The following is a 108,677-nucleotide window of genomic DNA, read 5'->3' on the forward strand; positions in this document are numbered from 1 at the left end:
GTCGGCGCCCTACGTGAACTCCTACCGGCGGATGGTGAAGTACATGTCCGCCCCGGTGAACCTGGAGTGGGGCTACGACAACCGCTCGACCGGGCTGCGCGCGCCGCGCTCCGATCCGAAGGCGCGGCGGGTGGAGAACCGGGTGACGGGGGCGGACGCGAACCCGTACCTGGCGCTCGCGGGCTCGCTCGCGGCGGGGTTCCTCGGCATGGTCGAGGCGGTGGAGCCGCGCCCGGCGGTGACCGGCGGCGCCTACGACAACGAGCGCGACCTGCCCTATTCGCTGCTCGAGGCGGTGGACCTGCTGCAGGGCTGCGCGCCGCTGACCGCGCTGCTGGGCGAGGACTTCGTGAAGATCTACGCGACGCTGAAGCAGTTCGAGTACGATCAGTTCATGACCGTCATCAGCCCGTGGGAGCGCGAGCACCTGCTGCTGAACGTCTGAGGCGGGGCCGCGCCCTGCGGCCCCCTTCCGCATCCGCGCCCCACGCTGCGCGTGCCCGCGGCCCTCGCCGTCGCGCCCGGCGCGGCGCCCGCGGCCGGCCGCGCACCGGCGCCGGCCTGCGCCCCGCCCCCCTGTCCGGCGGCGGGGAGGGCGGGCGGGAGCCGCCGGACAGGGGGGCGGCCGGGCCCCCGGCCCGGCCCCGCGCCGACCGTTTCGGGAAGGATTTGATGAAGAACCTGCTCTATGCCAACGAGGCCCCCGGCGCCCTGCCCCCGAGCTGGTACGCCGCCTCCGTCGCCCCCTTCCCCGAACAGCCGCCGCTGGAGGGGGAGGTCCGCGCCGACGTCTGCGTGATCGGGGGGGGCTTCACGGGCCTCTCGACCGCGCTGCATCTGGCCGAGCGCGGGGCGCGGGTGGTCCTGCTCGAGGCGCATCGCGCGGGCTGGGGCGCCTCGGGGCGCAACGGCGGGCAGATCGGGGTCGGCCAGCGGGTGGGGCCCGAGACCATCGCGCGCCTCTCGGACGAGGGGCTGGCGCGCGAGGCGTTCGTCATCGGGCGCGACGCCGCGCTCTACACCCGCGAGATGGTCTCCCGACACGGCATCGACTGCGCCCTGAAGCCCGGCGTGATGTACGTCAACCACCGCGCCCGTTTCGACGCGGACACCCGCAAGCATGTCGAGCACCTGGCCAGGACCTACGACCATGACGCGGTCTACCTGACGCCGCAGGAGGTCTCGGCCCGGCTGGCGGCGCGCGGCGTCTCGGGCGGGATGCTGGAGCCGTCGGGCGGGCACCTTCATCCGCTCGCCTTCGCGCGGGGGCTGGGGCGGGCGGCGCTGGCGGCGGGCGCGACGATCCACGAGATGAGCGAGGCGACGGCGATCGAGGGCACCACCGTCCGCACCGCGCGCGGCGCGGTGAAGGCGGACCAGGTGATCGTCGCCTGCAACGGCTACCTCGGCGACCTGCTGCCGGAGGCGGCGGCGAAGGTCATGCCGATCAACAACTTCGTGCTGGCGACCGAACCGCTGGGGGAGCGGCGCGCCCGCGCCCTGATCCGGGACGACGTGGCGGTGGCCGACACCCGCTTCGTGGTCAACTACTACCGCCTGTCCGAGGATCACCGGATGCTGTTCGGCGGCGGCGAGAGCTACGGCTGGATCTTCCCCAAAGACCTCAAGGGCTTCGTCAGGAAGCGGATGCTGGACGTGTTCCCGCAGCTGGAGGACGCGAAGATCACCCACGCCTGGGGCGGCACGCTGGCGATCACGCCCACCCGCCTGCCGGTGTGGCGGGAGCTGCGGCCGGGGGTGTTCAACGCCTCGGGCTACTCCGGCTCGGGCGTGGCGCTGGCGACGCTGGCGGGGGCGGTGCTGTCCGAGGCGCTGGCGGGCGACCGGCGGCGGCTGGAGGTGATGGCCAAGCTGCCGGTGCCGAACTTCCCCGGCCGCGGCGCCCTGCGCCAGCCGATCCTGGTGGCGGCGATGTTCCTCGCCCGAATGCGCGACGCGCTCTGATCCGTCGCCCCCCGGGGGGCGCCACCTCGACCGCGCGCCCCGGGGGCGCGACGCGGCGTCCGGGGCGGGGGCCGCGCGGGGCGCTTGACCGGGGGCTGCGCGCTCGTCAGAAGGGCCGCGTCGCGCGCCGGCGCGGCATCCCCCTGACCCGAGCCGATCGGAGCCCCGCCATGGAACCCTCGTCCCGCATCCGCGCGATTCTCGGCGGCGGCGCCTCGGGCTGGGAGGTGGTGCACCGCGCCCGCCGGATGCAGCGGGCCGGGACCCGGATCATCGACCTGACCGTGGGCCAGCACGAGGACCCGACGCCGGCCCCGATCCTGGAGGCGATGCACGCCTCGGCGATGGGCGGCAACACGCGGTATTCGGACGTGGCGGGCTCCCCCGACCTGCGGGCCGCCATCGCCGAGCGGGCGGCGCGGGCCACCGGCGCGCCGGCGGGGCCCGAGAACGTCGTGGTGACGGCCGGCGGCCAGGCGGCGCTGCTGCACACGTTCATGGCGGTGCTGGACGCGGGCGACGTCGCGGTGATGGTCGACCCCTACTACGTCACCTATCCCGGCACGATCCGCGCCACCGGCGGCGTCCCGCGGCTGACGCCGGCCCTGCCCGAGGCGGGGTTCCAGCCGGATCTGACCGCGCTGGACGCGGCCTGCGACGGGGCGCGGGCGCTGCTGATCAACTCGCCCAACAACCCCACCGGCGCGATCTACTCGGACGCGACGCTGGAGGCGGTGGCCGAGATCTGCCTGCGGCGCGACCTGTGGCTGATCTCGGACGAGGTCTACGACGGGATGTGCTGGGACGGCGCCCACCGCTCGCCCCGCGCCCTGCCGGGGATGGCGGAGCGCACGGTGGTGATCGGCTCGCTGTCCAAGAGCCACGGCATGACCGGCTCGCGCATCGGCTGGACGCTGGCGCCCGAGGAGCTGAGCGGGCTGATCGCGACCTACGCCCTCAACGCCACCTACGGGATCCCGGGCTTCATCCAGGATGCGGGCCTGTGGGCGCTGCGCGAGGGCGACGCGATCGAGGCGGAGCTGACCGAGACCTTCCACCGCCGCCGCGACCTGGCGCTGAAGACGCTGGCGGGGCGCAACGCGGTGCGGCTGTCGCCGCCGCAGGGGGCGATGTACGTGATGCTGGACGTACGGTCGACCGGCCTCTCGGGCCGGGAGTTCGCCGAGCGGCTGCTGGAGGAATCCCACATCGCGGTGATGCCGGGCGAGAGCTTCGGCGCCGCCGCGGCGGGCCACCTGCGCGTGGCGCTGACCGTCTCCGACGCCGCGCTGGTCGAGGCGCTGACCCGCGTCGCCGACTTCGCCGAGACGCTGGCGGCCGCGCACGCCGGCTGAGGGCGCCGAGTCTCCTGAAGGAGGCTCGCAGCGGGCCCCGGTCGGTCATGCGCTTTCGTCCGTCCTGGCGGAGCGACGTCCGCGACCGGTCTTTGGACGATCCCGCCCCCGCGCCCCTGCCTGAGTCGGCTGGCTTCCGGCGCTGTTGCGCCGGCGCGGCGGCTCGGACTCGCCCGGCGCGGGACGGCGGCGGGGCGCGCTCGTCGCGCGGTCGCGCCCGGGGGCGCCTGCGCGGGCGGCGATGCGCGGAAGCCATTGCTCCCGACCGTCAGGCCTCCCTATGTTCTGCGGAACCGCCGCGCCGTCGCGCGGCTTCGTGGAGGATGCCCCATGCCGCTGCCCGTCGCGCTCGCACCGCTGACCGGTCCCTGGGCGCTGAAGGCCGCCGCCGGCGCCGCCACGGCCTTCGCCGTGTGGCAGACCGCCCGCCGCGCGCGCTGGTCCGACGCCCGCCCCGCCGTCGCCGAGGCCGCCCTCGACCAGGCGCCCGAGGGCGTCGAGTGGGGCTGGTCCCGCGACGCCGGCCGCGCCCGCGCCGACGCCCGCGCCGGCCTGCGCGGCGCGCTGCGCTGGGGCGAGGACGGGCCCGGCGTCGCCGTCGATCTCTCGGCCCTCGCGCGGCTGCGCCTGGGCCTGCTCAAACCCCGCGCCAAGCCGTTCAGGAAGACCGCCCGATGATGAAGCTCCGCCACGCCGCCGCCTCGCCCTTCGTGCGCAAGGTCATGGTCCTGCTGCACGAGACCGGCCAGACCGAGGCGGTGGAGCTGGAGGACGGCGCGACCTCGCCGCTGGACCCCAACCCCGGCAACCTGGCGGTGAACCCGCTGGGCAAGATCCCCTGCCTGACCACCGAGGCGGGCCTGTCGATCTACGACAGCCGGGTGATCACCCGCTATCTCGACACGCTGCACGACGGCGCGAAGCTCTACCCCGAGGGGGACGCGCTGTGGCCCGCCCTGGTGATGGAGGCGACCGGCGACGCGATGATGGAGGCGGGCGTGGGCATCGTCTACGAGCGGCGCCTGCGCGAGGAGGCCAAGCGCTCGGAGGCGTGGATGGCCGCGCAGCGGGGGAAGATCGCCCAGGCGATGGACCGGCTGGAGGGCGCCGCCTTCCCCGAGACGCTGGACATGGGCCAGGTCTCGGTCGCCTGCGCGCTGGGCTACATCGACTTCCGCTTCCCCGAATGGGACTGGCGCTCGGGCCGCGGGGCGCTCGCCTCCTGGGCCAAGCGGATGCACCGGCGGCCCTCCTTCCAGGCGACGGCCCCGAAATGACCCGGCTCAACGAGCTGGGCCAGGCGATCGGCGAGGCGCTGCCCGACTGGACCCCGCCCCCCGTGCCCGCGCGGGCCGAGCTGAAGGGACGCTGGGGGACGCTGGAGCCGCTGGACCCCGCGCGCCATGGCGACGAGCTGTGGGAGGCCGCGCAGCTCGACCCCGAGGGGCGCACCTGGACCTGGCTGGGCGACGGGCCCTTCGCCGACCGGGCGGAGTTCGACGCGCTGCTGGCGCGCAACGCCGCCTCGGCCGATCCGATGTTCTTCGCCCTGCGCTCGGCCGCGACGGGCAAGGCGGAGGGCTGGTGCTCGCTGATGCGCATCACCCCCGCCGCCGGGACCATCGAGGTCGGCTGGATCTGGTGGGGCCCGCGGCTTCAGCGCACGCCGGCCGCGACCGAGGCGATCTTCCTGCTGATGCGGGAGGTGTTCCGCCTGGGCTACCGCCGGTTCGAGTGGAAGTGCGACACGCTCAACGCCGCCTCGCGCGCGGCGGCGATGCGCTTCGGGTTTTCCTACGAGGGCGTGTTCCGCCAGGCCGTGGTCTACAAGGGCCGCAGCCGCGACACCGCCTGGTACGCGATGATCGACAAGGAGGCGGCGGAGCTGGAGGCGGCCTATTCGGCCTGGCTCGACCCCGCCAATTTCGACGAGGCGGGGCGCCAGAAGACGCGCCTCGCGGACCTGACCGCGCCGGTGCTGGTCGCCCGCGGCTGAGACGCGCCCCCTCCCCCGGCGACTTCGCCAACCGCGGGGAGGGGCCGTGCCGCCCCCCTCGTCCGACGGCCGGAGCGGGGGCGAACCTTGACTTGCCAGGCCTCGGGTCCGATGTGCGGAGCCGACCCCAGCGATCTCTTCCTCACCGGACCCGAGCCCCGGAGACCGACTTGACCGATTCCGTCCAGACCGACGCGCCCCTGATCTCCGCCGATCCGGCCGCGCTGAACTTCCTGCTCACGCGCCGCTCGCGCATCGCCAAGACGCTGACCTTCCCCGGCCCCGAGCGCGCCGCGGTCGAGACCATGCTGACGGCCGCCGCCCGCACCCCCGACCATGGCAAGATGGAGCCCTGGCGCTTCATCGTCTGCGCGGGGGAGGAAGCGAAGAAGCTCGGCGCCCTGACCCGCACGCTGGGGGCCGCGCGCGGCGTCGATCCCGACCGGATCGAGAAGCACGCCGAGCCCTTCGAGCTGACGCCCCTGACCATCGCCGTGGTCGCGGCGCCCAAGGGGACCGAGAAGGTGCCGGAGGTGGAGCAGACCCTCTCGGCCGGGGCCGCGTGCCTGGCGCTGCTGAACGCGGCCCTCGCCTCGGGCTGGGGCGCGAACTGGCTGACCGCCTGGATGGCCACCGACCGCGAGTTCCTGGAGACGGGCCTCGGCCTCGCGCCCACCGAGTGGGTGGCGGGGTTCATCCATATCGGCACGCCGACCCGGCCGGTCAGCGAGCGGCCGCGCCCGGACATGGACGCCAAGGTGGACTGGCGGGGGATGTGAGCCGATGATCGGGGACTTCGCGCGCGCCGTCGGACAGCTGGGCGACCCCCGCTTCCGCAAGGTGTTCCTCCTGTCGCTGGGCCTGACGCTGGCGATGCTGATCGCGGCCATGTTCGGCTGGGGCCAGCTGGTGGCGATGATCCCCGACAACGGCCTGACCGCCTTCGGCCACGACCTGTCGTTCCTGGACTGGGCGGTGGATTTCCTCGCCTGGACCGCGGGGGCGCTGGGGGCGGTGTTCCTGATGTTCCCGGTCGCCGCGCTGTTCATCGGCCTCTTCCTCGAGGAGATCGCCGAGGCGGTGGAGGCGAAATTCTACCCCCACCTGCCGCCCGCGCGCAGCATGACCTGGCTCGAGATCCTGGCCGACGGGCTGATCTTCACCGCGGCCCTGATCGGCCTGAACCTGGTGGGGCTGGTGATTTATTTCGCCGTGCCGCCGGCGGCGCCCTTCGTCTTCGTGACGATCAACGGCTGGCTGCTGGGGCGACAGTATTTCGAGCTCGCCGCCGCCCGGCGCGTGGGCGCGAAGGAGGCGCGGCGCCTGCGCAAGCGCATGGGCGGGCGGATCTTCGCCGCCGGCGTGCTGATGGCGCTGGCGCTGTCGATCCCGCTGGTCGCGCTGGCGATCCCGGTGCTGGCGGTGGCGACCTTCACGCACATGTTCCACCGCTCCCGCGGGGAGGTTCCCGCGGGCTGAGCCGGTCCGGCCGCGGCGCGCTTGAAGCGCGCCGACGGTCGGGAGGCGGCGGGGCGGACTCCTCCGTCAGGAGCCGACGGTCGGGGGCGGGGTCTTGTCCGCGCTGGAGGTGCAGCCCTCGGTGGCGGCGGCGGGGCCGGCGGCGAAGGCCGCGATCCCGAGCGCGAGAGCCGCGAAGGCGGCGGCGGTGCGAAGCATCGTCATGGCGGATCTCCCTGCGCCGGACGTCGATGGGCGTCAGCCTAGCATGACGCCGCGTCGAGCGGAGATCACGCGCGCGTGACGAACCGGGCCGCCCGCCCCTAGCGGAACCGCACCGGCAGCAGGAACTTGCGCCGGCCCTCACCCAGCCCGCCCGGCGCGGGGGGGAAGGGGGAGGCGGCGGCGACCGCGCGCAGGGCCGCGCGGTCGAGCGAGGCCGCGCCGGCGCTGCGCCGGATGGCGTGGGAGACGAGCGCGCCGCTCGCCTCCACCTCCAGCAGCACCAGCGCCTCGCCCCGGCGGTCGCCGCGGTCGAGCTCGCGCCGGCGCTGCACCTGGCGCCGGATCTCGGCGCCCCATTCCTGGATCAGGCGACGCGAGGCGTCGGGGTCGACCCCGGCGGAGGCGGCCTCGCGCGTGTCGCCAGCCTCGGCCCCGCCGCCGGCGCCGGCGGCGCGCGTCTCGTCGCGCGCGGGTCCGTCGTCGGCGGCGGCCGTCTGCCGAGGGGCCTGCGTCTTCGGGGCCTGCGTCTGCGCGGGTTTCGGCGCAGGGGCAGGTCTGGTCTCGGCCCGTCGCACCGGGCGCGGCGGCGCGTCCGGGCGGGCGCGGGGCATGGGGGCGGCGACCTCGGGCTGAGGGTCCTGCGGCGCCGCCTGCGGCTCGGGCGGGGGCGGCGCCATAGGCGGCGCTTCGGGAGGCGGCGCGGCCTCGGCGAGGGCGGGGACGCTCGGCGCCTCGGCCGCGGGCGGGGTCTCGGCCTGCGGGTCGGGGGCGACGGGGCGGTCCGTGGGCAGGCTCTGCGCGAGGCTGGGCGGCGCGGTCGGCGCAGGCGTCGCGGCGGGCCGCTCGGGGAGGGCGGGCGCGACGGCCGGCGCCTCGGCGGGCGGCGTGGCGGCGGGCGGCCGGGGGGCGGCGGCGGCGGCCGGCGGGGGCGCGTCGGCGGGCGTGGCCTGCGGGGGCGTCTCGGACACGGGCCGGGGCGCGGCGGGCGCGGCCGCCTCCGGGGCGTCGGGCGGCGCGTCCCACTCGGCGACCAGCGCGGCGAGTTCGGGGGAGACGGCGGCGAGCGACACGGCCGCGTCCCCGCCGGCGCCCGAGGCGGCGGCGGCGCCGTCCTGAGGCGTGCGCCAGGCGAGGAACAGCGCCAGGTGCAGCGCGGCGGCGAGCGCGAGGAAAACGCAGAAGGAGAGGAGCCGGGCCATTCCCGCTCAGCGTCCCGTGACGACGAGGGCGGCGCGCGCGACCCCCTGCTCGCCCAGCCGGGCCAGCAGGCGCGCGAACGCGGCCGCCTCCATCTCCGCGTCCGCGCGCACGGGCAGCGCGGCGCCGCCCTGCCCGGCGGCCTTCGACGCCGCGACCGCGGCCGCCAGCGCCGCCTCGCCCCGCGCGGCCCCGAAAGCCATGCGGCCATCGGCGGCCAGGTGCAGGGCCTGCGGCGCCTCGGGCGCGGCGGCGGGGGCGTCGGCCTGCGGCGGCTCGATCTCGAACGGCTCGGGCGGGGCGATGGTGGCGGTCATCAGGAAGAAGATCAGCAGCAGGAACACTACGTTGATCATCGGCGTGACGCTCTCGACCGGGGGCCGAGGCTGGGGGGCGTCGAGGCGCATGGTCGGGCTCCGCGCTCAGGGGGCGAAGATGACGGGCCGGCGGCCGTCGGGCGCTGCGGCGCGGGCGACGTCGGCGAGCCGCTGCAGCGTGGCCCCGTCGCGGCCGCGCATCACCACCGGGTCGTCGGGAGAGTCGGAGAGCCGCGCGAGCGCCGCGGCGAGCTCGCCCGGCGCGACGGCGGTTCCGTTCAGGCTCACCCCCTCGGGGCGCACGTCGACGAGGCGGGGCGGGCCGCTCCACGCCCCGCCGCCGCCGCCGGCCGCGAGGACCGGCAGCAGCCCCTCGGTCCCGAAGCGGGCGGCGAGCATGAAGAACACCAGCAGCAGGAACACCACGTCGATCATCGGCGTGAGGCTGATGCGCCGGCGGCGCGGGGCGGCGAAATCAAGCTGCATCGGCGCGGGAGGGCAGCGAGGCGGCGTCGGCCGCGGAGTCGGCGGGACGCACGGCGGAGGGGAGGAACAGGCGGGTCCCCAGATCCTCCATGTCCTGGCGGGCGCGGTCGGCGACGCTCTCGAACCAGGTCAGCGCGGCGGAGGCGGGGATCGCGACCGCCATGCCGGCGGCGGTGGTCAGCAGCGCCTCCCAGATGCCGCCCGCCAGCATGGCGGGATCGGCGCGCCCGCCCGCCTCCTGCAGGGTGCGGAAGGCGGCGATCATGCCCAGCACGGTGCCCAGCAGGCCCAGCAGGGGGGCGGCGGTGGCGATCAGCTCCAGCGCGCGCAGGCCGGTGCGGGCCTCGGCGAGCTCGCGCCGGGCGACGCGGGCGGTCTCCTCCCGCGCGGCCTCGGGGGGGAGGGCGGCGACGGCGTGGAAGCCCGCGCGCAGCATCCGGCCGCGCAGGCCGGGGCGGCGGCGCAGGGCGGCGAGGCCCGCGGCCGGCCCGCCCTCGCGATAGGCGGCGATGGCGCGTTCGGAGCGGGCGCGCGACCAGGCCCCCAGGCGCAACAGCGTCCACAGCTTCCACAGGATCAGCGCCACGGTGACGACCGAGAGCGCGGCGATGGCCCACACGGCCGGCCCGCCGTCGTGCAGCATCCGCGCGGCGGTGCCCCAGGCGTCGCCCGCGGCCCCGGCGAGGGCGTCGTGAGCCTCGGGGCCCGGGGCGGATCCGGTCCCGGCGGGGAGCATGGGATCGGGAACGGGCGCGCCGGCGGCCGCGGCCCCGGCCTCCGGCGCGCCCTGCCCCGCCGGGACGCCGGCCGCATCGGCCCCCGCCGGGGCGCCCGCCCCCCCTGCGCTCTCGGGGGCGCCCGCCCCCCCTGCGCCATCCGCCGCGCCCTGCCCGGCGGCGGCGTCCGGCGCGCCCTGCACGACGCCCGGCGCCGCGGCGTCCCCCGGCACGGGGACGTCCGGCGGCGGCGACGTCGACGGCGTCTGGGGCGAAACGTCGGGAGAGGCCGCCTGCACGCGGAGGGCGGGCGGCGCGACGTCGGGGGTCCCGGTCATCGCCCGACGCTCCCGCAGGCGCGGTCCGGGGAGGGGACGCGCGGGCGGAGGCGATCGGGGCGGGGGGCGACGCGGGAAGCGGAGCGCATGCGAACCTCCTTCGGGCAAAGGTGTCGGATGGCTCGCGGAGGCTCCGCTGGCTGTCTTCGGCATCGCTTTTCCGACCAAACTTGTCAAGCATCCGTCGCGGCGCTGCATCACGCGCGACCGTTGCGCGGGCCGCGCGCCGCTCCTGTTCCGGGACGCGTCGGCGCGCGTTACGTTGCGGGACGGTTGGGCGCGTGCGGGGACGAGGAGCGGACGGCGATGCGGGCGGGAGCGATGCGGCTGGCGCTGGCCTTGGCCGCGGGATTGGCGAGCGGTCTGGCGGCGGGCCTTCCGGACGCGGCAGGCGCGGGCGAGCGCGCGCGCAAGGGCCGCGGCGCGACCGAGGCGGGCGTGGGCGGCACGGTCCTGCTGCGGCTGCTGAACGCCGACGTCAGCGCCCGCGCGACGGGGGCGCTGGCGATGCTGGGCATCACCGCCGTGCCCTCGGAGACCGCGAGCACCCTGCAGCTCGATTCGAGCGTGGGCGAGGGCAACTCCTTCTTCGCCTCGCAGCTGGGCGGGGCGTTCACGATCTCGGATTCGGTCCCCCTCTACCTCGAGGGATTCGTCGGCTACTCGCGCTACGATCCGGTCTTCGTGTTCACCGACGGGACCTCGCGCTCGCGCCTGCCGACGAAGTGGACGACGCTGGGGGCCGAGGGCGGGATCGGCTGGGATTTCAAGCTCACCGACACGCTGATCTTCCGGCCCATCGTCAACGTGGCCGTGGGGCATGTGGAGAGCGACGCCTCCCTGCTGGGGCGGATCATCAACCGCCGCTTCGGGCTGGACCTGGAGTTCCTGGAGGACGGGCGGATGACGGCGGGGGGCTTCGGCGCCTCGTTGATGCTGGACTACGAGTACCACTCCGACGCCTACGACGCGGACGTGGAGCTGCGCTACACCCACCTGCACCTGGAGCCGATCGCCGGGTCTAAGGCGATCGACGCGAGCTCGAACGCGGCGACGGTGGGGCTGTGGTCGCGGCTGCGGGTGCCCACGGGGATCGACCTGTTCGGAGGGCCGCTGCGGGCGGTGTTCGAGGGCTCCGGCTCCTGGCTGCCGGGCGACCAGGGGGAAGTGCTGCAGACCCGCTGGCTGGCGCAGGCGGGGCTGGGGATCGAGTTCGACACCGAGCAGACGATCCTGCCGCTGAGCCGCGTGCGCATCGTCGCGCGCCAGACCATCGGGCGCAGCCTGACGGGCTATTCGCTGGGCCTGTCGGCGAGCTTCTGAGAGCGTGCCGGAGATGACGACGCGCGCGACGCCGCCGGGCGATCCGGCCGATTTCCTCGGCCCCTGGCGGCGGGTCTTCGGCGCGGCGGCGCCGCTGGGCTGGGCGCTGCGCGGGACGCATGGCGCGCGCTGGACGCGGTTTCACGCCCTGCCCGGGTCCGAGAGATATGCGCGGACGCCGGCCGAGCGCGCGATCATCCGCGCCCGCGCGAACGCGCTCGCGACCGAGGTTCTGGGCCCCCGCGCCGAGATCTGGATCGCCTGCGCCCGATATCCGGGCGTCCCGCCGGACCCCGACGGCCCCGAACGCCGCCTCGGCATGGGTCCGGCGATGACCTGGCGCGACCCGGAGGAGGACCCCGGGGACCAGGTCGAGATCGCCTTCCAGGCCGCCCGCTTCGCCTGGGCGCCGGGGTCGCTCGACCGCCTCTTCGACGAGGTCGCCGAGGACCTCGCCGACGCCGTCCTGTTCTCGCCTGAGCGCGGGGCGGCGCTGGCGCCCTATGCGGGCGGTTTCGACGTGTTCCTGCCGAGCGAGGGCGAGCTCGACCGGATCGAGACCCGCCACGCGGACTGGATGTCCGACCGCCCCGACCGCCTCTGACCCGCGCGCGCCTCCAACCCGCGCCGCGGGCGAGCCTGCGCCGGCCCGGCGCCCGCGGCCGGCGCCCGCCCCCTTCCCCTTCGCTCCGCGCGCCCCGCGCGTCCCTCTTCCGGGGACGGGGTCGGCGGGCGGGCGTCCCGGCCGCGCAGCGGGCGGCAGCGCCGCTCCGCCGGCCCCGATCCGCCTGCGCGACGCCTGCGCGACGCCTGCGCGACGCCTGCGCGCTTGCATCCGGGGCGGGGCTGCGCCATGCCCGTCGCATGGCCCGCCTCGCCCCGCCCGAAGCTCCGCTCTCGCCGCTCCAGAAGGTCCTGCGCTTTCACTGGGCGCTGGCGCTGCTGATCGCGGCCGTCGCCTGCGTGGGCTTTCTGATGCTCTACTCGGTGGCCGGCGGCGATCTCGACCCCTGGGCCTCGCGCCAGATGGTGCGCTTCGGGGCGGGCATGGCGATCATGTTCGTCGTGGCGATGATCCACGTGCGCTACTGGCGCACGCTGGCGCCGCTGGCCTACCTGGGCTCGCTGGGCCTGCTGGTGGCGGTGGAGATCGCGGGGCATACCGGCATGGGCGCGACCCGCTGGATCGCGCTGGGCCCGCTGCAGCTCCAGCCGTCGGAGTTGATGAAGATCGCCGTGGTGATGGCGCTGGCGCGCTACTACGACTGGCTGGGGGAGGGGCGCGTCTCCCGCCCGCTGTGGCTGATCCCGCCGCTGCTGATGATCCTCGTGCCCATGGCGCTGGTGCTCAAGCAGCCCGACCTCGGCACCGCGCTGCTGCTGGCGCTGGGGGGCGGGGCGGTGATGTGGCTCGCGGGCGTGCACTGGGGCTATTTCCTCGCCGCCATCGCGCTGGGCGTGGGGCTGGTCACGGCGGTGCTGGAAAGCCGCGGGACCGACTGGCAGCTGATCAAGGACTACCAGTTCCGCCGGATCGAGACCTTCCTGAACCCCGAATCCGATCCCCTCGGCGCGGGCTACCACATCACCCAGTCGAAGATCGCCTTCGGCTCGGGCGGCCTGTCGGGGCGGGGCTTCATGCAGGGCACCCAGACCCGGCTGAACTTCCTGCCCGAGAAGCACACCGACTTCATCTTCACCACGCTCGCCGAGGAGTTCGGCTTCGTCGGCGCCTTGTCGCTGCTGATCCTCTACGGGCTGATCACGCTGTTCTGCATCGTCTCGGCGATGGCCAACCGCGACCGCTTCGGCGCGCTGCTGACGGGCGGGATCGGCACCACGTTCTTCCTGTTCTTCGCGGTGAACATGGCGATGGTCACCGGCCTCGCCCCCGTCGTCGGCGTGCCGCTGCCGCTGGTCTCCTACGGCGGCTCGGCGATGCTGGTGCTGCTGCTGGCCTTCGGGCTGGCGCAGTCCGCCCATGTCCACCGCCCCCGCGGCTGAGCCCGCGCCCCTCGCGACCCCGGAGGTTCCATGACCGCCATCTCCCGTCCCGTGATCCTGTTCGGCGGCCGCCCCCCGCAGCGCGAGGAATGGGGCGCCGCCCTGCGCAAGGGGGCCGAGGCCCGCGGCGTGGAGATGGACCTGCGCATGGCGCCCGAGGACGTGGACCCGGCCGAGGTCGACGCGGTGATCTACAACCCCGAGGGGCCGATCCAGGACTTCACGCCCTTCACCAGGCTCAAGGCCGCGCTGAACATGTGGGCGGGGGTCGAGAAGGTGGTGGGGAACCAGACCCTGAAGGCCCCCCTGACCCGCATGGTCGAGCCCGGCCTGACCGAGGGCATGACCGACTGGGTGGTGGCCCATGCCACCCGCCTGCACGCGGGGATCGACCACCACCTCGACCTCAAGCCCGGCCAGTGGCCGCAGTGGCACCCGCCGCTGGCGCGCGAGCGCAAGGTGGGCGTGCTGGGGCTGGGGGAGCTGGGCGCCGACGCCGCCCGTACGCTGGCGGCGCTGCGCTTCGACGTGGCCGGCTGGTCGCGCCGGCCCAAGGCGATCGAGGGCGTGACCTGCTTCGACGGGGACGAGGGGCTGCGCGCGATCCTCGCCCGCTCCGAGATCCTGGTCCTGCTGCTGCCGCTGACGGCGGCGACCGAGAACCTGCTGAACGCCGAGACCCTGGCGCTGATGCCCCAGGGCGCGGCGATCCTGAACCCCGGCCGCGGCCCGCTGATCGACGACGCGGCGCTGGTCGAGGCGCTGGATTCGGGGCGCCTGTCGCACGCCACGCTCGACGTGTTCCGGGTCGAGCCCCTGCCCGCCGATCACCCGTTCTGGGCGCATCCCAAGGTGACGATCACCCCCCATATCGCGAGCGTCACCCGCGCCTCGACCGCAGCCGTGGCGCTGGTCGAGCAGATCGGGCGCCTCGCGAAGGGCGAGCCGCTCCTCCACGTCGTCGACCGCGCCCAGGGCTACTGAGCCCGCGCGCGCCCAAGGCGCCGCGTCCCCCGTCGCGCCGCTCGCGCCCCCCGCTCCCGCGGCGCTCCGAACCGTCGCGCCCGCGGCCCCCGTCTCCCGCCGGCCCGCCTCACGCGCGCCCTGCGCGACGCCCGCAGGCCCGCGCGAAGCGCCTGTTCTTCGGAGCCGTCCGTCGCTGATGCCGTCAAGAGCGAGTCGGCGGGAGGGGTCCAGGATCGCGAAGCGACCCCCGAAGGGGGCTTGTCCTTGACCCCTCCCGGCGACTCGCTCAGGCATCAACAGCGACGGACGGATCCGAAGGACAGGCGCGGCCCTGTTCTTTGGTGAGCTCCCGAAGCGGCCTTCCCGGGCGCGCCCCAAGGCGCGCCCCCGCGCAGCGGCCAGCCGACGAGCCCCGCCTCGGAGGCCCCCCGCCCTGCGGTCAGCCGAAGGTCGACTTGTAGGCGTCGCGCAGGACGTTCTTCTGCACCTTGCCCATGGTGTTGCGGGGCAGCTCGTCGACGATGAACACCGCCTTGGGCTGCTTGTATTTCGCCACCCGGTCCGCGAGCGCGGCCTTCACCGCGGCCTCGTCCACCGCGCCCGGCGCCTCGGGCACCACCACGGCGGCCACGCCCTCGCCGAAGTCGGGATGGGGCAGGCCGATCACCGCGCTTTCCTTCACGCCGGGGAGGTCGTCGATCAGGCCCTCGATCTCCTTGGGATAGACGTTGTAGCCGCCCGTGATCACCAGGTCCTTGGCGCGGCCCACGATGGTCACGTAGCCGTCGTCGGAGATCTGGGCGAGATCGCCGGTGATGAAGAAGCCGTCGGCGCGCTTCTCCTCCTCCGTCTTCTCGGGCATGCGCCAGTAGCCCAGGAACACGTTGGGCCCGCGCACCTCGAGGTTCCCGGTCTCGCCGGCGGGCAGTTCCTCGCCCGTCTCGGGATGGGTCACCTTCACCTCGACGCCGGGCAGCGGGAAGCCGACGGTGCCGGGGCGCCGCTCGCCGTCGTAGGGGTTGGAGCAGTTCATCGAGGTCTCGGTCATGCCGTAGCGCTCGAGGATCGTCTGGCCGGTGACGGCGCGCCATTTCTCGTGGGTGTCGGTCAGCATCGGGGCGGAGCCGGAGACGAAGAGGCGCATGTCCTTCGCTGCCTCGGCCAGGCCCGGCAGCTCCAGCAGGCGGGTGTAGAAGGTGGGCACGCCCATCAGGGCGGTGGCCTTCGGCATCGCCTCGAGCACCGCCTCGGCCTTGAACGCGGGCATGAAGATCAGCGAACCGCCGGCGACCAGCGTCACGTTCAGCGCCACGTAGAGGCCGTGGGCGTGGAAGATCGGCAGCGCGTGGATCAGCCGGTCCTGCGCGGTGAACTTCCAGTAGTCCCGCAGCGTCTGCGCGTTCGAGAGCAGGTTGCCGTGGGTCAGCATCGCGCCCTTGGAGCGCCCGGTGGTCCCCGAGGTGTAGAGGATGCAGGCGAGGTCCCCCGCCTCCCGCGCCGCCGCCTGGAAGCCCGGCGCCTGGGCCGCGGCGGCCTCGGCCATGGTCCCGCGGCCGTCGATGTCGAGGGTCATCGCCGTCGCGCCGGCCTTCTGCGCGAGCGGGGCGAGCGCCTCGAGCCGCGCGGGATCGCAGACGAAGACGGCGGGTTCGGCGTCGGTCAGGAAGTACTCGATCTCGGCGGGCACGTAGGCGGTGTTGAGCGGCAGGAAGGCCGCCCCCGCCAGCACCGCGCCGAGGTAGAGCTGCACGGCCTCGAGCGACTTCTCGGTCTGCACGGCGACGCGGTCGCCGGGCTTCACGCCGGCGGCGACGAGGGCGGCGGCCATCTTCTCGGCCCCTTCCCAGAGCGCGCCGTAGCTCATCGGCTCGCGGCCCGCCTGCTCGGCGAAGCGCCTCGCGTCGTCGCCTGCGGAGGGCGCGCGCAGGGCGGAGGCGAGCGTGTTTCCGGCGTAGGGCGAGGTCATGGGCGGGCTCCCGGCACGTTTATGCATTCGCTCCGTTCCTGCACCCGCGCCGCCCCCGGCGCAAGCCGCCACGCCCGCGCCCCCCGAACCCATGCATGCGCGCCGCCCGCCCCCCGCGCCCCGGCGCGACGCCTGCAGCGGCCCGCGAAGCGCCTGTTCTTCGGAGCCGTCTCTCGCGGATGCCGAACAGAGCGAGTCGGGGGGAGGGGTCAGGGATCGCGAAGCGACCCGCCGCAAGGCGGGCTTGTCCTTGACCCCTCCCCCCGACTCGCTCAGGCATCCATCAGCGAGAGACGGATCCGAAGGACAGGCGCGGCCCCTGTTCTTTGGTGAGTCAGGAGCCCGCCGGAGGCAGCGACGCCCGCAGATCCGGGCGCTCCAGACCCCTAGGGCCAAAGCCCGCCCGCAGGGCGCCTCCGTCCCCGATGCGGAAAGGGTGGCCCGAGGGCCGCCCTTGTCATCGCTCGAAGATCGGGTTCCGGCCCGCTCAGGCCGCGCCGCCCGCCGCCGCGCCCAGGGGCTGGGGCTCGACGCCCAGCGCGCGGCAGACGTCGTAGGGCAGGTCGGGGTTGTTGAGCGTGTAGAAGTGGATGTGCTCCACCCCCTCGGCCCGCAGGTTGTCGCACTGCTCGGCGCAGATGGCGCGCGAGAGGGTCTCGGTCATGCCCTGCTCGTCGGCGTTGGCGTAGGCCGCCTCGAGGAACTCGGGCACCGAGGCGCCGCAGCCCGCCGCGAAGCGCTTCATCTTGGCGAAGTTCTCGATCGGCAGGATGCCCGGGTGGATCGGCGCGTCGATTCCGGCCTTCGCCGCGAGGTCGCGGAAGCGCAGGAAGTGGGCGTTGTCGAAGAAGAACTGGGTGATGGCGCTGTCGGCGCCCGCGTCCAGCTTGCGCTTGAGGTTGTCGAGGTCCGCCGCGGGCGAGGCGCTTTCGGGGTGGAACTCGGGGTAGGCCGCGACCGAGATGCGGTCGTGGCCGGCCTCGCGCAGGGCGCGGGTCAGCTCGGCGGCGTTGCGGAAGCCGTCGGGATGCGGTTCGAAATGCGTGGCGCCCTTGGGCGGGTCGCCGCGCAGCGCCACGATGCGCCGGGCGCCCAGCTTGCGGTAGCCGTCGGCCTCGGCCAGCGTCTCGGCGCGGGTGGCGCCGACGCAGGTCAGGTGGCCGGCGACCTGCAGGCGCGCGCGCTCGAGGATCGCCTTGATGGCGTTGCGGGTGCGGTCGCGGGTGGTGCCGCCGGCGCCGTAGGTGACCGAGACGTAGTCGGGCGCCAGCGGCGCCAGACGCTCCACCGACCGCCACAGGCGCATCGCTCCCTCCGGCGTGGCCGGGGGGAAGAACTCGAAGGAAATGGACAGGCGTCGGCCGGTCGGTTCCGTCACGATGCAGCTCCTCAAGCAGCGGCGCGGCGTGGCGCACGGGTCCCGCGCCCCGGTGGGTGCAGGTCGGTCGTCCTACATACGGCCTGGGAGGCGACGCTTCAACGCCCGTTTGCGGCGCCGCCGAAAACACCGCACGCGTCCCGCTCCGGCACGCAGACGGCGGTCGAGCAAGGCGAATCTCCCCCTCCGCGCCCCTCCGCGCACGGGCCTCGCCCGCCGGCGAGGCCCGTCGCCCGGCCTGCATTCGCGACGCCCCGTCGGCGCTTCGCGACATCGGCCCCGGCCCGGCGCCGGGCGCGCCCGCGGCGATCCGTTCGCGACGCGAACCGATGTCGCGTTTCAGCTTCGCCCGGTCGCTCCCATCATGCGCGCGCGGCCGCCGAGGCCGTATCCGGAACCGCGAGGCGGGGCGGTTCCGGCGCAGGGAACCCCGCCCGAAGGAGAGACGATTGACGCAGGTGACGGTGGTCTGGTGGCGGGACATTCCCGCCCAGGTGATCGCGGGCAAGGGCCGGCGGGGCGGGGCGAAACGCCAGCTGCCCGAACGCTTCGAGCAGGCGATCGACCGCTGCGCGATGAAGGTCGGGGCGAAGGACTCCGACGCCTACCTGGCCGAGTGGCGGCGCGCGGCGCCCTACGAGGTCGAGGCCGAAAGCGACGCCGCCGCGGCGGACGCCGAGGCCGCCCGGCTCGACGCGGAATACGACGCCGAGCGGATCAAGGCGCTGATCGCCAACGACGGCTGGGCGGCGGCGACGGCGTAAACCAGTTCGCTGAACCGGAGGGAAACCCCGGCGAGGCATCATCCCGATCCGGCGCGGACGGCGCGCCGGACGGTCGAAGGAAGGGAGACGGGCATGTCGAAGGTCATCGATTTCTTCGCGCGGCGCACGCGCCAGGCGGCCACGCCCCCGCTTTCGACCGGCGCGCGCATCGCCGAGGCGATCCGCGGCTTCTCGATCGAGGTGATGCCGCGCACCGCCGCGAAGATCGACAGCTTCGCCGAGATCCTGCCCCGGGGCACCCGCGTCTACATCGCCCATATCGACGGCACCCCCATCGAGGAGATGGTCGAGACCGCCCGGCGCATCGCGCTGGAGGGCTTCGAGGTGATGCCGCACTTCCCCGCCCGCTCGATCCCCTCGAAGGCGGCGCTGGCCGACTGGATCGCGCGCTACCAGGGCGAGGCGGGCGTCAGCTCGGCCCTGCTGCTGGGCGGCGGCATCGCGCAGCCGCGCGGCGAGTTCCACTGCTCGATGCAGCTGATGGAGACGGGGCTGTTCGACGCCGCCGGCTTCGCCCGCCTGCACGTCGCGGGCCACCCCGAGGGCAACAAGGACATCGACGCGGACGGGACCGAGTCGAACGTCATGGCCGCCCTGAAGTGGAAGCAGGCGTTCTCGGAGCGGACGGACGCGCGGATGGCGATCGCCACCCAGTTCGTGTTCGAGGCCGGCCCCGTGGTCGCCTGGGCCGCGCGCCTGCGCGAGGCGGGCGTGGACCTGCCGATCCACGTGGGCGTGGCCGGGCCCGCCAAGCTGCAGACCCTGATCAAGTACGCGCTGACCTGCGGCGTGGGCCCCTCGGTCCAGGTGCTGCAGAAGCGGGCCGCGGACGTGACCAAGCTGATGCTGCCCTTCACCCCCGACCGGGTGCTGGCCGACATCGCCGCCGCCAAGGCCGCCGATCCGGCCCTGCAGATCGAGCAGGTGCACTTCTTCCCGCTGGGCGGCATCGGCAAGACGGCCGAGTACACGACCGAGGCCGGCGCCTCGGGCCGCGCCGCCGCCTACGCCTGACGCGCGAGGCGCAGCCCCGGGCCGGGGCGCGACGCGCGGGGGCTGACGCTCCCCGTTCCACGTGCTAACCGTCCCCCGCCATCGCGCGGGGGACGCCGTTCCCCTGCCCTGCCGAAACGCCCCGAGGGGCCCCAGCGAGGACGCTCCATGACCCGCACCGTCGTCGAGTCCCAGTCGAAAACCGTCGTCATCGGCTTCGACGAGCCCTTCTGCGTGATCGGCGAGCGGATCAACCCGACCGGCCGCAAGAAGCTGGCGGCCGAGCTGGAGATGGACGACTTCACCACCGTCGAGAAGGACGCGATCGAGCAGGTGGCCTGCGGGGCGATGGTGCTCGACATCAACTCGGGCGCGGTGTTCTCCAACAAGATGGAGGCCGATCCCCGCTACGCCGACAACAACTTCGTCGAGCCGATGCTGATGAAGGCGCTGATCGAGAAGGTGCAGGCCGTCGTCGACGTGCCGCTGTGCATCGACAGCTCGGTCCCCGGCGCGCTCCAGAACGGGCTCGAGACGGCGAAGGGCCGGCCGCTGCTGAACTCCGTCACCGGCGAGGAGGAGCGTCTGGAGCTCGTCCTGCCGCTGGTCAAGAAATACAACGTGCCGGTGGTGGCGATCTCCAACGACGACACCGGCATCTCCGAGGATCCGGAGGTCCGCTTCGCGGTGGCCAAGAAGATCGTCGAGCGGGCGGCGGATTTCGGCATTCCCGCCCATGACATCGTGGTCGACCCGCTGGTGATGCCCATCGGCGCGATGGCGACCGCGGGCCAGCAGGTCTTCACCCTGGTGCGCCGCCTGCGCGACGAGCTGGGCGTGAACACGACCTGCGGCGCCTCGAACGTCAGCTTCGGGCTGCCGAACCGGCACGGGATCAACGCGGCCTTCCTGCCGATGGCGATCGGGGCGGGCATGACCTCGGCGATCATGAACCCGGTGCGCCCGCAGGAGATGGAGGCGATCCGCGCCGCCAACCTGCTGATGAACCACGACCCCCACGGCATGGCCTGGATCCGCGCCAACCGCGAGCCGACCGCCGAGGGCGAGGCCCCCGCCGGCGCCCGCGGCGGCCGCGAGGGCCGCCGCCGCCGCCGCGGCTGAGGACCGCGCGCCCGGACCTCGATCCGGGCGCGGGCCCGCCCGCGGAGCGCCTGCCGCTCCGACCTCCCCCCGACCGACTCCGTCCCCGATGCGCCTGCCCCCGCGTCGACGTTGACGCGCGCGTCGATCCCGCCGAGCCTGCGGGTCGCGACATGGTACGGGAGGACCTGATGCGCATCCGATTCATCGCCGCGGCCGCGCTGGCCGCGCTCGCGCCCCTGCCCGCCCTCGCCGGGGCCGCCGACGGGATGTGGCGGACCGAGGCGAACGACGAGGGCTCGTATCTCGAGGTCGAGGTGGGGGCCTGCGCCGAGGACGCGGCCAGGACCTGCGGGGTGATCCGGCGGGCGATGACCACGGACGGGGCGCGGCCGGACTATCCCCACGTGGGCCGGCTGATCATCCGCGACATGGTCCCCGAGGGCGAGCGCGCCTGGGACGACGGCGAGATCTGGGCCCCCGACGACGACAAGACCTACGATTCCTCGATGGAGCTGGTCGCCGAGGGCCTGAGGGTCGAAGGCTGCGTGCTGGTGTTCTGCCGCAGCCAGGTCTGGACGCCGGTGAAGTGAGCCCGCCGCCGCGACGCGCGGCGGCGCGGGCGGGCCGCCGGCCGGCGCCTCAGGCGGATCGGCGGCGACGCCGGGCGACGAGAACCAGCGCGACCGAGCCGGCGGCGGCGAGCGGCAACGCGGCGGGGACGGGCACGGCGCCCGTGTCGCCCAGGCTCAGCTGCATCGCGCCCGTCGAGACGCGATGGGGGAAATCCGTGTTGTCGGGGTCGAGCAGCTCGCCGAACACGTTCCACCCGAAGCCCGTGACGTCGAGCGTGGGGAAGTGGAGCGGCCACTGCACCTCGACCTCCATCGGCTCGATCAGGCTGCGCGCGGTCGCCTCGGTCCACGCGACCTCGGTCGAGAAGTCGTAGTCGGGCGGCGCGAGCTCGTCGCCCCACATCGCGAAGGTCTCGCCGTCCAGCACGATGTAGAAGAAGCCCAGGCCCGGGTAGAAGCCCAGCTCCAGCGCGCCGGGCGGCAGGGGCAGCGCGTCGGAGCGGATCCCGTCGACGTCGACCGCGACGCTGAGCAGGGGGACAGAGTCGTCGCCGAAGCTGCCCGTGAACAGGTCGTCGGTGTCGGCGGTGAAGATGTAGGTCAAGGTCACGTCGTCGTAGTCGACGTCGCCGATGACCACGTTGGCGCCCAGGATCCGCCCCTCGAAGGTCAGCGGCAGGGCCTGGGCGGCCGGGGCGACGAGGGCCAGCAACGCGCCCGTCGCCAGCGCCGCGGGGAGGCCCGCGCTTCGAGGATCGGTCATGCGGGGGCCTTTCGCGTCTGGGGGAGGCGGGATCGCAACCCAAGGTAGCACGACCTGCCGCTGCGTGCAGTCGGTTTCCGCCAGGTGAAGGGGCCGAGGTGCGCGCGCCGGGCGCGAGAGGGGCGCGCCGCGGCGGTCGACCACGCCGCAGCCCGAGGGCGGGCCGAGGCGCTTTTCACAGCCGCGTGACGGGAATAATACGGGGCCCATGGTTTCCCTCGCCGCTCCCGACTCCCCCTCCGACGATCGCCGCGCCAAGCGCAACGTCGCGGTCCTGTTCCTCGCCCAGGGCATCCTGGGCGCGCAGATGCCGGTCAACTTCGTGCTCGGCGGGCTCGCCGGACAGCTGCTGACGCCGATCCCCTGCCTGGCCACGCTGCCGATCTCGCTGATCGTCCTGGGCTCGATGATCGCGGCGCCGAACGTGTCGAACCTGATGGGCCGGTTCGGACGGCGGGCGGGGTTCTTCGCGGGGACCGCGGGCGGGGCGCTGGGCTCGACGCTCTGCGCCATAGCGCTTTTCGTCGACAGTTTCGCGCTGTTCCTCGTGGGGGCGCTGTGCACGGGCGTCTACATGTCCGCGCAGGCCTTCTACCGCTTCGCGGCGGCGGATTCGGCCTCGGACTCGTTCCGGCCCAAGGCGATCTCCTGGGTGATGGCGGGGGGGCTGGTCGCGGCGGTGCTGGGGCCGCAGCTGGTCAAGGCGACCTCGGACATGCTGGCGCCGGTGCCCTTCGTGGGCGCCTACCTCTGCGTGATCGGGCTGAACGTGGTGGGCTCGCTGCTGTTCCTCGCGCTCGACGCGCCCAAGCCCGCCCCGCGGGCGGCGGACGCGCCGCGCGGGCGCAGCATCGGGCAGCTTCTGGGCACGCCGCGGATCCTGGTGGCGATGATCTGCGGCATGGTCAGCTATGCGCTGATGAACCTGGTGATGACCTCGACCCCGCTGGCGGTGGTGGGCTGCGGCTTCGGGCAGGGGGCCGCGGCGGACGTGGTGATGGTCCACGTGCTGGCGATGTTCCTGCCCAGCTTCTTCACCGGCGGCATCATCAACCGCTTCGGGGTCGAGCGGGTGATCGCGGCCGGGCTGGTGATCCTGGCGGGCGCGGGGCTCGCGGGCCTTGCGGGGGTGGAGCTCGCCAACTTCTACCTCGCGCTGTTCCTGCTCGGGATCGGCTGGAACTTCAGCTACATCGGCGCGACCACGATGCTGGCCGGCGCGCACTCGATCGAGGAGCGGGCGCGGGTGCAGGGCATGAACGACTTCTGCGTCTTCGGGCTGGTGACGCTGGCCTCGCTCAGCTCGGGCGGGCTGATGAACTGCCTGGGCGGCGATCCGCAGACCGGCTGGGCGGCGGTGAACCTGGCGATGATCCCGTTCCTGACGCTGGCGGGCGGCGCGCTGATCTGGTTCGCCCTGCGCAAGCCCGAGGCGGGCTGAGGCGCCCTGCCCTCCCAGAACGCGAAAGGCGCGCCCCCAAGGGGACGCGCCTTTTTCATGTCCGGCGGCTGCGCGAGGCGCGCGTCAACTCACTCGTTGAAGCCCTCGGCGAGGCTGGTGCCGACGTTCGAGATGTTGCCGAACAGCTGCTGGAGCACCGTCAGCTCGCGCCCGAAGGTGGGCGTGGTGCGCGAGGCGAGGTTGATGATCCGCCCGTCCTCGAGCCCGTAGACGTCGACGCCCGAGACCACGGCGTTCTCGTCGTAGTGCACGGCCACCACGCGACGCTCGACGATCTCGGGGGCGTTGTAGGCCACCGTCTCGGTCCGCGAGGAGACGTAGTACCAGGTGTTGTCGCGCACGACGCCGCCGGTGGAGGGGCGGCCGATCTTCTGCGCCACCGCGCCCGGGCCGTCGACGCCGATCTGGATGCTCTCCAGCTGGCCGTCCTGGGGGGCGTAGCCGTGCACGGTCGAGATCGGCTCGCAGGCCGCGAGCGCCAGCAGCGCACCGGCGCCGGCCAGCGCGGCCAGGCCCCGGCGCCCGGCGGCGGAGCGCAGGATGAGAGAGGACGGGGTCCGCCCGAGGGTCGTCGGTGTCCCGACGGCGGCGTCCAGGCGGTTCAGACTTGCGCGGCGCATGCTCGACAGCTCTCCCGGCGACCCGGCGACGGGCCTGACTTCGCAAGACGGCGCTGCGCGTCGGCCGCGGGGGGCCGGAACGGGGGCCGCGGCGCGGCCCGGGCGCGGGACCGCGATCCGGTCCCGGAAATCGGCGCGCTCGCCGCTTGCAGCCACTGCCTAGCGCGCGCATGTTTGCAGTTCAAGCGGCCCCGCCGCGAGGCGCCCCGCCCGGACCTGTGACCGGCCCCGATTTTCGGCGGCCGGCCCGGCGTCGGAAGCGGGCGCGGCCTGCGGGGCCGGCGCCCCCTGTTGCGCGAGCGCGAAGGATATCCGCCGACCATGCGACCCCCCGCCTCCCCGCCCATTTCCCGCTCCACCCCCGGCGCCGGCGCGCCGGAGTTCTCGCGCCCCGTGCGGGTGAACGAGCTGAGCCCCGAAGGATTGACGCTGTCCCAGAAGGCCGACGGGCCGGAGCGCACGGCCCTCGCCCGCCGCTTCGGCGTGGCCGCTGTGGGCAAGATGTCGTTCGAGGCGCAGATCCGCCCCGCCGGCGACGGCTGGCGCGTCTCCGGCGTCGCGCGCGCGCGCGTGACCCAGCCCTGCGTGGTGACGCTGGAGGACATCGCCCAGGAGATCGAGGAGCCGTTCTCCCGCCTGTTCCTGCCGGGCGTCGAGCCGGCGGGCATCGGCGACATCGCCCCCGACGAGACCGAGGATCCGCCCGAGCCGCTGGGCACGCGGCTGGACCCGGCCGAGATGGCCTCGGAGGCGGTGGCGCTGGCGATCGACCCCTATCCCCGCGCCCCCGGCGCCCGGTTCGACGGCGTGGGCGAGGAGGCGCCGGAGGGCGAGCCGGGCGAGGGCGAGACCCGCAAGCCCTTCTCCGCCCTCGCCGCCCTGCGCGAGCGGCTGGAGCGCGACGAGGACAAGTGACGGCGCGGGGGCGCAGGCGCGCCCCTGCCGCACGCCTCCCCGCGCCGCAAGGATCCGTGGGAGGGCGACGTCGCCCCGGCGGAGAGCGCCCGAAGGCGACCTGCCGCCCCCGGCTCGGGCCCTCGGCGGCGCAGGCGACGGGCGGGGGCGCGGCCCCTGCCCGGTTCACCCCTGAGCGGCCCCTAGTCCTCCACCACCCGGCCGCCGTCGAGGCGCAGGACGCGGTCCATGCGACGCGCGAGCTCGAGGTTGTGGGTGGCGACCAGCGCGCCCAGCCCCTCGGTCCGCGCGAGGCCGGCGAGGAGCTCGAACACCATCTCCGAGGTGCCCGGGTCGAGGTTGCCGGTGGGCTCGTCGGCCAGCAGCAGGCGGGGGCGGTTGACCAGCGCCCGGCAGATCGCCACGCGCTGCTGCTCGCCGCCCGAGAGCTCCGCGGGGCGGTGGGAGGCGCGGGGCGTCAGGCCCACGGCCGCCAGCAGCTCGGCCGCGCGGGCAGAGGCGGCGCGGCGCGAGGCGCCGGCGGCGCGCATCGGCAGGGCCACGTTCTCCTCGGCCGAGAACTCCCGCAGCAGGTGGTGGAACTGGTAGACGAAGCCCACGTCCCGCCGTCGGATCGCGGTGCGCCGCCCGTCCGACAGGCCCGCCGTCTCGACGCCCGCGATGCGCACCGCGCCCGCGTCGGCCCGGTCGAGCAGCCCCGCGATGTGCAGGAGCGTGGACTTGCCCGAGCCGGAGGGGGCGACGAGGGCCACGACCTCGCCCGCCGCGACCCGCAGCGAGGCGCCGGTCAGGACCTCCACCTCCTCGGCCAGGCCCTGCGAGTAGATGCGCCGGACGTCGGAGAGTTCGAGCGCGGCGTCACTCATAGCGCAGCGCCTCCACCGGATGCAGTCGCGCGGCCTTGCGGGCCGGGAAGAAGGTGATGAACCAGCTCAGCGCCAGCGCGAGGCCGGCGGCCGAGGCCACATCCTCCCACCGCAGCACGGCGGGGAACTTGGTGAGCATCCGGATCTCGGGGTCCCAGATGCCGCCGCCCGCGAAGAAGTTCACCACGTCGAAGATCGGGTCGATGTAGATGACGAAGAGGATGCCCAGCCCCACGCCGATCAGCGTGCCCAGCGTGCCGATGCCGGCGCCGCAAAGGAAGAAGACCCGCAGGATCGCCCCCTGCGTCAGCCCGACGGTGCGCAGGATGCCGATGTCGCGGCCCTTGTTCTTCACCAGCATCACCAGGCCCGAGATGATGTTGAGCGCCGCGATCAGCACCACGAGGCTGAGGATCATGAACATCACCGCCCGCTCGGTATCCAGCGCGGAGAGGAACGCGCCGTTGGCGTCCTTCCAGGTCCACTCGATGGCCCGCGGTCCGGCGGCGGCCGAGAGCGCGTCGTCGAACTCGGTGCGCGCGGCGCGCGAGCCGAGCGCCTGCGGGTCCTCGACGATCGCCTCCACCTGGTCGGCGGAGTCGCCGCGGTTGAAGAAGTCCTGCGCGCGCTCGAACGTCATGTAGACGCGGGTCTTGTCCACGTCGGTGCGCCCGATGCGGAAGATGTAGACGACCTCGAACCCCTTCACCTTCGGCGCGGTGCCGAAGGGGGTGGTCTGGCCGCCCGGCAGGATCATCGAGACGCGGTCCCCGACCTCGACCCCCAGCTCCTGCGCCACGCCCCAGCCGATGGCGATGCCGTTCGGCAGGTCGTCGAGGGAGCCGCGGGAATCCTCGGGGTTCGCCACGTAGGGAAGGTCGCGCAGGTCCTCCAGCCGCTCGCCGCGCACGATGGCGCCGGCGTTGGCCGAGCCCTTGGAGACGAGCGCCTGCGCCTCGATCATCGGGGCGGCGCGGATCACGCCGGGGACCCCGGCGACCCGCGCGGTCATCGCGTCGTAGTCCTCGATGCGCCGGATCACGTTCCCGCGGTCGTCCCGCACGGGGACAGCGTAGAACTTCACATGGCCCTCGGCGCCCAGGATGCGGTCGGTGAACTCGGCCCGGAAGCCGACCATCACCGCCATCACCACGATCAGCGTGCCGACCGCCAGCGCCACGCCGACCAGCGCGTACCACACGATGACCGAGATGCCGCCCTCCCGCCTGCGGGCGCGCATGTAGCGCCAGGCGATCATCCATTCATGGGCGGCGAAAGGGGGCGCGCCCCTCAACCGGCCGCGATCCCCGAGGGTCCGGGGGGAGGCGTCGCTCATCGGGAACTCCCGTCTGCGTCGTGGCGTGCGTCGCGCCCTGGGTATCGGCCCGAATCCCGGCCCGCATCTCCGGGCGCCGCCGGGCGCGAGCCCGGCCCGGGCGGCGAGGGGGTTCCCCCCTCGTCGGCCCGCCCCCCGGCCCGGGGGCCGGGGGCCGGGCTCGGCCGGGTCAGAGACCGCGCCAGATTTCCGCCAGTTTCGAGGCGGCGGCCTGCGGCGAAAGCGCCTCGGTCTCGCCGGTGCGGCGGCAGGTGAGCTCGACCTTGCCCTCGGCGAGGCCGCGGGGCCCCACAGTGACCCGCCAGGGCAGGCCGATCAGCTCCATGGTCGCGAACTTCGCGCCCGCGCGCTCGTCCCGGTCGTCGAGCAGCGGGTCGACGCCCGCGGCCGTCAGCGCCTGGTAGAGCTCGCCGCAGGCCGCATCCACCGCGGCGTCACCGGGCTTCATGTTGACGATGCCGGCGCCGAAGGGGGCGACGCTCTCGGGCCAGATGATGCCCTTGTCGTCGTGGTTCGCCTCGATCAGCGCGCCCACCAGGCGGCTGACGCCGATGCCGTGGGAGCCCATGTGCACGGGCACGCGGTTCCCGCTCTCGTCGGTGACCATTGCGCCCATCGGCTCGGAGTACTTGGTGCCGAAGTAGAAGATCTGGCCGACCTCGATGCCCCGGCCCTTCACGCGGCGATCCTGCGGGATCTCGTTGTAGAGCGCCTCGTCATGGGTTTCGTCGGTGCGGGCGTAGGGGGTGGTCCACTCGGCCTTGATGGCCTCGAGCTGGGCGCGGTCGTCCCAGTCCACCTCGCGGTCGCCCAGCACCAGGTCGGTGACGGCGCGGTCGTAGAAGACCTCGGACTCGCCGGTGTCGGCCAGCACCAGGAACTCATGCGTGTCGTCGCCGCCGATGGGGCCGCTGTCGGCGCGCATCGGGATCGCCTTCAGCCCCATGCGCTCGTAGGTGCGCAGGTAGGAGACCATGTGCCGGTTGTAGGCATGCATGGCGTCCTCGTAGGTGAGGTCGAAGTTGTAGCCGTCCTTCATCAGGAACTCGCGCCCGCGCATCACGCCGAAGCGGGGGCGGACCTCGTCCCGGAACTTCCACTGGATGTGGTAGAGCGTGAGGGGCAGCTGCTTGTAGGAGCCGACCGAGCCGCGGAAGATGTCGGTGATCATCTCCTCGTTGGTGGGTCCGTAGAGCATGTCGCGGTCGTGACGGTCGCGGATGCGCAGCAGCTCCTTGCCGTAGGCGTCGTAGCGCCCGCTCTCCTGCCACAGGTCGGCGGGCTGGAGGGTGGGCATCAGCAGGGGGATGTGGCCGGCGCGCTGCTGCTCCTCGTGCACGATCTGCTCGAGGCGGCGCAGCACCTTGAAGCCCAGCGGCAGCCACGAATAGATGCCGGCCGCCTGCTGGCGGACCATGCCCGCGCGCAGCATCAGGCGGTGCGAGGCGATCTGCGCGTCGGCAGGCGTTTCCTTGAGGACGGGCAGGAAGTAGCGGCTCAGGCGCATCGGGGTCCCTTCGACGACGGCTGCGGCGCGCCGCGATGCGCGCCGGATCCTGGTCGCGCGCGTCCGACGCGCGCAGGGCGGATGACTAGGGGATGCGCGCTCTCCGCGCAATGCCGCGCTGCGGGAGGGCGGGGTCCGCGACGGGGGCTCGGAGGGGGGCGCGGCGCCCGGCGGACGAATCGCGTGCATGCAAATTTTCCTTGCGGAATGCCGTGCGGGTCACGCTGCAAGCGCGAAAACCACCCCTGCCAAGGCCGCTTCCACTTCGCGGCCGCAGCGGACACATGTGGAACATTCTTTCGAGAGACGCCCGGAGGCGCAATTTTGTTGCGCATAGCGCTGCCGTTGGTAAAGTCACCCCCAGAACGACACCGGACCAAGTCTGGGGAGGAGAAGAAAGGCCCGCGATTCGCGGGCCTTTGCTTTTGCGCATCGAGGGCGGAGACGGGCGCGAATTCGGCCCCGCCGTCGCGCGGTTCGCCGGGATGCGTAAACTAAAGTTGACAGCGCAAGAATAGACGCCGTCGCCCCCCGGTTGCTCGGGCAGGCGCGGGATCGCGTCGCGCGCTTTGCAGCGGAAGTGGGGCGGGTCTCAGCCGGCCGCGGCGGCGGCGCCGTCGTCGATCACCAGGCGCGGCGGGCGGCCGACCGTCTCGGCGACCGAGGCGAGGCGCTTCTCGACCATCTCGCCGGCCAGCGCCCCCGCCTCCCCGCCCAGCCGCAGCGTCAGCGCGTCGGCGTCGACCGAGAGCGAGCAGGACGGCAGCACCCCGGGCGCGGAGCCCGAGAGCATCGCGCCCAGCCGGATGGTGCGGCCGAGCAGGCGCGCCTCGGCCTGCTCGGCCTCCGACAGCAGCGCGAGCGCGGGCGCGGCGGGGCGCCCGCCCCCGCCGGACTTGTAGCGATAGCGCAGCGTCGCCCCGATCCAGGCGCGCTCGGCATGGCCGATGCCCGAGAGGTTGGCGCGGTAGACGCTCTCGAACACCGCCTGGTCGCGGTAGTCGGGATGGGCGTTCCAGGCCACGTCGTTCAGCACGCAGGCGGCCTCGATCAGCCGGCGGCGGGCGAGCGAGGCGGAGGGGAACAGCGGCCACACGAAGGCCGCGAGCTCCGCCCCGAAGCCGGGGAAGCGCGAGAGACGCCGCTCCATCTGCCGGGCGGCGGAGAGGAGCGGGTCCTGCTGGCGCAGCGCCTCGGGCAGGTGTTCGTAGAGCACCCCCTCCCGCAGGCCGAAGGCCGAGACGGCGACGCGGGCGGGGCGCGCGGCGCGGATCAGGCCGGCCAGCACCCGCGCGCCGGCGGGGGTGACCGCGATGCGGTCGCGGGAGGACGACATCTCCCGCAGCAGCGCCTCGGGGGTCATGGCGGCGACCTCCTCGGCCAGCGCCAGCATCTGCTCGGCGGGAAGCTCGAACTCGTGCAGCACCTGGATCGGGTAGCCGATGCGGGTCATGTGCAGCTTGGCGAGCGCCCGCCAGGAGCCGCCGACGAGGTAGATCCGCCCGCCGGGATTGCCCAGCACGCCGCGGACCGAGGCGAAGGAGGCGTCGATCAGCGCGTCCTGCGCGGCCGGCCCGCCGTCGATCCCCATCAGGCGCAGGGGGCCCAGCGGCAGGGTCACGCCGCGGCCGACCTGCCCCAGGCCGACGCGCGACAGCTCCAGCGAGGCGCCGCCGAGGTCGGCCACCAGCCCGTCGGCGTCCGGCCAGCCCATCAGCACGCCCTGGGAGGCGAGGCGCGCCTCGTCCTCGCCGCTGGCGACGCGCAGGCGCAGGCCGGTCTCGCGCTCCACCTCCTCGACGAACTCGGGGCCGTCGGAGGCCTCGCGCACCGCGGCGGTGGCGACGCCGTCGAGCACGTCGATGTCCATGAAGCGGGCGAGCGCCGCGAACCGGCGCAGGGCGAGAAGGGCGCGGGCCCGGCCCTCGGGCGACAGGCGCCCGGTGGCGCCGAGGTCGGCGCCGAGGCCGCACAGCACCTTCTCGTTGAAGAAGTAGGCGGGAGAGCGCGACAGCGCCTCGTAGACCACCAGGCGAACGGAATTCGAGCCGACGTCGACGACGCCTACCCGCGCGTGACCGCGCTTGGCGGCTCCGACGCTCGATGCGCCCGATCGGGCGCCCGAACGGGACTGTCGTCTGGGCTCGCTCATGCGCGCTCCTGTGCGGCCGTCGCGTTTCGTCGCTCGCACGGAGCGGGCGATGGGTCAAGGGCGAAGGGGTCGCCCTGCGCGCCCGCGCCGCAGATCGGCGACGGGGCGGCGAGCCCGGGGGATTGTCTCACGAAATCAGCGGATTGGAGGGCGATGCGAAGAGGCCGGAGCGACGCTGGAGCAGCACGGCGGAACGGGGCGGCCGCGGCGGCTTTCATCTATCCGAAACAGGGTCTTGCGGTGCGAAGCTGAGACAGGATCGCAGGCGGGCGCGGCGACGCTCATTGCGCCGCCACGTCCTCCGGTCCCGCCTCGCCGACGGGGCGCACGATGTCGGGCAGCAGGCGCGGCGCATCCTCCGCCCCCGCCCGGCCGCGGCCGGAGAGGGAGGGGTGGGTCATGAAGAACTCATGCGCCGAGAACGGCTCCACCCCCGGCGGGGGCGTCGCGCGCAGCCAGTTGCCGTCGGGTTGGAGGACCCAGCTCTGCGCCTCGTCGCGCAGGTTGGCGGCCATCACCTGCTCGAGGATCTGGGCGTGGACGGTGGGGTTGTGGATCGGCACCAGCGTCTCGACCCGGCGGTTGAGGTTGCGCCCCATCCAGTCGGCCGAGGAGATCCAGACCTCGGCCGCCTTCGAGGGCAGCCCCTGCCCGTTGCCGAAGCACACGATGCGGGAGTGTTCCAGGAACCGGCCGATGATCGACTTCACCCGGATGTTCTCGCTCAGGCCCGGCACGCCGGGGCGCAGGCCGCAGATGCCGCGGGCGACGATGTCGATCTTCACGCCGGCGCGGGAGGCGGCGTAGAGCGCGTCGATCACCTCGGGGTCGATGATCGAATTGACCTTGACCCAGACCTGCGCGGGCCGGCCGGCCTTCGCGTGCTCGATCTCCCGCTCCAGCCCGTGGAGGATGTGCTGCTTGAGGGAGCGGGGGGAGAGCTTCAGCGCCTCCAGCCCCTCGGGCTCGGCGTAGCCGGTGACGAAGTTGAACAGGCGCGCGGCGTCGCGGCCCAGCTCCGGCTCGATCGTGAAGAGCGACAGGTCCGTGTAGATGTTGGCGGTGATCGGGTGGTAGTTGCCCGTCCCGAAGTGGGTGTAGGTGACCAGCTGGTCCCCTTCCCGCCGCACCACCATCGAGACCTTGGCGTGGGTCTTCCAGTCGATGAAGCCGTAGACCACCTGGGCGCCCGCGCGCTCCAGCTGGCGGGACTGGCGGATGTTGGCGGCCTCGTCGAAGCGGGCCTTCAGCTCGACCAGCGCGGTGACGGATTTTCCGTCCTCGGCGGCTTCGCAGAGCGCGGCCACGATGGGGCTGTCCTTCGAGGTCCGGTAGAGCGTCTGCTTGATCGCCACCACGTCCGGGTCGCGGGCGGCCTGCTGGAGGAACCGCACCACGATGTCGAAGGACTCGTAGGGGTGGTGGAGCAGCAGGTCCTTCTGGCGGATCGCCGCGAAGATGTCGCCGTTGAAGTCCTTCACCCGCTCGGGCATCCGCTGGGTGTAGGGGTGGAACAGCAGCTCCGGCCGCTCCTTGGTGACCAGCTCCGACAGGTCCTTGATGCCGATGACGCCGTCGACGTCGATCACCTCGTGCCGGGCCACGCCCAGCTCGTCGGCGATCATCGCCTTGAGGTCCTCGGGCGCGCCGGCGGCGATCTTGAGGCGGATCACCTCGCCCCGGCGGCGGCGCTTGAGCGCGGTCTCGAACTCCCGCACCAGGTCCTCGGCCTCTTCCTCGACCTCGAGGTCGCTGTCGCGCAGCACCTTGAACAGCGCGTGGCCGGCGAGGCGGTAGCCGGGGAACAGCCGGTCGATGAAGAGCTTCAGCAGCTCCTCCAGCGGCAGGTAGCGCGTCTCGCCCTTCTTGCCGTCCTCCAGCCGGATGAAGCGGCGCACCTGCTGGGGCACCGGCAGGAGCGCGTCGAGCGGCTCCTCGTCCGAGAGGCGGCGAAGCTGGAGGGCGAGCGCGAAGCCCTCGTTGGGGATGAAGGGGAACGGGTGGGCGGGGTCGATCGCCAGCGGCGTGACCACCGGGAACACCTGCTCGAGGAAATGCTTCTCGACCCGCGCCACGTCCGAGCGGTGGAGCTGGCGACGGTCGAGCACCAGGATCCCCTCGGCCTTCAGCGCCTTGACCAGGTCGCCCCAGACCACCTGCTGGCGCGCCATCAGGGCGCGGGCGTCCTCGTCGATCTTCTCGAGCTGCTGGGAGGCGGTCAGCCCATCGGCGGACTGGGTGTCGAGCCCGCCGCGCACCAGCCCGCGCAGGCCCGCCACGCGCACCGTGTAGAACTCGTCGAGGTTGCCGCCCGAGATCGACAGGAACCGCACCCGTTCGAGCAGCGGGTGGTGGGGGTTCTCGGCCTCCTGGAGCACGCGCCAGTTGAAGCCGAGCCAGCTGAGCTCACGGTTGATGAAGCGCTCCGGCCCCTCGGGGTCGAAGTCCTTGCGGTGGGCGTCGGCGGGCGCGCAGGGCGCGTTGAGGAAATCGGCTCTCATGCGCGGCAGCCTAGCCGATTTCGATGACGGTTTCATGCGGCGGGGTCGCGGGTTTCGGCCTCGCGCAGCACCTTGGCGGCGAGGCGCAGGCTGGGGCGGGTGCGTGCCGCGAGGGCGGCGCGGTCGATGGCGGCCACCGTCTCGGCCAGCCCCCGGTGGGAGCGGGGGCCGCGGGTGGCGAGATAGCGCGGCAGCGAGGCGTCGGCGGAGGCGAGGAGCTGGCGGTCGGCCAGCAGCTTCATCGCCAGCCCCTCCAGCAGCCGGTCGTCGGGGGCGTCGATGCGCGCGATGGGCAGCGCCGCGAGGCGGGAGGCGAGGTCGGGCAGCGTCACCGGCCAGCGCGCGGGCGGCGTGCGCCCGGTCAGCAGCAGGGCCGCGCCCTGGGCGGCGGCGAGGTTGACGAGGTGGAAGAGCGCGCGCTCCGCCTCCGGCGCGCCGGCGAGGCGGTCGGCGTCCTCGACCGCGAGGGCGCCCTGCCCCAGCAGCTCGCGCAGGTCGGCGCCCGGCAGGGCCGCGGCCTCGATCCGGGGCGCGCCCGTCTCCTGCGACCACACCGCGGCGAGGTGGGTCTTGCCCGCGCCCTCCGGCCCGACGAGGGCGAGGCGGCCCTCCGGCCATTCCCGCCAGCGGTCGAGGGCGGCCAGCGCCAGGGCGTTGGAGGCGGAGACGAAGAAGCTCTCGCGGTCGCGCGCGGCGCGCACCGGCAGGTCGAGCGGAAGCTGGCGGGCGCGCGCGGTCACGGGCCGAACCTCCGATCCTCCGGGCCGCGATCGGCCGGGGCGGGGTCGGCGGGGGCGTCGTCGATCTCGGCCCCCGCGGAGGGCACGGCGCCGGGCGCCTCGAGCGGCGCCTCCGCGCCGCGTTCGTAGATCGTGTGGCCGCGGTAGAGGCGGCCCTCCATGTATTGCTCGATCGCGAAGCGCCCGATCACGCCGATGGCGGCGGCGAGCGGGACGGCGATCAGCAGGCCCGTGAAGCCCAGCAGCGAGCCGAAAGCCGAGAGCGCGAACATCAGCGCCACCGGGTGCAGCCCGACCGAGCCGCCGACCAGCTTGGGGGTGAGGAAGTTGCCCTCCACCGTCTGGCCCACCAGGAAGATGCCGGCCACCACCAGGATCATCAGCGGATCGTCCCAGTACTGGAACAGCGCCACCCCGATCGAGAGCGCGCCCCCCAGGATCGAGCCGATGAAGGGGATGAAGGAGATCAGCCCCGCGAAGAGGCCGATCACCAGCCCGAACTGCAGCCCCGCGAGCATCAGCGCGGTGGCGTAGAAGGCGCCCAGGATCACGCAGACCGTCAGCTGCCCGCGCACGAAGCCCGCCAGCACGTCGTCGATGCGCGAGGCGAGCTCGCGCACCGTGCCGACGTGGTCGCGCGGCACCCAGCCGTCGATCTTGGCGGTCAGCCGGTCCCAGTCCATCAGCAGGTAGAAGGCGACGACGGGGGTGATCACCAGCAGCGTCACGAAGTCGATGACCGCGAGGCCGCCGGTCCAGGCGGACTTGAGGGCGGCGACCGACCACTCCTCCGCCCGGCCCTTGAAGGTCTCCAGCGCCTGCTCCACCGCGCCGCCCTTGTCGAGGACCTCGGGGAAGCGGTTCTCGACGAACTTGCGGATGGCGTCGGCGTAGACGGGAGCCTGCTCGATGAACTGGCGGGCCTGCTCGACGAAGGCGGGGATCAGGACCAGCATGGCGACGATGAAGAGGGTCGCCATCAGGATGGTGATGGTCGCGGTGGCGAGCGTGCGGGAGAAGCCGCGCGCCTCCAGCCGGTCGGCCAGCGGATCGAGGAAATAGGCCAGCGCCGCGCCGGCGAGGAACGGCAGCAGCACCCCGGCCATGAGGTACATGAAGGCCACCAGCACGGCGAGCCCCACCAGCCACCATCTGACCTGTTCGCCGTGGCTCAACGCCATGCCGTCCTCCCTGTCGCCTGACCGAGGGTTTGCGGCCTCCCGCCCCCGCTTGCAAGTCCGCCGTGGCGCGACGCGCGGTCTGGGGGGCGGAACATGGACGATGAGGGGGCGGAAAGGCGCAGGCGGCGGGCCCGGCGGACGGAGCGCAAGAGGGCGGCGACGCGCGGAGCGCGGCGCCCCGACGTGCGCGGCCCGGCCGGTTCGCCAAGCGGAAGGACACTGCAGCGCCTATACAGGCGCCCCGGACTTGATCCGGGGCCTCGGCCGACGGGACCGCCTGCGCGGACGCAGGCGCAGGCTCCGCGCCCTCTCAGCTTCGCCGCGCGAAGGCCAGCCAGGCGGCGCCGCCGATCAGCGCCGCACCGGAGCCGCGGGCCATCCAGGCGCGGGCGGCGGGGCCGGCGCCCCGCCGGCCGGCCGCGCCCAGGCAGGCCCAGCCGGAATCGAGCGCGCCCGCGACCAGCAGGTAGGTCGCCCCCAGCAGCGCGAGCTGCGGCCCCGCGGGGGCGGCGGCGTCCACGAACTGGGGCAGGAAGGCCGCGTGGAAGGCGAGGCTCTTGGGATTGGCGAGGCCCACCAGCAGCCCCCGGCGCGCCGCGACCGCGGCGGCGCGGCGGGGGTCCTGCACGCCCGGGCGGCGCGCCTCGCGCCACATGCCGACGCCGATCCAGACCAGCCAGGCCACGCCGATCCAGCGCAGGACCTCGAAGGCCGCGCCCCAGGCCTGCGCGATCCAGGCCAGCCCGAAGGCCACCAGCGCGATCTGGCCGGCATGCGCGACCGTGGTCCCGGCGACGGCGGCGAGACCCGCGCGCAGCCCGTCGCGGGCCGAGACGGCGAGGATCAGGGCGACGTTGGGCCCGGGCACGACGATGCCGAGCGCCGAGACCGCGACGAAGGCCGCCAGCGTCGCGGGCTCGATCCCGGCCAGCGTCACGCGAACTGCTCCCGAATCAGGCGCTCCTCCAGGCCGTGGCCCGGATCGAACAGCAGCGTGTGCGAGATCGTGGGGTCGAGCTCGACATGCACCTTGGCGGCGTGGCGGAACTCGATGTTGTCGGCGGTGGCCGAGACGGGGCGCCGCTCGGGGTCCAGGCACTCCAGCGTCACGCGGGCGTGGCGGGGCAGCAGCGCCCCGCGCCAGCGCCGGGGGCGGAAGGCCGAGATCGGGGTCAGGGCCAGGATCTCGGCCCCGATGGGCAGGATCGGGCCGTGGGCGGAATAGTTGTAGGCGGTGGAGCCCGCGGGCGTCGCCACCATCACCCCGTCGCAGACCAGCTCCGACATCCGCTCCTTCCCGTCGATCAGGATGCGGATCTTGGCGGCCTGGTGCCGCTCGCGCAGCAGCGAGACCTCGTTGATCGCGTGGGCCTGCCGGATCTCCCCGTCGTCGCATTCCACGGTCATGCGCAGCGGGTTGATGACGGCGGCCTCGGCGGCCATCAGCCGCTCCATCAGCCCGTCCTCGAGGTAGTCGTTCATCAGGAAGCCGACGGTGCCGCGGTGCATCCCGTAGACGGGGCGCGGCTCGCGGTGGTTGGCCTGCAGGACCTCGAGCATCAGCCCGTCGCCGCCGAGCGCCACGATCACGTCGGCGTCGTGCAGCGGCGTCTGGCCGTAGCGGTCGGTCAGCCCCTGGTACGCGGCCACCGCCTGCGGCGCTTCGGAGCGCACGAAGTGGATGCGGGGCTGCAGCAGCATCGGGTCCATGGGCGGAAGGCTCGACGTCGATGGGAGGGAAAGGGCGGGAGGGGCGGCGGGCCCCCTGGGCGAGGGAGGGTGACCATGGCCCTGCGCCGCCCGGCGCGCAAGCGCGACGCGCGCGGCCGGCCTGCGGCGCGGGGGGCCGTCCTGCCCGGCACACGCCGCGGCCAGGCCCCGGGCGCCGCGGCGGCGCCCCGATCCCGCCCCCGCGACGCCGGCGCCCTGCGAAGCGTCGCCTCCGGGACGGGACAAACCGGTTTCTTGGGTGTATGGACCCCCTCGAAACCTCTTTCCCCGGCCGCAGGCGCCCCCGAAGCGGGGCCCCGAGACAGGAGACGCGACATGGACGCCAGCACGCGCGATTCCGGCTTCTTCACCGAGGCGCTCGCCGAGCGCGACCCCGAGATCTTCAAGGCCATCGGTCTCGAGCTCGGCCGTCAGCGCGAGGAGATCGAGCTGATCGCCTCCGAGAACATCGTCAGCTACGCGGTCCTGCAGGCCCAGGGCTCGGTGCTGACCAACAAGTACGCCGAGGGCTATCCGGGCAAGCGCTACTACGGCGGCTGCCAGTTCGTGGACATCGCCGAGGAGCTGGCGATCGAGCGGGCCAAGGCCCTGTTCGGCGCGAAGTTCGCCAACGTGCAGCCCAACTCCGGCAGCCAGATGAACCAGGCGGTGTTCCTGGCGCTGCTGCAGCCGGGCGACACGTTCATGGGCCTCGACCTGAACTCCGGCGGCCACCTGACCCACGGCTCGCCCGTCAACATGTCGGGCAAGTGGTTCAACGTGATCTCCTACGGCGTGCGCCAGCAGGATCACCTGCTGGACATGGAGGACATCCGCGCCAAGGCGCATGAGCACAAGCCCAAGCTGATCGTGGCCGGCGGCACCGCCTATTCCCGCGTCTGGGACTGGGCCGAGTTCCGCAAGATCGCCGACGAGGTCGGGGCCTACCTGATGGTCGACATGGCCCATATCGCGGGCCTGGTCGCGGGCGGCGCGCATCCCTCGCCGGTGCCGCATGCCGACGTGGTGACCACCACCACCCACAAGTCGCTGCGCGGCCCGCGCGGCGGCATGATCCTGTGCAACGACGAGGCGATCGCCAAGAAGATCAACTCGGCGGTGTTCCCCGGCCTGCAGGGCGGCCCGCTGATGCACGTGATCGCGGCCAAGGCCGTGGCCTTCGCCGAGGCGCAGCGCCCCGAGTTCCGCGCCTACGCGGCGCAGGTCGTGGCCAACGCGCAGGCGATGGCGGACGAGCTGATGAAGGGCGGGGTCGACATCGTCTCGGGCGGCACCGACAACCACCTGATGCTGGCCGACCTGCGGCCCAAGAAGGTGACCGGCAAGGCCGCCGAGGCCGCGCTGGGCCGCGCCCACGTCACCTGCAACAAGAACGGCGTGCCCTTCGATCCGGAGAAGCCCTTCGTGACCTCGGGCATCCGGCTGGGCGCCCCGGCCGGCACCACCCGCGGCTTCGGCGAGGAGGAGTTCCGCCAGATCGCCCGGATGATCGTGAAGGTGGTCGACGGGCTGGCCGCGGCCGGCGACGGCGGCGACGCCGAGGTCGAGGCGGCGGTGCGCGAGGAGGCGATCGCGCTCTGCAAGCGCTTCCCGATCTACCCCGCGCTGTAAGCGCAGGCGCCCCGGCGGCGACCCGGACGCGCCCCCCGACGGCGGGGCGCGGGCCGGATGCGACAGGCGCCGGAGGGGCGCGGACAAGGGCGGCGCGGGCGATCCCGCGCCGCCCTTTCGCGTTTCGGCGCTTCGAGCTTCGGGGCGCGGGGCGTCGTCAGGCCCCGCGCCGGCACCGCGGACGCTTCGCAGGCCGCGCGCCCGCTCCGCGGGCGCGTCGGTCGTCCTGGCGATGGTCCTGAAACGAAGTGGGCCATGGTCGCTGGGGATCGACCATGGCCCTGTCGGCACTCTCGAGACGCAGTACGAACGCGCCGTCTCGGCCGGGGTACGCCACCTCTTCCCGGCCTCGGTAAGTGCTTCATATTGGCTCGGATATTGTGGCTGAAAAGAGGAAATCTCTCCGCTCGGACCTCGGGCGATGTTTCCGTATCGGCGACGGACTCCCATGTTCCGAGAATCCTGACGACTGTCAGGCGACGCTCCGCAAGCCAGCCGACCGCCGGCAGGCGCGCGCCGCGCAGGCCCTCGAAACCGTCGCCGCGCGCCGCGCGCGAGAGCGAACGCACGGAACTGTCGGGATTTTTTCAAACGGCCGTTCGGACCCTGGGACGCCGCAGGGCGACCTGGACCCGCTCCGGACCCGCGTCGGGCGAACGGAAAACGGGATGAGGCGCCATCCCTTAAGATAACGTTGCGTAATCAAGGCGTCAGGCAGGGTCGAAAGCGTGAATCGATTCTTTTCCGCGTGGAATCGACCTTTCGCAGGCCTCCGATTCGGGTCCGCAGGTGGGATTCGGCCGGAAGGACACGCCCGGCGACGCATATCTCGCCCCCGCGCCCCAGGCCCTACCCAACCGCTGGGGGCGCCCCTATAATGGCGGCGTCCGAAGCGCGAGAGGGACCGATATGCGCTGCCCGTTCTGCGGAAACACCGAAACCCAGGTGAAGGACAGCCGTCCGGCCGAGGATCACGTCGCGATCCGCCGGCGCCGGTTCTGCCCCGCCTGCGGCGGCCGCTTCACCACCTACGAGCGGGTGCAGCTTCGCGACCTCGTGGTGGTGAAGAAGAACGGCCGGCGCGAGGATTTCGACCGCGACAAGCTCGCCCGCTCGATCCGCATCGCGCTCCAGAAACGCCCCATCGAGATCGAGCGCATCGAGCAGATGATCTCCGGCATCGTGCGGCGGCTGGAGAGCAAGGGCGACACCGACGTCGCCTCGGACGAGATCGGGCAGATCGTGATGGAGGCCCTGGCGCGGATCGACACCGTCGCCTACGTGCGCTTCGCCTCGGTCTACAAGAACTTCCAGGAGGCCGACGACTTCGAGGAGTTCGTGGCCGAGCTGCGCCCCGTCGCCAAGGGCGAGGATCTCTGAGGGCCGCCGCCCCCGCTCCGCTCCGCTGCCGGAAGGACTCATGGCCGACGACCAGGATCTGCGCTGGATGCGCGTGGCGCTCAGCATGGCGCGCCGCGCGGTGGGGCGCACCGCGCCCAACCCGGCCGTGGGCTGCGTGATCGTGAAGGACGGCGCGGCGCTGGGGCGGGGCTTCACCCAGCCGTCTGGCCGCCCCCATGCCGAGACGGTGGCCCTGGCCCAGGCCGAGGCGCTGTTCGGCCCGGGCGCCGCCCGCGGCGCCACGGCCTACGTCACGCTCGAACCCTGCGCCCATCACGGCCGCACGCCGCCCTGCGCCGACGCGCTGGTCGCCGCGGGCGTGGCGCGCGTGGTCTGCGCCGCGGGCGACCCCGACCCGCGCGTCGACGGCCGCGGCTTCGCCCGCCTGCGCGAGGCCGGGATCGCGGTCGAGACCGGGGTGCTGGCCGCCGAGGCCGAGGAGATGAACGCAGGCTTCCTGTCGCGCCACCGCCGCGGGCGGCCGTGGCTGACGCTGAAGCTCGCCACCTCGCTCGACGGGCGCATCGCGACCGCCTCGGGCGACTCGAAATGGATCACCGGACCGCAGGCCCGCGCCCGCGTGCACCTGATGCGCGCCGAGCATGACGCGATCCTGGTGGGCATCGGCACGGTGCGCGCCGACGATCCCGCCCTCGACGTGCGCCTGCCGGGGCTCGAGGACCGCAGCCCCCTGCCCGTGATCTTCGACCCGCGCCTGACCCTCGCCGCCGCCACGCGGCTCGGCGCCGGCGCCCGGCCGGCCCTGGTCCTGCACCTGCCGCCCGGGCCCGACGGCCCCGACCCCGACCGCGCCGCCGAGATGCGCGACCGCGGCCTGACCCTGCAGGCGGTCGTCCCCGCCGCCGGCGGCGCCGGCCCCGCCCTGCTCGACCCCGCCGCCGCGCTCGAGGCGCTGGCCGCCGCCGGCGTCACCCGCGCCTTCTGCGAGGGGGGCGGCCAGCTGGCCGGCGCGCTGCTGGCCGCGGGGCTGGTGGACGAGCTCGCGCTCTTCACCGGCGGCGCGGCCATCGGCGCCGAGGGTCTGCCCTCGCTGGGGCCCTTGGGGCTGGAGCGGCTTGCGCAAAGCGCGTGCTTCAGGTGCGTGGACACGCACCGGCTCGGCCCCGACATGATGAGCTTCTGGCGTCCAGCCTGAGGCGCCGCTTCAGCCGCCCGTCATCTTCCGCACGATCGCCCAGGCGGTCGGCAGGGCGAGGATCGCGCCGGCCGCCGCCGCGCCCAGCAGCCCCGCCGCCGAGCCGACGCCCGAGACCAGCGCCGCCGCCACCGCGACGCTGGCGAGCACGGTGGCGGACATCGAATAGATCATCATCGCAAGGCGCATCATCGGCGGAGGTCCCGGGCGGCGGAAGACGAAGGGCGGGGGCGGATGGCGCGGCCTACGCCGCGGCCCGCGCCCCCGCCTTGATCCCGGTCAATCCGCCCGGCGCCGGGGCGCGCGGGCCGGAGGCGGCCTCAGAGGATCATCTGGGTCTGGGTGACCAGGGCCACGTTCTTCCCGTCCTCGCGGGTGATGCGGGTCTGCCAGACATGGGTGCGGCCGCCGATGTGGATCGGGGTGGCGGTTCCGGTGACGGTGGTCCCCTCCTTCGCCGCGCCCAGGAAGTTGGTCTTGCTCTCGATCGTGGTGGTGCCCTTGGCCTCCTTCGGCATGCTCAGCACCGTGCCGAGCGCGCCCAGCGCGTCGGCGAAGGCCATGATCGCGCCGCCGTGCAGGATGTGGCCGGCGGTGCACAGGTCCGGGCGCACCTCCAGCGTCGCCACCACCCGCTCCGGCCCCGCCTCGGCCACCTTCACGCCCATCAGCTTCGAGAAGGGCATCCGGTCGGCCATGTTCTCGGTCATTCGTCGTCTCCTCCCGTTCGGTCCGGTCATCATCGCCGGGACCCGGGGCGAGCATCAACGACCCGCGAGGTAATCGGAACGCAAAAAGGGGGCCCGGGGGCCCCCTTTCGTCGTTGCGTCGCCGCCGCCGCCCGTCAGGCGCTTTCGGACTGCTTGTGGGCGGAGTTGGCGATCAGGTCGTCGACCACCGCGGGGTCGGCGAGGGTGGAGGTGTCGCCCAGGGCGCCGGTGTCGTTCTCGGCGATCTTGCGCAGGATGCGGCGCATGATCTTGCCCGAGCGGGTCTTGGGCAGGCCGGGGGCCCACTGGATCACGTCGGGCTTGGCGATCGGGCCGATCTCGGTGCGGACCCAGTTCGACAGCTCCGTGCGCAGATCCTCGGAGGGCTCCACGCCCTCCATCAGGGTCACGTAGCAGTAGATGCCCTGGCCCTTGATGTCGTGCGGGTAGCCCACGACCGCGGCCTCGGCGACCTTCTCGTGGGCGACGAGGGCGGATTCCACCTCCGCCGTGCCCATGCGGTGGCCGGAGACGTTGATCACGTCGTCCACGCGGCCGGTGATCCAGTAGTAGCCGTCGGCGTCCCGCCGGCAGCCGTCGCCGGAGAAGTAGTAGCCCTTGAACATCTCGAAATAGGTCGAGACGAACCGCTCGTGATCGCCCCAGACGGTGCGCATCTGGCCGGGCCAGCTGTCCTTGATGGCCAGCACGCCGGTGGTTTCGCCTTCCAGCTCGTTCCCCTGGTCGTCCAGAACCACCGGATGCACGCCGAAGAAGGGCCGCGTGGCCGAGCCGGGCTTGAGCGGCGTCGCGCCGGGCAGCGGGGTGATCAGGATGCCCCCCGTTTCCGTCTGCCACCAGGTGTCGACGATGGGGCATTTCCCCTTGCCGACGACGCGGTGATACCAGTTCCAGGCCTCGGGGTTGATCGGCTCGCCGACCGTGCCGAGGATGCGCAGGGACGACAGATCGCATTTCTCGATCCACTGGTCGCCCTTGCCCATCAGGGCCCGCAGCGCCGTGGGGGCGGTGTAGAAGATCGAGACCTTGTGCTTGTCGACCACCTGCCAGAAGCGCGAGGCGTCCGGATAGGTCGGCACGCCCTCGAACATCAGGGTCGTGGCGCCGTTCGCCAGCGGCCCGTAGACGATGTAGCTGTGCCCGGTGACCCAGCCCACGTCGGCCGTGCACCAGTAGACCTCGCCGTCGCGGTAGTCGAAGACGTGCTCATGCGTCATCGACGCATAGACGAGGTAGCCGGCGGAGGTGTGGACCACGCCCTTGGGCTTCCCGGTCGAGCCGGAGGTGTAGAGGATGAACAGCGGATCCTCCGCGTCGATCTCCTCGGGCGGGCACTCGGGATCGACGATGGCGGCCAGCGTCTCGTAGTGGAAGTCGCGGCCCTCGACCCAGGTGGTCTGCTCGCCGGTGCGGCGCACCACCAGCAGCTTCACGTCGTCGCCGCAGCGGCGCAGGGCCTTGTCGGCGTTGGTCTTGAGCGGGGTCGAGCGGCCGCCGCGGGGCGCGTGGTCGGCGGTGATCACCAGCTTGGCGCCGCAGTCGTTGACCCGGTCGGCCAGCGCGTCGGGGGAGAAGCCCGCGAACACCACCGAGTGGATCGCGCCGATGCGCGCGCAGGCCAGCATCGCGTAGGCGGCGGCGGGGATCATCGGCAGGTAGATGACGACCCGGTCGCCCTTCTTCACGCCCAGCGTCTTGAGGACGTTGGCGAACTTGGAGACCTCCTCGTGGAGCTGGGCGTAGCTGATGTGCTGCGCCTCCTCCTCGGGGTCGTCGGGCTCGAACAGGATCGCGGTCTGCTCGGCGCGGTCCTTCAGGTGCCGGTCGATGCAGTTGGCGGCCACGTTCAGCGTGCCGTCGCCGAACCACTCGATATGCACGTCGGGGTAGGCGTAGGAGACGTTCTTGACCGTCGAGTAGGGCCGGATCCAGTCGAGCCGGCGGCCATGGTCGTCCCAGAATTTCTCGGGGTTTTCGATCGAGGCCTTGTACATCGCCTCGTACTGCTCGGCCGTGACCGAGGCGCCTGCGGCGGCCTCCGCGGGCACGGGAACGACGGTGTCGGACATGGGCGTCCTCCTCCTGGACTGTCTGGGGCGCGCTGCGGCCGTCAGACCTCCCTGTCGGCGGCGCGCCCGCGATGATGGGGACGGGACGCGCGCAAGTCGCCCCGTCCGAAAGTCTCAGATCGCCAGGTACTCCTGCCGCAGCGCGGCATCGTCCAGAACCTCCTGCGCGGTCCCGTCGAAGACCACCTGGCCCATGTCCAAGATGATCGCCCGGTCGGCAAGCTGCAAGGCGGCGATGGCGTTCTGCTCGACGATCACCGTGGTGATGCCCAGTTTCTTGATCTCGGCGAGCGTCTTCTCGATCTCCTGCACGATCACCGGGGCGAGGCCCTCGTAGGGCTCGTCCAGCAGCAGGAGCTTGATGTCGCGCGCCAGCGCCCGGCCGATGGCGAGCATCTGCTGCTCGCCGCCCGAGAGGGTCACCGCCTCCTGCCGGCGACGCTCGCCGAGGCGCGGGAACAGCTCGTAGATGCGCTGGATCGACCAGCCGATCGGCGGGGCGATCTGGGCGAGCTGGAGGTTCTCCTCCACCGTCAGGCCGGGGATGATGCGCCGGTCCTCGGGCACGAGCTGGATGCCGTGCTGGGCGGCCTCGTGGGACTTCATCTCGTGCACGGGCTTGTGGTCGAGCCAGATCTCGCCGTGCTTCAGCTCGGGGTTCCCCGCCCGCGCGATGGTGCGCAGGGTCGAGGTCTTGCCCGCGCCGTTGCGGCCCAGCAGGGCGACGATCTCGCCCTCGTGGATGTTGAAGCTGACGCCTTGGACGATGTAGCTCTCGCCGTAATAGGCGTGCAGGTCCCAGGCGGAGAAATAGGCCGGCGGCGTGCCCGCGTTGCGCGGGTTGGGGGCCTTCTTGACCTTGGCGTAGGGGTCGTCGTCGATCAGGGTCACAGGTGGGCTCCTCCGAGATAGGCTTCCTGCACCTTGGCGTTGCCTTTGATGTTCTGGGGCGCGTCCTCGACGATCACGTGGCCCTGGGCCAGCACCGAGATCCGGTCGGCGAGCGAGAAGACGACGTGCATGTCGTGCTCGATCACCGTCATGGTGATGCTCTTCTCCTCCCCGATCCGCTTCAGCAGGTCGATGGTGTTGTTGGTGTCGGCGCGCGCCATGCCCGCGGTCGGCTCGTCCAGCAGCAGGAGCTTGGGCTCCTGCACCAGGCACATGGCCATCTCCAGCCGGCGCTTGTCCCCGCGCGAGAGGTTCTTGGCCAGCATCGCGTGCCGGTCGGCCATGTTCACGTCCTCGAGGCAGGCGAGGGCGCGGTCGCGGATCTCGGCCTCGCGCGACATGCTCTCCCACCCGTGCAGGCGGAAGGCGCCGTCGCGGCGGGCGAAGGCGGGGATCATCACGTTCTCGGCGACCGAGAGATCCTCGAAGATCTCGGGGGTCTGGAACACGCGGGAGACGCCGAGCTGATTGATCTCGTGCGGCTTGCGCCCGATCAGGGAGTGGCCGTCGAAGGTGACGGTGCCCGTGTCGGGGATCAGCCGGCCCACGAAGGTGTTGAGCAGCGTGGACTTGCCCGCGCCGTTGGGGCCGATGATGGCGTGGATGCCGCCTTCCATCACCGTCAGGTTCACGTCGTCCAGCGCCTTCAGGCCGCCGAAGCGCTTGTTGACGTTCTGGACCTGGAGAATGGGGGTTCCCATGGCTCCCTCCCTCACTCGGCCGGCGCGGCGGCGGCGCCGTTCGGGGCGCCGTCGCGGCGCTTGCCGCGGTTGGTGACGAGGCGGCCCAGGCGCGAGGCGCCCTCGATCAGGCCGCCGGGCAGGAAGGTGACGATGATCATGAAGATCAGGCCCAGCGTCAGGTGCCAGCCCTCGCCCACGAAGAGCGAGGAGACCGAGACGACGGCGTGCTGCAGCGTCTCGGGCAGGAAGCCCCAGAAGTTCATCAGCACGCCCTCGTTGATCGCCGAGAAGATGTTCTCGAAGTACTTGATCAGGCCCGCGCCCAGCACCGGGCCCAGCAGGGTGCCGGCGCCGCCGAGGATGGTCATCAGCACCACCTCGCCCGAGGCGGTCCACTGCATGCGCTCGGCCCCCGCCAGCGGGTCCATCGCCGCCAGCAGCCCGCCCGCGAGCCCCGCGAACATGCCCGAGATCACGAAGGCCGCCAGCGTGTAGGGCCGGGTGTTGAGGCCGGTGTAGCTCATCCGGTTCTGGTTCGACTTCACCGCCTTGAGCATCATCCCGAAGGGCGAGCGGAACAGGCGCATCGAGATCCAGAAGCTGACGATCAGGATCGCGGCGCAGACGTAGAAGCCCACATTGAACTGGACGGGCATGCCGAGAACGGTCGTGTCCACCGTCTCGATCATGTTGATCCCGAAGAGGTTCGAGAAGGGCTGCCCCGAGGCGCCGCCGTCGAGGATGCGCGGGTCGTCGAGGGTGACCTGCAGGCCCGTCTCGCCGTTGGTGATCGGCGTCAGCACCGAGTAGGCGAGGTTGTAGGACATCTGCGCGAAGGCGAGCGTGAGGATCGAGAAGTAGATCCCCGAGCGGCGCAGCGAGATGAAGCCGATCAGCAGGCTGAACAGGCCCCCCACGATCACCGCGAAGACGATGGCGGGCAGGATGTTCATCGACAGCAGCTTGAACATCCACACCGCCGCGTAGGAGCCCACGCCCAGGAAGGCCGCGTGGCCGAAGCTGAGGTAGCCGGTCAGGCCGAACAGGATGTTGAAGCCGATCGCGAAGATCCCGTAGATCGCGAACTTCTGCAGCAGGTCGGGATAGCCCGCCCCGAAGGGCGCCAGGATGATCGGGCCGGCCAGCACCAGGACCGTGAAGACGGCCAGCAGGATCTTGTCGTTGGTTCTGTTGGCGGTCATGGGATCAGGCCTCCATCACGCCCTTGCGGCCCAGCAGGCCCCGCGGACGGGTGAGCAGGATGACGACGGCGACCAGGTAGATGATGATCTGGTCGATGCCCGGGAGGATCTGCTTGACCTCGTTCATCGAGGCGAAGCTCTGCAGGATGCCCAGCAGGAAGCCCGCCGCGACCGCCCCGGGCAGCGAGCCCATGCCCCCCACGACGACCACCACGAAGCTCAGCACCAGGAAGTCCATGCCGAGGTGGTAATCGGGCGACAGGATCGGCGTGTACATCACCCCCGCCAGGCCCGCGACCACGGCCGCGAGGCCGAACATCAGCGTGAAGCGGCGGTCGATGTTGATGCCCAGCAGGCCCACCGTCTCGCGGTCCGCCATGCCGGCGCGCACGACCATGCCGAAGGTGGTGAACTGCAGGAAGCAGAACACCGCGCCGATGATGACCGCGGCGAAGAGGAAATAGACCAGCCGCCACATCGGGTAGACGACCGCGCCGGCCTCGAGCCCGATGGCCGCGCCGAAGTCGGCCATGCCGGCGAGCTGGTCGGGGGCGGGCTGGGGGATCGGGTTGGCGCCGAAGAAGGCCTTGATGATCTCCTGCAGCACGATGGCCAGGCCGAAGGTCACCAGGATCTGGTCGGCGTGGGGGCGCTTGTAGAAGTGGCGGATCAGCCCGCGCTCCATCACCAGCCCGACGAGCAGCATGAAGGGGATGGCGAGCAGGATCGACACCGGCACCGACCAGTCGTGCAGCCAGTTGCCGAAATCACCGAACCAGGCCTCGACATAGGGGGTGCGGATCTCGAGCGGGGTGCCCCAGGCGGTCTTCTCGGTGTCGGAGAGGGCGACCATCTCCATCGAGAAGAGCTTGTTGATCGTCACGGCGCAGAAGGCGCCCAGCATGAACAGCGCGCCATGGGCGAAGTTCACCACGCCGAGCGTGCCGAAGATGAGGGTCAGACCGAGAGCGATCATCGCGTAGGCGGAGCCCTTGTCGAGACCGTTCAGGATCTGGAGGAGAATCGCGTCCATCGCGCCGGCTCCCTGTGCAGGCGGCCCCCGGGGGGAAGGGCTCGGAAGTGTCTTGCAAGGGTGGGGACCGCCGCGCCCGGGGAGGAGAATCCAGGCGGGACGGCCCCCGATGTCGTCGCAGGAAAGAGGGCTTCCGGCGACGTCTGCGCGGACGCGCTCCGACCCCTGGGGCGCGTCCGTGGCCGGCGCCCGCGAGGGGCGCCGGCCTTTGCGTCAGGCGCGGATCACGCGCCCGGGTTGCACTTGCCCAGCTCGCCGCCGGCGAACATCGGGTGGTCGGGGGCGTAGGTGACCTGCTCGGCCGGGGTGACGTCCACCACCTCGAGAAGGTCGAACTGGGAGGTCGGGTTCTCCTTGCCGCGCACCACCAGCACGTCCTTGAAGCACTGGTGATCCTCGGCGCGGTAGAGGGTCTTGCCGTTGCCCATCCCGTCGAACTCGTAGCCCTCGAGCGCCGCGACGATGTCGCAGGGGTTGAACGAGCCCGCCCGCTGCGCCGCGTCGGCGTAGAGCAGCGCCTGCACGTAGCAGGTGTGCGCGGCCTGGGACGGCGGGAAGCCGTACTTCTGGCCGAAGGACTTCACGAAGGCCTTCGAGCCCTCGTCCTGCAGCGACCAGTGCCAGTTGGTCGAGCCGTAGATGCCCTTCACCGCCTCGCCCGCGCCCTGCGCCATCAGGCGGGAGTAGAGCGGCACCACGATCTCGAAGTTCTTGCCGTTGACCTGCTTGCCCTTCAGGCCGAACTGCACCGCCTGGGTCAGCGAGTTGACCATGTCGCGGCCGTAGTGGTTGAGGATCAGCACGTCCGCGCCCGAGTTCAGCACCGGGGTGATGTACTGGGAGAAGTCGCCCGCGCCCAGCGGCGTGCGCACCTTCTCGACCGTCTGCCAGCCGAGCGCCTCGGTGGCGGCGGCGATCGACTCCTCCTGGGTCCAGCCCCAGGTGTAGTCGGCGGTCAGGTGATAGGCCTTGCGGTCGGCGCCGTAGTTGGCCTTCAGCACCGGGGCGAGGGCCGCGCCGGACATGTAGGCGTTGAAGAAGTGACGGAAGCCGTTCGCCTTCTTGTCCTTGCCGGTGGTGTCGTTCGAGTGGGTCAGGCCCGCCATGAAGATGACGCCCATCTCCTGGCACAGGCCCTGCACCGCGATGGCCACGCCCGAGGACGAGCCGCCGGTGATCATCACCGCGCCGTCGCGCTCGATCATCCGCTTGGCGGAGGCGCGGGCGGCGTCGGACTTGGTCTGGGTGTCGCCGGTGACGAAGGCCACCTTCTTGCCGTTCACGCCCGCGCCCGACAGCGCCTTCGAGGAGAAGGTGGACAGCATGCCGCCGTCGCCCTCGCCGTTGAGGTGCTCGACCGCGAGCTCGTAGGCGCGCAGCTCGTCCGCGCCCTCGTCGGCGTAGGCGCCGGTCTGGGGGACGTTGAAGCCGAGGGTGACCGTGTCGCCGGTCGGCTCGTTCGTGTAGGCGTAGGCCGGACGACGCCAGACCATCGGGGCCGCAAGGCCCGCGCCGGCGACCGCCGAGGTCTTCAGCAACCCGCGGCGGCTGATGGTGAAGTTCGCCATGAATACCTCCCGAAGCATTGATTGCGCCGGTCGACGTCGCTCGCCCTCCCGAAGGCCTCCCTGGCGCGCGACGTCGACCGGTCGGGGCTTGTGAGCCCGGGATGAACCTTGGGTCATCCGGGTCAAGAAGTCAACAAGTCATTGTTATCGCTGGATTTTCTTGTAAGTTTTTGACGTTGTGCATGTGCGAAATTGTAAATAAGCTACAAGTGGCCGCAAAAGAGCCATGATCCCAGAGCCTTGCGCAGGGCGCATGGCGGGGTTGCGTGCAGGTGCAGCATGGAGGATCCGGGTTGCCCTCGACGATGATCGGTCTCCGAATACGCGAGCGGCGCCGCGCGGCCGGCGTCCGCCAGGCCGAGCTCGCCCAGGCGATGGGAATCTCCGCGAGCTACCTCAACCTGATCGAACGCGAGAAACGCCGCGCCAGCCCCGAGCTGGTCACCCGCGCCGCCGAGGCGCTGGGGGTGCCCGCCGCCGAGCTCGACGGCGCGCTGGAGCGCCGGCTCGCCGACCGGCTCTCGGAGATCGCGGCGGAGCCGGAGTTCGCCGACCTCTCGCTCGACGCCGACGACGCGCGCGACCTGCTTGGCCGGCATCCCGACTGGGGCCGCGCCCTGACCCGCGCCTGGTCCGCCCGGCGCGAGGCCGCCCGCCTGGTCGAGGCGCTGTCGGACCGGCTGACCCACGATCCCGTCCTGTCGGACCACCTGCACCGGATGCTGACCCACGTGGCCGCCCTGCGCTCGACCTCCGAGATCCTGGAGGACGTGGACGACATCGACGACGCCCAGCGGCGGCGCTTCCACGAGATCCTGCTGTCGGAATCGACCCGCGCCTCGGAAGTGGCGGAGGGGCTGGCGCGCTTCTTCGACGAGGCCCACCAGGAGACGCCCTCGACCCCGGTCGAGGACGTGGAGGACGCCTTCCTCGAGGCCGGCAACCGCTTCGAGACGCTGGAGCCGGGGGAGGACGAGATCCCCGCCGACATGCACCCCGAGGCGATCTACGGGGCCCTGCGCGCGGCCCTGCCCGGCGGCGGCGCCTCGGTCGCCCCGCCCGAGGCGCCGCCGGTGGTGCGCCGCCGGGCGCTGTCGACGGCGGTGGCGCGCGGCCGCTACGCCGAGGCGATCGCGCAGGAGATCGAGGCGCGCCCCCGCCTGCGCGAGGGCGCGGCCCGCCGCCGGGCCGAGGCCGCCTTCGAGCAATACGCCGCCGACGCCCTGATGATGCCCCGCGCGCCCTTCGAGGCCGCGGGCCGGGCGCTGGGCTGGGACGTGGACGCGCTGGCCGCGAGCTTCGGCGTGGATTTCGACGCGGCGGCGCGGCGGCTGACCTCGCTCGCCCGTCCCGGCGGGCCCGCGCCGCGGGCGGCCTACGCGCGGATCAACGCCGCCGGCGTGACCCTGCAGCGCCGCCTGACGGCCGAGATCACCCTGCCCCGCCACGGCGCCGCCTGCCCGCTGTGGGCGCTTTACGGCGCGCTCTCCTCGCCCGGGCGGACGCTGCGCCAGCTGGCCGAGTTCCCCGCCGGCGAGCGGGCGGTGTTCGTGGCCCGCGCCGAGCCCGCCGACCCGCCCGCCTGGGGCCGGCCCGCGGTGCATCTCGCCTCGGTCCTGGTGCTGCCGGGCGAGACCGCCGCCGCCACCGTCTACGCCCCCCGCCCGCGCGAGGCGGCCGAGCCCGTGGGCCCCAACTGCCGCGTCTGCGCCCGCGCCGACTGCCGCCACCGCGCCGAGGATCCGGTGGTGGGCTGAGCGCGCCGCCCGCCGCCCCCACGGCCCGCCCAAGGGCCCTCCCGCAGGGAAAGCCCCACCCCTCAAAGCCCCTCCCGGCCGGCGGCGCCCGGTCGCGGCCCGGCCCCCTTCCCGGGCCCGCCCCCGCGGCCGGCGGCCCCCCTCGACCCGGGGCCTCCCCCCCGGCCGCCGCCCGCGCATTGCGCTGCGCCTCCCCCCCGTTCGCGGGGCGTGCCATGCCCCTGCGCCGGCGCCCCTCGCGTGCGACGGGGACGGCCGGGCGGGGCGATGCGGACGCGAGGGCCGCCCCGGCCGCGGGGCTCGCGCGGGCAACTTCCCTTCCGCCCCGTTCCGCACTAGAGACGCGCCATGACCGACGCTGAAGACGCCGCCCGACTCGTCCTGGCCACCCCTCCGCGAGGGGACATCGAGGCCGTCGCCGCCGCCCTGCCCGCGGCGCTGGCGACCGGGCTCGTGGCCACCGTGCGCCTCGACCTGCCCGGCGCCTCGGACGCCGAGGCGCGGCGCGCCGCCGACCGCCTGCGCGAGATCTGCCATGCCGCGGACGTCGCCATCGTGATCCGCGATCACGTGGGGCTGGTCGCGCCGTTGGGGCTCGACGGCGTGCAGGTCTCCCTTCCGGGGGCGAGCCTGAAGAAGGTGCGCGCGGCCATCGGGCCGGACGCGATCCTGGGCGTGGACTGCGGCGCCTCGCGCCACGACGGGATGACCGCGGGCGAGGCGGGGGCGGACTACGTCCTCTTCTCCCCCGTCGTCCCCGAGCCCGCCGCCGGCCCCGTCGAGCCCGCGCCGCTGGAGCTGTTCCAGTGGTGGGCGCAGATGATCGAGGTGCCGGTGGTGGCCGAGGGCGGCGTCGACGTCGCGCAGGCGAAGGCGCTCGGGCCCTACGCCGATTTCGCGGTGCCCGCCCCGTCGGTCTGGGAGGGCGACCTCGTCGCCAACCTGAAGGCGCTCGACGCCGCCCTGCGCGGCTGATTTTTCCGAGAGCGCTGCGACGCCCCGCCGGGACGACGCGGAGGAGGTCCCGGGTCTGGCCCGGGACGCACATCGCGCGCGGCAAGCGTCGCGCCCGGCCGCCCCGCGTCGCAGGAACGGGGGCCAATCCTTCGATGAAATGAAGTCGGGCGGAGGGGGGCCGCGGGCCCCCGGTCAGTCCTCGCGGTCGCCGTAGGCGTCCTCGTGCCCGTGGCGGTGGTGCGGCAGGCGCGAGACCACGCCGTCGTGCACCGCGCGCCAGCTCTCCTGCGCGAGCTTCTTGCGGTCGGGCATGTCGGCGACGCGGATGGGATCGTGGAAAACGACCTCCGCCTCGCCCCCGAAGCTGCGGGTCAGCAGCGACCACACGTGGGGGCCGAACTCCATGTCCCCCCACCAGCCGTAGAACGTGTCGGGCAGCGTCGTCGCCGGGTTCGTCCTGTAGACGACAGAGACCGGCTGCACCCAGGCCACGTCGCGCAGCTCCGGCGCGGTCAGCGCGGCGAACAGGGTCGAGCGGAAGTGCAGCACCCGGCGGTTGTCGGTCGAGGTCCCCTCGGGGAAGAACAGCAGCCGCTCGCCCGCGATCATGCGGGCGCGCATCTCCGCCTCCTGCGCCTTGGCGGCGGAGCGCTTGCGCTCGACGAAGACGGTGCCGCAGACGGCGGCGATCCAGCCCACCACCGGCCAGGCGCGCACCTCGGCCTTGGAGACGAAGGTCATCCGCGCCGCGCCCACCAGCACGAAGATGTCGGACCACGACGAGTGGTTGGCCACCAGCGCGCCGCCATGGGGCATCGGCTCGCCGGTCACGGTCACGCTCAGCCCCACCAGCCGGCCCATGGTCCGCGCCCACAGGCGCTGCACCCGCTCCCGCGCGCGGAAGGCGGGGATCACGCGCTCGATCCCCTTGAAGACGAGGTAGATCGACAGCAGGACCACGGTGGTCAGGATCGCGAGGCCGAGGCGCACGTAGGCCGCGATCGTCCCCCAGGCGGTGGCGCGCGGCAGCGGCGGCGGCGGCGGTCCGGCCCAGGAGAAATCCGAGACCGCGTCGCTCACGCGCCCGCCCCGCTCCCGGCGTCGCTTCCGGCCTGGCTTCCGACCTCGGCGGGCTTGCTCTCCTTGCCGTAGAAGTCGCGGTAGCGCGAGACCATTCGCGAGGTGTCCATCAGCAGGCACACGTCCACGGTGTTGAAGTCGTGGTCCACCCAGGCGCCCTCGCCCACGAAGCCGCCCAGCCGCAGGTAGGCCTTGATCAGCGCCGGGATCTGGCGCGTGGCCTGCTTGCGGTCGACCTGGTCGGCCGGCAGCCGGTCCATCGCCGCGAAGTTCTCGGGGCGCGCGCGCACGCGCAGGTCCTCGGGCGCGAGGTGGTTCCAGTGCAGGAAGCTCAGCGCATGGGCCAGCGGCTCGGGGTCGTCGCCGTGGAAGGAGGCGACGCCGAACATGATCTCGATCTGGCGCGAGGTGACGAACTCGCCCAGCCCGGTCCACAGCAGGTGCATCGCGGCGCCGCCGCGGACCTCGGAGCCGACGCAGGAGCGGCCGAGCTCCACCGCCTTGCGCCCGCAGGTCTCGATCAGCGTGAGGTCGTATTCCGTCGAGCCGTAGAAGCCGATGCCGGCCTTCGCCCGCTCGGTCGTCATCAGGCGATAGGCGCCCGCGACCCGGTCCAGCGGATCGTCCGAGGCGCTTTCCTTGTCGATCAGGATGAGGTGTTCGAAGTGGGGATCGTACTCGTCGATCTCCCGCCGAAGGGCGCGCTCCTCGTCGCTGGCGGAGGCGCCCAGCTCTTCCACGAACACCCGGTAGCGCAGGCGCTGGGCGGCGGCGATATCCTGCTCGTCCCGCGCCAGGCGGACCGTGAACCGACCCGCGTCGATCTCCATTCCGAAGCTCCAGCCGGCGCGCAAGGGGGCGGCGCGCGCGGCGGACCATATGCATTGCGCCGGGGAGGCGCAACGGGTCGGGGACGCGCGCCGTCACGGAAACGTCGCACGGCTGCGCGAGCGCCCGCCGCCCGGTCCCGGCCCGCCGCCGCGCCCCTCCGCCCGGCCTTCGTCGGCGGGGCCGGCGTTGACAGCGGCGGGCGACGCGGGGGAGGCTCGTTCAGTCGTGGAGGACCTCGAGCTCCACGCGGGAGCCGTCGATGACCTGCTTTCCGGCGTTCTCGAAGTTCACGGTGATGCGCTTGCCGATCACCGACTGGACCTGGCCGTCGCCCCAGTCGGGGGCGGCGGGAAGGCGGACGCGGTCGCCGGGTTCGAGAAATTCATTCATTCTTAACCCTGTTCCCTCAGCTTCGGGCTTCCGGCCCCCGCTCCGCCGCCCGTTTCGGAAACCGCGAAGAGGCGCGTCATGACGGACCCCTGGTCCACGGATCCCTGGGCGAGCCCGAGCCAGGGCGAGCCGACCGTCGCGCGCCCCGCCGCGGCGCCTGAGGGCGCGACGCCCGGCGCCGCGACGCTCGGCGGGCTCGGCGCCGACGACTACGCGGCCCTGATGTGCTCGCGGATCTGCCATGACCTGATATCGCCGGTGGGCGCCATCGGCAACGGAGTCGAGCTGCTGCGGGAGGTGGAGCGCGGCTCCGACGGGACCGAGCTGCAGCTGATCGAGCGCAGCGCCGAGATGGCGAGCGCCTATCTCCAGTTCCTGCGCATCGCCTTCGGCGCGGCGCCGCCCGGCGACCTGCTGGGCCTGCCCGCCGCCCAGCGCACCGCCCGCGGCTGGTTCGAGTTCCAGCGCCCCGACCTCGACTGGGCGATGGAGGGGACCGAGATCACCCGCGCCGCCGCGCGGCTCGCCTTCAACTTCCTGCAGATCGCCGTCTCCGCCCTGCCCCGTGGCGGGCTGGTGCGCATCGCCTCCTCGGCCGAGGCCGGGGGGCTGCGCCTGTCGATGACGGCCGAGGGGCCGACGGCGGCCCCCGCCCCGGGCGCCGCCGACTGGCTCGCCGGCCGCGCGGCCGAGGCGCCCCCCGCCCCGCGGGAGGTCCACTACATCGCCGCCGCCGCCCACGCCCGCGCCTGCGGCGCGCGCATAGACTTCGCGTCGCAGGACGGCGGCCTGTCGCTGTCGGCGACCCTGCCCCCCGGCGTCTGAGGCGCCGCCGGCCGGCCCGGTCCCGGCCGGATCCCCGCCGGACCGCGCCGCGACGCCTCTTCGCGAAGACCGAGGGCGGGATCCCCGACGCCCGGGCGCGATCCCGGCGGGCCCGTCCACGACGCGCCGGGCCCGGCGCGCGCCCGCCCGCGCATCCCCTGCCGCCGGCTCCCGCGCCCGTCTCTGCGCCGAGGGTCCGGCCGCCGCGCCTCCGCCGCCTTCGCCGCGACGACGGCGATTGACGCGGGCGCCAAATTCATAACCATGAACGAACCTCTCGTTCGGAACCGGAATCCATGACCCTGACGTTGAAATGCCTGGGCGCCGTCGGCGCCTGTCTCCTGGCCGCCGCGCAGCCGGCGGCCGCCAGCGCCGTTTTCACCATCCAGGAGGTCGGCGCCGACGTCGTCGCGTCCTGGAGCGGAAGCCTCGACACCACGACGCTCACGTTCAGCGGGTCCGGAACGGGAACCGTCGGCGGCATGAACCCCGGCACGGGCACCCTGGTCGCCCAGGTCGGCGACTTCGACTCCTACGTCGCCCCGGACTGGGTCTCCTTCGGGACCGGCTCGCTGATCTTCGCGAACAGCATCGAAGGGGTCAATTTCGGCATGCTCGACGGCGCCGACGTCTCCTCCGTCAACGAGCTGCAGATCGCCACCGGCTACGTCCCGGGCACGTCGTTCTCGGGGTCGATGACCTTCCTGGGCGCCACCCTCGCCGGCCTCGGCCTCGTCGCCGGGTCCTACGTGAACACGCTCGAGAACCTGGAGACGATCACCGTCACGATTCTGCCGAGCTCGAACGCCGCGGTGCCCCTGCCGGCGGCCGCGCCGCTGCTGATCGGCGGCGTCGGCGCGCTCGCCTTCGCCTCGCGTCGGCGCCGCAGCGCCTGATCCCTGCGCGCCCCCGTCCCCCCCCGGGCGATGCCGCGAGGGGGACGGCCGGGCGGGGCGATGCGGACGCGCAGCGGCCGCGAGGGCCGCCCGCGCCGGCGCAAACGCCGTCAGAGGGGCTTCAGCATCTCGCGGAAATGGCGGCCGTTCTCCTGGTAGCGGCGGGCGGAATCGAGCAGCCCCGCCTTCTCCGCCTCGGTCAGCTCGCGCACCGGCTTGGCGGGGGCGCCCACGGCCATCCAGCCGTCCGGGATCTCCTTGCCCTCGGTCACCAGGGCGTTGGCGCCGATCAGGCAGCCCTTGCCGATCTTCGCGCCGTTCAGCACCGTCGCTCCCATCCCGATCAACGAGCCGTCGCCGATCGTGCAGCCGTGGATGATGGCGTTGTGGCCCACGGTCACGTTCTCGCCCACCACCAGCGGCACGCCGGGGTCGGCGTGGCAGATCGTGCCGTCCTGGATGTTGGAGCCCGCGCCGATGGTCAGCCATTCCTTGTCGCCGCGCAGCACCGCGCCGAACCAGATCGAGACGTCGCGCCCCAGCCGGACCGAGCCCATCACATGCGCCCCGGGCGCGACCCAATAGTCGCCCGCCTCGGGCAGTTCCGGCGAACGCTCGCCAAGGGCGTAGACGGTCATCGCATCCTCTCCTGAAATTCCCGGTTCAGCGCCTGCACGAAGCCCACCAGCCCCGGCCGGCGCGCGCGGGCCAGCCGCTCCGCCGCCAGGATGCGGCGGATCTCGGTCTCGCAGCGCTCCAGGTCGTCGTTGATCAGGACGTAGTCGTAGGCGTCCCAATGGCTGATCTCGTCCATCGCGCGGGCCATGCGCCCGCCGATCACCTCGGCCGAGTCCTGGCCGCGCGCGCGCAGCCGCCGCTCCAGCTCGGCGATCGAGGGGGGCAGGATGAAGACCGAGACCACCGCGTCCTTGAGGACCGAGTTGCGCAGCTGCTGCCCGCCCTGCCAGTCCACGTCGAAGATCACGTCGCGCCCGGCCGCCAGCGCCGCCTCGACCGGGGCGCGGGGGGTGCCGTAGAGGTTCCCGAACACCTCCGCATGCTCCAGGAACTCGCCCGCCTCGATCATCGCCTCGAAGCGGCCGCGGTCGAGGAAGTGGTACTCCCGCCCGTCCTCCTCCCCCGGCCGCGGCGCACGGGTGGTGGCCGAGATCGAGAACTCGAACGCCTCGTCGTTGGCGAGGATCCGGCGCGAGAGCGTGGATTTCCCCGCGCCCGAGGGCGAGGAGAGGATGAACAGCAGCCCGCGGCGCGCGTCCGCCGCGCGCCGGGCGCGCGGCACGGGCCCCTCGGCGGGGGCCGCCGCGGGGGTCTCGGCCTGGCTCATGCCGGCGGTGTCGGTCATCCTCGCCTCCCGGGGCCTGTCGCGGCGGGTCGCGCCGCCCCGTCGGGTCGGCGCGGGCGGGCCGCCTGCGGGGTCATTCGATGTTCTGCGCCTGCTCGCGCATCTGGTCGATCACCGTCTTCAGCTCCAGCCCCGCGGCGGTCAGGGCGGTGAAATCGGCCTTCGAGCACAGGGTGTTGGCCTCGCGGTTGAACTCCTGCACCAGGAAGTCCAGGCGCCGGCCGACGGGGCCGTCGGCGGCCAGCAGGTCGCGCGCGGCGCCGACATGGGCGCGCAGGCGGTCGAGCTCCTCGCGCACGTCGCCCTTCACCGCCAGCAGCGCCAGCTCCTGGGCCAGGCGCTCGGGCCCGACCTCGGCGGGGGCGCCGGCGGCGATCAGCGCCTCGACCTTGCGGGTCAGCGCGGGGCCGGCCTGGGCGGCGCGCTCGGCGGCGGCGGCCTCGGCCTCGTCGGTCAGCGCCGCGATGCGGTCGACCTGGGCGGCGAGGATGTCGTGCAGGCGCGCGCCTTCCTCGTCGCGGGTCTCGATCAGGATCGCGAGCGCCTTGTCGCCGTCGGCGAGGATCGCGGCGTCCTGGGCGGCGCGGGTCTCGGCGTCGGCCTCCTCGATCTCGGAGGTCTCGAGCATGCCGGGACGCGCCAGCAGCGCCTCGACCGACAGGGGGGCGAGGGCGAATCCCGCCTCGCGCGCGGCGGCGGAGATGCGGGCGGCGGCGTCGAGCGCGGCGGCCAGCGCCTCGGGGTTCACCGCGGCCGCGACCGCGCCGGGGCGGCGCGACAGGCGCAGGCCGGCGGAGACCGATCCACGCGCGATCCGCGCCTTCACCGCGTCGCGGAAGGCGCGCTCGATCCCGTCGCGCCCCTCCGGGCCGCGCCAGCGCAGGTCGAGGCCGCGCCCGTTGACCGAGCGCAGCTCCCACCGCCAGGCGAGGCGCTCGTCGCCGCCCTCGACGGCGGCGAATCCGGTCATGCTCTGCATAGACGACCCCTCGATCGGACGCCCCGCCGCCGGGCCGCCGGCGGGCGCGCGGACCATAGCCAAGGCCCGCCGGACGGGCAACCGACCAGCGCTGCCGCGGCGCACAACTTGAGATTGTTCGTCATCGCCGCGCGCTCCCGCCAGAGCCGATTTCGTCGATCCACGTGGAAAATCCCCGCGAAGTCAGAGTCTTCGCCCGGATTAATCCTGATTAGGAGTTCATTAACCCTCTCGTCGCTCCCGCGATCGGAAGATTCGCTGCAAATTGCCCGCAGAGACGAGGGGCGGTTCTCCGAAGGGGTTCGGAGCCACACGACCGGGCGGGATCCAATCGACCGCCAGTCGAGACTGGAACGGGATGGGTGGAAATGATAAGAAATTATCGCAAAATCGAAAGCGTCATGGACCATCCGAACACTCAGGCCCTGTATCGCTACTGGAACGACCTGCGGGCCGGCCGCGATGCGCCGTGCCGTTCGGAGGTCGACCCTCGCCGGATTTCCGGCTCCCTCGAGACGATGTTCATCCTCGAAGCCCTGGACAACGGCCAGATGCGCTTCCGCCTGGCGGGCACCAAGCTGTGCGAGTGGCTGGGCATGGAGGCGCGGGGCTGCGTGGCCGAGACGGTGATGGCCCGCGGCCACGAGGGCGAGCTGCCCGACCTCGCCCGCCGCGTCCTGCGCACCCCCGGCATCGGGGTGATGCGGCTGCGGGCGCTGGACGGCGCGGGAACCGACTGGCCGGGCGAGGCGCTGCTGCTGCCGCTGCGCTCGGAGCTGGGGGACCTGGCGCGGGTGATCGGCTGCGTGAACCTCGAATCCGAGGGGCCGCGCCGCCGGGTGGCGCCGCCGCTGCGCCTGCGCTGCCTGGGCGCCCGGCTGACGCCGATCGAGACCGATCCCGCGATGGCCCGCCCCGCGGACCGCGAGCGGCGCTTCGCCGACCCGCTGGGCGGCGGCGATCTCGCCGACGCCACCGGCTTCGCCGCGCCGCTCTCGCCCTTCGGGCGCGCGACGGGCCTGGCCGAGACGCGGCCCACGCTGACCGCGATCGAGGGCAATCCGACGGCCGCCCGTCCGCGCGGCGCGGGCCGTCGACCCAACCTCCGCATCGTCAAGGACTGACGATCCGCGAGGCGTCGGGACCGATGCGCCAGCCGGCGCCGGATCCCGAAGATCTCTGCTGCGTCAAGGACTGACGACGGCGGAGCGGGGCCGGGGATCCTGGCCGCCGCCCGCCCTCCCCGATCGTCGTCGCCGGGCCTCGCCCGGCGCTCGCGGCCGCGCGTGGGACGCGGCTTCACGACGAGGCGCCAGGACGGCGCGGGAGCGGCGGGAGGCGCCGGCGCGTGTGGGGACGCGCCGCATTCCCGGCCCCTCCGCGGTTCCGATCCCCGGGCCGCGGCCGCGCCCGCAGGCCTGCCCGCCTGCGGGCGCATCGTCTTTCGGGAAAGAGAGGCCGGGCAGCCGCGGGCGATCAGCTCCGCGGGGCCAGCGGATCCTCGTCCTCGTCGCGATCCTCGGGCACGTCGCCGTCGACGTCGGAGCCGTCGTCGCGGGAGAGGTCGTCCTCGTAGACGTCGGGCGCCTCGGCCTCGGCGGTCTCCTCGAAGGCGGCGGGCTCGGGCATGTCGGACGCGAGGTCCGCCTCGCCCCGCTCCTCGTCCAGCGCGTCCAGCTCGAGGTCGTCGTCGGCGAAGGCCTCCTCGCCGTCGTCCTCGTCCTCGACCGCGCCGTCGGCGATCTCCCCGGCGAGCGAGCGGATGCGCTCGGCCGCCTCCTCCAGCGCTGCAAGCGCGGCCTGCTCGGCCTCCTGCGCGGCGGCGAGCGCGGCCTCCAGCTCGGCGATGCGCGCGGTAGTCGCGGGGTCGTCGAAGAAGCCGGTCTGCGTGGGGGCCGCGGGGGCGCCGGGCGCCTCGGGGGCCTCCAGCGGCGCCTCGGCGAAGGCCGAGGCCTCCTCGGCCAAGTGCGCGCGGAAGCGGTCGCCCAGCATCAGCGAGGCCATCAGCAGCATCCGCGTCTCGGGCAGCGCGGCGAAGCGGGTCCCGAACTGCTCGCGCAGGCTCTCGGCCTCGGCGGCGACCAGGCGGGCGGCCTCGGTCAGGTTCTCCTCCTCGCCGTCGGCGCAGGCGACGCGGTAGTTGCGTCCGGCGATGGCGATGTCCAGGTCGGCCATGTCAGCGGGTCTCCTCGCGCTCGGCGGCTGGGGCGACGGTCCTCAGACCACGTCGCGCAGCTCGGCCAGCGCCTCCTCGATCATCGCGGCGTCCTCGGCGCGGGCGGCCTTCAGCGCCTCCACCTCGGCCTTCAGCGCCTCCGCCTCGGCGGCGGCGGCGTCGCGCTCGGCGCGGGCGGCCTCGCGCGCGGCCTCGGCGCGGTCGCGCTCGGCGGCGGCGGCGTCGTGCGCGGCCTCCAGCTCGCCCAGGCGGGTCTCCATCTCGGCCACGCGGGAAAGGGCGGCGCGGGCGGTGGCCTGCGCCTCCTCGAGCCGCGGATCCTCGTCGTCGGCCCCTCCGGCGGGGACCCGGGCCGCGGCGACCGCGGCCTCAAGCTCGCTCATGGCGGCGGACAACGCCCGCCTCGCCGCCGCGATTCCCGTGCTGCGCGCCTGCAATCGCCCGTGCTCCTCGTTCCCGCCCCATTGCAGGGGCTTTGATCGATCCGACCACCGCCGCGCGCCCCCGTCAAGCGGGCGCGATGCTGCGCGGAAGGGGGCCCCGGCCCCCGGGAAGCCGTCCGCGCGCCGCATTCGCAGCCGCGGAATCGCGCGACGCCCGCTTGACCCCCCCGCGCGCGCGTTGCATGACGCGCGCGCCCGTTCCCCTACGCACCCAGCGACGAAAGGCGACGCCAGTGGACATCGCTACCCTCCGCGCCTCGCACCCCGAGCACTGGATGAAGGCCGCCGCGATCCGCGTGCTGGCCATGGACGCCGTCCAGGCCGCCAACTCCGGACACCCCGGCATGCCGATGGGCATGGCCGACGTGGCGACCGTCCTGTTCGAGAAGCACCTCAAGTTCGACGCCGCCCACCCCGAGTGGGCCGACCGCGACCGCTTCGTGCTGTCGGCGGGCCACGGCTCGATGCTGCTCTACGCGCTCCTGCACCTGACCGGCTATCCGGGCATGGACATCGAGCAGATCCGCAATTTCCGCCAGCTGGGCTACAAGACCGCCGGCCACCCGGAATACGGCCACGCGCCGGGGATCGAGACCACCACCGGCCCGCTGGGCCAGGGCATCGCCACGGCCGTGGGCATGGCGATGGCCGAGGAGTCGATGGCCGCCCGCTTCGGGCGCAAGATCGTCGACCACCGCACCTGGGTGATCGCCGGCGACGGCTGCCTGATGGAGGGCGTCAGCCAGGAGGCCATCGGCCTCGCCGGGCGCCAGAAGCTCAACCGCCTGATCGTGCTGTGGGACGACAACGGCATCTCGATCGACGGCAAGGTGTCGATGTCCGACGCCACCGACCAGCTGGCGCGCTTCGCCGCCTCGGGCTGGGAGGTTCTGTCCTGCGACGGCCATGACCCCGAGGACATCGACCGCGCCCTGAGCGCGGCGAAGAAGTCCGACCGCCCGGTGCTGGTCGCCTGCAAGACCCACATCGGCTTCGGCTCGCCCAAGAAGCAGGACACCGCCGGCGCCCATGGCAGCCCGCTGGGCGACGCCGAGATCGCCGCGGTGCGCGAGATCTACGGCTGGACGGCGAAGCCCTTCGAGGTTCCCAAGGACGTCGCCGCCCAGTGGGCCGAGATCGGCAAGCGCGGCGCGGCCGAGCGCTACCAGTGGGAGGTCCGCCTTGACCAGCTCTCGGGCGCCAAGAAGGCCGAGTTCGAGCGGGTGATCGCGGGCGAGGCGCCCAAGAAGCTCGCCGGCGCGATCCGCAAGCTGAAGAAGCAGCTCGCCGAGGACGCCCCCAAGGTCGCCACCCGCAAGGCCTCCGAGATGGCGCTGGCGGCGATCAACCCGGTGATGCCCGAGACGATCGGCGGCTCGGCCGACCTGACCGGCTCGAACAACACGCTGACCGCGGACCTGGGCACCTTCGACGTGGACAGCCGCAAGGGCCGCTACGTCTACTACGGCATCCGCGAGCATGGCATGGCGGCGGCCATGAACGGCCTGGCGCTGCACGGGGGCTGCATGCCCTACGGCGGCACCTTCCTGTGCTTCGCCGACTACGCGCGCGGCGCGATGCGCCTGTCGGCGCTGATGGGGGCGCAGGTCACCTACGTGATGACCCACGACTCCATCGGCCTGGGCGAGGACGGCCCCACCCACCAGCCGATCGAGCACGTGGCGATGCTGCGGGCGACGCCGAACATGAACGTGTTCCGCCCCGCCGACGCGGTCGAGACGGCCGAGGCCTGGGAGATCGCGCTGACCACCGCGGGCACCCCCTCGGTCCTGGCGCTGAGCCGCCAGAACCTGCCGACGGTGCGCACCAAGCACAGCTCGAAGAACCTCACCGCCCAGGGCGCCTACGTGCTGGCCGAGGCGGAGGGCAAGCGCCGGGTGATCCTGATGGCCACCGGCTCGGAGGTCGAGATCGCGCTCGCCGCCCGCGACCTGCTGCAGGCCGAGGGCATCGGCACGCGCGTCGTCTCGATGCCCTGCTGGGAGCTGTTCGAGGCCCAGGACGAGGCCTATCGCAAGAAGGTCCTGCCCGCCGGCCCCGTGCGCGTCGCCATCGAGGCGCTGTCGGGCTTCGGCTGGGACAAGTGGCTGTCGGGCGAGCGCGGCGCCTCGAAGAAGGCGGCCTTCGTGGGGATGGAGGGCTTCGGCGCCTCGGCCCCCGCGCCCGAGCTCTACAAGCACTTCGGCATCACCGCCGAGGCGGCGGCGGAGAAGGCCAAGAGCCTGCTCTGAGTGCCCGCTTCGCGGCCGGGAAAAAAGAAAGGGCGCGGACCGCGAGGTCCGCGCCCTTCTCGCATCCGCCAGGGCCCGTGCCGGGGCCCCTGCCCCGTCAGGTGCGAAGCAGGCGGTTGGAGATGATGCCGATCATGGCGCCCAGCGCGACGACGCAGACCGGGGCGGCGACGAAGAAGCCGGGGCCCTCGAAGCCCGACACCTCCGGCAGGATCACCAGGCCGGCGGCGGCGGCCACGGCCACGGCGCCGGTCAGCAGCATGCCCGGGGTGACGTGGGTGACGGGAGTGCGTTGCGCGGCCACGGCGGTCGCGCCCGAGGTCGAAGTCGAAGCGCTCATCGGTCGTCCTTTCGGATCAGGCTGGAAGGTTGCAGCCTCGATATAGTAAGGGCGACGAAACTTTAGAAGCGGCTGCGTCGCCGCATCGCGGCGTCGCAGGGACGGGCGGCTGGGAGCGGGGCGCCGGGGCGACCCGGTGCGCGGCCGCTCAGTTCAGCGCCGCGCCGCAGTCCAGCCAGCCGCGGCCGAAGGCGCGCAGCATGCGGACCAGGCCCTGGGCGGGCTGGGCGGCGGTGGGCGGAGCGTCGACCTCGGGTCGGCCGGACATCATCCCCCGCGCGTCGCCGCGCAGGCGACGGGCGGCGTCGCGACGACCCGACAGCTCTTCGCGACGGCGCTGAGCGGCGGTCTCCCGGTCGAACCGGTCGTAGGCGTCGAAACGATGCGCGTACATGGCTCTTGTCTCCATCGGGCTCGGGCCGCGCCGGGGATGCGCCGGTCCTTCGAGCATGATCACGTTGCGTCAATCAGCGTGACACGAACGTGACAGGGCCGAGCGCCCCGCAACCCCTTGGAAACATGGAAGCGCCGCCCTCCTTTCGGAAGGCGGCACCCCGATTCGCGACGGTTTTCGCGGCCCCGCCTGGGGCGCGGGGCTCAGCCCAGCGCCGCCTCGCAGCGCCCGCAGACGCCGGCGTGGGAATGGCTGCCGACGTCGGGCAGCACCTTCCAGCATCGGGCGCATTTCTCGCCCTCCGCCTCGGCGAAGACCACCGCCACGCCGGGCACGTCCGGCAGGCGGAAGCCTTCGGCCGGGGCGGGATCCGCGGTGACCTCGATGGACGAGGTGATGCACAGGTCCGCGAAGTCGACCGAAGCCAGCGCCGCGCGCACCTCCGCATCCTCGACATGCACCGAGGGGGCCGCCTCGAGGCTGGCGCCGATGCGCTTCTCGCGCCGCTCGATCTCCAGCGCGCCGGTGACCACGCGGCGCACCTCGCGGATCTTCGCCCATTTCGCGGCCAGCGCTTCGTCGCGCCAGTCGGGAGTGGCGGGGAAGTCCTGCAGGTGGACCGAGCTGTCGTCGCCCGGGAACCGCTCCAGCCAGGCCTCCTCCATGGTGAAGACCAGCATGGGGGCGAGCCAGGTCACCAGGCGGTGGAACAGCAGGTCCATCACCGTGCGGCAGGCGCGGCGGCGCGGGCTGTCGGCCGCGTCGCAGTAGAGCGCGTCCTTGCGGATGTCGAAATAGACCGACGACAGGTCCACCGTGCAGAACTGGAACAGAGCCTGGAAGACCTGGGAGTAGGCGTAGCGGCCGTAGCCCTCGCGCACCTCCCGGTCCAGCTCCGACAGGCGGTGCAGGACCCAGCGCTCCAGCTCCGGCATCTCCGCGGGCTCGACCCGCTCGGAGGGGTCGAACCCGTCGAGCGCGCCGAGCACGAAGCGCAGCGTGTTGCGCAGGCGGCGGTAGCTGTCGGCGGTGCCCTTCAGGATCTCCGGCCCGATGCGCTGGTCGGCGGTGAAGTCGGTCTGGGCCACCCACAGGCGCAGGATGTCGGCGCCGTACTGCTTGATCACGTCCTCGGGCGCGATGGTGTTGCCCAGCGACTTGGACATCTTCATGCCCTTCTCGTCGAGCGTGAAGCCGTGGGTCAGCACCCCGTGATAGGGCGCGCGCCCGCGCGTCCCGCAGCCCTGCAGCAGCGAGGAGTGGAACCACCCGCGGTGCTGGTCGGTCCCCTCGAGGTAGAGCGACGCCGGCCACAGCCCGTCCTTGCGGTCGCGCATGACGAAGGCGTGGGTCGAGCCGGAGTCGAACCACACGTCGAGCACGTCGTCGACCTTGGTCCACTCGGCCGGGTCCACGATCCCGTCCAGGAACCGCTCCTTCGCGCCGTCCTTGAACCAGGCGTCGGCGCCCTCCTCGCGGAAGGCGGCCTCGATGCGGGCGTTGACCTCGGCGTTGCGCAGCACCTCGACCTGGCCGGGGCCGGTCTCGCGCATGAAGCAGGTCAGCGGCACGCCCCAGGCGCGCTGGCGCGACAGCACCCAGTCCGGGCGCGCCTCGATCATCGAGTGCAGGCGGTTGCGGCCGGACTTCGGCGTGAACTCCACCAGCTCGTCGATGGAGGTCAGGGCGCGTTCGCGGATCGTCTCGCCGTATTCGTCCTGGCCGTCGCCCAGCTTCACGTCGATGGCGGCGAACCACTGCGGCGTGTTGCGGAAGATCAGCGGCGCCTTGGAGCGCCAGGAATGCGGGTAGGAGTGCTTCAGCCGCCCCCGCGCGATCAGCGCGCCGACGCCCGCCAGCGCGTCGATGACCCGCTTGTTGGCGTCCTTCTCCTTGCCCTTGTGATCGAAGATCACGGCCCCGCCGAACAGCGGCAGGTCGGCGCGGAAGGAGCCGTCCTCGAGCACGTTGTAGGTCATCGGAAGCCCGTGCTTCCGCCCCACCTCGTAGTCGTCCGCGCCGTGGCTGGGCGCGGTGTGCACGAAGCCGGTGCCCGCGTCGTCGGTGACGTGGTCGCCGGGCAGCATGGGCACGTCGAAGTCCCACTCGCCCTGGCCGTCCGCGACCCCGCGCAGCGGATGGGCGAGGACGATCTCCGCCAGCTCCTCCGCCGGCACGTCGCGCACGCGCTCGAAGGCGGCGACCTTGGCCTGCCCCATCACGGACTCGGCCAGCGCATCGCCCAGCATCATAAGCTCGCCCGGGGCGGCCCAGTTGCCCTCGGGCGCCTCGGTCACGCGGTAGAGGCCGTAGGAGAGCGCCGGATTGTAGCACACGGCCCGGTTCTGGGGGATGGTCCAGGGCGTGGTGGTCCAGATCACGACCGAGGCGCGCAGCGCCTGGTGACCGTCCACGAAGGACTTCGCGTCCGGCGCCGTGGGATCGTCGTCCCACTCCACGCGGCTCGCGAAGGTGCGCACGATGGGGAACTTCACCCAGATCGTGTGGGACTGGTGCTCGTGATACTCGACCTCGGCCTCGGCGAGCGCGGTCTTCTCGACCACCGACCACATCACGGGCTTGGAGCCGCGATAGAGCGAGCCGTTCATGACGAACTTCATGAACTCGGCCGCGATCACCGCCTCGGCGTCGAAGGCCATGGTCAGGTAGGGATCGTCCCAATTGCCGGTGACGCCCATGCGCTGGAATTCCTCGCGCTGGACGTCGACCCAGCCCTCGGCGTACTTGCGGCACTCGTTGCGGAAGGCGTTGATCTCGACCTTGTCCTTGTCGAGGCCCTTGGCGCGGTACTGCTCCTCGATCTTCCACTCGATGGGCAGGCCGTGGCAGTCCCAGCCGGGGACGTAGCGGCTGTCGTGGCCCAGCATCTGCTGCGAGCGGACGACGAAGTCCTTGAGGATCTTGTTCAGCGCGTGGCCGATGTGCAGGTGGCCGTTGGCGTAGGGCGGGCCGTCATGCAGCACGAAGGGCGGACGCTCGCCCGCGGTCTCGCGCAGGCGGTCGTAGATGCGCATCTGCGCCCAGCGGGCGAGCCACTCGGGCTCCCGCTTGGGCAGGCCCGCGCGCATCGGGAAGTCGGTTTTCGGCAGGAAGAGGGTGTCTCGATAATCGACGGTCGCGTCGGTCGAGGTTGCGTCGGCGCACATGAGGGGCGCTCCAAGGCTGTCGATCCCCTGGCGGGATCCGTGTCCGGGAAGATGGGCGAACGGGTGCCGGCGGCGCTCCTGCGATCAGGAGGCCGCGCCGGTAATTCGCCGGGGCCGCAGGGGCCTGTATCGGGCGCGCGGGTCGCTCATGGGCTCGCGTCTTACACCCCGGGGGACGGGTTGGGAAGGCCTGCGGAGCGGGCCCGCCCCCTGCGCGGCGCAGGAGCGCGGCCCGCCCCGATCTTCACGGTCCGGGAGGGGGCGCGGGCGGCTCAGGCCGCCTTGCGCATCGCCTTGCCCAGGCTCGCCGCCGCGGCCGAGAGGCCGGGGCCGTGGGGCACCTCGAGCGCGTCGAGCGCCGTCTCCACCGCGCCCAGCACGCCCAGGATCATCGGCGGGTTCACCCAGCCCATGTGCCCGATGCGGAACGAGGTCTGCGCGAAGCGGCCGAGCCCGATGCCCAGCGTCACGTTCATCTCGCTCTCGCACAGGGCGCGCAGCTTCCTGGGCTCGAAGCCGCGGGTCAGGATCGTGGTCACCGCGTTGGAGCGATAGGCGGGATCGGAGACGTTGAACTCCATCGGCCCGTCGTTCGACCCCTCCGACCAGCCGGCGACGGCGGCGCGCACCGCGTCGCCCATCGCGGCGTGGCGGGCCCAGGCGTTCTCCAGCCCCTCCTCCTCCAGCAGCATGGTCAGCGCCTCGCGCAGGCCGAACAGGTGGTGGGTCGGCGCGGTGCCGCCGAAGCGCTGGTAGGGCATCTCGGGGCGGATGCGCGGGCGCCAGTCCCAGTAGACCGAGACCAGCTCGCCCCGATGCTCCCACGCCTTGGGGCCGACGAAGCAGAAGGCGAGGCCCGGGGGCGTCATCAGCCCCTTCTGGGAGCCGGCGACCATCACGTCCACGCCCCAGTCGTCGAACTCGAACCGCTCGGAGCCGAGCGAGGCGATGCAGTCGACCATGAACAGCGCCGGGTGGCCGGCGGCGTCGATGGCGCGGCGGAGGGCTGCGATGTCGTTGCAGGCCGAGGAGGCGGTGTCGACCTGCACCACCATCACCGCCTTGATCTCGTGGGCCTTGTCCTCGCGCAGCAGCTGCTCGAGCGTCTCGGGGGGCACGGGGCCGCGGTCGCCGGTCATCACCACCTGGGCGTCCACGCCCATGCCCTGCGCGGTCTGCGCCCAGCCCTCGGCGAAACGGCCGCAGTCGAGCGTCAGGATCCGGTCGCCGCGGTTGAAGAGGTTGGCGATCGCCGCCTCCCACGCGCCGTGGCCGTTGCAGGTGTAGATGGCGACGCCCGCGTCCTTGGAGCGCGCGACCCGGCGCAGGTCCTCGGCCAGCCCGTCGACGAGCTCGACGATGGCGCCCTCGTAGATGTTCGGGGCGCCGCGATGCATGGCGTTCAGCACCCGGTCGGGCATGACGGAGGGGCCGGGAATGGCCAGGAAATGCCGACCGTAGGCGAGCGACATGGCAGGGGCTCCTGAAGCAGGGGCGACCGCCGGTCAGGGCTCGGCGGAGGCGGGCGGACGAGGCGCGCGCCCGGGCGTTGGAGCGGGCGCACCCGGAATCGCTAGCGCCGATTCGCCGCCGCCGGAAGCCTCGGAGCCGCCGCAGGGCCGCGCGGCGGGCGGACGTCCGAGGCCGGGAGAGACGCTCGCGCCCGGGCTCGGCATTGAAAGGCATGGGAAATCCGCCGCGTCCATGACGGGACGTGATGGGCCTGCAAATGAAATGCGATGGACCGGAGCGGGGGCGGATCCGGGCGCGGCGCGTCTCGGGGGCGAGCGGCGCCCTGCCCGGCGCGGCCCCAAGGCGCCGCGCCGACCCGCGCGCCCGGCACCGGCGCCTCGCCCGCGGCGCGCGGCAGGCGTTGGCGCCCGGCGCGACGGGGGCGGGCCGGAGACGGCGGGGCCAGGCGCGACGCCGGCCCTGCGCCGCGGGCGGAGCGCCGGGGCCGGCGCTCCGGTCGACGCGGCGCCCCCGGCGGATCGGCCGGGGGCGCCGCGCGACGGGCTCAGCGGCCCTTGAAGTTCGGCACCTCGCGCGCGGCGGTGGCGCGCACGCCCTCGGCGAAGTCCTCGGTGTGGCGCAGCTCCTCCTGCACCGCCAGCTCGCGCGCCGTGGCGGCCTTCACCGCCTCGACCAGGCCCTGGCGCAGGGTCTCGCGGGTGGTGTCGAGGCCGAGCGGCGAGTTCTCGGCGATCTCGCGCGCCAGCTCCCAGGCCACCTTGCGCTCCTCGCCCTCGGGGGCGAGCACGTCGGCCAGGCCCCACTCCACCGCCTCGTCGCCCTTCACGCGGCGCGAGGTGTAGAACATCAGCCAGGCGCGCTGCTGGCCGATGGCCCGCGGCAGCACGTGGGTCAGGCCGAAGCCGGGGTGGAAGCCCAGGCGGGTGAAGTTGGCCGCGAAGCGCGCGCCGGCCGAGCAGACGCGGAAGTCCGCCGACATCGCCAGGCCCAGGCCGCCGCCGATCGCCGCGCCGTGGACCGCGGCCACGATGGGCTTGCGGCAGGCGAAGATGCGCGTCGCCTCCTGGTAGAGGTTGCCCACGCCCAGCCGGTCGACCGCGTCGTCGTCCTCGCCCGAGGACGAGAAGTCCGCGCCCGCGCAGAACGCCTTGCCGGCCGAGCACAGCACGATGGCGCGGCAGTCGGGGTCCTTGTCCAGCGCCTCGAGCGTGTCGGCGATCTGCTGGATCAGCTTGAAGTCGAAGAAGTTCAGCGGCGGGCGCTGGATCTCGATGGTGGCGACGAAGTCCTTCAGCTCGATGCCGAGCTCGGGCTGGGAATAGGCGGTCATGGCGTCTCCTCTCCTCCGGGTCGACGGCGGGGCGAGCGCGCCTGCCGCCGTGGGGCTCCGGTTTCGGCGGCGACCTTACGGCCGGCAGGTCGGGGATGCCAGAGGCAGGCGGCGGTTCGGGGTCCGGGACGTCGCAGCCGCCGCCCGCCGCCTCGCCCCGCGCGTCCGTCGCGCCATATTGTTGCGCGGACGGGCCCGCGGCGGCCCGCGCAACGCGGGGGACGCGCATGAGCGAGGCGGAAGAAGAGATCGAGCTGAACTCGCGGGAGCAGGAGCAGGTCGAGGAGCATTCCGCCGTCCCCACCGGCGTGGTCTACGAGGCGATCCGCCGGGCCGGCCTGCACGAGCTGGAGCGCTCGGCCTCGGGCCTGTGGTGGTCGGGGGTGGCGGCGGGGATCGCGCTGAGCGTCTCGGTCCTGGCCGAGGGCGTGCTGCACGCCCGCCTGCCCGACACCTCCTGGAGCCCGCTGGTCGCGGCCTTCGGCTACTCGATCGGCTTCCTGATCGTGGTGCAGGCGCGCATGCAGCTGTTCACCGAGAACACGATCACCCCGATCCTGCCGGTGTTCCTGAACCCCAGCCTGACGATGATCGGCTGCCTGCTGCGGCTTTGGGCGGTGGTGCTGGTCGCCAACCTGGTGGGCTGCGCGGTGGCGGCGGGGGCGATGAGTTCCAGCGGCTTCATGCCCGACGACCTCGCGGCGGGGGTGATGGAAATCGCCCGCGGCTATGCCGAGCTGACGCCCGGCCAGCAGTTCCTGCGCGGGATCCCGGCGGGCTTCCTGATCGCGGCGCTGGTGTGGATCATGCCGCGGCAGGACGGCTCGGGCGAGATCCTGGTGATCGTGGTGCTGACCTGGACCATCGCGGTGGCCGAGATGTCCCACGTCATCGCCGGCTCGACCAAGCTGTTCCTGCTGGCCTTCGAGGGCGAGCTGCCGATCGCCGAGGCGTTGCTGAACGGCACCCTTCCGGCGCTGGCGGGCAACGTGATCGGGGGCACGGTGATCTTCTCGGCGCTGGCCTACGCGCAGGTGCGCGAGCGGGTCTGAGGGCGCCCTTCCCCCGCCCCGGCCCCGCGCGGGCCGGGGCGGCCGCGCGCCGGTCCTGCTCCGTTCCGGCGTCGCGATCCGGCTCCCCCTCCCGCGCGGCCCTGCCCGCGGCGGGATGGCCTCCAGGCCCGGGCGTTTCGCCCTGCCCCCTCTCCTCCGTCCTCAGTGGAAGTCGCGGGAGGGAAAAAGCTTCTTCGACTGGTGGCGCGGATGGCGCGCGCCGGCCTCCCCGCGGGCGAGGCCAGCGTCGCGGCGCTCAAACCCCGCCGCGGCATCGCGGCCCGTGAAGCCCGCCGCGGCGTCGCGGCGGGGGTCGCGCACGTCCTCGGCGGCCGAGCCCCGGCGGCTGCCCTGCACGGGGCGGCGGACCTCGTCCACCGGCCCCGCGGGATTGGGCATGTCGCGCGCCCCGCGGGCGAGGTCGTCGAGCAGGGGCGAGAGGTCCTCGATGGTCTCGGCGACCACGTGGACGACCGAGCCGTCGCGCTGCACCCGCCCGGTCACCCGCAGCAGGCGGCCGGCGATCACCTGGCGGCGGAAGGCCTCGTAGACCCGCGCCCAGACCACGATGTTCGACACCCCGCTCTCGTCCTCGAGCGTGATGAAGATCACGCCCCCGGCGCTGCCCGGGCGCTGGCGCACGATCACCAGGCCGCAGACGCAGACGCGGGCCTTCTCGGGCGGCAGGTCGAGGCGCGCGGCCGGCAGGCAGGCGGGGGGGCGGGGCCAGGGCTCGCCCGCATGGCCGCCGGCGGTGGGAGACCCGGGCGGGGTCAGGCGGTCGCGCAGCAGAGCCACGGGATGGGCGCGCAGCGTCAGGCGGGCGGAGACGTAGTCCTCGACCACCTCCTCGCCCTCGGACATCGCGGGCAGCGGCGTCGGCGGCTCCTCGATCCCCTCGCCCTCCAGGAGGCCCGCGAAAAGAGGCAGCGGGTCGCCGCCGGGGATGGCCTTGGCCTGCCACAACGCCTGCCGGCGGTCGAGCCCCAGCGAGGCGAAGGCGTCCGCCTCGGCCAGCGTGCCCAGCGTCGTGGCAGGCAGCCCCGCCTTGCGCCACGCATCCTCGACCGAGCGGTAGCCGTTGCCCCGCGCCCCCGTCAGCCACAGCGCGTCCTCCTCCTTCATCGCACGCAGCTGGCGGAAGCCCAGCCGCAGGGCGAGGCCGCCGGTGGAGCGGGGATCGGGCTCCAGCGTGTTGTCCCAGTAGGAGGCGTTCACGCAGACCGGCCGCACGGCCACCCCGTGCATCCGCGCATCCCGCACGATCTGGGCGGGCGCGTAGAAGCCCATGGGCTGCGAGTTCAGCAGCGCGCAGGCGAAGGCCGCGGGGTGGTGGCGCTTGATCCAGGCGGAGGCGTAGACCAGCAGGGCGAAGGAGGCGGCATGGCTCTCGGGGAAGCCGTATTCGCCGAAGCCCTCGATCTGGGAGAAGCAGCGCTCGGCGAAGTCGAGGTCGTAGCCGTTGCGGGTCATGCCCGCGAGGAAGCGGTCGCGGAAATTGTGGATGGTGCCGGACTTGCGGAAGGTCGCCAGCGCGCGGCGCAGCAGGTCCGCCTCCTCGGGCGTGAAGCCCGCGCCGATGATGGCGATCTGCATCGCCTGCTCCTGGAAGAGCGGCACGCCCAGGGTCTTGCCCAGCACCTGGCCCAGTTCGTCGGAGGGGAAGCTCACCTGCTCCTCCCCCCGGCGGCGGCGCAGGTAGGGGTGGACCATGTCGCCCTGGATGGGGCCGGGGCGCACGATCGCGACCTCGATCACCAGGTCGTAGAAGCAGCGCGGGCGCATCCGCGGCAGGAAGTTCATCTGCGCGCGGGATTCGACCTGGAAGACGCCGATGCTGTCGGCCTCGCACAGCATGTCGTAGACGGCGGGGTCCTCGGGCGGCAGGGTCGCGAGGCCCCAGGTCTCGCCGGCATGGCGCTCGATCAGCTCGAACGCCTTGCGGATGCAGGTGAGCATCCCGAGCGACAGGACGTCGACCTTCAGGATGCCCAGCGCGTCGATGTCGTCCTTGTCCCACTCGATGACCGTGCGGTCCTCCATCGCCGCGTTCTCGATGGGGACCAGCTCGTCCAGCCGCCCCTTGGTGATGATGAAGCCGCCGACATGCTGGGAGAGGTGGCGCGGGAAGCCGATCAGCTCGGCCACCAGGTCGAGGGTCTTGCGCAGGCGCGGCTCGGTGGGATCGAGGCCGATCTCGCGGATGCGTTCCTCGCGGATCGACTCCGACGACCAGCCCCAGATCTGGGAGGCGAGCGCGTTGATCGCGTCGGCGCTCAGCCCCATGGCCTTGCCCACCTCGCGCACCGCCCGGCGGGCGCGGTAGTGGATCACCGTGGCGCAGAGGCCGGCGCGGTGGCGGCCGTAACGCTGGTAGATGTGCTGGATCACCTCCTCGCGCCGCTCATGCTCGAAGTCGACGTCGATGTCGGGGGGCTCGTCGCGGGCCTCGGAGACGAAGCGCTCGAAGACCATGCTGGCGACGTCGGGGCCGATGGCGGTGACGCGCAGCGCGTAGCAGACGATGGAGTTGGCGGCCGAGCCGCGCCCCTGGCACAGGATCCCGCGGGATTCGGCGAAGGCCACCAGGTCGCGCACGGTCAGGAAATAGGGCGCGTAGTTCAGGCGCGAGATCAGGGCGAGCTCATGGGCCGCCTGATCGCGGACCCGGGCGGGCACGCCCTCGGGGTAGCGGTCGCGCAGGCCCTCGGCGGTCAGACGCTCCAGCCGGGCCTGGGGGTCTTCGCCGCCCGCCACCTCGTCGGGATACTCGTAGCGCAGCTCGTCGAGGGAGAAGCGGCAGCGCTCGGCGATCGCCTGGGCGCGGGTCAGCGCCTCGGGGTGATCGGCGAAGAGGCGCGCGAGCTCGTGCGGGGCGCGCAGGCGGCGCTCGGCATTGGCCTGGGCGCGGCGGCCGAGCTGGTCGATGGTGGTCCCCTCGCGGATGCACGACAGCACGTCGGCGAGGCGGCGGCGCGCGCCCACGTGCATGATCGGCGAGGCGGAGGCGACCAGCGGCGCGCCCGAGACCTCGGCCAGGCGCGCCAGCGCGGCGAGGCGCGGGGCGTCGCGGCCGTCGTAGAGCGGCGCGGCCAGCACGAACACCTGCCCGGGGAGGCGGCGCGCCCAGCCTTGCACGAGGCCCGGCGTCCGGCCCGCGCCGCGGGGCCGGCGCGGCTCGGCCTGGCGGGCCGGGCGCGGCGGGGACGGGGCCGCCCGGGGGCCGACGGCGGCCTCCGCCGCTGGGGAGGGGCCTGGGGATGGGGCTGGGGACGCGCCCGGATCGAGCTCCGCCGGATCGGCCTCGGGCGAGGGGCGCCACAGCAGGATCAGGCCCTCGGCATGGTCGAGCACGTCGTCGGGATCGAGCCAGCACTCCCCCTTCGGCGCCCGGCGCTTGCCCAGCGTCAGCAGGCGGGTCAGGCGCGCCCAGGCGGCGCGGTCGGTGGGCAGGGCCACCAGCTCCTGCCCGTCGCGCAGGGCCAGCAGGGCGCCGGGGATCAGGCGCGGCAGCGTCAGCGGCGCGACCGGGGCGAGGGCGAGGGGCGCAGGCTTCGTCGGCCCGTCGGGCTGGGAGGCGTCGGGCCGGGAGGCTTCGGGCCGGGACAGCTCGGGCTGGGAGACGCCGGGTTGGGAAACGTCGGGTTCGGAGGCGTCCGGCCGGACGCCGCCGGGCCGCGGCGCCGCGGGGGCGGCGGGCGCAGGGCTGGCCGCGTCGCCGGGTCTCGGGGCCGCACCCGACCCAAGGGAAGATGACGGGGAAGACGGCGGGAGCGACGGGTCGGGCGCCTGGCGGGCGGCGTCGCGCAGGGCCGCCCGGTCGCGGGCGTGATCCTCGGCGGCGTCGTCATGGGCGTCGCGGGCGGCGCCCGACCGCCGCGCCCGCGCACGGGCCACCACGTCGGCATGGCCGATGCGGTCGGTGGTGCGCACGCCGCCGGGGGCCGCCGCGAGGGCGGAGGCCGCCCCGCCGCCGCCCTGCCCCGGCGCCCCCGCCGCGACGCCCAGCCCCGCCCGCGCCAGGTCCCGCAGCGCCTGGTGCGCGCGCACCACCCCGGCCACCGAGTTCCGGTCCGCCACCGCCAGCGCCGAGAGCCCCAGCGCCGCGGCCTCGCGCGCGAACTCCTCGGGATGGGAGGCGCCGACGAGGAAGCTGAAGTTGGTGGTGACGTGGAGCTCGGGGATGCGGGTCATTCCGAACCTGGCGCCCCGATATGGGACAGGTATAGGCTCGCCGCAGGGTCAAGGCGATTTTCACCCATGCCGAGGGCGCCGATTACGACGACCGCCCGGAAGAACGGCATCACTTCCCGCGTCGCCGCTATCTGAGCATCGTCGAACGGACGGTCGGCGACTGGATCGTCCACTCCGAGCCTCGTCGCATCTCGGAGACCCGGCCGATGGGCGGGCGCATGGCTTACTTCGCCGCGGCGCAGGTGCGCGCGGTCGGGCCGGATCCCCGTTCGCCTGACCATGCCTACGCCTGCATCGACCCCAGGACCTATCTCGAGTTCCCCACGACCGTGCCCTACCGGGCGGACGCGCTGTTCATGGAAAGCGCGCTGCGCAACCCGGACGGGTCCGTGAACCGGGGCGCCTTCCGCTGGGCCGTCCGCGAAATACCCGATGCGGAGTTCGCGGCCATCGTGGCCATGGGCCTCGCCGGCGTGCGGGATGACCTGGGGCGGGAGGACTGGACGCCCGAGCCCGCTCCGCCGGGGCCGGGAAGGCGGATCGGAGGCCTGTTCGCCGATCCCGCAGCGGGGGTCGACGCCGCTCCGCCGGGCATGGCCGCGCCGGACGCCCTGTTCGAGCGCCCCCTCGTGGAGCGGCTGACCGCCCGTCCCCTGCGCGACGCCGCCTTCGCCCGGCAGGTGAAGCGCGCCTATCGCGAGACCTGCGCCATGACCGGCCTGCGAATCCTGAACGGCGGCGGGCGGCCGGAGGTGCAGGCGGCTCATATCCGCTCGGTCGAGGCGCAGGGCCCCGACACGGTGCGCAACGGCGTGGCTCTGTCGGGCACGGCGCACTGGATGTTCGACCGGGGCCTGGTCTCGATCAACGACGATCATTCGATCCTCGTCGCCAAAGATCGCCTGCCTCCGGGCGCGGAAGCGCTGCTGCGTCCCGAGCGGCGGCTGCTTCTTCCGGAGGACGCCGCCTCCCGGCCGCATCCCGCCTATCTGAAATGGCACAGGGACACGGTGTTCAAGGGCTGAGGCCGACGCCCCGCCCGTGCCATGCGCCTCCCTTGCAGGGGAGCGATCCGCCCTGCCCGCCATGCCGAGTCTCCTGTGATCCGGCCTTCAAGATATTCCCGTTTTGTTCTTATTTCCATCCGCCAGCATCCCCAGCCCGGATGGCGGAAACCGCATGCGCTGCGCGGAGGACGGCGCAACGCCCCGGCCCGGCCAGGCGCCCGCAGGCCCCCTCAGCGCCCCTTGAAGGCGGGCGCCGCGCCCTCGGCCTCGGCCAGCGCGCCGACGAGGAAGTCGCGGGTGCGGCCGGCCTGGGCCTGGAGGTCGGCCTCGCGCTCGAGCTGCTCCGCCCAGGGCAGCTCCAGGCCCGAGCGCAGCGCCTCGCGGGTCAGGCGGTAGCCCTCCGTGGGGCCTGCGGCGAGCGCGCGGGCGCGGGCGTCGACGCGCTCGGCGAAGGCGGCGTCGGGGACGGCCTCCCAGATCAGGCCCCACTCGGCGGCCTGGCGGGCGGAGATCGGCTCCCCCAGCAGAGCGAGGCCGCGGGCGCGCGCGGGACCCACCAGTCGCGGCAGCCAGAACGACAGGCCCGCGTCGGGGATCGTGCCGACGCGCGACGAGGTGACGGCGAAGCTCGCCCCCTCGGCCGCGATCGCGATGTCGGCGGCGAGCGCCAGCGCCAGCCCCGCGCCGGCCGCGATGCCGTTCACCGCCGCGAGGATCGGCAGCGGACAGGCCGCCATCGCCTCCAGCAGGGGGCGCGTCTCCTCGCGCTGGGTGCGGCCGAGGTCGAGCTCGCGGATCCGCGGCGCGTCGCCCAGCGCGTGACCGGCGCAGAACGCCTCCCCCAGCCCGGTCAGCACCACCGCCCGCGCCTCCGCCGCCGCGCGGCGCAGGGCGTGGGCGAGATCGGCCTTGGCCTGCGCGTCGAGCGCGTTCAGCCGCTCCGGCCGCGCGAGGGCGAGGGTGGCGACGTCGTCGCGCAGGCCGTAGCGCAGCGTCTCGTAGGGCGAGCCTGCGCGGGCGTAGGGGTCGACGGTCTGGGGAGCGGCGGTCTCGGGCGGGGTCATCGGGCCTCCGGCGGAGCGTGGGGGCGCGGGCGGGCGCCCGGCCTGAAGGAGGTGGGAGGGGCGGCCGGGGGGCGCAAGCCTCAGGCGGCCCCGTCCTCCTTCATCAGGGCGTCGAGGCGCGCCTTCTCCTCGGCGCTCAGCGGCGAGGCGGCGGCGGCGGCCTCGGGGCGGGCGCGGCGGATCCAGAAGAAGGCCAGAACGCCGCCCCCGATGAGCAGCGCCGGGCCGCCGAACCACAGGATCGCGTTGGCCGCCGTGAAGGTGGGCTTGAGCAGCACGTACTCGCCGTAGCGATCCACGAGGAAGGTCTTTACCTCCGCGTCGCTGTCGCCCGCCACCAGCCGCTCGCGCACCAACACGCGCAGGTCGCGGGCGAGGTCGGCGTTGGATTCGTCGATGCTCTCCGACCGGCAGACCAGACAGCGGATCTCGGCCGAGAGCGCGCGCGCCCGGGCCTCGAGCGCGGGGTCGTCCAGCACCTCGTCGGGCTGCACCGCGGGCGCGGCCAGCGGCGCCAGCAGGGCCAGCGCCAGCAGGAGGGGACGCAGCGCCCTCATTCCGCGGGGACCGCGGCGGCGGGGGCGCGGCGCGCGGCGGCGCCCACCCGGTAGCGGCGGTCCGACAGCGAGGTCAGCCCCCCCAGCGCCATCACCAGCGCCCCGATCCAGATCCAGTTGGCGAAGGGCTTCACGTAGATGCGCACGGCCCAGGCGCCGGCGTCCTCCTGCTGGCGGTCGCCGAGGACCACGTAGAGGTCGCGGATCAGGCCGGCGTCGATGGCGGCCTCGGTCGTGGGCATGCGCTGGACGGGGTAGAAGCGCTTCTCGGGGCGCAGCACCGTCACCTCGGTTTCGTCCTTGAAGACGGTGAACACGCCCCGGTCGATGGAGTAGTTGGGGCCCTGCGCCCGCTCGACCGCGTCGAAGCGGAACGAATAGCCGCCCGTCTCGACCGACTCGCCCGGATGCAGGGCGCGCACGGCCTCGGTCTCCCACGCGCTCAGCGAGGCGATGCCGAAGATGGTCAGCGCGAGGCCGGAGTGCGCGACCGCCTTGCCCCAGTCGGCCCGCGGCAGGCCCGAGAGGCGCCGCCAGCGGCCGGGGCGCGACAGGCCCGCGCGCTCCCAGATCTCGACGCCGACGCCGGCGAGGATCCAGACCGAGAGCGCGATGCCCACGGGGGCCAGCGTGCTGCGCCCGGTCTGCACCGCCCAGACCAGCGCCGCGACCGCGAAGGCCAGCGCCGCGGCGGGCCACAGTCGGCGCAGAACCCGGCCGAGGCGCGCGCGCTTCCACGGCGACAGCGCCCCGATGGGCAGCAGCACCGCCAGCGCGATCATGAAGGGCGTGAAGGCGAGGTTGAAGAACGGCGCCCCGACCGAGATGCGCCCGCCATCCCAGGCCTCGCGGATCAGGGGCATCAGGGTGCCGAGCAGGACCACCGCGCAGGCCACCGTCAGCAGCAGGTTGTTGGCGACCAGCATCGACTCGCGGCTGACCATGGCGAAGACGCCCCCCGGCGCCAGCCGCGGCGCCCGCCAGGCGTAGAGCGCGAGGGAGCCGCCCACGGCCACCACCAGGATCCCCAGCACCACCACGCCGCGCGTGGGGTCCGAGGCGAAGGCGTGGACCGAGGTCAGCAGGCCCGAGCGGACGATGAACGTGCCCAGCAGCGACAGCGAAAAGCCCAGGATCGCCAGCAGGATGGTCCAGCTTTTGAGGCTGTCGCGCTTCTCGACCACGATGGCGCAGTGCAGCAGCGCGGCGGAGGCGAGCCACGGCATGAAGGAGGCGTTTTCGACCGGATCCCAGAACCACCAGCCGCCCCAGCCGAGCTCGTAATAGGCCCAGTAGGAGCCCAGCGCGATGCCCACCGTGAGGAACATCCAGGCGGTCAGCGCCCAGGGCCGCACCCAGCGCGCCCAGGCGGCGTCGACCCGCCCCTCGATCAGGGCGGCGACGGCGAAGGAATAGGCGGTCGAGAGGCCGACGTAGCCCAGGTAGAGGAACGGCGGATGGAAGGCGAGGCCCGGGTCCTGGAGCAGCGGGTTCAGGTCGCCCCCGTCCAGCGGCGGATGCGCGATGCGCAGGAACGGGTTCGAGGTGAACAGCATGAAGGCCAGGAAGGCGGCGCCGATGGCCCCCTGCACGGCGAGGGTGCGGGCCTTGAGCGACTCGGGCAGGTTGCCGCCCAGGCCCGCGATCATCGCCCCGAACAGGGTCAGCATCAGGGTCCACAGCAGCAGCGAGCCCTCGTGGTTCCCCCAGACGCCCGACACCTTGTAGAGCATCGGCTTGGCGGAATGGGAGTTCTCGGCCACCAGCGCCACCGAGAAGTCGGAGGTGACGAAGGCCACGGTCAGCGCCGCGAAGGCCAGGGCCGTGAGCAGGAACGAGACGCTCGCCGCAGGCCCCGCCAGCCGCATCCAGTCGGACCAGCCCTTCTGGGCGCCGACCAGCGGCACGACGGTCTGCGCAAGGCTCGCGACAAGGGCGAGAATCAGGGCGTAGTGGCCCAGCTCGGCGGTCATGGTCGGCCTCCCCCGATCCCGTTCGGCATTCTGCACGCCGTCCCGCGGACCATGCCGCGGACCACCCGCTGGTGCAATTCAGGAGCGCGCGAGGCCAGTCCGCGGATGGTCGCGGTCCATTTTTTCGCCGAAATCGCCCCGATCAATCGTTTTTGCGGATTTTGAGCAACACATTTATCACGCTCGTATCACGATGGCGCGGCGACACATGGCGTCGTGAGGACGGCGATCCCCGTCGCACCGTTCATTCGAGGCCCACCATGTTCGACCGCAGCTCCAGATTGCCCCAGCTGACCGGCGCGCCCTTCCTGACCGACGCCGGGGTCGAGACCGATCTCATCTTCAACCGCGGCGTGCCGATCCGCGCCTTCGCCGCCCACACGCTGCTGCCCGACGCCGCCGGACGCGCGGCGATGGCCGAGTACTTCCGCGGCTTCCTGCGCTTGGCCCGCGAGGCCGGCACCGGCTTCATCCTCGACGCCCCGACCTGGAAGGCGCATCCCTGCTGGTCGCAGGAGCTGGGCGAGGACGCGGCCACGCTGCGCCTGGCCAACCACGAGGCCGTCGCCTTCGTCGCCAACCTGCGCGAGGAATTCGCCGGCGTCGGCTCCTTCCCGATCCTGCTGAACGCGCCCGTCGGCCCCCGCGGCGACGCCTACGCGCTCGACACCGAGATGAACGCCGAGGAGGCGCGCGAGTACCACGCCGTCCAGATGGGCTGGCTGGCCGAGACCGACGTCGACATGGTCACCGCGACCACCCACGTCTCCTCGGCCGAGGCGACCGGCTTCTCGCGCGCGGCCTCCGACGCCTGGCTGCGCCACGTGATCAGCTTCACCGTCGAGACCGACGGCCGCCTGCCCTCGGGCGAGACGCTGGCCGAGGCGATCCGGCGGGTGGACGTCGCGACCAACGCGGCGCCGGCCTACTACATGATCAACTGCGCCCACCCCGACCACTTCGCCGAACGGCTGGAGGATGCGGACTGGGCCCGGCGGATCCGGGGCGTGCGCTGCAACGCCTCGCGCCGCAGCCATGCCGAACTGGACGGCTGCGACCATCTCGACGACGGCGACCCGGTCGAGTTCGGCCGGCTCGTAGGCGCGCTGAAGACGCGCCTGCCGTGGATGAACGTGTTCGGCGGCTGCTGCGGCTCGGATCTTCGCCACGTGACCGAGATCGCCCGCACGTTGCGGGTGGCCGCCTGAGGGCGGCCGGGCGGGCGTTCGCCGCAAGGCGGCCTGGGGAGCGCCCGCCCGACGTACTCCGGGCCCCGAGGCACGCGGGGCCCGGCCAGTTTCCAGACGGTCCGCATTTCCGACGGCCCGCATACCCGAAGGTCCACGCACGGACCGGTTTTCGATGAAGACGCCGGCGCGCCCATCTCCCGGGGCCGCCGGCATTTTCATGCGCCCCTCTAGTGCGACCCGGTTCGGGCGCGGGCGGCGCGTCAGAGCCGCAGCTCGCCCCGCATCAGCACCACGCCGGAGCCCGAGACCTTCACCCCCGACACGTCCTCGCGCGGGCCCAGCGCCTCGACCTCGGCGCGCCCGGGGCGGCCCAGCCAATGCCCCTGCTCGGCCGTGAAGCGCGGGCCGGGGATCAGCCCCTCGGACCACAGGTAGGCGCCCAGGCAGCCGGTGGCGGAGCCGGTGAACGGATCCTCCGCCGGGCTCGGCGGCGCCAGCAGCAGGCGGGAGAAGACGTCGCCGCCCGGCGTCTCCCCGCCCAGGGTCGTCAGGAACGGCTCCATCAGGCCGGCGTCGGGATGGGCGCTCGACGCGCGCCAGGCCTCGAGCCGCGCCACGTCCATCCGCGCCCGGCGCAGCGCCGCCTTCGAGCGCAGGAGCGTGACGCAGAACGGCGTGCCGGTGGAGACGATGCGCGGCGGATGGGCGACGTCCGCGGCCTCCAGCCCGTAGATCGCGGCGATGGGGGCGGGGTCGAGGGGCGGGCCGATCTCGGGCCGCGCCTGGGTCATGGTCACGCGGATGCGCCCCTGCCCGTCGCGCGCGGCCTCGATCGGCAGCACCCCGGCGCCGACCTCGAGCGTGAAGCGCGCGGGCCCGGCCGAGACGTCGACCAGCCCGCGGTCCACCAGGCTGGTCACGGTCGCGACCGTGGGGTGCCCCGCCATCGGGATCTCGCGGTGGGCGAGGTAGTAGCGCGCGCCGAAGTCCGCCCGGTCGGAGGGGACGAGATAGGCGCATTCGCTCAGGCTCGTCTCCCGCACCAGGGCGAGGCGCGTCGCCACCGGCAGGTCGCCCGCCTCATGCACCACCGCGCAGGCGTTGCCGCCGAAAGGGGCCTCGGCGAAGGCGTCGACCCAGTCGAAGCTGTAGCTCATGGAAGCGTCCCTGCGAAAACGGGCTCCGGGCGCCCGGCGCCCCGGGCCTGACCCGGGGCCCCCGCAACCCCGCGCCCCGGGCTCGACCCGGGGCCTCGTGCGGCCTGCGCGGACCCGGCCGGAGCCGGGGCCGCCGCGGTCAGCCGTCGGCGTCGGTGGCCTTGGCCTCGCCGGCGCCCTCGGGCGCGTCGGCGCCGTATTCGGGCTTGTAGTGGCCCTCGGACTTCAGCGTCTCGGCGATCTCCTTGGGCATGTACTTCTCGTCATGCTTGGCGAGCACCTCGTCCGCCACGAAGACGCCGCCTGGCTGCAGGCGGCCCTCGGCGATGATGCCCTGCCCCTCGCGGAACAGGTCGGGCAGGATGCCGTGGAAGGCGATCCGCTGCTCCATCGCGCCGTCGGTCACGGTGAAGGCGACCGAGCCGTCGCTCTCGCGCGTCACCGAGCCCTCGACCACCAGCCCGCCCACGCGCAGGCGCTGGTCGGGGCCGGGCGCGCGCTCGGCGATCTCGGAGGGGGAGAAGAAGAAGACGATCGAGTCGCGCATCCCCACCCCCACCAGCAGCGACGCGGCGAGCACGAAGCCCGCCCCGATGCCGATCAGGATGATGCGCCGACGCTTGCGGGTCATCGCCATGGCCCGGACCTCCCGTCTCTTAGGGCGCGGCCCGCTCCCTGGCCTTCGCCCGCCGTTCGGCCTCCGCCTCGGCTTCGCGCCGGTGGATGGCCGCGTTCACCTCCGCCCCGTAGAGGATCACCGCCCCCGAGAGGTAGAAGAACAGAAGCGTCACGATGACGCCCGCGAGCCCGCCGTAGGTGACCGTGTAGGTCGGGAACCGCGCGAGGTAGACCGAGAAGGCCGAGGCCGCCGCCGTCCACAGAAGGATCGTGGCGGTGATCCCCGGCCACAGCCGGCGCGCGCGTGGCCGCCCCGAGGGCAGGATCGCGTGCATCATGTAGAGGAACAGGGCGAAGGCCGCCAGCGCGATGATGTAGCGCAGGAGGCCCATGCCGAAGGGCGGCGCGCGCCCCAGAAGCATCTGCGTGAGCTCGATGATCAGGGGCGCGAGCACGACGGCGAAGCCCATGATCAGCGCCGCCCCGGTGCCGATCATCACGAACACCAGACCCACCGCCCGGCTGATCACGAAGTTGCGGATGTTGGGGGGCTGGTAGGCGCGGTCGAAGCCCAGGCGGAAGGCCTCGACCCCGTTCGAGGCCGCCCACAGCGCGCCGAGCCCCGAGATCGTCAGCAGGCCCCGCCGCTCGACCCCCAGCGCCTGCTCCAGGATCGGGCGCATGGCGTCGGCGACCTGCTCGGGGGCGATCTCGAACATCAGCTCGATCAGCGCCTGGAGCTCGCCGGGCCCGATGGTGGCCGCGGCGAAGGAGGTGCAGAAGATCAGGAACGGGAACAGCGCCAGCAGCGCCGAATAGGCGATGTGGCCCGAGAGCATGAAGCCCTCGTGCTCCTGGAAGCGCATCGCCGCGCTCCACAGCACCTTCAGCGCGGCGAGCGAGAAGACCAGCGCCAGCGAGCGGCCGGCCCAGATGAAGAAGCGCTCCAGCTTGGTGCGGCGGCGGGCGAACGGATCTTCGGGCGCGTCGGCCCAGAACTCGCGGGCCACCGGGTCGCGCCGCTCGGGGTCGGACGGCAGGTGGGAGCGGCTGGGCGGGGGGCCTGCGCGGGGCGCGCGGGCGGCGCTCAGCGCGGCGTCGCCCCCCTCGCCCCTCGGCCCGCCGCGCTCGGGCTGCGGGGCGGCGGGCGGCGCGGCAACGGGCGCGGCCGCGGCGGCCGGGGCGCCGGCCGCCGCGGCTTCGGGCGCGTCGCCCAGCAGGCGCGCGCGCAGGAAGGCGCCTACGTTCATGGGAAATAAAGGTATCGGGCGAAGTCGTGGAGGCAACCCAAGCCCGGCCCCGCCCGGCAGGTCACGCCTGCGTGATGCCTTCCCGCCGCAGGCGCCCCCGCGTCCCGCCGCCCGGCCCCCGAAACGCGACCGGCCGGCGCGGGGGTCCTCCCCGCGCCGGCCGGCGTTCAGGCCCTGGCTGCGTCGCCCCTCAGGGGAACATGGGCGCGAGCTCGAGCCCCGCGGTCTCGGGCTGGCCGAGCATCAGGTTGGCGCACTGCACCGCCTGGCCCGAGGCGCCCTTCACCAGGTTGTCGATGACCGACACGATCACCGCCCGCCCCTTGCGCCGGTCCGGCGTCACGCCGATCCGGCAGAGGTTCGAGCCGGTGACATGCTGGGTCATCGGCGCCGAGCCCATCGGCAGCACCTGCACGAAGGGCTCGTCCGCATAGCGCGCCTCGAGCGTCGCCTGGATCTCGTCCGCGTCGCCCTTCACGTAGATCGTGCCCAGGATGCCCCGGTTCATCGGCAGCAGGTGGGGGGTGAACATCACCGTCACCTCGCGGCCGGCGGCCTTCGAGAGCTCCTGGTCGAACTCCGACGTGTGCCGGTGCGTGCCGCCCAAGCCATAGGCCTTGGTGCCCGCGGTGACCTCGGAGAACAGCTTCCACTCCGCCGACGACCGCCCCGCCCCGGTGATCCCGGTCTTGGCGTCAATCACGATCTCCTCGAGGTCGACGACCCCCTTCTCCACCAGCGGCACCAGCGGCAGCAGGCCGGTCACGACGAAACAGCCGGTGCCGGCGCACAGGCGCGTGGCCTTGATCTCCTCGCGATAGAACTCGGGCAGGCCGTAGACGGCCTCCTCCTGGAGGTCGAGCGCGTGGTGCTCGTGGCCGTACCACTTCTCGTAGATCTTGGGGTCCCGCAGCCGGAAGTCGGCCGAGAGGTCCACGACCTTGAGGTCCCGCGGCAGCCCGCCGATCACCGCCTGGGCGGTGGCGTGCGGCAGCCCGCAGAAGGCGAGGTCGACCTGGGAGAAGTCGATCTCCTCGGTCTTGGTCACCATCGGCAGGTCGAGATGGGCGAGGTGCGGATAGATCTCGGACAGCGGCTTGCCGGCGTTGCGGTCCGCCGCCAGCGCCGCGATTCGCATGCCCGGGTGCGTGGTGACGAGGCGCACGAGCTCGGCGCCCGTGTACCCGCTGGCCCCGATGATCGCGATGCGCGCCTTGTCCATGATCCGGTCTCCGAGAATCGAGTGGTTCGGGCGCACGCCTAGACCTGTCTGCGCCACGGCGCAATCCACGTGCGCGGGCCCGGCGCGCATGGGCCCGGCGCCGACGCGCCCCGGCCGCAGCTTCGCCCGCCCCCGCCGGCGGCCCGGACGCAAGCCCCGGGCCGCGCGGCATCATCGCCCGGGTCGGGCCGCGCGCCTTCCCCTTCGCGACCGGGCGATGCTACCCAGCGCGGGGAGCTTCAGGAGGCGCGATTGCCCGACCGTCATGTGATTCTGACCATGGGCCGCACCGGCTCCAACACGCTGGTCGACATCCTCAACCAGAACCCCGAGGCGCTGAACTACGGCGAGGTGCTGGGCGACTGGTCCCCGGTGCGCAAGATCCAGCGCCGCCTGGGCGTCTGGCGGAAGGACGAGGCCGCCTATCTCGACGCCCTGACCACGAACCCGGTGGTGATCCGCGCCGCGCTGGGCGTGCGCGACCTGCGCAAGCGCCTGTCCGGCGCCGGGGCGGAGACCAAGCGCGCCTCCCGCCTGAAGACCATCGGGATCAAGGACTTCACGATGCACTTCAGCAAGCGGGGCCTGGACGACTACCTCCCCGCCCGCCCCGACATCAAGGTTATCGGCCTGACGCGCGAGAACGTGCTGGCGCGCGGCATCTCGGGCGCGGCGCTGGCGGCGACGGGGGTCGTCTCCTCCCGCTCGGCCAACGCCGGGACGGCGCCGGGCAAGGTGCGGGTGAACGCGGCCGTCCTGGTCGAGCGGCTCGACTTCATCGACTGGGAGACGCGCGAGCTCGACCGCCTGCTCGACATGATCCCGCCCGAGCGGGTGCTGCGGCTGAGCTACGAGCGCTGCTACGCCGACCCGGAGGCGACGCTCGACACCGCAGCCCAAGTCTACGCCTTCCTGGGCGTGACGCCGATCGTGCCGAAGATCCGCATGAGCAAGCTGCTGTCGCGCGACCCGCTGGAGGCGATCGAGAACGCCGACGAGGTGCGCGAGGCCCTGCGCGGCACCCGCTTCGAGCGCTGGCTGGAGCGCGGCGGGGTCTGAGCCCGCCCGCCCCGCCGGCCAAGAAGGCCCTGCCCCGGAAATGCAGAACGGCGCCGCGGAGACCGCGGCGCCGTTCGCATGTCGGGTCCCGCGCGCCGGGGCGCGCGGGGAGGCCGGATCAGCGCTTCGAGAACTGGAAGCTGCGGCGGGCCTTGCGGCGGCCGTACTTCTTGCGCTCGACCACGCGGCTGTCGCGGGTCAGGAAGCCGGCGGCCTTCAGGGCGGGGCGCAGCGAGGGATCCCACAGCGTCAGCGCCTTGGAGATGCCGTGCTTCACGGCGCCCGCCTGGCCGGACAGACCGCCGCCCTTCACGGTGCACATCACGTCGAACTGGCCCTCGACGCCGGCGACGCCGAAGGGCTGCGCGATCACCATCTGCAGCACGGGGCGGGCGAAGTAGGCGTTCGCCTCCTTGCCGTTCACCGTGATCTTGCCGGTGCCGGGCTTCACCCACACGCGGGACACGGCGTCCTTGCGCTTGCCGGTGGCGTAGGAGCGGTTCAGCGCGTCGCGCACCGGCTCGCGCGGGGCGGCGGGCTCGATCGCGGTCGCGTCGCCGTCCACGGTCAGGTCGGCGAGATCGTCGAGGGTCTTCACGTCGTCGGCCATCGTCAGGCGCTCCGGGTGTTCTTGGAGTTCAGGGCGGCCACGTCGATCGCCTCGGGGGTCTGCGCCTCATGCGGGTGCTCGGCGCCCGCGTAGACGCGCAGGTTCGACAGCTGCTTGCGGGTCAGCGGACCGCCCGGCATCATGCGCTGCACGGCCTTCTCGATCACGCGCTCGGGGAACTTGCCCTCGAGGATCTGACCGGCGGTGCGGGACTTGATGCCGCCCGGGTAGCCGGTGTGCCAGTAGTACTGCTTGTCCGTGCGCTTGCGCCCGGTCAGCTGCACCTTCTCGGCGTTGATGACGATCACGTTGTCGCCCATGTCCATGTGCGGCGTGAACGACGGCTTGTGCTTGCCGCGGAGGCGCATGGCGATCAGGGCGGCGAGCCGGCCCAGAACGATGCCCTCCGCGTCGATCACGACCCACTTCTTGTCGATGTCGGCCGGCTTGGCGGAAAAGGTCTTCATCGGTTTCTTCGTCTCTTTGCATCTCCGGGTCCGCTTGCGGCGCAGGAGCATCCCCTGCAGGACCGGAGCGGCCGGCGGCGTCGGGTGCGGAGAAGCGGACTCCCCCGCCGGACGGATGCCGGCCTTCTAAGCATTCCCACGCCCGAGTCAACCGCATTCGCGCGGCGCCCCGCCGAAATCAGCGCATGATTTCAGCCGGTTCGCGATGAGGTGTATGGATACCCCAACTTTTCGGCGGAAACGGCGCGGTCGGGGGACGCCGCGGAACCCCTCGCCCCCGCTCCCACTCCAGAAACGAAGAGCGGCAGGCGGTTCCCCGACCGCCTGCCGCAAGAGCCCCAACACGGACCACCCCGTTCTGAAATCCCGTGAAGAATGGCGATGCCCGGAAGGAGAGCGCGCCAGGCGCGCCTCCCCTCCCGCCCGGTTCGACTGGACCGACCGCCCCAGCTGATCGGTCCGGCCGAGGCCGGAGACGGCGCGATCAGGAAGGCCCTGGTCGAGGGCCCGGGACCCGGCTCGCGGCCGCCTGCGCCGCCGACCGTCGAAATGTCAGGCCTGCGACGCCCGCTGATCTGGACTTCACCTTCCCCCCACGGCAATCTTCGTTTCGCGAACCGCCACGCCAATTCGCCAGAGGCGAAGAATTCATGAACCATCACAGCGTGATGCATCTCGCGCTTCGTGAAATGCGGGCGCGCCTGACGACGGGCAGGATCTGGCTGGCCTTCGGTTCCACCGTGCTCCTGTTCATCCTGATCGCGCCGTTCGGCACGCGCGAGCAGCTGTCGACCGGCGGCGTGGCGGCCTACTGGGCGGTTCTGCACACGGGCTGCTGGGGGCTGGCGATCTTCTGCGCGTCCTTCATCTCCGCGCTCCGTCCGAAGGCCGGGGCGGTGGAGCAGGTCCTGCTGTCGGTGGGATCCGCCGCCGTGCCGATCTCGATTCTCGTGGTCCTGGTGCGCCACCTGTTCCTGGGCACGCCCGTGACGAGCGAGGAGGTCGTCGCGGTGCTGCCGCTGTCGCTGGGCCTGACGCTGGCGCTCGCCGCGAACGCCCGGCTGACCGCCACGACGCTGGCGCATCGCCCGCTGGGCGACGCCGGCGGCCTGGGTCCGCGGGAGACGCCGCACGACGCGCCGCCCCCGCCCCAGCAACAGCCGCCGGCGACGGAAGCGCCCCGCGCGCTCGACCCCGCCCCGGCGCCTTCCCCCGCCGCCTTCGCGCCGCGGCTGATGGAGCGGCTCTCCCCCGCCCGGCGCGGCGCGCTGCTGCGCCTGTCGATGCAGGACCACTACGTCGAGGTCGCCACCGACCGCGGGGCGGAGCTGGTCCTGATGCGGCTGGGCGACGCCATCGCCGAATGCGATCCGGTCGAGGGGCTGCAGGTGCATCGCTCGCACTGGGTGGCGCGCGCGGCCGTGGTGAACGCCCGGCGCGACGGCGACCGGGCGATCCTGCGCCTGAGCAACGGCGAGCGCATCCCCGTCAGCCGCGGCCGCGTGCCGGCCCTGCGCGAGGCCGGCTGGCTCTGAGCTCCGCTCAGCGCGCGGGCGGGATCGAGTAGGTCAGCGTCGCCTGGGCCACCGGCCCCTCGACCCCCGGCGAATGGATCGTGCAGTCGCCCACCACCAGCGCCCGGCCCAGCTTCAGGATCCGCGCGTCGCAGGTCAGGTCGCGCGGCTCGGGCTTGCGCATGAAGTTGATGCTGCATGAGGTCGTCACCGCCAGCGCCTGGCGCCCGATCATCGCCAGCGTCACCGCGTAGAAGGCGCAGTCCGCCAGCCCGAACATCGTCGGACCCGAGACCGTGCCCCCCGGCCGCAGGTCGTCCGGCGTCACCTTGCGGCGCACGCGGGCGAACATCGGCGCGACCTCCTCGATCTCGAACTTCCCCTGCATCTCGGGGAACACCTCGTCGAGATAAGCGGCGAGCTCGGTCTCGGTCATCAACGTCTGCATTCGGATCCTCCCAGATCGGCGTCGGCGCGCCTTCGGGGGGATTGATCGCGGGCGACGCGGCCCGGGTCAAGCGGCGGACGGACCCGTCGCGGGGGCGTCGGCCGGGCGGCCTCGGCGGGGGCTTGGGCGCGCGGCCGGTCGGCGTTATGGTCCCCGCCAGATCCGACAGGCTTGGGAGGCCCGCCATGACCGCCGCGACGACGACCGAAGCCGAGGCCGCGGCCGAAGACCTGCTGCTGCGCGAGGACCTGGGCCCCGTCGCCCGCCTGACGCTGAACGCGCCGAAGAAGATCAACGCCCTGTCCGAGGCGATGCTGGCCCGGCTGCAGGCCGAGTTCGACGCGCTCGCCGTCGACGGGCGGGTGAAGGCGGTGGTGCTGCGCGGGGCCGGCAAGGCCTTCTGCGCCGGCCACGACCTGCGCGAGATGCAGGCCGCCCGCCAGGCGCCCGACGGCGGCCGGGCCTATTACAACGCGCTCTTCGCGCAATGCGGGCGGATGATGGCCTCGATCCCCCGCCTGCCCCAGCCGGTGATCGCCGAGGTGCACGGCGTCGCCACCGCCGCGGGCTGCCAGCTGGTGGCGACCTGCGACATGGCGGTCGCGGCCGCCTCGACCCGCTTCGGAGTGAACGGGGTGAACATCGGCCTGTTCTGCTCGACGCCGATGGTGGCGCTGACCCGCAACGTGCCCGCCAAGCAGGCCTTCGAGATGCTGACCACGGGCGAGTTCGTCGACGCCGCCCGCGCCCGCGAGATCGGCCTGGTGAACCGCGTGGTCCCCGACGGCGAGCAGTCCGAGGCCGCGCTCGCGCTCGCCCGCACGGTCGCGGCCAAGCTGGGCGTCGCGGTGCGCATCGGCAAGGAGGCCTTCTACGCCCAGTCCGGCATGAGCCTCGAGGCCGCCTACGCCTACACCGGCCGGGTGATGGCCGAGAACATGCTCCACCGCGACACGGCCGAGGGCGTCCAGGCGTTCCTGGAGAAGCGCGAGCCCGACTGGAAGGGGTGAGCGCGGCGAACTGGCGAGCGGCCTCCCGCGGGCAATAGCTGAAGCGGCGAGACCCGCGCCGGGCGGCCGAGCATCGGCGCTTTTTCTCGCTGCCGCACTCGCCTGGCGCCGTGTGGCGATAGGGCCGAGCCCCGTCGGTCCGCACGTCCTTCCATCGAAACCTGCGCAACCGACCGCGGGTCCGTCGCCCAGCTGGCCCTCGGCCTCACGCGCCGATCGCCTCCGCGACGCGGCGGACCCGCGGCGATGCGGACGGCGCCGGCCGGCTCCCGTTCCTGACGGATCCATCTCGAGCGGACGGTCCGTCGGCGGAAACGTCCGGCATCAGCGAGGACGACTCGCGTCTCAGAGGACGCCGAACAACGCCCGCGCCCGCCACGTCGCCCCGACGGGCCCCCAACGCAGCCAGCTCGTCGGCGCTCGTCTTATTCGATCCGTCCTCTGCCGACTGTCGAGCTGGAAGCCTCAGGGCTCCGGGCTCCGGGCTCCGGTGATATGCGAATGATTCGCCTCGGTGGATCCGCTTTACTCCGCGCCGCCTCTCCTCCCTGCAGAGAGGACGCGCGGACCTCGCTCGGCATTCATGCCCGGCAGGCGGCGTCGCCGGGCGAACAGGCAAGGGGGCGAGGGCTCCGGACGGCGGCGTGCGGATCAGCCGGCGGCGCGAAGGCGGGCCAGCTCGGCCGGGGCGTCGGCGTGGGAGGGTTCGGGCTCGGGGGGGCGCGTCGAGGGCGGCGGGGAGGCTGCGGGCGCCTGGGCGCGGGCGTGCTTCGCGCGCAGGTGGTCGGCGAAGGCCAGCATGTCGTTGAGATCCGAGGTCTTGCGGAACACCGCGACGATGTTGCCGGACATGCCGAACAGCTCCCCGTGGGGATACTCGGCCTGGCCCGTCACCACGATCACGGCTGCGCCGGGCGCGCGGATCGCCGCGCTCTGCGCCACCGTCAGGCCGGAGCCGTCGGGCAGGCCGAGATCGGCGATCACCAGGTCGAACGGGGTGGTGAGCATCCGGGCGAAGGCCGCCTCCGCCGAATGGACCGCGACGGCCTCGAACCCCAGGTCCGCCAGTTCGAGCCGCCACAGCTCGGCAAGCTCGACGTAGTCCTCGACGATCAGACACCGCATGGCTTTTCCCATCGACCCGTTCTTCCCTTTCGACCAATTCTGGGCCGCCTTGGTTGAAGAATGGTTGCCCGTCCGGGGCGGATGGCGGCTCGTCCGCCCGGAGGCCCTGGTTTTCGTCTCGAATGCGCCCGGCTCAGGCGCCGACCGGATCGCCCAGGATCCGGCCCGGGCGAAGGTTGGCGCGCGTCCAGTAGCGCCTCACCTCCGCCAGGAGCTCCTCGAGCGCGGTGAAATCCGCGGTCTTGCAGACATAGGAGTTGGCATGTCCGTCGAGCGCGCGCGCCACGTCCTGGCGGGCGCGCGAGGTGGTCAGGATCACCACCGGAATGCGACGCATCGTCGGGTCGGTCTTGATCGCCTCCAGCGTCTCGAACCCGTTCATGCGCGGCATGTCGAGGTCGAGCAGCACCAGGTCCGGCAGGCGGGCCTCGGCATCCTCGCGCGCCGCGTTCAGCGCGACGAGCGCCGCCGCGCCGTCGCCGCAGCGATGCAGCTCGACCGCCATCGGAGCGTCGGCGAGGATGTCCATGATCAGGTCCGCATGATCCTCGTTGTCCTCGACGAGGAGGATGCGGAAGGGGTCAGCAACGGTCATGCCGCGGTCCTTTGTCGATCGTCGTCGCCGCCCGCGCGGGGCGCGGGCCCGGAGGAGGCGTCGGCCGCCGTCTCCGCGGAGGGATCCGGCGCCGGATCGGGGGCTGCGAAGGCGAAGGGGTTCGCCTGGAAGCTGCGCCGCGGCTCGGGCGAGGCGCTTTGCGCGGCATGCGCGGCCAGGGCCACGTCGGGGCCGACGGGAAAGCCGATCCAGAAGGTGGCGCCGGCGCCCGGGCGCGAGGAGACGGAGACCCGGCCGCCGTGCCGCTCGGCGATCTTGCGCACGGTGGCGAGGCCGAGGCCCGAGCCCTCCTCCGCCTCCGCGGTGCCGAGGCCGCGGCGGTAGAGGTCGAAGATCCGCTCCTGGTCCTTCTCAGGCACGCCCGGCCCCTCGTCGCGCACGCCGATCTCGACCAGGCCCCCGCGGCTGCGGGAGACGATCTCGACGGTCATGCCCGGCTCGGGGCAGCCGTAGCGCAGGGCGTTCTCCACCAGGTTCTGAAGGGCCTGGCGCAGCAGCACCGGGTCGGCGCGCACCACCGGCATCGGGCGCATCACCAGCAGGCGGGCGCGGGCGCGCTCGAGCCGCGAGGACAGCGCCTCGCCCACCATGTCGGCGACCGCGTCGACCTCGACCCAGTCGAGCTGCGCCGCGCCGGCGCCCGCGCGGCCCAGCCGCAGGATCCCCTCGATCAGCTCCGACATCGCCTGCACGTTGCGCGAGATCCGCTCGGACGCCGCGCGGGCCTTGTCGGGCTCCGCCTGGTCGAGATGCCGGTCGAGGCGCCGGGCGAAGCCGCCGATCGAGACCAACGGGCTCTTGAGATCGTGGGAGACGACGTAGAGCAGCCGCTCGATGTCGCGCGAGCGCGACTCGAGTTCGGCGTTCTTGAATGCCAGCGCCTCGGCGAGACGGGCCTGCTCGGCCCCGAAGCGGCGCGCCTCGGCGAGGCGGCCGGCGCGCTCGCGCTCGCGCACCCGCCACAGCAGGGCGGCGCCCAGCGCGAGGGCGACGCCCAGCACGGCGGCGGCGGCGTAGCCGATGCGCGCCGGCGTCCACCAGGGCGCGGGCGGGCCGAACCAGCGGGCCTCGATCTCCGCCAGCCGGCCGCCGGACTGCATCCCCTCGAGCGCATGGTCGAGGCGCTGGGCGAGCGCCGGCAGGCGGCGGTCGACGGCGAGCGCGATGGGGGTGACGCGCAGCCAGGGGCCGACCCGGGCGAAGAGGCCCCGGCGCTTCAGCGCGAAGACGCCCCGGTCGAAGGTCGCGTCGACCAGCACCACGGCGTCGAGGTCGCCCTCGGAGAGCTGCTCCATCAGGTTGGCGAAGCCGACCACGGGCGTCGGCTCGGCGCCCGGAAGCCCCTCGGCCAGGACGCGGCCGATGGCGCCGGCCTGGTAGCCGACGCGTGCGCCGCCCAGATCGCCGGCGCCGCGCGCCGCGGCCAGCCGCTCGGCCGCCTCCGCGTCGGCGAAGAGGCCGGTGCGCACCTCGAGGAACGGGCGCGTGTAGGCGACCACGTCGCGGCGCTCGTCGGCGACGCCCAGCAGGGCGAGCGCCTGCACCCGACCCTCCCGCACCGCCTCCAGCGCCTCCCCGGGGCCGGAGAGGGCGCGGAACACCGGGCGCAGGCCCGCGTCCCGGGCGGCCTCGCTCAGCACCTCGGCGGCGAAGCCCGAGGGGGGGCCATGCTCGGTCGCGACCACGTAGGGGGGCAGCGGGAACCAGCCGACGACCACCTCCTCGGCCGCAAGGGGCGCATCGGGGGCGGCGGTGGACGCAGCCCGCCCCTCCGCCCGCGAGGGGCCGGTCCAGAGCAGGGCGGCCAGCAGGGACAGGATCAGAGCGGCCGCAAGCGCCGCGACGAGGCGGGCGCGCGCGCCCTCCCCCGCCCCGGCCTTCGCCGTCGCGGCGCGGGGAGGGGGCGCGCCATGCCAGGCCGCCTCTCTCCCTCCGGGCGGAAAGCCGAGGGGCTCGGCCCGGTCCATCGCCGCGGACCTCCATCTCCCGCCACGCTCGCCCGCGGCCCCTGGTGGTCGAGCGCGAGACATCGGCGCTTCCCTTCGGCTCGTCGGCGAGGATCCTCCCGCCGGGGCGCGAAGGTTGGGCGGGGCGCGGTTGAAAAAGCGTAAAGACGGCGCTCCCGCGGGCGCGGCGACTGCGCCGCATTCGATTGGACATTTTCACGCGCGCATTCTAAGTCCACCTTATGGCGACCATGAGCACGAACTCCCCCCTTCCCTCGCGTCGACGGTTCGACCGCCGCACCCCGCCCTCGATCTTCACGCTCGTCGCCATGGCCGGCCTCGGCGCGCTGAGCATGAACATCTTCCTGCCCTCGATGCCGGGCATGGCGAAGGAGTTCGGGGTCGACTACGCGGTGATGCAGTTCGCGGTGTCGGCCTACCTGCTGGTGATGGGCGCGCTGCAGCTGGTGATCGGGCCGATGTCGGACCGGATGGGCCGCCGGCCGGTGCTGCTGGTCGCGGTCGCGGTCTTCGCGCTGGCCACCGTCGGCTGCCTGATGTCGGAGACCATCGAGTCCTTCATGGTCTTCCGCATGCTGCAGACCACGGCCTCGGCCGGCATGGTGCTGTCGCGCGCCATGGTGCGCGACATGTCCACGCCCGAGACGGCCGCCCAGATGATGGGCTACGTCGCCATGTGCATGGCGGTGGTGCCGATGGTGGGCCCGCTGATCGGCGGCATGCTCGAGGAAAGCTTCGGCTGGCACGCCAACTTCACCGTGCTGCTGGTGGTGGCCCTGTCGGTGCTGGCGCTGTGCTGGGCCGACGCGGGCGAGACCAACCGCCACCCGTCCGCCTCCTTCGGGGAGCAGTTCCGCGCCTACCCCGAGCTGGTGCGCTCGCATCGTTTCTGGGGCTATGCGCTGGCCTGCGCCTGCGCCTCGGGCGCCTTCTTCGCCTTCCTGGGGGGCGCGCCCTACGTCGCCTCGGAGGTGCTGGGGCTGAGCCCGTCGAAGCTGGGCGGCTACTTCATGTTCATGGCCGGCGGCTACATGGCCGGCAACTTCCTGACCACGCGGTTCGCGCGGCGGCTGGGCATCGACCGGATGATCGTGATCGGGGCGCTGCTGAACGTGGCGTCGATGTCGGTCTCGGCGCTGCTGTTCCTGGCGGGCGTGCTGCATCCGCTGTCGCTGTTCCTGCCCACGCTTTTCGTGGGCATCGGCTCGGGCATGGCGATGCCCAACGCGATGGCGGGCCAGCTCTCGGTGCGTCCGCACCTGGCGGGCAGCGCCTCGGGCCTCGGCTCGACGCTGATGCTGGGGGGCGGCGCGGTGCTCTCGGCGCTGACCGGCTGGCTGCTCGAGGTCTTCGGCGGCGCGCTGCCGCTGCCGCTGATGCTGGTGGCGACGGGGCTCGCGATGCTGGGCTCGATGCTCTTCGTGGCCTCGGCCAACCGCCGCCGCGGCCCCCTGCCCGCCGGCGAGCCCGGCGCGCGGGAGGAGCCGCACGGGCCGCTCTGAGCGCCCGAGCCTGCCCCAGCCGCCAACCCCGCCCCGCGCCCTGCGGCGAAGGGCGGCCGCGGATCGACCCTCGACGATATTGCGCCGCGGCGCCGGGATGACTAGCTTCCGGCGGTTCCGACCGCGCGGGTCCGTCTCATCGGCCGCGCCTCCGCACCTTCCCCGCGGCCGCCGGCCTGCCGAGCTCCGCCCAGACCCGCAGGAAACGCACCCGCATGGCCTCGTCGCGCAAGTCCAGGGACCGCTCGCACCGCCGCGGGTTCTTCCAGCGCTGGCGCGCCAACTTCCTGACCGGCCTCGTCATCGTCGCCCCGGTGACGCTGACGCTCTACCTGGTGTGGACCGTCATCACCTTCGTGGACGACCGCATCGTCCCGCTGGTGCCCGAGTTCTACAATCCCTCGACCTGGATCGGCGTCGACGTGCCGGGCTTCGGCCTGGTGGTCTTCATCCTGTTCACCGCCGTGGTGGGCCTGCTGACCAAGAACCTCTTCGGCCGCCAGCTGGTGCTGATGGCCGAGAACTGGGTCGACCGGATGCCGATCGTGCGCTCGGTCTACAACGGCGTGAAGCAGATCATCGAGACGGTGCTGACCCAGTCCTCGGGCGCGAGCTTCAAGCAGGCCTGCCTCGTCGAGTATCCGCGCCGCGGCCTGTGGGCCATCGCCTTCGTCTCCACCGAGACCCGGGGCGAGGTGCCGACCCGCATCGCCGCCGCCCGCGGGCCGGAGGGCGAGGCCCCCGCCGCGATGGTCTCGGTGTTCCTGCCGACCACGCCCAACCCCACCTCGGGCTTCCTGCTGTTCGTGCCGCGCGACGACATCGTCACGCTCGACATGACGGTCGAGGACGCGGCCAAGCTGGTGATCTCCGCGGGCCTCGTGGTGCCGCCCACGGCCGAAGAGCGCGCGGCCGGCCTCGCCCGGCGCAACGGCGCGGGCAAGCCCCGCGCGGGCGGCGGCGCGGCGCGCTCGGCCCCGCCGGCGCGCGCCCCCGCGAGCGCGAAGCGCGACTGAGCCGCCGCGCTCCGCCCTCGTCCCCCGCCGTCCACCCTCCATCGCCTTCCGCCGGTCGCCGCTTCCGGCCCCCTCCCCTTCTGACGGAGCCGCCCGATGATCGCCGCCGGCGCCTGGGCCGCCGGCGCGACCGGCTTCGCCACGGGCTTCTCCCTCATCCTCGCCATCGGGGCGCAGAACGCCTTCGTGCTGCGCCAGGGCCTGACCGGGCGCCACGTGTTCTGGGTGTGCCTGACCTGCGCGGTCTCGGACGCGCTGCTGATCGCAGCCGGGGTGGCGGGCTTCGGCGCGGCGGCGGCGCGCTGGCCCTGGCTGGGCCCGGCGATGGCGCTGGCGGGGGCGGCCTTCCTCGCGGTCTACGGCGCCCTGCGCCTGCGCGCGGCGCTGGGCCCGGCCGAGCGGCTGACGGCGCAGGCGGGCACGGATCTCGGCCTGCGCGCCGTGCTCCTCCAGACGCTCGCCTTCACCTGGCTGAACCCGCATGTCTATCTCGACACGCTGGCGCTGGTGGGGGCGGTGGGGGCGCCCTTCGCGGGGCTCGAGAAGCTCGCCTACGGGATCGGGGCCGCGGGCGCCTCTTTCGTGTTCTTCTTCACGCTGGGCTACGGGGCGCGGCTGCTCGCGCCGCTCTTCGCCCGCCCGGCGGCCTGGCGCGCGCTCGACGCCGGGATCGCGGTGGTGATGTGGGCGATCGCGGCGACGCTGGTGCTGCACGCGCTGGGCTGAGGGACGCTCAGTCCTTCACGCGCGCCGGAACCGGCGCCGCCGTCAGCCGCCCCACCAGCCGCCGGGTCAGCGGCGCCACGACCAGCACGGTCGGGAAGGCCACGGCCCAGGAGGACAGCCACGCCCCCAGCCACAACGCCGGGAAGCCCGCGTCCAGCACCTCGGCCGCGCGCAGGGTGGCGATGCCCGAGACGAGCATCGACATCAGCCCGCTGAGGATCAGGCCGAACAGGACGGAGGCATAGCGGGCCGGGATCATGGGGCGCTCTTCAATCAATTCAGTTCTCAGAATGTATTTCGCGCGCGCGGAGCCGCCAGTGCGGCGAGACGTCCGGCGGCTGAAATCGGCGACGAGGGGGAACCGGGCGCGGATGCGGCGCGTGGTCGGGGCGGCGAGATTCGAACTCGCGGCCTCCGGTACCCAAAACCGGCGCGCTACCAGGCTGCGCTACGCCCCGACCGGCCCCCGATAGCGCGCCGCCGGGGCGGGGGCAAGCGGGCGCGAGACGCCGCCCACGCCCCTCATCCGGCGGCCGCCGGGTCAAGCCGCCGCCGCGCGCCGCCCCGGTCGGGGGCGGGGCGGGCGGGCGGGAGCCCCCGGCCGGGGCGGCGCGCGGCGGCGGCGCCCGCAAGGCCGGGCGCGATAGCTCTTCCGGGACGGCTTTTCAGGCGCGCGTCGCGCCGGCGGCTCAGAGCCGCTCCAGCGTCACCTGCTCGGGATCGAAGGCGATATGGTCGGCCAGCGCCTCGGCGCCCTTCGCCGGCCGCTCGAGGATCCAGGCCGCGCCGTGCAACGAGGCGCTGACCCCGATCACGTCCAGCAGGCGGGCGTGGCCCAGGCCCGGCAGCTCGAACGTCGCCTCGGTGGGTTCCAGGAACGGCTCGCCCGCCTCGCCGCGCGGCAGCCAGATCATCCCGGCGTCGTCCTCGGACAGGCGCGATTCCAGGGCGTTGGCGCTCTCGGCGATCACCGCGTCGGCGGCGCGCACCACGCGCACGCCCGGCGCGGGGCGGATCTCGGGGGTCGGCATGGCGTCGTCGGTCATCGGGAACTCCCTCGGTCGGCGAGCGGCGCGCAGGCGGCGGCCAGCCAGTCGCGGTCGGCGGGGTCGGACAGCAGCGGAGAGATCTCCGCCGCCACCCGGGCGTGATAGGCGTCGAGCCAGGCCCGCTCCGCCGTCTCCAGCAGCTCGGGCAGGATCAGGCGGCGGTCGATGGGGGCGAGGGTCAGGGTCTCGAACCCCAGCATCTCCCGCTCCCCGCCCTCGGGCACGGCGGGGGGCGTGACGGCGACCAGGACCTCCAGCCGGATCCCCCATTCCCCCTCTCTATAGCACCCCGGCTCGTTCGAGAGGATCATTCCCGGCTCCAGCGGGACCATGCCGCGGCGCGAGATCGAGGCCGGCCCCTCGTGCACGCCCAGGTAGGCGCCCACGCCGTGGCCGGTGCCGTGATCATAATCGAGGCCGTGGGCCCACAGCGCCCGGCGGGCGAGCCCGTCGATGTCGCGCCCGGCCAGCCCCGCGGGCCAGCGCGCCATGGCGATGGCGATCATGCCCTTCAGGACCAGCGTGAACGCCTTCGCGGCCCCCGGCGGGACCGGGCCGGTCGCCATGGTGCGGGTCACGTCGGTGGTGCCGTCGGCATATTGCGCGCCGCTGTCGACCAGCAGCAGCTCCCCCGGGACCAGGGTCCGGTCGGTGGCGCGGGTCACGCGATAGTGGACGATCGCCCCGTTCGGCCCCGCTCCGCAGATCGTGTCGAAGGAGATGTCGCGCAGCGCCCCCGTCTCCTCGCGCAGGGCCTCCAGCTTCTCGACCGCCGCGATCTCGGTCATCGCGCCGCCGGGGGCGGTCTCGTCCACCCAGCGCAGGAAGCGGACCAGCGCCGCGCCGTCGCGCAGATGCGCCGCGCGGGACCCGGCGAGCTCGGCCGCGTTCTTGCGCGCCTTGGGCAGGATGCAGGGGTCCTGCCCCCAGTCGATCTCTGCGCCCGCCGCCTCCAGCCGATGGGCGATCCACACCGGGCAGGTGGCGCGGTCGAGCAGGATCCGCCGCCCCGCCAGCCCGTCGAGCGCCGGCCCCAGCGCCTCGGGCGCCGCGATCTCGACCGCGTTGCCCAGGTGGGCGCGCACCGGGTCGGTCAGCTTGGCGGCGGCGACGAAGAGGGTCGCCCCCCCGTCCGCGCGCAGCAGCCCGAAGGCATGCGGCGCCGGCATCCGCGCCACGTCCGAGCCGCGAACGTTGAGCAGCCACGCCAGGCTGTCGGGCAGCGTCAGGACGGCCGCGTCGCGGCCCGCCTCCTCCAGCTCCCGCCCCAGCCGCGCGCGCTTGGCGGCCGAGGGCTCGCCCGCCAGCGCGTCGGGATGGACAGAGAGCGGCCCCATCGGCGGCGCAGGCTGGTCGGGCCAGGCGGCGTCCACCAGGTTCGCGGTCGGAACCAGCGCGGCCCCGGCCTCGGCGCAGGCGCGCTCCAGCGTCTCCACCTGCTCGCGCCCGTGCAGCCAGGGATCGTAGGCCAGCCGCTGGCCCGGCTTCAGCACGGTCTTCAGCCAGGCCGAGGGCGGGGTCTTCTCGATCGCCACCCGCTCGAAGGCGTCGGCCACCTGCTCGCGCGCCTGGATCGTGTAGCGCCCGTCGATGAACAGCGCCGCCCGGTCCGCCAGCGCCACGCAGATCCCGGCCGAGCCGGTGAACCCGGTCAGCCAGCTCAGGCGCTGGTCGTGGGCGGCGACGGTCTCGCCCATGTGGGCGTCGCCGCGCGGGACCAGGAAGCCGTGAACGCCCGCCTCGGCCATCCGCGCGCGCAGCGCGGCCAGCCGGGCGGGGCCTGCGTCGCGGTCGCCCTGGGTCTCGAAGCTCTGGTGCATGAACGGTCCCTGCAATGACGTCGCGCGGAGGCTAGGGCCAAAGCCCGCCCGGCGAAAGGCCCCTGTCGGCCGGCGTCGCGACGGGAGGCGGAGGCCCCGCTCCCGTCCTCGGGCGAGCGTCCGCCCCTGCCCTCAGGCGCCCGTCCAGCGGGTCAGCCGGCGCCGCTCGGCCGCGTAGGCGACGGGGTCCCAGCCGATCGCCAGGATCGCCCGCACGCCGTCGTCGCGCACCAGCGCGATGCGCTCGCGGTAGCGGCCCCGCGACAGGCCCTCGACGGTGCGCGAGCCGCTCCACTCCCGCCCGTGCAGCAGCATCCGGGCGCGCCCGTCGGGCTCCACCCGGATCAGCGCCGGCGTGCCGGGCGAGGGATAGAGCGCCAGCACCCGCGACCCGTCCGTCCCCTCCGCCTCGGAGGCGGAGAGGTCCACGTCGATGTCGAGATCGGCCGAGGTCAGCCGCGCCGAGACGCCGGGCGCGTAGTCGAAGCTCTCCGCCGGGGCGAGGGCCGCGTCGTTCAGCGCCACCAGCCGGCAGCCGCAGGGCGCGCCGGCGGGCGGCGCGTGCGCGGCGTCGAGGGCCGCGAAGCAGGCGTCGAGCGCGGCGGCCGCGGCCTCGGCCGGGCCGGTCCCCCCGGCCTCGACCCGCGCGGGGCAGCTCCGCTCCGGCTCCCCCAGCGCGAAGGCGCGCGAGCCGGCGGTCCCGCCCGCGGGCCGCGACAGGAAGCGCCGCCCCTCCGGCGAGGCGTGCAGCAGCGGCAGGGAGGAGGCCTCGGCCGGCCGCGGCGGGCGGGGTCCGGCGTCGGACGGCGCGCGCGAAACGATTCGTCCGGCGCGCTCGGCGACCGCGTCGACGGCGCCCCGGTCGGGGGCGATCAGGGCCTGCGGCGCGGTTCCGTAGGCGGCGAATCTGAACGAAGGGGCGCGATTTTCCGCTGTCGCGTCAGTTGTATGAACGGCCCCGCAGGCGCTCGCCCCTAGGGCGAGTGCGAGAACGAAAATACGAACCATCTGTATTTTCATGATTTTTTCCAACGCGCCGGGCGCGATGCGGCATCTGGGGGCGTCGACTCGCATTTTGTTGCGGCAAGTCACATGAATGACGTATATCGGCGGGACGAGTAAGGCACGTTCAGAGTCTGGGGTTAGGTAGTGACTGGGGAAGTCGTCAAGGTGTCCCGCTTCGTGACCGGTAGGGTCAAGTGGTACGACGCCGAGAAAGGTTATGGCTTCGTCGTTCCGTCCGAGGGCGGTCCGGACGTCATGGTGCATGCCGCCTGCGTCCGCGCTGCGGGCATGTCGTCGTTGGACGAAGGTGCGACGGTGTCGCTGACGGTGGTCCGAGGGGATCGCGGTCTGCAGGCGACCGAAGTCATCAGCGTCTCGGCGGACGAGCCCGTGACCGAAATGGATCAGCCCAAGGAGGCGCGTCCGACGGAGATCGCCGCCGAAGCGGCGCCGGAAGGGGAGTTCCTTCCGGCCCGCGTGAAGTGGTTCAACAAGCAGAAGGGGTTCGGGTTCCTCAACGTGTTCGGGGATCCCGCCGACGTCTTCGTGCACATGGAGACCCTGCGCCGTCACGGCTTCCAGGATCTTCAGCCTGGCGAGGCGCTGTGCGTGCGCCTCGTCGCGGGTCCACGCGGCAACATGGCCGGCGAGATCTGCCGATGGGAGGAGGTCGTGCGGGTCTGATCCCCGTTCGACGCCCGACCTGACCGCCGCGACGCGGCCCCTCCGCGGGCCGGAGACGCGGACTTGCAACCGAAATCGAGGCGACCGTTCCCTGGCCGCGCGCTTGATGCGCGCCGTCGCGGGATGTCGCATCCTTGCGGCCTGCGCATGGCGCGAAGCCGGAACGGACCGTCGCGCCGAGGGGTCGGCCGCTTCCTCGCCGTCCCTCCCCGCGACCTCGCGTCCCGCCGGCCCGGCGGCCTTGCATCGGGGGGCGGGCGGGCCAAGATGCGCGTCATGACCCTGCGCACCGCTTCGATTCTCGGCCTCGCCGTCGCCGCCGCGATGTCCGGCCCCGCCCTGGCCGCCTGCCGCGAAGGCGTGGTCGATCTGAAGAGCGACGGGGCCCAGGCCCGCTTCACCGTGGAGATCGCCGACGATCCCGAGGAGCGCGCCCGCGGCCTGATGCATCGCGAGGAGATGGCGGCCGGCCACGGCATGCTGTTCCTGTTCGATGAGCCCCGCCCGGTGGCGTTCTGGATGAAGAACACCCCGCTGCCGCTGGACATGATCTTCCTCGACGAGACCGGCGTGGTGCTGAACGTGATCGCCAACGCCGAACCCTTCACCGAGGATCCCCGCCCCTCCGAGGGCGACACGCGCGCGGTGCTGGAGATCAACGGCGGCCTCGCCGAGCGCTACGGCATCGCCAAGGGCACGCTCGCCCGCCACCCCGCCTTCGGGACGCAGGCCGCCTGGCCCTGCGACTGAGCGGGGCGGACAGCCCGCCTCACCCTAGGGACACAAGAAAGGGCCGGGCGTTTTGCCCGGCCCTTCCGCTTGCGCTCCGGCCGTCGCCGAAACCGCAGGTTCTCAAACGCACCGGGCCCCGTGGGCGCCCGACCGCTCCGCGTTCGGCGGAGGTCAGGCGCCCGCGGGGCCCGGCCGGGCCGCGCCCGCCGCGTCAGGGTCGCGGGGGGCGCGGCGCCGTAGACGCGGTCGTTACACCGGCGGACGGCCGCGGACGGCGCGCGCGATCATCGCGATCAGGAACAGGGCGATGAACACGAAGAACAGGATCTTGGCGATGCCCGCGGACGCGGCCGCCAGACCGCCGAAGCCCAGAACGCCCGCGATGATCGCGACGACCAGGAAAGTCAGGGCCCAACCCAGCATTTGATATACTCCTCTCAGTTCAGTCTCAGTTCGCCTCGTCGGCTCGAGAAAGAAAGTGGAGGTCGGTTGAGGCGTCTTGGCGCCAACCGAGGGATCATTGCTGGGCGCAATATGGCGGAACCGCCATCAAGTTTCAGTGAGCAATTTCGGGCCGGCAGGCGTCGCGCGCGCCCCGGCGCCGCCCGATCCGGGCCCCGCCGCGGGGGTCCGGCTCAGGAATGCTCCTCGCGATGGGCCTCGACGAGGGCGCGGTTGTAGGCGCGCAGTGCGTCGACGTGGAAGACCGCGCCCAGCAGCTCGCGCCGGTCGCCCTCCTCGGTCGACACGACCGGGATGAAGGGGCCCGCGCCGCGCCGCTCGAACAGGGGCAGCGCCTGCTCGAGCGTGTCGAACAGGGTCAGCGAGGCGCCCTGCTCCACCAGGTCCCAGCACATGCCGTCGGGGGCGCCGTCGTCGGCGCCGCGCACCCGCATCACGTGCCCCACCGAGATCGTGCCCGGCAGCCAGGACTGCGGCCCCTCGGCCAGGTGCACGTTGCGGCTTTCCAGCAGGCTGAGGAAGAAGCTCTTGTCCACCATCCGCGCGCTGACCACAGTCGCCATCGAGACGGAGGCCATCACCGCCACCCCCGTCTGCCAGTCGCCCGTCAGCTCGAAGATGATCAGCCCGGTGGACAGCGGCGCGCCCAGGAACGAGGCCGCCACCGCCCCCATCCCCGCCATCGCGTAGAGGATCTCGGAGCCCGAGACGCTGGGGAAGATCCCCACCGCGATGTAGCCGAAGGCGAGGCCCGTCAGCGCCCCCAGCATCAGCGAAGGCGAGAACACCCCGCCCCCCATCCGCCCCGCCAGCGTGATCGCGAGCGCCGCCGCCTTGACCAGCGCGAAGACGATCGCCTCCTGCAGGCCGATGCCCCCGGTCAGGGCGCGCGAGGTCGTCTCGTAGCCCACGCCGATCACGTGGGGGAACTGCAGCGCGATCAGCCCCAGCAGCAGGCCGGCGACGCCCGGGCGCAGCCAGCCGGGGCAGCCGCTCCAGCGCTGGAAGCGGTCGCCCCAGGTCTCGGCCGCCAGGATCGCCTTCATCGCCGCCACCGCCGCCAGCCCGCAGACCAGGCCCAGGATCAGGAAGGCCGGAAGCTCCTGGTAGAAGGCGAGGGAGGGGTCGGGCAGCACGAACTCGGTGATGTCGCCCAGGTGCACGCGGCTGACCACGGCGCCGGCGATCGAGGCGATGACGATGGGCGCGAAAGCGTGCAGCGCGAAGTGGCGCAGCACCACCTCCATCGCGAAGAGCGCGCCGGCGATGGGGGCGTTGAAGCTCGCCGAGACGGCGGCCGCCACCGCGCAGCCCATCAGGTCGCGCGCGGTGAGGGGCGAGGCGCCGATGCGGTCCGACACCCAGGAGGAGAGCGTCGCGGCGAGGTGGACCACCGGCCCCTCCCGCCCAGTCGAGCCGCCGGTGGACAGCGTCACCAGCGAGGCCGCCGCCGAGGCGAGCCCCTCCTTGAGCGGAAGCCGCCCCTGGTTCAGCGCCGCCGCCTCGATCACCGTGGCGACCGAGCCGGCGCGCCCGTCGGGCGTGAACAGGTGCAGGATGATCCCCACCACCAGCCCGCCCAGAACGGGCGTGAGGATGATGACCACGGGGTCGAGCCCGGTCAGGACGCTGTGCAGGCGGTGATCGTCGGCGCCGTAGATCGCGGTCTGCACCTCGGCGATGCCGAGGCGGAAGCCGATGGCCGCGTAGCCCGCCGCCACGCCGATCGCCAGCGCCAGCAGCCAGAACAGCAGGCCCGTGGGGCCGTGGGCCACGGTCCAGGCCCGAAGGCCCGCGCCCAGGGGCCCGATGCGCGCGGCGAGCCGCGTCGCGCCGGCCCGGGCGCCCGGCCTCGGGCCGCCCTCTTCCGGCCCCTCGCCCCCGCCGTCGGCGCCTTGCGTCCCCACCATCGTCCCGTCGTCGCTCCCCTGGCTCGCCCGCCGACCGGCGCCGCGCCCGGCCGGGGCCCGTCGCGGCCCCGGCCGGGCGCGGCAGGTCCGGCGCCCGTCCGCTTGGTTCCCGCGCTCAGCCCTTGCGGCGGATGCCGATCACGGAACCGGCCTGCTCGGGGCGCGGCAGCGAGGCATGGGCCTTGCCCATCGCCTCGATCCGCGCGAACGCCCAGTCGGGATAGGGGGCGGACCGGCGCTTCACAAGGTCCACGTTCATGCCCATGGTCTCGGTCAGCGCGGCGGTCGAGCCGTCCTCGACGTTCTTCATCTCGCCGAAGAAATGCAGGCGCTTGGAGTCGTAGTCCAGCAGCTGCCAGAAGCACTGGAAGCGCTCGCCTTCCAGCAGCTCGCCCACGAAGTGGATCTGCTGCTGCAGGATCATCGGGCCCATCTTCAGCTGCTCGGCATAGGCGCCGCCGATGCCCAGGATCTCGTCGAAGATCACCTCCGAGCTCTGGTCGAAGGCCATCGAGTAATAGGCCACGTTCATGTGGCCGTTGTAGTCGATCCACTCCGGCGGCACGCGCATCACGGGCGTCGCCAGGGGCGCGCTCTCGAAGGTGGGGATGGGCGCGTCGATCAGGAGTTCGGACATCGGGGAGGCTCCTCCTAGGGGTCGGTTCTTGTCTTGCGGCATGTCGCAGCGTCGGACAATGCCCCGCGCCGCAACGAAGGTCGAGCCCGCGCGCGACGCCCGCCGCACGCTCCGCGCCGCGGACATGCCGGTCGGGGCGCGGGGGCCGCGAGACGGGGCGCGAGGCCCGCTCCGGGCCCGCCCCACGGCGCCCCGCCCGCCGCGCGCCGCGGGCGCGCCGGGCCCCCCGGGCGCGCGGCCCGACGCGGCGCCTCCCCGCCCCCGTCGCGCCCGTGGCGGGGAGCGCCGCGTCGCCCCTCGCGCCCGTGGCTCGCCTCCCGCCCGCGGCGCAGGGCCGAGGCGGCGCTTCGGGGCGAAGGGGCGGCCGGCCTCGCGCCATCCGGCCGAGGGCGGGGCCCCGGGGGTCAGGTCAGGCTGGGGACCAGACGGTTCCTCAGCACGCCGATCTTCTCGATCTCCAGCTCCACCACGTCGCCGTCGTTGAGGTAGCGGTCGAACTCCAGCCCGCAGCCGTCGCCCACGGTGCCCGAGCCGAAGAACTCGCCCGGGTGCAGCGTCTCGCCGTGGGAGACCCACTCGATCACCTGCTCGAAGCTCCAGTACATGTCGCCGGAATTGCCGCGGGACATCTCGGTCCCGTTGATCCGCACGATCATGTCCAGGCCCTTGTAGTCGCCCAGGTCCTCCAGCGGCACGATGCACGGGCCCATGGCGTTGGCCTTGTCGAAGTCCTTGCCCTTCGCCGGTCCCAGCCGCCCCAGCATCTCCAGCCCCTGCGCGTCGCGGGCGGAGAAGTCGTTGAAGACGGTGAAGCCGAAGATGTGCTCGCGCGCGCGCTCGGCCTTGATGTTCACGCCGCCCTTCCACAGGAAGCAGCCCATCTCGCACTCGTAGTCCATCTTGCGGGAATAGGGCGGGCGCGGCACGTCCTCGCCGGGGCCGGAGACGGCGAAGCGGTTGCCCTTGTAGTAGATCGGCTGCTTGTACCACTGGTCGGGGGCGCGGGGCAGTTCGATGGCGTCGATCTCCTCCTGGCTCGCGCCGCGCTTCTTGGCGTCGACCACCAGCCGGGTGCGCGCGCACTGGCGCACGTGCTTCTCGAACAGCATGAAGTCGCGCATCTGGGCGGGCACCGGCACCGGCGCGCGCAGGTGGACCGCCTCCAGCGGCCGCCGCTGGGCGGAGGCCGAGAGCTTGCGCGCCTTCTCAAGCGCCGCAGGCCCCCCCTCGATCAGCGCCTGCATCGAGACGAAGCCGTCCTCGCCGGTGGCGGACAGGTCGGCGACGGTGTCGTCCTCCATCCACACGCCGACGCGGTCGCGCGCGTCGTCCGCGCAGTCGAAGCGGAACGTGATCAGTCTCATCTCAACCTCCCCTCAGTCGCCGCCGGCGGTCCCGGCGTGCTTTCCGACCTCCCAGCCCACGCCCGCCAGCGCGGCCTGCGCGAAGGCGAGGGGGCTGTCCTCGAGGTCGGTGGCCATGGTGTCGTTCCAGCGGTTCAGCCAGCCGAAGAGCGAGACGACCGCCACGATCTCGACCAGCTGATCCTCGGAGAAATGCGCCCGCGCCGCCTCGAAATGCGCGGCCTCGACGCGGTTGGGAACCTCCGCCGCCGCCTGGGCCAGCGCCAGGGCCGCGCGCTCGGCCGGCGAGAACAGGGCGGAGGTCTCGTAGCTCCACACCTGCGCGATCTTCTCGGCCGAGGCGCCCCGCCGCTCGGCCACGTGGCCGGTGTGCGCCTGGCAGTAGCGGCAGCCGGCGGCGGCGGAGCAGATATGGGCGATCATCTGCACCAGCTCCGGCGGCAGCGAGCAGCCCGGCCCCATCACCGCCCGCCCCAGCCCCGCGAAGGCGCGCAGCAGGTCGGGCTTGCGCGCCATCGTCTTCATCGAGTTCGGCACGAACCCCATGCGCTCGCGCACGGGGTCGAGATCCGCGGCGAAGGCGTCCAGCGCCTCGTCCGGCAGCGGCGCGACATGGGCCATGGCTCAGTCCTCCAGCACGGCGACCGCGCGGATGAAGCCCGCCGAGGCCGCCTTGATCTTGTAGGGGAAGCAGATGATCTCGAAGCCGTGGTCGGGCAGCTGGTCGAGGTTCGCCAGCTTCTCCATGTGGCAGTAGCCGATGTCGATCGAGGCGCGGTGCCCCTCCCAGATGATCGAGGGGTCGCGGGTCTCCTCCCATTTCTTCTTGGTCAGGGCGAAGGGCGCGTCCCAGGACCACCCGTCGGTGCCGGTGACGCGGACGCCGCGTTCCAGCAGCCACAGGGTCGCCTCGCGGCCCATGCCGCAGCCGCGCAGGACGTAGTCGTCCTGCCCGTAGCGCCCGCCGGCGGCGGTGTTGACCACCACGATGTCGAGGGGCTGCAGATCGTGCCCGATGCGCTTCAACTCCGCCTCGACGTCGCCCGGGGTCGCGACGTAGCCGTCCTCCATGTGCCGGAAGTCGAGCTTCACGGCCTTGTTCCAGCACCACTCCAGCGGCACCTGGTCGATGGTCCAGGCGGGCTCGCCGCCGTTGAGCCGGCGGTTCATGGTGGAGTGGTGGTGATAGGGCGCGTCGAGATGCGTGCCGTTGTGGGTCGAGATCGCCAGCCGCTCCACCGCCCAGCCGTCGCCGCCGGGCAGATCGTCTTTCGTCAGCCCGGGGAAATGGGCTGCGAGCTGGGGGGCGGTCTGGGCGTGGGGGTGGTAGGCGATCTCCGGCAGGCTTCCGGGCGGGTCCGAGGCGATGCCCGCCTCCAGCGCGACCGAGAGGTCGATCAGCTTCCGGGGCATGCGCGCCCTCCCTGTCGTTTCCAGCGCCTGTATGAAGCGCTTGTTTGAATTGCAGCGAGGTTGCCCCAGCCCGCGCCGGCCGTCCAGCGTTTCCACGCCGCCCGCCGCCCCCTTCCCTCGCAGGCGCCGCGTCCATCGTCGCGACGCTCGCCCCCGCCCCGCCCGCGGCGCGCCCCAGCCGGGGCGCCGCCTGCCCCCCGTCTCTCAGCCCGCCGCCCCAGGCGCCCGGCGCGACGCCCGGGGTCCTCGCAAAGCGCCTGTTCTTCGGAGCCGTCTCTCGC

General features: G+C 73.2%; 102 protein-coding genes and 1 tRNA gene (1 of these 103 only partly in view). 38 read left to right on the top strand and 65 right to left on the bottom strand.

All coding sequences use genetic code 11. From position 1 onward, the window contains the following. The 8 genes from P2H44_RS05780 to P2H44_RS05815 form a co-directional block, all read left to right on the top strand. On the top strand, positions 1 to 445 hold the 3' end of the coding sequence (locus P2H44_RS05780) for a glutamine synthetase family protein (RefSeq protein ID WP_275762502.1). The gene continues 947 nt to the left of window position 1, outside the view; only the last 445 of its 1,392 coding nucleotides appear in the window; its start codon lies beyond the left edge, outside the window; the stop codon is at positions 443 to 445. A 227-nt stretch (positions 446 to 672) separates the two neighbouring features. Beyond that, positions 673 to 1,965 (top strand): NAD(P)/FAD-dependent oxidoreductase, encoded by a 1,293-nt coding sequence (locus P2H44_RS05785; RefSeq protein WP_275762503.1) that lies wholly within the window; start codon positions 673 to 675, stop codon positions 1,963 to 1,965. A gap of 170 nt (positions 1,966 to 2,135) precedes the next feature. Then, positions 2,136 to 3,320, top strand: a complete 1,185-nt coding sequence (locus P2H44_RS05790) for a pyridoxal phosphate-dependent aminotransferase (protein ID WP_275762504.1) — start codon at positions 2,136 to 2,138, stop codon at positions 3,318 to 3,320. Positions 3,321 to 3,650: 330 nt separating this feature from the next. Then, complete coding sequence (locus P2H44_RS05795; protein WP_275762505.1) at positions 3,651 to 3,998, top strand: hypothetical protein; 348 nt, start codon at positions 3,651 to 3,653, stop codon at positions 3,996 to 3,998. Next, positions 3,995 to 4,597: a glutathione S-transferase gene (locus tag P2H44_RS05800; RefSeq protein WP_275762506.1), complete on the top strand. Its 603-nt coding sequence runs from the start codon at positions 3,995 to 3,997 to the stop codon at positions 4,595 to 4,597. The genes P2H44_RS05795 and P2H44_RS05800 overlap by 4 nt, the downstream gene beginning before the upstream one ends. Continuing rightward, entirely contained in the window at positions 4,594 to 5,316 is a 723-nt protein-coding gene (locus P2H44_RS05805) for a GNAT family N-acetyltransferase (RefSeq protein WP_275762507.1), read from the top strand. The genes P2H44_RS05800 and P2H44_RS05805 overlap by 4 nt, the downstream gene beginning before the upstream one ends. Before the next feature lie 170 nt (positions 5,317 to 5,486). Then, entirely contained in the window at positions 5,487 to 6,095 is a 609-nt protein-coding gene (locus tag P2H44_RS05810) for a nitroreductase family protein (protein WP_345798978.1), read from the top strand. 4 nt (positions 6,096 to 6,099) lie between these two features. Next, positions 6,100 to 6,795 carry an EI24 domain-containing protein gene (locus tag P2H44_RS05815; RefSeq protein ID WP_275762509.1) on the top strand — a complete coding sequence of 232 codons (696 nt, stop codon included), beginning with the start codon at positions 6,100 to 6,102 and terminating at the stop codon, positions 6,793 to 6,795. A gap of 66 nt (positions 6,796 to 6,861) precedes the next feature. Here P2H44_RS05815 and P2H44_RS05820 read toward each other — a convergent pair whose 3' ends face one another. The 5 genes from P2H44_RS05820 to P2H44_RS05840 form a co-directional block, all read right to left on the bottom strand. After that, positions 6,862 to 6,999, bottom strand: coding sequence for a hypothetical protein (locus P2H44_RS05820; protein WP_275762510.1), 138 nt, complete (start codon positions 6,997 to 6,999; stop codon positions 6,862 to 6,864). 98 nt (positions 7,000 to 7,097) lie between these two features. After that, positions 7,098 to 8,198: a TonB family protein gene (locus tag P2H44_RS05825; RefSeq protein ID WP_275762511.1), complete on the bottom strand. Its 1,101-nt coding sequence runs from the start codon at positions 8,196 to 8,198 to the stop codon at positions 7,098 to 7,100. A gap of 6 nt (positions 8,199 to 8,204) precedes the next feature. Then, positions 8,205 to 8,603, bottom strand: coding sequence for an ExbD/TolR family protein (locus tag P2H44_RS05830; RefSeq protein ID WP_275762512.1), 399 nt, complete (start codon positions 8,601 to 8,603; stop codon positions 8,205 to 8,207). A 15-nt stretch (positions 8,604 to 8,618) separates the two neighbouring features. Next, the gene (locus P2H44_RS05835) at positions 8,619 to 8,999 is read right to left on the bottom strand and encodes an ExbD/TolR family protein (RefSeq protein WP_275762513.1); all 381 of its coding nucleotides are present in this window, start codon (positions 8,997 to 8,999) and stop codon (positions 8,619 to 8,621) included. Continuing rightward, positions 8,989 to 10,053, bottom strand: coding sequence for a MotA/TolQ/ExbB proton channel family protein (locus P2H44_RS05840; RefSeq protein ID WP_275762514.1), 1,065 nt, complete (start codon positions 10,051 to 10,053; stop codon positions 8,989 to 8,991). Before P2H44_RS05840 ends, P2H44_RS05835 begins: the two co-directional genes overlap by 11 nt. 306 nt (positions 10,054 to 10,359) lie before the next feature. Here P2H44_RS05840 and P2H44_RS05845 point away from each other — a divergent pair, with 306 nt between their 5' ends. The 4 genes from P2H44_RS05845 (at position 10,360) to P2H44_RS05860 (ending at position 14,364) form a co-directional block, all read left to right on the top strand. Continuing rightward, on the top strand, positions 10,360 to 11,376 hold the full coding sequence (locus P2H44_RS05845; RefSeq protein ID WP_275762515.1) for an autotransporter domain-containing protein: 1,017 nt from the start codon (positions 10,360 to 10,362) through the stop codon (positions 11,374 to 11,376). Between the two features lie 13 nt (positions 11,377 to 11,389). Further along, positions 11,390 to 11,980, top strand: coding sequence for a DUF3885 domain-containing protein (locus tag P2H44_RS05850; protein ID WP_275762516.1), 591 nt, complete (start codon positions 11,390 to 11,392; stop codon positions 11,978 to 11,980). A 260-nt stretch (positions 11,981 to 12,240) separates the two neighbouring features. Beyond that, positions 12,241 to 13,380 (top strand): rod shape-determining protein RodA, encoded by a 1,140-nt coding sequence (gene rodA / locus P2H44_RS05855; protein ID WP_275762517.1) that lies wholly within the window; start codon positions 12,241 to 12,243, stop codon positions 13,378 to 13,380. A gap of 30 nt (positions 13,381 to 13,410) precedes the next feature. Further along, a complete protein-coding gene (locus tag P2H44_RS05860; protein ID WP_275762518.1) occupies positions 13,411 to 14,364 on the top strand; it encodes a 2-hydroxyacid dehydrogenase in 954 nt (317 codons plus the stop codon). Between the two features lie 421 nt (positions 14,365 to 14,785). On the opposite strand, the gene P2H44_RS05865 is transcribed toward P2H44_RS05860, so the two are convergent. Both P2H44_RS05865 and metF read right to left on the bottom strand, forming a co-directional pair. After that, positions 14,786 to 16,312, bottom strand: a complete 1,527-nt coding sequence (locus P2H44_RS05865; RefSeq protein ID WP_275762519.1) for a malonate--CoA ligase — start codon at positions 16,310 to 16,312, stop codon at positions 14,786 to 14,788. Positions 16,313 to 16,799: 487 nt separating this feature from the next. Further along, entirely contained in the window at positions 16,800 to 17,690 is an 891-nt protein-coding gene (gene metF / locus P2H44_RS05870; RefSeq protein WP_275762520.1) for a methylenetetrahydrofolate reductase [NAD(P)H], read from the bottom strand. A gap of 449 nt (positions 17,691 to 18,139) precedes the next feature. Between metF and P2H44_RS05875 the strand changes: the two genes are divergently transcribed. The 4 genes from P2H44_RS05875 to P2H44_RS05890 all read left to right on the top strand — a co-directional run bounded on the left by P2H44_RS05875 (position 18,140) and on the right by P2H44_RS05890 (position 21,162). Continuing rightward, a complete protein-coding gene (locus tag P2H44_RS05875; RefSeq protein ID WP_275762521.1) occupies positions 18,140 to 18,454 on the top strand; it encodes a virulence factor in 315 nt (104 codons plus the stop codon). Positions 18,455 to 18,547: 93 nt separating this feature from the next. Next, complete coding sequence (locus P2H44_RS05880) at positions 18,548 to 19,489, top strand: methylenetetrahydrofolate reductase (protein WP_275762522.1); 942 nt, start codon at positions 18,548 to 18,550, stop codon at positions 19,487 to 19,489. A gap of 147 nt (positions 19,490 to 19,636) precedes the next feature. Then, positions 19,637 to 20,590 carry a methyltetrahydrofolate cobalamin methyltransferase gene (locus P2H44_RS05885; RefSeq protein ID WP_275762523.1) on the top strand — a complete coding sequence of 318 codons (954 nt, stop codon included), beginning with the start codon at positions 19,637 to 19,639 and terminating at the stop codon, positions 20,588 to 20,590. A gap of 170 nt (positions 20,591 to 20,760) precedes the next feature. Continuing rightward, positions 20,761 to 21,162 carry a DUF2147 domain-containing protein gene (locus tag P2H44_RS05890; RefSeq protein ID WP_275762524.1) on the top strand — a complete coding sequence of 134 codons (402 nt, stop codon included), beginning with the start codon at positions 20,761 to 20,763 and terminating at the stop codon, positions 21,160 to 21,162. Positions 21,163 to 21,211: 49 nt separating this feature from the next. On the opposite strand, the gene P2H44_RS05895 is transcribed toward P2H44_RS05890, so the two are convergent. Further along, a complete protein-coding gene (locus P2H44_RS05895; protein ID WP_275762526.1) occupies positions 21,212 to 21,907 on the bottom strand; it encodes a hypothetical protein in 696 nt (231 codons plus the stop codon). Positions 21,908 to 22,115: 208 nt separating this feature from the next. Between P2H44_RS05895 and P2H44_RS05900 the strand changes: the two genes are divergently transcribed. Next, a complete protein-coding gene (locus P2H44_RS05900; protein WP_275762527.1) occupies positions 22,116 to 23,348 on the top strand; it encodes an MFS transporter in 1,233 nt (410 codons plus the stop codon). Between the two features lie 89 nt (positions 23,349 to 23,437). Here P2H44_RS05900 and P2H44_RS05905 read toward each other — a convergent pair whose 3' ends face one another. Further along, on the bottom strand, positions 23,438 to 23,989 hold the full coding sequence (locus P2H44_RS05905) for an outer membrane protein assembly factor BamE (protein ID WP_275762528.1): 552 nt from the start codon (positions 23,987 to 23,989) through the stop codon (positions 23,438 to 23,440). Positions 23,990 to 24,310: 321 nt separating this feature from the next. Between P2H44_RS05905 and P2H44_RS05910 the strand changes: the two genes are divergently transcribed. Next, positions 24,311 to 24,904, top strand: a complete 594-nt coding sequence (locus tag P2H44_RS05910) for a YceD family protein (RefSeq protein WP_275762529.1) — start codon at positions 24,311 to 24,313, stop codon at positions 24,902 to 24,904. Between the two features lie 182 nt (positions 24,905 to 25,086). Here the strand turns inward: P2H44_RS05910 and P2H44_RS05915 are convergent, their stop codons facing one another. From P2H44_RS05915 to P2H44_RS05955, 9 genes are all read right to left on the bottom strand, one after another. Then, positions 25,087 to 25,770: an ABC transporter ATP-binding protein gene (locus tag P2H44_RS05915; protein ID WP_275762530.1), complete on the bottom strand. Its 684-nt coding sequence runs from the start codon at positions 25,768 to 25,770 to the stop codon at positions 25,087 to 25,089. Then, a complete protein-coding gene (locus P2H44_RS05920; protein WP_275762531.1) occupies positions 25,763 to 27,106 on the bottom strand; it encodes an FtsX-like permease family protein in 1,344 nt (447 codons plus the stop codon). The genes P2H44_RS05915 and P2H44_RS05920 overlap by 8 nt, the downstream gene beginning before the upstream one ends. Positions 27,107 to 27,275: 169 nt before the next feature. Continuing rightward, positions 27,276 to 28,613, bottom strand: coding sequence for a proline--tRNA ligase (gene proS, locus P2H44_RS05925; RefSeq protein WP_275762532.1), 1,338 nt, complete (start codon positions 28,611 to 28,613; stop codon positions 27,276 to 27,278). A gap of 592 nt (positions 28,614 to 29,205) precedes the next feature. Continuing rightward, positions 29,206 to 30,765: a Ppx/GppA family phosphatase gene (locus tag P2H44_RS05930; protein ID WP_275762533.1), complete on the bottom strand. Its 1,560-nt coding sequence runs from the start codon at positions 30,763 to 30,765 to the stop codon at positions 29,206 to 29,208. Between the two features lie 281 nt (positions 30,766 to 31,046). After that, positions 31,047 to 33,266: an RNA degradosome polyphosphate kinase gene (locus P2H44_RS05935; RefSeq protein WP_275762534.1), complete on the bottom strand. Its 2,220-nt coding sequence runs from the start codon at positions 33,264 to 33,266 to the stop codon at positions 31,047 to 31,049. 32 nt (positions 33,267 to 33,298) lie between these two features. Further along, positions 33,299 to 34,006 carry a P-loop NTPase family protein gene (locus P2H44_RS05940; protein WP_275762535.1) on the bottom strand — a complete coding sequence of 236 codons (708 nt, stop codon included), beginning with the start codon at positions 34,004 to 34,006 and terminating at the stop codon, positions 33,299 to 33,301. Continuing rightward, positions 34,003 to 35,187 carry an AI-2E family transporter gene (locus P2H44_RS05945; protein WP_275762536.1) on the bottom strand — a complete coding sequence of 395 codons (1,185 nt, stop codon included), beginning with the start codon at positions 35,185 to 35,187 and terminating at the stop codon, positions 34,003 to 34,005. Before P2H44_RS05945 ends, P2H44_RS05940 begins: the two co-directional genes overlap by 4 nt. Positions 35,188 to 35,497: 310 nt before the next feature. Beyond that, positions 35,498 to 36,124: a LysE family translocator gene (locus tag P2H44_RS05950; RefSeq protein WP_275762537.1), complete on the bottom strand. Its 627-nt coding sequence runs from the start codon at positions 36,122 to 36,124 to the stop codon at positions 35,498 to 35,500. Then, positions 36,121 to 36,888 carry an NAD kinase gene (locus P2H44_RS05955; RefSeq protein ID WP_462976266.1) on the bottom strand — a complete coding sequence of 256 codons (768 nt, stop codon included), beginning with the start codon at positions 36,886 to 36,888 and terminating at the stop codon, positions 36,121 to 36,123. The genes P2H44_RS05950 and P2H44_RS05955 overlap by 4 nt, the downstream gene beginning before the upstream one ends. A gap of 345 nt (positions 36,889 to 37,233) precedes the next feature. On the opposite strand from P2H44_RS05955, the gene glyA reads away from it, so the two are divergent. The 3 genes from glyA to ribD all read left to right on the top strand — a co-directional run bounded on the left by glyA (position 37,234) and on the right by ribD (position 41,086). Continuing rightward, complete coding sequence (gene glyA / locus P2H44_RS05960; protein ID WP_275762539.1) at positions 37,234 to 38,529, top strand: serine hydroxymethyltransferase; 1,296 nt, start codon at positions 37,234 to 37,236, stop codon at positions 38,527 to 38,529. A gap of 909 nt (positions 38,530 to 39,438) precedes the next feature. Continuing rightward, positions 39,439 to 39,909, top strand: a complete 471-nt coding sequence (gene nrdR, locus P2H44_RS05965; protein ID WP_275762540.1) for a transcriptional regulator NrdR — start codon at positions 39,439 to 39,441, stop codon at positions 39,907 to 39,909. A 40-nt stretch (positions 39,910 to 39,949) separates the two neighbouring features. Then, entirely contained in the window at positions 39,950 to 41,086 is a 1,137-nt protein-coding gene (gene ribD / locus P2H44_RS05970) for a bifunctional diaminohydroxyphosphoribosylaminopyrimidine deaminase/5-amino-6-(5-phosphoribosylamino)uracil reductase RibD (RefSeq protein ID WP_275762541.1), read from the top strand. Between the two features lie 9 nt (positions 41,087 to 41,095). Here ribD and P2H44_RS05975 read toward each other — a convergent pair whose 3' ends face one another. From P2H44_RS05975 to P2H44_RS06010, 8 genes are all read right to left on the bottom strand, one after another. Next, complete coding sequence (locus P2H44_RS05975) at positions 41,096 to 41,263, bottom strand: hypothetical protein (RefSeq protein WP_275762543.1); 168 nt, start codon at positions 41,261 to 41,263, stop codon at positions 41,096 to 41,098. Positions 41,264 to 41,406: 143 nt separating this feature from the next. Then, positions 41,407 to 41,796 (bottom strand): PaaI family thioesterase, encoded by a 390-nt coding sequence (locus P2H44_RS05980; protein ID WP_275762544.1) that lies wholly within the window; start codon positions 41,794 to 41,796, stop codon positions 41,407 to 41,409. 134 nt (positions 41,797 to 41,930) lie between these two features. Then, on the bottom strand, positions 41,931 to 43,886 hold the full coding sequence (gene acs, locus P2H44_RS05985) for an acetate--CoA ligase (RefSeq protein ID WP_275762545.1): 1,956 nt from the start codon (positions 43,884 to 43,886) through the stop codon (positions 41,931 to 41,933). 114 nt (positions 43,887 to 44,000) lie between these two features. Beyond that, on the bottom strand, positions 44,001 to 44,768 hold the full coding sequence (locus P2H44_RS05990) for an ABC transporter ATP-binding protein (protein WP_462976267.1): 768 nt from the start codon (positions 44,766 to 44,768) through the stop codon (positions 44,001 to 44,003). Positions 44,769 to 44,773: 5 nt separating this feature from the next. After that, positions 44,774 to 45,538, bottom strand: coding sequence for an ABC transporter ATP-binding protein (locus P2H44_RS05995; protein ID WP_275762547.1), 765 nt, complete (start codon positions 45,536 to 45,538; stop codon positions 44,774 to 44,776). Between the two features lie 11 nt (positions 45,539 to 45,549). Then, a complete protein-coding gene (locus P2H44_RS06000; protein WP_275762548.1) occupies positions 45,550 to 46,722 on the bottom strand; it encodes a branched-chain amino acid ABC transporter permease in 1,173 nt (390 codons plus the stop codon). A gap of 4 nt (positions 46,723 to 46,726) precedes the next feature. Continuing rightward, positions 46,727 to 47,755: a branched-chain amino acid ABC transporter permease gene (locus P2H44_RS06005; protein WP_275762549.1), complete on the bottom strand. Its 1,029-nt coding sequence runs from the start codon at positions 47,753 to 47,755 to the stop codon at positions 46,727 to 46,729. Between the two features lie 224 nt (positions 47,756 to 47,979). Then, positions 47,980 to 49,323 carry a substrate-binding protein gene (locus tag P2H44_RS06010; RefSeq protein WP_275762550.1) on the bottom strand — a complete coding sequence of 448 codons (1,344 nt, stop codon included), beginning with the start codon at positions 49,321 to 49,323 and terminating at the stop codon, positions 47,980 to 47,982. Positions 49,324 to 49,616: 293 nt separating this feature from the next. Here P2H44_RS06010 and P2H44_RS06015 point away from each other — a divergent pair, with 293 nt between their 5' ends. Further along, complete coding sequence (locus P2H44_RS06015) at positions 49,617 to 51,080, top strand: helix-turn-helix transcriptional regulator (RefSeq protein WP_275762551.1); 1,464 nt, start codon at positions 49,617 to 49,619, stop codon at positions 51,078 to 51,080. A gap of 348 nt (positions 51,081 to 51,428) precedes the next feature. Continuing rightward, positions 51,429 to 52,055, top strand: coding sequence for a thiamine phosphate synthase (locus P2H44_RS06020; RefSeq protein ID WP_275762552.1), 627 nt, complete (start codon positions 51,429 to 51,431; stop codon positions 52,053 to 52,055). 174 nt (positions 52,056 to 52,229) lie between these two features. Here P2H44_RS06020 and P2H44_RS06025 read toward each other — a convergent pair whose 3' ends face one another. From P2H44_RS06025 to P2H44_RS06035, 3 genes are all read right to left on the bottom strand, one after another. After that, complete coding sequence (locus P2H44_RS06025) at positions 52,230 to 53,117, bottom strand: lysophospholipid acyltransferase family protein (RefSeq protein WP_275762553.1); 888 nt, start codon at positions 53,115 to 53,117, stop codon at positions 52,230 to 52,232. Beyond that, positions 53,114 to 53,947: an L-ornithine N(alpha)-acyltransferase gene (gene olsB, locus P2H44_RS06030; protein WP_275762554.1), complete on the bottom strand. Its 834-nt coding sequence runs from the start codon at positions 53,945 to 53,947 to the stop codon at positions 53,114 to 53,116. The genes P2H44_RS06025 and olsB overlap by 4 nt, the downstream gene beginning before the upstream one ends. 220 nt (positions 53,948 to 54,167) lie before the next feature. Next, the gene (locus P2H44_RS06035) at positions 54,168 to 54,338 is read right to left on the bottom strand and encodes a DUF3553 domain-containing protein (protein ID WP_275762555.1); all 171 of its coding nucleotides are present in this window, start codon (positions 54,336 to 54,338) and stop codon (positions 54,168 to 54,170) included. A gap of 78 nt (positions 54,339 to 54,416) precedes the next feature. On the opposite strand from P2H44_RS06035, the gene P2H44_RS06040 reads away from it, so the two are divergent. Next, positions 54,417 to 55,163 carry a histidine phosphotransferase family protein gene (locus P2H44_RS06040; protein WP_275762556.1) on the top strand — a complete coding sequence of 249 codons (747 nt, stop codon included), beginning with the start codon at positions 54,417 to 54,419 and terminating at the stop codon, positions 55,161 to 55,163. 296 nt (positions 55,164 to 55,459) lie between these two features. Beyond that, on the top strand, positions 55,460 to 56,059 hold the full coding sequence (locus P2H44_RS06045; protein ID WP_275762557.1) for a VPLPA-CTERM sorting domain-containing protein: 600 nt from the start codon (positions 55,460 to 55,462) through the stop codon (positions 56,057 to 56,059). 110 nt (positions 56,060 to 56,169) lie between these two features. Here P2H44_RS06045 and P2H44_RS06050 read toward each other — a convergent pair whose 3' ends face one another. The 3 genes from P2H44_RS06050 to P2H44_RS06060 form a co-directional block, all read right to left on the bottom strand. Then, complete coding sequence (locus P2H44_RS06050; protein ID WP_275762558.1) at positions 56,170 to 56,697, bottom strand: gamma carbonic anhydrase family protein; 528 nt, start codon at positions 56,695 to 56,697, stop codon at positions 56,170 to 56,172. Further along, a complete protein-coding gene (gmk, locus tag P2H44_RS06055) occupies positions 56,694 to 57,422 on the bottom strand; it encodes a guanylate kinase (protein ID WP_275762559.1) in 729 nt (242 codons plus the stop codon). The genes P2H44_RS06050 and gmk overlap by 4 nt, the downstream gene beginning before the upstream one ends. 73 nt (positions 57,423 to 57,495) lie before the next feature. Then, positions 57,496 to 58,392 carry a YicC/YloC family endoribonuclease gene (locus tag P2H44_RS06060; protein WP_275762560.1) on the bottom strand — a complete coding sequence of 299 codons (897 nt, stop codon included), beginning with the start codon at positions 58,390 to 58,392 and terminating at the stop codon, positions 57,496 to 57,498. 410 nt (positions 58,393 to 58,802) lie between these two features. Here P2H44_RS06060 and P2H44_RS06065 point away from each other — a divergent pair, with 410 nt between their 5' ends. Next, positions 58,803 to 59,525 (top strand): PAS domain-containing protein, encoded by a 723-nt coding sequence (locus P2H44_RS06065; protein WP_275762561.1) that lies wholly within the window; start codon positions 58,803 to 58,805, stop codon positions 59,523 to 59,525. 352 nt (positions 59,526 to 59,877) lie between these two features. Here the strand turns inward: P2H44_RS06065 and P2H44_RS06070 are convergent, their stop codons facing one another. Next, positions 59,878 to 60,576 carry a cell division protein ZapA gene (locus tag P2H44_RS06070; protein ID WP_275762562.1) on the bottom strand — a complete coding sequence of 233 codons (699 nt, stop codon included), beginning with the start codon at positions 60,574 to 60,576 and terminating at the stop codon, positions 59,878 to 59,880. A 42-nt stretch (positions 60,577 to 60,618) separates the two neighbouring features. Next, positions 60,619 to 60,960, bottom strand: coding sequence for a hypothetical protein (locus tag P2H44_RS06075; RefSeq protein ID WP_275762563.1), 342 nt, complete (start codon positions 60,958 to 60,960; stop codon positions 60,619 to 60,621). A gap of 293 nt (positions 60,961 to 61,253) precedes the next feature. Between P2H44_RS06075 and tkt the strand changes: the two genes are divergently transcribed. Further along, on the top strand, positions 61,254 to 63,272 hold the full coding sequence (tkt, locus tag P2H44_RS06080; protein ID WP_275762564.1) for a transketolase: 2,019 nt from the start codon (positions 61,254 to 61,256) through the stop codon (positions 63,270 to 63,272). 97 nt (positions 63,273 to 63,369) lie between these two features. Here tkt and P2H44_RS06085 read toward each other — a convergent pair whose 3' ends face one another. The 5 genes from P2H44_RS06085 to P2H44_RS06105 all read right to left on the bottom strand — a co-directional run bounded on the left by P2H44_RS06085 (position 63,370) and on the right by P2H44_RS06105 (position 69,976). Beyond that, the gene (locus P2H44_RS06085) at positions 63,370 to 63,612 is read right to left on the bottom strand and encodes a hypothetical protein (protein ID WP_275762565.1); all 243 of its coding nucleotides are present in this window, start codon (positions 63,610 to 63,612) and stop codon (positions 63,370 to 63,372) included. Positions 63,613 to 63,760: 148 nt separating this feature from the next. Beyond that, the gene (locus P2H44_RS06090; protein WP_275762566.1) at positions 63,761 to 64,006 is read right to left on the bottom strand and encodes a hypothetical protein; all 246 of its coding nucleotides are present in this window, start codon (positions 64,004 to 64,006) and stop codon (positions 63,761 to 63,763) included. Positions 64,007 to 64,209: 203 nt separating this feature from the next. Then, complete coding sequence (gene ileS, locus P2H44_RS06095; protein ID WP_275762567.1) at positions 64,210 to 67,173, bottom strand: isoleucine--tRNA ligase; 2,964 nt, start codon at positions 67,171 to 67,173, stop codon at positions 64,210 to 64,212. 272 nt (positions 67,174 to 67,445) lie between these two features. Further along, positions 67,446 to 68,645, bottom strand: coding sequence for a pyridoxal-phosphate-dependent aminotransferase family protein (locus P2H44_RS06100; protein WP_275762568.1), 1,200 nt, complete (start codon positions 68,643 to 68,645; stop codon positions 67,446 to 67,448). A 545-nt stretch (positions 68,646 to 69,190) separates the two neighbouring features. Beyond that, positions 69,191 to 69,976 carry an enoyl-CoA hydratase/isomerase family protein gene (locus P2H44_RS06105; protein ID WP_275762569.1) on the bottom strand — a complete coding sequence of 262 codons (786 nt, stop codon included), beginning with the start codon at positions 69,974 to 69,976 and terminating at the stop codon, positions 69,191 to 69,193. 227 nt (positions 69,977 to 70,203) lie between these two features. Here P2H44_RS06105 and P2H44_RS06110 point away from each other — a divergent pair, with 227 nt between their 5' ends. Continuing rightward, the gene (locus P2H44_RS06110) at positions 70,204 to 71,028 is read left to right on the top strand and encodes a formate/nitrite transporter family protein (protein WP_275762570.1); all 825 of its coding nucleotides are present in this window, start codon (positions 70,204 to 70,206) and stop codon (positions 71,026 to 71,028) included. 162 nt (positions 71,029 to 71,190) lie between these two features. On the opposite strand, the gene P2H44_RS06115 is transcribed toward P2H44_RS06110, so the two are convergent. Together P2H44_RS06115 and P2H44_RS06120 are read right to left on the bottom strand one after the other, a co-directional pair. Continuing rightward, entirely contained in the window at positions 71,191 to 75,222 is a 4,032-nt protein-coding gene (locus P2H44_RS06115; RefSeq protein ID WP_275762571.1) for an error-prone DNA polymerase, read from the bottom strand. Then, positions 75,219 to 75,395, bottom strand: a complete 177-nt coding sequence (locus P2H44_RS06120; RefSeq protein ID WP_275762572.1) for a hypothetical protein — start codon at positions 75,393 to 75,395, stop codon at positions 75,219 to 75,221. The genes P2H44_RS06115 and P2H44_RS06120 overlap by 4 nt, the downstream gene beginning before the upstream one ends. A 45-nt stretch (positions 75,396 to 75,440) precedes the next feature. Between P2H44_RS06120 and P2H44_RS06125 the strand changes: the two genes are divergently transcribed. Further along, positions 75,441 to 76,247 (top strand): HNH endonuclease, encoded by an 807-nt coding sequence (locus P2H44_RS06125; RefSeq protein WP_275762573.1) that lies wholly within the window; start codon positions 75,441 to 75,443, stop codon positions 76,245 to 76,247. A gap of 212 nt (positions 76,248 to 76,459) precedes the next feature. Here P2H44_RS06125 and P2H44_RS06130 read toward each other — a convergent pair whose 3' ends face one another. The 3 genes from P2H44_RS06130 to P2H44_RS06140 form a co-directional block, all read right to left on the bottom strand. Next, positions 76,460 to 77,293: an enoyl-CoA hydratase-related protein gene (locus P2H44_RS06130; protein WP_275762575.1), complete on the bottom strand. Its 834-nt coding sequence runs from the start codon at positions 77,291 to 77,293 to the stop codon at positions 76,460 to 76,462. 80 nt (positions 77,294 to 77,373) lie between these two features. Beyond that, positions 77,374 to 77,850, bottom strand: coding sequence for a cytochrome c-type biogenesis protein (locus P2H44_RS06135; RefSeq protein ID WP_275762576.1), 477 nt, complete (start codon positions 77,848 to 77,850; stop codon positions 77,374 to 77,376). Continuing rightward, positions 77,847 to 79,823, bottom strand: coding sequence for a heme lyase CcmF/NrfE family subunit (locus P2H44_RS06140; RefSeq protein ID WP_275762577.1), 1,977 nt, complete (start codon positions 79,821 to 79,823; stop codon positions 77,847 to 77,849). Before P2H44_RS06140 ends, P2H44_RS06135 begins: the two co-directional genes overlap by 4 nt. 260 nt (positions 79,824 to 80,083) lie before the next feature. Between P2H44_RS06140 and P2H44_RS06145 the strand changes: the two genes are divergently transcribed. Beyond that, positions 80,084 to 81,031, top strand: a complete 948-nt coding sequence (locus tag P2H44_RS06145; protein ID WP_275762578.1) for a homocysteine S-methyltransferase family protein — start codon at positions 80,084 to 80,086, stop codon at positions 81,029 to 81,031. Between the two features lie 242 nt (positions 81,032 to 81,273). Here P2H44_RS06145 and P2H44_RS06150 read toward each other — a convergent pair whose 3' ends face one another. From P2H44_RS06150 to argC, 4 genes are all read right to left on the bottom strand, one after another. Then, the gene (locus P2H44_RS06150) at positions 81,274 to 82,170 is read right to left on the bottom strand and encodes a PhzF family phenazine biosynthesis protein (protein WP_275762579.1); all 897 of its coding nucleotides are present in this window, start codon (positions 82,168 to 82,170) and stop codon (positions 81,274 to 81,276) included. Between the two features lie 139 nt (positions 82,171 to 82,309). Further along, on the bottom strand, positions 82,310 to 82,807 hold the full coding sequence (gene ccmE, locus P2H44_RS06155) for a cytochrome c maturation protein CcmE (protein ID WP_275762580.1): 498 nt from the start codon (positions 82,805 to 82,807) through the stop codon (positions 82,310 to 82,312). A 19-nt stretch (positions 82,808 to 82,826) separates the two neighbouring features. Beyond that, a complete protein-coding gene (locus P2H44_RS06160) occupies positions 82,827 to 84,038 on the bottom strand; it encodes a YihY/virulence factor BrkB family protein (protein WP_275762581.1) in 1,212 nt (403 codons plus the stop codon). A 190-nt stretch (positions 84,039 to 84,228) separates the two neighbouring features. Then, positions 84,229 to 85,260: an N-acetyl-gamma-glutamyl-phosphate reductase gene (gene argC, locus P2H44_RS06165; protein WP_275762582.1), complete on the bottom strand. Its 1,032-nt coding sequence runs from the start codon at positions 85,258 to 85,260 to the stop codon at positions 84,229 to 84,231. Between the two features lie 252 nt (positions 85,261 to 85,512). On the opposite strand from argC, the gene P2H44_RS06170 reads away from it, so the two are divergent. After that, a complete protein-coding gene (locus tag P2H44_RS06170) occupies positions 85,513 to 86,319 on the top strand; it encodes a sulfotransferase (RefSeq protein WP_275762583.1) in 807 nt (268 codons plus the stop codon). A 118-nt stretch (positions 86,320 to 86,437) separates the two neighbouring features. On the opposite strand, the gene rpsI is transcribed toward P2H44_RS06170, so the two are convergent. Continuing rightward, the gene (gene rpsI / locus P2H44_RS06175; RefSeq protein ID WP_275762584.1) at positions 86,438 to 86,929 is read right to left on the bottom strand and encodes a 30S ribosomal protein S9; all 492 of its coding nucleotides are present in this window, start codon (positions 86,927 to 86,929) and stop codon (positions 86,438 to 86,440) included. Between the two features lie 2 nt (positions 86,930 to 86,931). Beyond that, positions 86,932 to 87,396, bottom strand: a complete 465-nt coding sequence (rplM, locus tag P2H44_RS06180) for a 50S ribosomal protein L13 (protein ID WP_275762585.1) — start codon at positions 87,394 to 87,396, stop codon at positions 86,932 to 86,934. Positions 87,397 to 88,046: 650 nt separating this feature from the next. On the opposite strand from rplM, the gene P2H44_RS06185 reads away from it, so the two are divergent. After that, positions 88,047 to 88,931, top strand: coding sequence for a LytTR family DNA-binding domain-containing protein (locus tag P2H44_RS06185; protein ID WP_275762586.1), 885 nt, complete (start codon positions 88,047 to 88,049; stop codon positions 88,929 to 88,931). A gap of 7 nt (positions 88,932 to 88,938) precedes the next feature. Here P2H44_RS06185 and P2H44_RS06190 read toward each other — a convergent pair whose 3' ends face one another. Further along, the gene (locus P2H44_RS06190) at positions 88,939 to 89,358 is read right to left on the bottom strand and encodes a PaaI family thioesterase (protein ID WP_275762587.1); all 420 of its coding nucleotides are present in this window, start codon (positions 89,356 to 89,358) and stop codon (positions 88,939 to 88,941) included. A 185-nt stretch (positions 89,359 to 89,543) separates the two neighbouring features. Between P2H44_RS06190 and P2H44_RS06195 the strand changes: the two genes are divergently transcribed. Further along, positions 89,544 to 90,368: an enoyl-CoA hydratase gene (locus tag P2H44_RS06195; RefSeq protein ID WP_275762588.1), complete on the top strand. Its 825-nt coding sequence runs from the start codon at positions 89,544 to 89,546 to the stop codon at positions 90,366 to 90,368. A 651-nt stretch (positions 90,369 to 91,019) separates the two neighbouring features. On the opposite strand, the gene P2H44_RS06200 is transcribed toward P2H44_RS06195, so the two are convergent. The 3 genes from P2H44_RS06200 to P2H44_RS06210 form a co-directional block, all read right to left on the bottom strand. Further along, positions 91,020 to 91,493, bottom strand: coding sequence for a response regulator (locus P2H44_RS06200; protein ID WP_275762589.1), 474 nt, complete (start codon positions 91,491 to 91,493; stop codon positions 91,020 to 91,022). A gap of 133 nt (positions 91,494 to 91,626) precedes the next feature. Then, on the bottom strand, positions 91,627 to 92,088 hold the full coding sequence (locus P2H44_RS06205) for a response regulator (RefSeq protein WP_275762590.1): 462 nt from the start codon (positions 92,086 to 92,088) through the stop codon (positions 91,627 to 91,629). Further along, positions 92,085 to 94,076: a sensor histidine kinase gene (locus P2H44_RS06210; protein WP_275762591.1), complete on the bottom strand. Its 1,992-nt coding sequence runs from the start codon at positions 94,074 to 94,076 to the stop codon at positions 92,085 to 92,087. Before P2H44_RS06210 ends, P2H44_RS06205 begins: the two co-directional genes overlap by 4 nt. 230 nt (positions 94,077 to 94,306) lie before the next feature. On the opposite strand from P2H44_RS06210, the gene P2H44_RS06215 reads away from it, so the two are divergent. From P2H44_RS06215 to P2H44_RS06225, 3 genes are all read left to right on the top strand, one after another. Beyond that, positions 94,307 to 95,578 (top strand): multidrug effflux MFS transporter, encoded by a 1,272-nt coding sequence (locus P2H44_RS06215; RefSeq protein ID WP_275762592.1) that lies wholly within the window; start codon positions 94,307 to 94,309, stop codon positions 95,576 to 95,578. 215 nt (positions 95,579 to 95,793) lie between these two features. Beyond that, positions 95,794 to 96,594: a DUF502 domain-containing protein gene (locus tag P2H44_RS06220; RefSeq protein WP_275762593.1), complete on the top strand. Its 801-nt coding sequence runs from the start codon at positions 95,794 to 95,796 to the stop codon at positions 96,592 to 96,594. 96 nt (positions 96,595 to 96,690) lie between these two features. Then, positions 96,691 to 97,320: a LysE/ArgO family amino acid transporter gene (locus P2H44_RS06225; protein WP_275762594.1), complete on the top strand. Its 630-nt coding sequence runs from the start codon at positions 96,691 to 96,693 to the stop codon at positions 97,318 to 97,320. A gap of 7 nt (positions 97,321 to 97,327) precedes the next feature. On the opposite strand, the gene P2H44_RS06230 is transcribed toward P2H44_RS06225, so the two are convergent. The 5 genes from P2H44_RS06230 to P2H44_RS06250 all read right to left on the bottom strand — a co-directional run bounded on the left by P2H44_RS06230 (position 97,328) and on the right by P2H44_RS06250 (position 101,209). Beyond that, positions 97,328 to 97,579 carry a DUF2798 domain-containing protein gene (locus P2H44_RS06230; protein ID WP_275762595.1) on the bottom strand — a complete coding sequence of 84 codons (252 nt, stop codon included), beginning with the start codon at positions 97,577 to 97,579 and terminating at the stop codon, positions 97,328 to 97,330. Between the two features lie 122 nt (positions 97,580 to 97,701). After that, positions 97,702 to 97,778 (bottom strand) — tRNA-Pro (locus P2H44_RS06235). Positions 97,779 to 98,009: 231 nt separating this feature from the next. Next, positions 98,010 to 98,366: a DUF427 domain-containing protein gene (locus P2H44_RS06240; RefSeq protein WP_275762596.1), complete on the bottom strand. Its 357-nt coding sequence runs from the start codon at positions 98,364 to 98,366 to the stop codon at positions 98,010 to 98,012. Then, positions 98,363 to 100,189 (bottom strand): aminopeptidase P family protein, encoded by a 1,827-nt coding sequence (locus P2H44_RS06245; protein ID WP_275762597.1) that lies wholly within the window; start codon positions 100,187 to 100,189, stop codon positions 98,363 to 98,365. Before P2H44_RS06245 ends, P2H44_RS06240 begins: the two co-directional genes overlap by 4 nt. Positions 100,190 to 100,321: 132 nt before the next feature. Then, the gene (locus P2H44_RS06250) at positions 100,322 to 101,209 is read right to left on the bottom strand and encodes a hypothetical protein (protein WP_275762598.1); all 888 of its coding nucleotides are present in this window, start codon (positions 101,207 to 101,209) and stop codon (positions 100,322 to 100,324) included. Positions 101,210 to 101,359: 150 nt separating this feature from the next. On the opposite strand from P2H44_RS06250, the gene P2H44_RS06255 reads away from it, so the two are divergent. Next, positions 101,360 to 101,878 (top strand): cold-shock protein, encoded by a 519-nt coding sequence (locus P2H44_RS06255; RefSeq protein WP_275762599.1) that lies wholly within the window; start codon positions 101,360 to 101,362, stop codon positions 101,876 to 101,878. A 276-nt stretch (positions 101,879 to 102,154) separates the two neighbouring features. Next, on the top strand, positions 102,155 to 102,628 hold the full coding sequence (locus tag P2H44_RS06260; RefSeq protein ID WP_275762600.1) for a DUF192 domain-containing protein: 474 nt from the start codon (positions 102,155 to 102,157) through the stop codon (positions 102,626 to 102,628). Between the two features lie 231 nt (positions 102,629 to 102,859). Here the strand turns inward: P2H44_RS06260 and P2H44_RS06265 are convergent, their stop codons facing one another. The 6 genes from P2H44_RS06265 to P2H44_RS06290 all read right to left on the bottom strand — a co-directional run bounded on the left by P2H44_RS06265 (position 102,860) and on the right by P2H44_RS06290 (position 108,396). After that, positions 102,860 to 103,033 carry a DUF1328 domain-containing protein gene (locus tag P2H44_RS06265; RefSeq protein WP_275762601.1) on the bottom strand — a complete coding sequence of 58 codons (174 nt, stop codon included), beginning with the start codon at positions 103,031 to 103,033 and terminating at the stop codon, positions 102,860 to 102,862. 212 nt (positions 103,034 to 103,245) lie between these two features. Then, positions 103,246 to 104,982 (bottom strand): chloride channel protein, encoded by a 1,737-nt coding sequence (locus tag P2H44_RS06270; RefSeq protein ID WP_275762602.1) that lies wholly within the window; start codon positions 104,980 to 104,982, stop codon positions 103,246 to 103,248. Between the two features lie 115 nt (positions 104,983 to 105,097). Continuing rightward, positions 105,098 to 105,619, bottom strand: coding sequence for a thioesterase family protein (locus P2H44_RS06275; RefSeq protein WP_275762603.1), 522 nt, complete (start codon positions 105,617 to 105,619; stop codon positions 105,098 to 105,100). A gap of 404 nt (positions 105,620 to 106,023) precedes the next feature. Then, positions 106,024 to 106,983 (bottom strand): fumarylacetoacetate hydrolase family protein, encoded by a 960-nt coding sequence (locus P2H44_RS06280; protein ID WP_275762604.1) that lies wholly within the window; start codon positions 106,981 to 106,983, stop codon positions 106,024 to 106,026. A gap of 12 nt (positions 106,984 to 106,995) precedes the next feature. Next, on the bottom strand, positions 106,996 to 107,604 hold the full coding sequence (locus P2H44_RS06285; RefSeq protein ID WP_275762605.1) for a carboxymuconolactone decarboxylase family protein: 609 nt from the start codon (positions 107,602 to 107,604) through the stop codon (positions 106,996 to 106,998). 3 nt (positions 107,605 to 107,607) lie between these two features. Continuing rightward, the gene (locus P2H44_RS06290) at positions 107,608 to 108,396 is read right to left on the bottom strand and encodes a cyclase family protein (RefSeq protein ID WP_275762606.1); all 789 of its coding nucleotides are present in this window, start codon (positions 108,394 to 108,396) and stop codon (positions 107,608 to 107,610) included. Positions 108,397 to 108,677 lie beyond the last annotated feature (281 nt).

Source organism: Albimonas marina (assembly GCF_029223255.1).
In the GTDB taxonomy this organism is placed as follows: Bacteria; Pseudomonadota; Alphaproteobacteria; order Rhodobacterales; family Rhodobacteraceae; genus Albimonas.

What these genes read in the sequence shown, in the direction of transcription:
- P2H44_RS05785 (WP_275762503.1), top strand. Translation starts at nt 673, where the DNA reads ATGAAGAACCTGCTCTATGCCAACGAGGCCCCCGGCGCCCTGCCCCCG.
- P2H44_RS05790 (WP_275762504.1), top strand. Translation starts at nt 2,136, where the DNA reads ATGGAACCCTCGTCCCGCATCCGCGCGATTCTCGGCGGCGGCGCCTCG.
- P2H44_RS05795 (WP_275762505.1), top strand. Translation starts at nt 3,651, where the DNA reads ATGCCGCTGCCCGTCGCGCTCGCACCGCTGACCGGTCCCTGGGCGCTG.
- P2H44_RS05800 (WP_275762506.1), top strand. Translation starts at nt 3,995, where the DNA reads ATGATGAAGCTCCGCCACGCCGCCGCCTCGCCCTTCGTGCGCAAGGTC.
- P2H44_RS05805 (WP_275762507.1), top strand. Translation starts at nt 4,594, where the DNA reads ATGACCCGGCTCAACGAGCTGGGCCAGGCGATCGGCGAGGCGCTGCCC.
- P2H44_RS05815 (WP_275762509.1), top strand. Translation starts at nt 6,100, where the DNA reads ATGATCGGGGACTTCGCGCGCGCCGTCGGACAGCTGGGCGACCCCCGC.
- P2H44_RS05820 (WP_275762510.1), bottom strand. Translation starts at nt 6,999, where the DNA reads ATGACGATGCTTCGCACCGCCGCCGCCTTCGCGGCTCTCGCGCTCGGG.
- P2H44_RS05825 (WP_275762511.1), bottom strand. Translation starts at nt 8,198, where the DNA reads ATGGCCCGGCTCCTCTCCTTCTGCGTTTTCCTCGCGCTCGCCGCCGCG.
- P2H44_RS05830 (WP_275762512.1), bottom strand. Translation starts at nt 8,603, where the DNA reads ATGCGCCTCGACGCCCCCCAGCCTCGGCCCCCGGTCGAGAGCGTCACG.
- P2H44_RS05835 (WP_275762513.1), bottom strand. Translation starts at nt 8,999, where the DNA reads ATGCAGCTTGATTTCGCCGCCCCGCGCCGCCGGCGCATCAGCCTCACG.
- P2H44_RS05840 (WP_275762514.1), bottom strand. Translation starts at nt 10,053, where the DNA reads ATGACCGGGACCCCCGACGTCGCGCCGCCCGCCCTCCGCGTGCAGGCG.
- P2H44_RS05845 (WP_275762515.1), top strand. Translation starts at nt 10,360, where the DNA reads ATGCGGGCGGGAGCGATGCGGCTGGCGCTGGCCTTGGCCGCGGGATTG.
- P2H44_RS05850 (WP_275762516.1), top strand. Translation starts at nt 11,390, where the DNA reads ATGACGACGCGCGCGACGCCGCCGGGCGATCCGGCCGATTTCCTCGGC.
- rodA (WP_275762517.1), top strand. Translation starts at nt 12,241, where the DNA reads ATGGCCCGCCTCGCCCCGCCCGAAGCTCCGCTCTCGCCGCTCCAGAAG.
- P2H44_RS05860 (WP_275762518.1), top strand. Translation starts at nt 13,411, where the DNA reads ATGACCGCCATCTCCCGTCCCGTGATCCTGTTCGGCGGCCGCCCCCCG.
- P2H44_RS05865 (WP_275762519.1), bottom strand. Translation starts at nt 16,312, where the DNA reads ATGACCTCGCCCTACGCCGGAAACACGCTCGCCTCCGCCCTGCGCGCG.
- P2H44_RS05880 (WP_275762522.1), top strand. Translation starts at nt 18,548, where the DNA reads ATGTCGAAGGTCATCGATTTCTTCGCGCGGCGCACGCGCCAGGCGGCC.
- P2H44_RS05885 (WP_275762523.1), top strand. Translation starts at nt 19,637, where the DNA reads ATGACCCGCACCGTCGTCGAGTCCCAGTCGAAAACCGTCGTCATCGGC.
- P2H44_RS05890 (WP_275762524.1), top strand. Translation starts at nt 20,761, where the DNA reads ATGCGCATCCGATTCATCGCCGCGGCCGCGCTGGCCGCGCTCGCGCCC.
- P2H44_RS05895 (WP_275762526.1), bottom strand. Translation starts at nt 21,907, where the DNA reads ATGACCGATCCTCGAAGCGCGGGCCTCCCCGCGGCGCTGGCGACGGGC.
- P2H44_RS05900 (WP_275762527.1), top strand. Translation starts at nt 22,116, where the DNA reads ATGGTTTCCCTCGCCGCTCCCGACTCCCCCTCCGACGATCGCCGCGCC.
- P2H44_RS05905 (WP_275762528.1), bottom strand. Translation starts at nt 23,989, where the DNA reads ATGCGCCGCGCAAGTCTGAACCGCCTGGACGCCGCCGTCGGGACACCG.
- P2H44_RS05910 (WP_275762529.1), top strand. Translation starts at nt 24,311, where the DNA reads ATGCGACCCCCCGCCTCCCCGCCCATTTCCCGCTCCACCCCCGGCGCC.
- P2H44_RS05915 (WP_275762530.1), bottom strand. Translation starts at nt 25,770, where the DNA reads ATGAGTGACGCCGCGCTCGAACTCTCCGACGTCCGGCGCATCTACTCG.
- P2H44_RS05920 (WP_275762531.1), bottom strand. Translation starts at nt 27,106, where the DNA reads ATGAGCGACGCCTCCCCCCGGACCCTCGGGGATCGCGGCCGGTTGAGG.
- proS (WP_275762532.1), bottom strand. Translation starts at nt 28,613, where the DNA reads ATGCGCCTGAGCCGCTACTTCCTGCCCGTCCTCAAGGAAACGCCTGCC.
- P2H44_RS05930 (WP_275762533.1), bottom strand. Translation starts at nt 30,765, where the DNA reads ATGAGCGAGCCCAGACGACAGTCCCGTTCGGGCGCCCGATCGGGCGCA.
- P2H44_RS05935 (WP_275762534.1), bottom strand. Translation starts at nt 33,266, where the DNA reads ATGAGAGCCGATTTCCTCAACGCGCCCTGCGCGCCCGCCGACGCCCAC.
- P2H44_RS05945 (WP_275762536.1), bottom strand. Translation starts at nt 35,187, where the DNA reads ATGGCGTTGAGCCACGGCGAACAGGTCAGATGGTGGCTGGTGGGGCTC.
- P2H44_RS05955 (WP_462976266.1), bottom strand. Translation starts at nt 36,888, where the DNA reads ATGCTGCTGCAGCCCCGCATCCACTTCGTGCGCTCCGAAGCGCCGCAG.
- glyA (WP_275762539.1), top strand. Translation starts at nt 37,234, where the DNA reads ATGGACGCCAGCACGCGCGATTCCGGCTTCTTCACCGAGGCGCTCGCC.
- nrdR (WP_275762540.1), top strand. Translation starts at nt 39,439, where the DNA reads ATGCGCTGCCCGTTCTGCGGAAACACCGAAACCCAGGTGAAGGACAGC.
- ribD (WP_275762541.1), top strand. Translation starts at nt 39,950, where the DNA reads ATGGCCGACGACCAGGATCTGCGCTGGATGCGCGTGGCGCTCAGCATG.
- P2H44_RS05975 (WP_275762543.1), bottom strand. Translation starts at nt 41,263, where the DNA reads ATGATGATCTATTCGATGTCCGCCACCGTGCTCGCCAGCGTCGCGGTG.
- P2H44_RS05980 (WP_275762544.1), bottom strand. Translation starts at nt 41,796, where the DNA reads ATGACCGAGAACATGGCCGACCGGATGCCCTTCTCGAAGCTGATGGGC.
- acs (WP_275762545.1), bottom strand. Translation starts at nt 43,886, where the DNA reads ATGTCCGACACCGTCGTTCCCGTGCCCGCGGAGGCCGCCGCAGGCGCC.
- P2H44_RS05995 (WP_275762547.1), bottom strand. Translation starts at nt 45,538, where the DNA reads ATGGGAACCCCCATTCTCCAGGTCCAGAACGTCAACAAGCGCTTCGGC.
- P2H44_RS06000 (WP_275762548.1), bottom strand. Translation starts at nt 46,722, where the DNA reads ATGACCGCCAACAGAACCAACGACAAGATCCTGCTGGCCGTCTTCACG.
- P2H44_RS06005 (WP_275762549.1), bottom strand. Translation starts at nt 47,755, where the DNA reads ATGGACGCGATTCTCCTCCAGATCCTGAACGGTCTCGACAAGGGCTCC.
- P2H44_RS06010 (WP_275762550.1), bottom strand. Translation starts at nt 49,323, where the DNA reads ATGGCGAACTTCACCATCAGCCGCCGCGGGTTGCTGAAGACCTCGGCG.
- P2H44_RS06020 (WP_275762552.1), top strand. Translation starts at nt 51,429, where the DNA reads ATGACCGACGCTGAAGACGCCGCCCGACTCGTCCTGGCCACCCCTCCG.
- olsB (WP_275762554.1), bottom strand. Translation starts at nt 53,947, where the DNA reads ATGGAGATCGACGCGGGTCGGTTCACGGTCCGCCTGGCGCGGGACGAG.
- P2H44_RS06035 (WP_275762555.1), bottom strand. Translation starts at nt 54,338, where the DNA reads ATGAATGAATTTCTCGAACCCGGCGACCGCGTCCGCCTTCCCGCCGCC.
- P2H44_RS06040 (WP_275762556.1), top strand. Translation starts at nt 54,417, where the DNA reads ATGACGGACCCCTGGTCCACGGATCCCTGGGCGAGCCCGAGCCAGGGC.
- P2H44_RS06045 (WP_275762557.1), top strand. Translation starts at nt 55,460, where the DNA reads ATGACCCTGACGTTGAAATGCCTGGGCGCCGTCGGCGCCTGTCTCCTG.
- P2H44_RS06050 (WP_275762558.1), bottom strand. Translation starts at nt 56,697, where the DNA reads ATGACCGTCTACGCCCTTGGCGAGCGTTCGCCGGAACTGCCCGAGGCG.
- gmk (WP_275762559.1), bottom strand. Translation starts at nt 57,422, where the DNA reads ATGACCGACACCGCCGGCATGAGCCAGGCCGAGACCCCCGCGGCGGCC.
- P2H44_RS06060 (WP_275762560.1), bottom strand. Translation starts at nt 58,392, where the DNA reads ATGACCGGATTCGCCGCCGTCGAGGGCGGCGACGAGCGCCTCGCCTGG.
- P2H44_RS06065 (WP_275762561.1), top strand. Translation starts at nt 58,803, where the DNA reads ATGGACCATCCGAACACTCAGGCCCTGTATCGCTACTGGAACGACCTG.
- P2H44_RS06070 (WP_275762562.1), bottom strand. Translation starts at nt 60,576, where the DNA reads ATGGCCGACCTGGACATCGCCATCGCCGGACGCAACTACCGCGTCGCC.
- P2H44_RS06075 (WP_275762563.1), bottom strand. Translation starts at nt 60,960, where the DNA reads ATGAGCGAGCTTGAGGCCGCGGTCGCCGCGGCCCGGGTCCCCGCCGGA.
- P2H44_RS06085 (WP_275762565.1), bottom strand. Translation starts at nt 63,612, where the DNA reads ATGAGCGCTTCGACTTCGACCTCGGGCGCGACCGCCGTGGCCGCGCAA.
- P2H44_RS06090 (WP_275762566.1), bottom strand. Translation starts at nt 64,006, where the DNA reads ATGTACGCGCATCGTTTCGACGCCTACGACCGGTTCGACCGGGAGACC.
- ileS (WP_275762567.1), bottom strand. Translation starts at nt 67,173, where the DNA reads ATGTGCGCCGACGCAACCTCGACCGACGCGACCGTCGATTATCGAGAC.
- P2H44_RS06100 (WP_275762568.1), bottom strand. Translation starts at nt 68,645, where the DNA reads ATGTCGCTCGCCTACGGTCGGCATTTCCTGGCCATTCCCGGCCCCTCC.
- P2H44_RS06105 (WP_275762569.1), bottom strand. Translation starts at nt 69,976, where the DNA reads ATGACCGCCTATTCCCAGCCCGAGCTCGGCATCGAGCTGAAGGACTTC.
- P2H44_RS06110 (WP_275762570.1), top strand. Translation starts at nt 70,204, where the DNA reads ATGAGCGAGGCGGAAGAAGAGATCGAGCTGAACTCGCGGGAGCAGGAG.
- P2H44_RS06115 (WP_275762571.1), bottom strand. Translation starts at nt 75,222, where the DNA reads ATGACCCGCATCCCCGAGCTCCACGTCACCACCAACTTCAGCTTCCTC.
- P2H44_RS06125 (WP_275762573.1), top strand. Translation starts at nt 75,441, where the DNA reads ATGGCTTACTTCGCCGCGGCGCAGGTGCGCGCGGTCGGGCCGGATCCC.
- P2H44_RS06130 (WP_275762575.1), bottom strand. Translation starts at nt 77,293, where the DNA reads ATGACCCCGCCCGAGACCGCCGCTCCCCAGACCGTCGACCCCTACGCC.
- P2H44_RS06135 (WP_275762576.1), bottom strand. Translation starts at nt 77,850, where the DNA reads ATGAGGGCGCTGCGTCCCCTCCTGCTGGCGCTGGCCCTGCTGGCGCCG.
- P2H44_RS06140 (WP_275762577.1), bottom strand. Translation starts at nt 79,823, where the DNA reads ATGACCGCCGAGCTGGGCCACTACGCCCTGATTCTCGCCCTTGTCGCG.
- P2H44_RS06145 (WP_275762578.1), top strand. Translation starts at nt 80,084, where the DNA reads ATGTTCGACCGCAGCTCCAGATTGCCCCAGCTGACCGGCGCGCCCTTC.
- P2H44_RS06150 (WP_275762579.1), bottom strand. Translation starts at nt 82,170, where the DNA reads ATGAGCTACAGCTTCGACTGGGTCGACGCCTTCGCCGAGGCCCCTTTC.
- ccmE (WP_275762580.1), bottom strand. Translation starts at nt 82,807, where the DNA reads ATGGCGATGACCCGCAAGCGTCGGCGCATCATCCTGATCGGCATCGGG.
- P2H44_RS06160 (WP_275762581.1), bottom strand. Translation starts at nt 84,038, where the DNA reads ATGAACGTAGGCGCCTTCCTGCGCGCGCGCCTGCTGGGCGACGCGCCC.
- argC (WP_275762582.1), bottom strand. Translation starts at nt 85,260, where the DNA reads ATGGACAAGGCGCGCATCGCGATCATCGGGGCCAGCGGGTACACGGGC.
- rpsI (WP_275762584.1), bottom strand. Translation starts at nt 86,929, where the DNA reads ATGGCCGACGACGTGAAGACCCTCGACGATCTCGCCGACCTGACCGTG.
- rplM (WP_275762585.1), bottom strand. Translation starts at nt 87,396, where the DNA reads ATGAAGACCTTTTCCGCCAAGCCGGCCGACATCGACAAGAAGTGGGTC.
- P2H44_RS06185 (WP_275762586.1), top strand. Translation starts at nt 88,047, where the DNA reads ATGAACCATCACAGCGTGATGCATCTCGCGCTTCGTGAAATGCGGGCG.
- P2H44_RS06190 (WP_275762587.1), bottom strand. Translation starts at nt 89,358, where the DNA reads ATGCAGACGTTGATGACCGAGACCGAGCTCGCCGCTTATCTCGACGAG.
- P2H44_RS06195 (WP_275762588.1), top strand. Translation starts at nt 89,544, where the DNA reads ATGACCGCCGCGACGACGACCGAAGCCGAGGCCGCGGCCGAAGACCTG.
- P2H44_RS06200 (WP_275762589.1), bottom strand. Translation starts at nt 91,493, where the DNA reads ATGCGGTGTCTGATCGTCGAGGACTACGTCGAGCTTGCCGAGCTGTGG.
- P2H44_RS06205 (WP_275762590.1), bottom strand. Translation starts at nt 92,088, where the DNA reads ATGACCGTTGCTGACCCCTTCCGCATCCTCCTCGTCGAGGACAACGAG.
- P2H44_RS06210 (WP_275762591.1), bottom strand. Translation starts at nt 94,076, where the DNA reads ATGGACCGGGCCGAGCCCCTCGGCTTTCCGCCCGGAGGGAGAGAGGCG.
- P2H44_RS06215 (WP_275762592.1), top strand. Translation starts at nt 94,307, where the DNA reads ATGAGCACGAACTCCCCCCTTCCCTCGCGTCGACGGTTCGACCGCCGC.
- P2H44_RS06220 (WP_275762593.1), top strand. Translation starts at nt 95,794, where the DNA reads ATGGCCTCGTCGCGCAAGTCCAGGGACCGCTCGCACCGCCGCGGGTTC.
- P2H44_RS06225 (WP_275762594.1), top strand. Translation starts at nt 96,691, where the DNA reads ATGATCGCCGCCGGCGCCTGGGCCGCCGGCGCGACCGGCTTCGCCACG.
- P2H44_RS06230 (WP_275762595.1), bottom strand. Translation starts at nt 97,579, where the DNA reads ATGATCCCGGCCCGCTATGCCTCCGTCCTGTTCGGCCTGATCCTCAGC.
- P2H44_RS06240 (WP_275762596.1), bottom strand. Translation starts at nt 98,366, where the DNA reads ATGACCGACGACGCCATGCCGACCCCCGAGATCCGCCCCGCGCCGGGC.
- P2H44_RS06245 (WP_275762597.1), bottom strand. Translation starts at nt 100,189, where the DNA reads ATGCACCAGAGCTTCGAGACCCAGGGCGACCGCGACGCAGGCCCCGCC.
- P2H44_RS06250 (WP_275762598.1), bottom strand. Translation starts at nt 101,209, where the DNA reads ATGAAAATACAGATGGTTCGTATTTTCGTTCTCGCACTCGCCCTAGGG.
- P2H44_RS06260 (WP_275762600.1), top strand. Translation starts at nt 102,155, where the DNA reads ATGACCCTGCGCACCGCTTCGATTCTCGGCCTCGCCGTCGCCGCCGCG.
- P2H44_RS06265 (WP_275762601.1), bottom strand. Translation starts at nt 103,033, where the DNA reads ATGCTGGGTTGGGCCCTGACTTTCCTGGTCGTCGCGATCATCGCGGGC.
- P2H44_RS06270 (WP_275762602.1), bottom strand. Translation starts at nt 104,982, where the DNA reads ATGGTGGGGACGCAAGGCGCCGACGGCGGGGGCGAGGGGCCGGAAGAG.
- P2H44_RS06275 (WP_275762603.1), bottom strand. Translation starts at nt 105,619, where the DNA reads ATGTCCGAACTCCTGATCGACGCGCCCATCCCCACCTTCGAGAGCGCG.
- P2H44_RS06280 (WP_275762604.1), bottom strand. Translation starts at nt 106,983, where the DNA reads ATGAGACTGATCACGTTCCGCTTCGACTGCGCGGACGACGCGCGCGAC.
- P2H44_RS06285 (WP_275762605.1), bottom strand. Translation starts at nt 107,604, where the DNA reads ATGGCCCATGTCGCGCCGCTGCCGGACGAGGCGCTGGACGCCTTCGCC.
- P2H44_RS06290 (WP_275762606.1), bottom strand. Translation starts at nt 108,396, where the DNA reads ATGCCCCGGAAGCTGATCGACCTCTCGGTCGCGCTGGAGGCGGGCATC.